103 protein-coding genes (1 of these 103 running past the window's edge) are annotated in these 115343 nt (G+C 49.8%); 74 read left to right on the forward strand and 29 right to left on the reverse strand.

Annotation, left to right across the window (positions count from 1 at the left end; all coding sequences use genetic code 11):
- Nucleotides 1-485 precede the first annotated feature (485 nt).
- Nucleotides 486-1634 (reverse strand): SGNH/GDSL hydrolase family protein, encoded by a 1149-nt coding sequence (locus NWAT_RS05095; protein ID WP_013220076.1) that lies wholly within the window; start codon nucleotides 1632-1634, stop codon nucleotides 486-488.
- Between the two features lie 254 nt (nucleotides 1635-1888).
- Between NWAT_RS05095 and NWAT_RS05100 the strand changes: the two genes are divergently transcribed.
- The gene (locus NWAT_RS05100; protein WP_013220077.1) at nucleotides 1889-3490 is read left to right on the forward strand and encodes a c-type cytochrome; all 1602 of its coding nucleotides are present in this window, start codon (nucleotides 1889-1891) and stop codon (nucleotides 3488-3490) included.
- A gap of 995 nt (nucleotides 3491-4485) precedes the next feature.
- Here NWAT_RS05100 and zwf read toward each other — a convergent pair.
- From zwf to NWAT_RS05135, 5 genes are all read right to left on the reverse strand, one after another.
- Nucleotides 4486-6009, reverse strand: a complete 1524-nt coding sequence (zwf, locus tag NWAT_RS05110; RefSeq protein WP_013220079.1) for a glucose-6-phosphate dehydrogenase — start codon at nucleotides 6007-6009, stop codon at nucleotides 4486-4488.
- Complete coding sequence (gene gndA / locus NWAT_RS05115; protein WP_013220080.1) at nucleotides 6010-7452, reverse strand: NADP-dependent phosphogluconate dehydrogenase; 1443 nt, start codon at nucleotides 7450-7452, stop codon at nucleotides 6010-6012.
- Nucleotides 7453-7728: 276 nt separating this feature from the next.
- Nucleotides 7729-8436: a helix-turn-helix transcriptional regulator gene (locus tag NWAT_RS05125; RefSeq protein WP_013220081.1), complete on the reverse strand. Its 708-nt coding sequence runs from the start codon at nucleotides 8434-8436 to the stop codon at nucleotides 7729-7731.
- Complete coding sequence (locus NWAT_RS05130; RefSeq protein ID WP_013220082.1) at nucleotides 8433-8876, reverse strand: DUF2231 domain-containing protein; 444 nt, start codon at nucleotides 8874-8876, stop codon at nucleotides 8433-8435. The genes NWAT_RS05125 and NWAT_RS05130 overlap by 4 nt, the downstream gene beginning before the upstream one ends.
- The gene (locus tag NWAT_RS05135; RefSeq protein WP_013220083.1) at nucleotides 8873-9232 is read right to left on the reverse strand and encodes a hypothetical protein; all 360 of its coding nucleotides are present in this window, start codon (nucleotides 9230-9232) and stop codon (nucleotides 8873-8875) included. The genes NWAT_RS05130 and NWAT_RS05135 overlap by 4 nt, the downstream gene beginning before the upstream one ends.
- Nucleotides 9233-9446: 214 nt before the next feature.
- Here NWAT_RS05135 and tal point away from each other — a divergent pair, with 214 nt between their 5' ends.
- The 8 genes from tal (at nucleotide 9447) to NWAT_RS05180 (ending at nucleotide 18184) form a co-directional block, all read left to right on the forward strand.
- A complete protein-coding gene (gene tal, locus NWAT_RS05140) occupies nucleotides 9447-10577 on the forward strand; it encodes a transaldolase (RefSeq protein ID WP_013220084.1) in 1131 nt (376 codons plus the stop codon).
- 71 nt (nucleotides 10578-10648) lie between these two features.
- Nucleotides 10649-11722, forward strand: a complete 1074-nt coding sequence (locus NWAT_RS05145) for a DUF6600 domain-containing protein (RefSeq protein WP_041350493.1) — start codon at nucleotides 10649-10651, stop codon at nucleotides 11720-11722.
- A 150-nt stretch (nucleotides 11723-11872) separates the two neighbouring features.
- Nucleotides 11873-12484, forward strand: a complete 612-nt coding sequence (locus NWAT_RS05150; protein WP_013220086.1) for a DedA family protein — start codon at nucleotides 11873-11875, stop codon at nucleotides 12482-12484.
- 3 nt (nucleotides 12485-12487) lie between these two features.
- Entirely contained in the window at nucleotides 12488-13630 is a 1143-nt protein-coding gene (locus NWAT_RS05155; protein WP_013220087.1) for an AI-2E family transporter, read from the forward strand.
- A 361-nt stretch (nucleotides 13631-13991) separates the two neighbouring features.
- Entirely contained in the window at nucleotides 13992-14573 is a 582-nt protein-coding gene (locus NWAT_RS05165; RefSeq protein WP_013220089.1) for a DUF1003 domain-containing protein, read from the forward strand.
- A 55-nt stretch (nucleotides 14574-14628) separates the two neighbouring features.
- The gene (locus NWAT_RS05170; protein WP_157679806.1) at nucleotides 14629-16536 is read left to right on the forward strand and encodes a potassium transporter Kup; all 1908 of its coding nucleotides are present in this window, start codon (nucleotides 14629-14631) and stop codon (nucleotides 16534-16536) included.
- 47 nt (nucleotides 16537-16583) lie between these two features.
- Nucleotides 16584-16928 (forward strand): AI-2E family transporter, encoded by a 345-nt coding sequence (locus NWAT_RS05175; protein ID WP_232420212.1) that lies wholly within the window; start codon nucleotides 16584-16586, stop codon nucleotides 16926-16928.
- Entirely contained in the window at nucleotides 16925-18184 is a 1260-nt protein-coding gene (locus tag NWAT_RS05180) for a Glu/Leu/Phe/Val family dehydrogenase (RefSeq protein ID WP_095522186.1), read from the forward strand. The genes NWAT_RS05175 and NWAT_RS05180 overlap by 4 nt, the downstream gene beginning before the upstream one ends.
- 35 nt (nucleotides 18185-18219) lie before the next feature.
- Here NWAT_RS05180 and NWAT_RS05185 read toward each other — a convergent pair whose 3' ends face one another.
- From NWAT_RS05185 to NWAT_RS05190, 3 genes are read right to left on the reverse strand one after another with little or no spacing between them, the layout of a single operon-like run.
- Nucleotides 18220-18540 (reverse strand): bile acid:sodium symporter family protein, encoded by a 321-nt coding sequence (locus NWAT_RS05185; RefSeq protein WP_041350495.1) that lies wholly within the window; start codon nucleotides 18538-18540, stop codon nucleotides 18220-18222.
- Nucleotides 18494-18706, reverse strand: a complete 213-nt coding sequence (locus NWAT_RS16620) for a hypothetical protein (protein WP_157679808.1) — start codon at nucleotides 18704-18706, stop codon at nucleotides 18494-18496. The genes NWAT_RS05185 and NWAT_RS16620 overlap by 47 nt, the downstream gene beginning before the upstream one ends.
- Nucleotides 18707-18740: 34 nt before the next feature.
- Entirely contained in the window at nucleotides 18741-20582 is a 1842-nt protein-coding gene (locus tag NWAT_RS05190; RefSeq protein WP_013220093.1) for a glycoside hydrolase family 15 protein, read from the reverse strand.
- Between the two features lie 294 nt (nucleotides 20583-20876).
- On the opposite strand from NWAT_RS05190, the gene NWAT_RS05195 reads away from it, so the two are divergent.
- From NWAT_RS05195 to NWAT_RS05210, 3 genes are all read left to right on the forward strand, one after another.
- Nucleotides 20877-21083, forward strand: a complete 207-nt coding sequence (locus NWAT_RS05195) for a hypothetical protein (protein ID WP_041350497.1) — start codon at nucleotides 20877-20879, stop codon at nucleotides 21081-21083.
- Between the two features lie 466 nt (nucleotides 21084-21549).
- Nucleotides 21550-21897, forward strand: coding sequence for a DUF4398 domain-containing protein (locus NWAT_RS05205; protein WP_232420213.1), 348 nt, complete (start codon nucleotides 21550-21552; stop codon nucleotides 21895-21897).
- Between the two features lie 52 nt (nucleotides 21898-21949).
- On the forward strand, nucleotides 21950-22783 hold the full coding sequence (locus tag NWAT_RS05210; RefSeq protein WP_232420214.1) for an OmpA family protein: 834 nt from the start codon (nucleotides 21950-21952) through the stop codon (nucleotides 22781-22783).
- A gap of 99 nt (nucleotides 22784-22882) precedes the next feature.
- Here the strand turns inward: NWAT_RS05210 and hflD are convergent, their stop codons facing one another.
- The 6 genes from hflD to NWAT_RS05240 all read right to left on the reverse strand — a co-directional run bounded on the left by hflD (nucleotide 22883) and on the right by NWAT_RS05240 (nucleotide 27387).
- Entirely contained in the window at nucleotides 22883-23524 is a 642-nt protein-coding gene (hflD, locus tag NWAT_RS05215) for a high frequency lysogenization protein HflD (protein ID WP_013220097.1), read from the reverse strand.
- Nucleotides 23521-24624, reverse strand: a complete 1104-nt coding sequence (gene mnmA, locus NWAT_RS05220) for a tRNA 2-thiouridine(34) synthase MnmA (protein ID WP_041350898.1) — start codon at nucleotides 24622-24624, stop codon at nucleotides 23521-23523. The genes hflD and mnmA overlap by 4 nt, the downstream gene beginning before the upstream one ends.
- Nucleotides 24625-25005: 381 nt before the next feature.
- Entirely contained in the window at nucleotides 25006-25821 is an 816-nt protein-coding gene (folE2, locus tag NWAT_RS05225; RefSeq protein WP_013220099.1) for a GTP cyclohydrolase FolE2, read from the reverse strand.
- Complete coding sequence (queD, locus tag NWAT_RS05230; protein ID WP_013220100.1) at nucleotides 25818-26207, reverse strand: 6-carboxytetrahydropterin synthase QueD; 390 nt, start codon at nucleotides 26205-26207, stop codon at nucleotides 25818-25820. The genes folE2 and queD overlap by 4 nt, the downstream gene beginning before the upstream one ends.
- A gap of 54 nt (nucleotides 26208-26261) precedes the next feature.
- A complete protein-coding gene (gene ispA / locus NWAT_RS05235; RefSeq protein ID WP_013220101.1) occupies nucleotides 26262-27152 on the reverse strand; it encodes a (2E,6E)-farnesyl diphosphate synthase in 891 nt (296 codons plus the stop codon).
- Nucleotide 27153: 1 nt separating this feature from the next.
- On the reverse strand, nucleotides 27154-27387 hold the full coding sequence (locus NWAT_RS05240; RefSeq protein ID WP_013220102.1) for an exodeoxyribonuclease VII small subunit: 234 nt from the start codon (nucleotides 27385-27387) through the stop codon (nucleotides 27154-27156).
- Between the two features lie 114 nt (nucleotides 27388-27501).
- Between NWAT_RS05240 and ribF the strand changes: the two genes are divergently transcribed.
- Nucleotides 27502-28434 (forward strand): bifunctional riboflavin kinase/FAD synthetase, encoded by a 933-nt coding sequence (gene ribF / locus NWAT_RS05245; protein ID WP_013220103.1) that lies wholly within the window; start codon nucleotides 27502-27504, stop codon nucleotides 28432-28434.
- A 234-nt stretch (nucleotides 28435-28668) separates the two neighbouring features.
- Complete coding sequence (locus NWAT_RS17285; RefSeq protein ID WP_013220104.1) at nucleotides 28669-31233, forward strand: DUF7948 domain-containing protein; 2565 nt, start codon at nucleotides 28669-28671, stop codon at nucleotides 31231-31233.
- A 6-nt stretch (nucleotides 31234-31239) separates the two neighbouring features.
- On the opposite strand, the gene NWAT_RS05255 is transcribed toward NWAT_RS17285, so the two are convergent.
- Nucleotides 31240-32196 carry a 2-hydroxyacid dehydrogenase gene (locus tag NWAT_RS05255; protein ID WP_013220105.1) on the reverse strand — a complete coding sequence of 319 codons (957 nt, stop codon included), beginning with the start codon at nucleotides 32194-32196 and terminating at the stop codon, nucleotides 31240-31242.
- A gap of 533 nt (nucleotides 32197-32729) precedes the next feature.
- Between NWAT_RS05255 and NWAT_RS05260 the strand changes: the two genes are divergently transcribed.
- The 9 genes from NWAT_RS05260 to rnhB all read left to right on the forward strand — a co-directional run bounded on the left by NWAT_RS05260 (nucleotide 32730) and on the right by rnhB (nucleotide 41354).
- Nucleotides 32730-33068 (forward strand): DUF1820 family protein, encoded by a 339-nt coding sequence (locus NWAT_RS05260; protein ID WP_013220106.1) that lies wholly within the window; start codon nucleotides 32730-32732, stop codon nucleotides 33066-33068.
- A gap of 324 nt (nucleotides 33069-33392) precedes the next feature.
- The gene (gene egtB / locus NWAT_RS05265; protein WP_013220107.1) at nucleotides 33393-34706 is read left to right on the forward strand and encodes an ergothioneine biosynthesis protein EgtB; all 1314 of its coding nucleotides are present in this window, start codon (nucleotides 33393-33395) and stop codon (nucleotides 34704-34706) included.
- Nucleotides 34703-35686 (forward strand): L-histidine N(alpha)-methyltransferase, encoded by a 984-nt coding sequence (egtD, locus tag NWAT_RS05270; RefSeq protein ID WP_013220108.1) that lies wholly within the window; start codon nucleotides 34703-34705, stop codon nucleotides 35684-35686. Before egtB ends, egtD begins: the two co-directional genes overlap by 4 nt.
- 187 nt (nucleotides 35687-35873) lie before the next feature.
- Nucleotides 35874-37127, forward strand: coding sequence for a serine hydroxymethyltransferase (glyA, locus tag NWAT_RS05275; protein ID WP_013220109.1), 1254 nt, complete (start codon nucleotides 35874-35876; stop codon nucleotides 37125-37127).
- A gap of 16 nt (nucleotides 37128-37143) precedes the next feature.
- A complete protein-coding gene (gene nrdR, locus NWAT_RS05280) occupies nucleotides 37144-37668 on the forward strand; it encodes a transcriptional regulator NrdR (protein WP_013220110.1) in 525 nt (174 codons plus the stop codon).
- Nucleotides 37669-37812: 144 nt separating this feature from the next.
- Nucleotides 37813-38928, forward strand: coding sequence for a bifunctional diaminohydroxyphosphoribosylaminopyrimidine deaminase/5-amino-6-(5-phosphoribosylamino)uracil reductase RibD (ribD, locus tag NWAT_RS05285; RefSeq protein ID WP_013220111.1), 1116 nt, complete (start codon nucleotides 37813-37815; stop codon nucleotides 38926-38928).
- A gap of 58 nt (nucleotides 38929-38986) precedes the next feature.
- Nucleotides 38987-39643, forward strand: a complete 657-nt coding sequence (locus tag NWAT_RS05290; RefSeq protein ID WP_013220112.1) for a riboflavin synthase — start codon at nucleotides 38987-38989, stop codon at nucleotides 39641-39643.
- Between the two features lie 6 nt (nucleotides 39644-39649).
- Nucleotides 39650-40756 (forward strand): bifunctional 3,4-dihydroxy-2-butanone-4-phosphate synthase/GTP cyclohydrolase II, encoded by a 1107-nt coding sequence (ribBA, locus tag NWAT_RS05295; RefSeq protein WP_013220113.1) that lies wholly within the window; start codon nucleotides 39650-39652, stop codon nucleotides 40754-40756.
- Entirely contained in the window at nucleotides 40746-41354 is a 609-nt protein-coding gene (rnhB, locus tag NWAT_RS05300; RefSeq protein WP_041350900.1) for a ribonuclease HII, read from the forward strand. Before ribBA ends, rnhB begins: the two co-directional genes overlap by 11 nt.
- Before the next feature lie 34 nt (nucleotides 41355-41388).
- On the opposite strand, the gene NWAT_RS05305 is transcribed toward rnhB, so the two are convergent.
- Both NWAT_RS05305 and NWAT_RS05310 read right to left on the reverse strand, forming a co-directional pair.
- Nucleotides 41389-43842, reverse strand: a complete 2454-nt coding sequence (locus tag NWAT_RS05305; protein WP_013220115.1) for an EAL domain-containing protein — start codon at nucleotides 43840-43842, stop codon at nucleotides 41389-41391.
- 92 nt (nucleotides 43843-43934) lie between these two features.
- On the reverse strand, nucleotides 43935-44495 hold the full coding sequence (locus NWAT_RS05310) for a Uma2 family endonuclease (protein ID WP_013220116.1): 561 nt from the start codon (nucleotides 44493-44495) through the stop codon (nucleotides 43935-43937).
- 309 nt (nucleotides 44496-44804) lie between these two features.
- Here NWAT_RS05310 and NWAT_RS05315 point away from each other — a divergent pair, with 309 nt between their 5' ends.
- Entirely contained in the window at nucleotides 44805-46433 is a 1629-nt protein-coding gene (locus NWAT_RS05315; protein WP_013220117.1) for a peptide chain release factor 3, read from the forward strand.
- Between the two features lie 29 nt (nucleotides 46434-46462).
- On the opposite strand, the gene NWAT_RS05320 is transcribed toward NWAT_RS05315, so the two are convergent.
- Nucleotides 46463-47008 (reverse strand): RNA pyrophosphohydrolase, encoded by a 546-nt coding sequence (locus NWAT_RS05320; protein WP_013220118.1) that lies wholly within the window; start codon nucleotides 47006-47008, stop codon nucleotides 46463-46465.
- Nucleotides 47009-47401: 393 nt separating this feature from the next.
- Here NWAT_RS05320 and NWAT_RS05325 point away from each other — a divergent pair, with 393 nt between their 5' ends.
- On the forward strand, nucleotides 47402-48130 hold the full coding sequence (locus NWAT_RS05325; protein ID WP_041350901.1) for a histidinol-phosphatase: 729 nt from the start codon (nucleotides 47402-47404) through the stop codon (nucleotides 48128-48130).
- Here NWAT_RS05325 and NWAT_RS05330 read toward each other — a convergent pair.
- The 3 genes from NWAT_RS05330 to NWAT_RS15600 all read right to left on the reverse strand — a co-directional run bounded on the left by NWAT_RS05330 (nucleotide 48070) and on the right by NWAT_RS15600 (nucleotide 49953).
- Nucleotides 48070-49086, reverse strand: a complete 1017-nt coding sequence (locus tag NWAT_RS05330) for an XrtA/PEP-CTERM system-associated ATPase (RefSeq protein WP_013220120.1) — start codon at nucleotides 49084-49086, stop codon at nucleotides 48070-48072. The genes NWAT_RS05325 and NWAT_RS05330 overlap by 61 nt on opposite strands.
- A gap of 340 nt (nucleotides 49087-49426) precedes the next feature.
- Nucleotides 49427-49753 carry a hypothetical protein gene (locus NWAT_RS05335; RefSeq protein ID WP_083781424.1) on the reverse strand — a complete coding sequence of 109 codons (327 nt, stop codon included), beginning with the start codon at nucleotides 49751-49753 and terminating at the stop codon, nucleotides 49427-49429.
- Nucleotides 49754-49758: 5 nt separating this feature from the next.
- Nucleotides 49759-49953, reverse strand: coding sequence for a hypothetical protein (locus tag NWAT_RS15600; RefSeq protein WP_157679810.1), 195 nt, complete (start codon nucleotides 49951-49953; stop codon nucleotides 49759-49761).
- A gap of 130 nt (nucleotides 49954-50083) precedes the next feature.
- Here NWAT_RS15600 and NWAT_RS05340 point away from each other — a divergent pair, with 130 nt between their 5' ends.
- The 5 genes from NWAT_RS05340 to gatB all read left to right on the forward strand — a co-directional run bounded on the left by NWAT_RS05340 (nucleotide 50084) and on the right by gatB (nucleotide 54232).
- The gene (locus NWAT_RS05340; protein ID WP_041350503.1) at nucleotides 50084-50446 is read left to right on the forward strand and encodes a hypothetical protein; all 363 of its coding nucleotides are present in this window, start codon (nucleotides 50084-50086) and stop codon (nucleotides 50444-50446) included.
- 9 nt (nucleotides 50447-50455) lie between these two features.
- Nucleotides 50456-50710, forward strand: a complete 255-nt coding sequence (locus NWAT_RS05345) for a hypothetical protein (protein ID WP_041350505.1) — start codon at nucleotides 50456-50458, stop codon at nucleotides 50708-50710.
- A gap of 1 nt (nucleotide 50711) precedes the next feature.
- Nucleotides 50712-50897: a hypothetical protein gene (locus tag NWAT_RS05350; protein ID WP_041350506.1), complete on the forward strand. Its 186-nt coding sequence runs from the start codon at nucleotides 50712-50714 to the stop codon at nucleotides 50895-50897.
- 486 nt (nucleotides 50898-51383) lie between these two features.
- Nucleotides 51384-52775 carry a UDP-glucose dehydrogenase family protein gene (locus NWAT_RS05355; RefSeq protein WP_013220121.1) on the forward strand — a complete coding sequence of 464 codons (1392 nt, stop codon included), beginning with the start codon at nucleotides 51384-51386 and terminating at the stop codon, nucleotides 52773-52775.
- 23 nt (nucleotides 52776-52798) lie between these two features.
- A complete protein-coding gene (gene gatB, locus NWAT_RS05360; RefSeq protein WP_013220122.1) occupies nucleotides 52799-54232 on the forward strand; it encodes an Asp-tRNA(Asn)/Glu-tRNA(Gln) amidotransferase subunit GatB in 1434 nt (477 codons plus the stop codon).
- A gap of 19 nt (nucleotides 54233-54251) precedes the next feature.
- Here gatB and argA read toward each other — a convergent pair whose 3' ends face one another.
- On the reverse strand, nucleotides 54252-55634 hold the full coding sequence (gene argA / locus NWAT_RS05365; RefSeq protein WP_013220123.1) for an amino-acid N-acetyltransferase: 1383 nt from the start codon (nucleotides 55632-55634) through the stop codon (nucleotides 54252-54254).
- Between the two features lie 63 nt (nucleotides 55635-55697).
- On the opposite strand from argA, the gene NWAT_RS16630 reads away from it, so the two are divergent.
- The gene (locus tag NWAT_RS16630) at nucleotides 55698-55850 is read left to right on the forward strand and encodes a hypothetical protein (protein WP_157679812.1); all 153 of its coding nucleotides are present in this window, start codon (nucleotides 55698-55700) and stop codon (nucleotides 55848-55850) included.
- A gap of 165 nt (nucleotides 55851-56015) precedes the next feature.
- Here NWAT_RS16630 and metH read toward each other — a convergent pair whose 3' ends face one another.
- Nucleotides 56016-59714, reverse strand: a complete 3699-nt coding sequence (metH, locus tag NWAT_RS05370; RefSeq protein WP_013220124.1) for a methionine synthase — start codon at nucleotides 59712-59714, stop codon at nucleotides 56016-56018.
- Nucleotides 59715-60005: 291 nt separating this feature from the next.
- Here metH and NWAT_RS05375 point away from each other — a divergent pair, with 291 nt between their 5' ends.
- The 13 genes from NWAT_RS05375 to NWAT_RS16955 all read left to right on the forward strand — a co-directional run bounded on the left by NWAT_RS05375 (nucleotide 60006) and on the right by NWAT_RS16955 (nucleotide 74564).
- Nucleotides 60006-61184: a hypothetical protein gene (locus tag NWAT_RS05375; protein ID WP_013220125.1), complete on the forward strand. Its 1179-nt coding sequence runs from the start codon at nucleotides 60006-60008 to the stop codon at nucleotides 61182-61184.
- Nucleotides 61181-62095, forward strand: coding sequence for a DUF6384 family protein (locus tag NWAT_RS05380; protein WP_013220126.1), 915 nt, complete (start codon nucleotides 61181-61183; stop codon nucleotides 62093-62095). The genes NWAT_RS05375 and NWAT_RS05380 overlap by 4 nt, the downstream gene beginning before the upstream one ends.
- Before the next feature lie 12 nt (nucleotides 62096-62107).
- Complete coding sequence (locus NWAT_RS05385) at nucleotides 62108-63565, forward strand: coiled-coil domain-containing protein (protein WP_013220127.1); 1458 nt, start codon at nucleotides 62108-62110, stop codon at nucleotides 63563-63565.
- Between the two features lie 3 nt (nucleotides 63566-63568).
- Nucleotides 63569-64990, forward strand: a complete 1422-nt coding sequence (locus NWAT_RS05390; protein WP_013220128.1) for a PhoH family protein — start codon at nucleotides 63569-63571, stop codon at nucleotides 64988-64990.
- A gap of 206 nt (nucleotides 64991-65196) precedes the next feature.
- Nucleotides 65197-65676 (forward strand): nucleoside deaminase, encoded by a 480-nt coding sequence (locus tag NWAT_RS05395; protein WP_013220129.1) that lies wholly within the window; start codon nucleotides 65197-65199, stop codon nucleotides 65674-65676.
- Nucleotides 65677-65995: 319 nt separating this feature from the next.
- Nucleotides 65996-66607: a guanylate kinase gene (gene gmk, locus NWAT_RS05400; protein ID WP_013220130.1), complete on the forward strand. Its 612-nt coding sequence runs from the start codon at nucleotides 65996-65998 to the stop codon at nucleotides 66605-66607.
- 120 nt (nucleotides 66608-66727) lie between these two features.
- Nucleotides 66728-66988, forward strand: a complete 261-nt coding sequence (gene rpoZ / locus NWAT_RS05405; RefSeq protein ID WP_013220131.1) for a DNA-directed RNA polymerase subunit omega — start codon at nucleotides 66728-66730, stop codon at nucleotides 66986-66988.
- Between the two features lie 65 nt (nucleotides 66989-67053).
- Nucleotides 67054-69183 (forward strand): RelA/SpoT family protein, encoded by a 2130-nt coding sequence (locus NWAT_RS05410; protein WP_013220132.1) that lies wholly within the window; start codon nucleotides 67054-67056, stop codon nucleotides 69181-69183.
- A 26-nt stretch (nucleotides 69184-69209) separates the two neighbouring features.
- On the forward strand, nucleotides 69210-69596 hold the full coding sequence (locus NWAT_RS05415; protein ID WP_013220133.1) for a Rid family detoxifying hydrolase: 387 nt from the start codon (nucleotides 69210-69212) through the stop codon (nucleotides 69594-69596).
- Complete coding sequence (recG, locus tag NWAT_RS05420; protein ID WP_013220134.1) at nucleotides 69571-71712, forward strand: ATP-dependent DNA helicase RecG; 2142 nt, start codon at nucleotides 69571-69573, stop codon at nucleotides 71710-71712. Before NWAT_RS05415 ends, recG begins: the two co-directional genes overlap by 26 nt.
- Before the next feature lie 37 nt (nucleotides 71713-71749).
- On the forward strand, nucleotides 71750-72607 hold the full coding sequence (ubiA, locus tag NWAT_RS05425; protein ID WP_013220135.1) for a 4-hydroxybenzoate octaprenyltransferase: 858 nt from the start codon (nucleotides 71750-71752) through the stop codon (nucleotides 72605-72607).
- A gap of 56 nt (nucleotides 72608-72663) precedes the next feature.
- The gene (locus NWAT_RS05430; RefSeq protein WP_013220136.1) at nucleotides 72664-73497 is read left to right on the forward strand and encodes a thermonuclease family protein; all 834 of its coding nucleotides are present in this window, start codon (nucleotides 72664-72666) and stop codon (nucleotides 73495-73497) included.
- Between the two features lie 884 nt (nucleotides 73498-74381).
- Nucleotides 74382-74564: a hypothetical protein gene (locus NWAT_RS16955; RefSeq protein WP_013220138.1), complete on the forward strand. Its 183-nt coding sequence runs from the start codon at nucleotides 74382-74384 to the stop codon at nucleotides 74562-74564.
- A 199-nt stretch (nucleotides 74565-74763) separates the two neighbouring features.
- Here NWAT_RS16955 and NWAT_RS05435 read toward each other — a convergent pair whose 3' ends face one another.
- The gene (locus NWAT_RS05435; protein WP_013220139.1) at nucleotides 74764-75444 is read right to left on the reverse strand and encodes an FKBP-type peptidyl-prolyl cis-trans isomerase; all 681 of its coding nucleotides are present in this window, start codon (nucleotides 75442-75444) and stop codon (nucleotides 74764-74766) included.
- A 125-nt stretch (nucleotides 75445-75569) separates the two neighbouring features.
- On the opposite strand from NWAT_RS05435, the gene NWAT_RS05440 reads away from it, so the two are divergent.
- The 30 genes from NWAT_RS05440 to NWAT_RS05590 all read left to right on the forward strand — a co-directional run bounded on the left by NWAT_RS05440 (nucleotide 75570) and on the right by NWAT_RS05590 (nucleotide 108189).
- The gene (locus tag NWAT_RS05440; RefSeq protein WP_013220140.1) at nucleotides 75570-75803 is read left to right on the forward strand and encodes a hypothetical protein; all 234 of its coding nucleotides are present in this window, start codon (nucleotides 75570-75572) and stop codon (nucleotides 75801-75803) included.
- Between the two features lie 331 nt (nucleotides 75804-76134).
- Nucleotides 76135-76869, forward strand: a complete 735-nt coding sequence (locus NWAT_RS05445) for a hypothetical protein (RefSeq protein WP_013220141.1) — start codon at nucleotides 76135-76137, stop codon at nucleotides 76867-76869.
- 230 nt (nucleotides 76870-77099) lie between these two features.
- Nucleotides 77100-77855 (forward strand): HEAT repeat domain-containing protein, encoded by a 756-nt coding sequence (locus NWAT_RS05450; RefSeq protein WP_232420215.1) that lies wholly within the window; start codon nucleotides 77100-77102, stop codon nucleotides 77853-77855.
- 21 nt (nucleotides 77856-77876) lie between these two features.
- Nucleotides 77877-78344 (forward strand): hypothetical protein, encoded by a 468-nt coding sequence (locus NWAT_RS05455; RefSeq protein ID WP_013220143.1) that lies wholly within the window; start codon nucleotides 77877-77879, stop codon nucleotides 78342-78344.
- A gap of 138 nt (nucleotides 78345-78482) precedes the next feature.
- Nucleotides 78483-79001, forward strand: coding sequence for a TlpA family protein disulfide reductase (locus NWAT_RS05460; protein WP_013220144.1), 519 nt, complete (start codon nucleotides 78483-78485; stop codon nucleotides 78999-79001).
- A gap of 126 nt (nucleotides 79002-79127) precedes the next feature.
- Nucleotides 79128-79382 carry a DUF4266 domain-containing protein gene (locus NWAT_RS05465; protein WP_013220145.1) on the forward strand — a complete coding sequence of 85 codons (255 nt, stop codon included), beginning with the start codon at nucleotides 79128-79130 and terminating at the stop codon, nucleotides 79380-79382.
- Nucleotides 79369-81918 (forward strand): DUF3570 domain-containing protein, encoded by a 2550-nt coding sequence (locus tag NWAT_RS05470; protein ID WP_013220146.1) that lies wholly within the window; start codon nucleotides 79369-79371, stop codon nucleotides 81916-81918. The genes NWAT_RS05465 and NWAT_RS05470 overlap by 14 nt, the downstream gene beginning before the upstream one ends.
- Before the next feature lie 66 nt (nucleotides 81919-81984).
- Nucleotides 81985-82953 carry an FAD:protein FMN transferase gene (locus NWAT_RS05475; protein ID WP_013220147.1) on the forward strand — a complete coding sequence of 323 codons (969 nt, stop codon included), beginning with the start codon at nucleotides 81985-81987 and terminating at the stop codon, nucleotides 82951-82953.
- 96 nt (nucleotides 82954-83049) lie between these two features.
- On the forward strand, nucleotides 83050-84603 hold the full coding sequence (locus NWAT_RS05480; protein ID WP_013220148.1) for a fused MFS/spermidine synthase: 1554 nt from the start codon (nucleotides 83050-83052) through the stop codon (nucleotides 84601-84603).
- A gap of 20 nt (nucleotides 84604-84623) precedes the next feature.
- On the forward strand, nucleotides 84624-85427 hold the full coding sequence (locus NWAT_RS05485; protein WP_013220149.1) for an ABC transporter permease: 804 nt from the start codon (nucleotides 84624-84626) through the stop codon (nucleotides 85425-85427).
- Nucleotides 85427-86677, forward strand: coding sequence for an ABC transporter ATP-binding protein (locus tag NWAT_RS05490; protein ID WP_013220150.1), 1251 nt, complete (start codon nucleotides 85427-85429; stop codon nucleotides 86675-86677). Before NWAT_RS05485 ends, NWAT_RS05490 begins: the two co-directional genes overlap by 1 nt.
- Nucleotides 86678-86680: 3 nt before the next feature.
- The gene (locus NWAT_RS05495; protein WP_013220151.1) at nucleotides 86681-87310 is read left to right on the forward strand and encodes a sulfotransferase family protein; all 630 of its coding nucleotides are present in this window, start codon (nucleotides 86681-86683) and stop codon (nucleotides 87308-87310) included.
- Between the two features lie 5 nt (nucleotides 87311-87315).
- Nucleotides 87316-87927, forward strand: coding sequence for a sulfotransferase family 2 domain-containing protein (locus NWAT_RS05500; protein ID WP_232420216.1), 612 nt, complete (start codon nucleotides 87316-87318; stop codon nucleotides 87925-87927).
- 2 nt (nucleotides 87928-87929) lie between these two features.
- A complete protein-coding gene (locus NWAT_RS05505; RefSeq protein WP_013220153.1) occupies nucleotides 87930-88637 on the forward strand; it encodes a sulfotransferase family 2 domain-containing protein in 708 nt (235 codons plus the stop codon).
- 2 nt (nucleotides 88638-88639) lie between these two features.
- Complete coding sequence (locus NWAT_RS15605; RefSeq protein WP_013220154.1) at nucleotides 88640-91756, forward strand: sulfotransferase; 3117 nt, start codon at nucleotides 88640-88642, stop codon at nucleotides 91754-91756.
- The gene (locus NWAT_RS05520; RefSeq protein ID WP_013220155.1) at nucleotides 91749-92576 is read left to right on the forward strand and encodes a glycosyltransferase family 2 protein; all 828 of its coding nucleotides are present in this window, start codon (nucleotides 91749-91751) and stop codon (nucleotides 92574-92576) included. Before NWAT_RS15605 ends, NWAT_RS05520 begins: the two co-directional genes overlap by 8 nt.
- Nucleotides 92577-92746: 170 nt before the next feature.
- Nucleotides 92747-93679: a GDP-L-fucose synthase family protein gene (locus NWAT_RS05525; RefSeq protein ID WP_013220156.1), complete on the forward strand. Its 933-nt coding sequence runs from the start codon at nucleotides 92747-92749 to the stop codon at nucleotides 93677-93679.
- Between the two features lie 9 nt (nucleotides 93680-93688).
- On the forward strand, nucleotides 93689-94429 hold the full coding sequence (locus NWAT_RS05530) for a glycosyltransferase family 2 protein (RefSeq protein WP_013220157.1): 741 nt from the start codon (nucleotides 93689-93691) through the stop codon (nucleotides 94427-94429).
- A gap of 171 nt (nucleotides 94430-94600) precedes the next feature.
- A complete protein-coding gene (locus NWAT_RS05535; RefSeq protein WP_013220158.1) occupies nucleotides 94601-95740 on the forward strand; it encodes a glycosyltransferase family 4 protein in 1140 nt (379 codons plus the stop codon).
- A gap of 755 nt (nucleotides 95741-96495) precedes the next feature.
- A complete protein-coding gene (locus NWAT_RS05540; RefSeq protein WP_013220159.1) occupies nucleotides 96496-97140 on the forward strand; it encodes a cytochrome c3 family protein in 645 nt (214 codons plus the stop codon).
- An 18-nt stretch (nucleotides 97141-97158) separates the two neighbouring features.
- Nucleotides 97159-100140, forward strand: a complete 2982-nt coding sequence (locus NWAT_RS05545) for a TAT-variant-translocated molybdopterin oxidoreductase (RefSeq protein WP_013220160.1) — start codon at nucleotides 97159-97161, stop codon at nucleotides 100138-100140.
- Between the two features lie 2 nt (nucleotides 100141-100142).
- Complete coding sequence (gene nrfD / locus NWAT_RS05550; RefSeq protein ID WP_013220161.1) at nucleotides 100143-101522, forward strand: NrfD/PsrC family molybdoenzyme membrane anchor subunit; 1380 nt, start codon at nucleotides 100143-100145, stop codon at nucleotides 101520-101522.
- Nucleotides 101519-102061: a DUF3341 domain-containing protein gene (locus NWAT_RS05555; protein ID WP_013220162.1), complete on the forward strand. Its 543-nt coding sequence runs from the start codon at nucleotides 101519-101521 to the stop codon at nucleotides 102059-102061. Before nrfD ends, NWAT_RS05555 begins: the two co-directional genes overlap by 4 nt.
- 193 nt (nucleotides 102062-102254) lie before the next feature.
- Entirely contained in the window at nucleotides 102255-102893 is a 639-nt protein-coding gene (locus tag NWAT_RS05560; RefSeq protein WP_041350516.1) for a c-type cytochrome, read from the forward strand.
- Complete coding sequence (locus NWAT_RS05565) at nucleotides 102874-104052, forward strand: hypothetical protein (protein ID WP_013220164.1); 1179 nt, start codon at nucleotides 102874-102876, stop codon at nucleotides 104050-104052. The genes NWAT_RS05560 and NWAT_RS05565 overlap by 20 nt, the downstream gene beginning before the upstream one ends.
- Nucleotides 104042-104476 (forward strand): hypothetical protein, encoded by a 435-nt coding sequence (locus NWAT_RS05570; RefSeq protein ID WP_013220165.1) that lies wholly within the window; start codon nucleotides 104042-104044, stop codon nucleotides 104474-104476. Before NWAT_RS05565 ends, NWAT_RS05570 begins: the two co-directional genes overlap by 11 nt.
- A gap of 27 nt (nucleotides 104477-104503) precedes the next feature.
- A complete protein-coding gene (coxB, locus tag NWAT_RS05575) occupies nucleotides 104504-105136 on the forward strand; it encodes a cytochrome c oxidase subunit II (protein ID WP_013220166.1) in 633 nt (210 codons plus the stop codon).
- A 72-nt stretch (nucleotides 105137-105208) separates the two neighbouring features.
- Nucleotides 105209-106816: a cytochrome c oxidase subunit I gene (gene ctaD / locus NWAT_RS05580; RefSeq protein WP_013220167.1), complete on the forward strand. Its 1608-nt coding sequence runs from the start codon at nucleotides 105209-105211 to the stop codon at nucleotides 106814-106816.
- Between the two features lie 39 nt (nucleotides 106817-106855).
- A complete protein-coding gene (locus NWAT_RS05585) occupies nucleotides 106856-107500 on the forward strand; it encodes a cytochrome c oxidase subunit 3 (RefSeq protein ID WP_013220168.1) in 645 nt (214 codons plus the stop codon).
- On the forward strand, nucleotides 107497-108189 hold the full coding sequence (locus NWAT_RS05590; RefSeq protein ID WP_013220169.1) for a c-type cytochrome: 693 nt from the start codon (nucleotides 107497-107499) through the stop codon (nucleotides 108187-108189). The genes NWAT_RS05585 and NWAT_RS05590 overlap by 4 nt, the downstream gene beginning before the upstream one ends.
- Nucleotides 108190-108551: 362 nt before the next feature.
- Here the strand turns inward: NWAT_RS05590 and NWAT_RS05595 are convergent, their stop codons facing one another.
- The 4 genes in view from NWAT_RS05595 to NWAT_RS05610 are tightly spaced (at most 17 nt apart) and all read right to left on the reverse strand, a layout consistent with a single transcriptional unit that may run on beyond the window.
- Nucleotides 108552-110141 carry a complex I subunit 4 family protein gene (locus NWAT_RS05595; RefSeq protein WP_013220170.1) on the reverse strand — a complete coding sequence of 530 codons (1590 nt, stop codon included), beginning with the start codon at nucleotides 110139-110141 and terminating at the stop codon, nucleotides 108552-108554.
- Nucleotides 110142-110158: 17 nt separating this feature from the next.
- Nucleotides 110159-111697, reverse strand: coding sequence for a complex I subunit 4 family protein (locus NWAT_RS05600; protein WP_013220171.1), 1539 nt, complete (start codon nucleotides 111695-111697; stop codon nucleotides 110159-110161).
- 14 nt (nucleotides 111698-111711) lie between these two features.
- Nucleotides 111712-113253: an NADH-quinone oxidoreductase subunit 5 family protein gene (locus tag NWAT_RS05605; protein WP_013220172.1), complete on the reverse strand. Its 1542-nt coding sequence runs from the start codon at nucleotides 113251-113253 to the stop codon at nucleotides 111712-111714.
- Nucleotides 113243-115343 carry the 3' portion of a DUF2309 domain-containing protein gene (locus tag NWAT_RS05610; RefSeq protein WP_013220173.1) on the reverse strand. It continues 1304 nt past the right edge of the window, so only the last 2101 of its 3405 coding nucleotides appear in the window; its start codon lies beyond the right edge, outside the window — the gene reads right to left on this strand; its stop codon occupies nucleotides 113243-113245. Before NWAT_RS05610 ends, NWAT_RS05605 begins: the two co-directional genes overlap by 11 nt.

Here is a 115343-nt window from a genome sequence, read left to right on the forward strand (position 1 = left end):
CGCACCGCCTGCATTTATCCGCCATATTGCCTTAAGGTGTTCTTGAGAGATAGCACCAGATTGTAATAAGCAATAGAACCGCTTTTCTCTACCCGTGAAAGAGTGTAACGTTTGGTAGAGGATAGGGCATGGAATATAATGCTATAATGATATTATGTTGACTTTTCATTTAGGATTTTCTTTTGAGTTTTAAAGAAATATCCGATTGAAAAATAAGAAACTTGCCCTCTATACTCATGGTTCCTAATCCAAAATTAGATCATAGATAAGCTGTAAAGTTCATAAATCTTCTAATCTTTAGCATTGAGTCATTAGGTTTATCATCATCGCCGTGGATTAATGGTAAGCGGCTTTTTGTAGGGTGTTGTCAGCCGCCGCCGTAACCGATGCCGTGTATCACCGGACTGGTAAAGCTGGCCCAAGCTACAGCAGCTGGGCCAGCTTGGCATTCCCGAAGGAAACTGCGATCAAATTTCGCCAAACGTTTAAAGCCTGGGTTTAAATCTGCCTAGTCTTATGAATCCTAATCCTACTAGACCGAACCCAAATAGTAATAAGGTAGTAGGTTCTGGGATATCAGTCTTTACCACGGCATCAGCGATCAGACTGTAGGTTCGCGCGGTCGGGTGGACCAGATCCCAAAAAATACGATCATTCGGATCGTCCCCAGGGGTACAGAAATTCCTCAATGTCGTCTGGTCGATACAGAATGCAAACCCGGGAGGAACCCCCAACGAGGTTAGTGCCCCTGCATCGGGAAAGCCTGTAGCGGCAGGATCCGCTATGGCCGCCGTCAGCAAATCGCTGAACATCGTGTGGATATCGAGCAGCGTGATCTCAATTCCAGGGATGGCAGACACGTCTGCGATCATCTTCTCCAGTCCAGTGTTAAAGAGATCCGTCCCCGCAGCCAGTTCGGCTGCTCGCCCCGATAGAATCCCAAATGGAGTACTCCCGAGATCGGGTAAGTTTAGAATAAGAAATTCTTCGGCGCCCATCGCCGCAAGATCTTCAATAGTCATACGGATATTGGTCACCGCGGATGCCGCCACGTCCGAGGAAGTCAAAGTATCACCAGCGGGGCTAAAAAACTTAGGAGCGAATATCAAGTCATTTGCCCCTGCCCAAATCGTATACCTTGCATCGCTTGGTGCCGTGCCACCACTCAGTAGATTAAAGAGTTCAACTTGGGAAAGCACGGCGCCCGACAGCGCTTCACCTTGTAGACCAGGAAATACAGGTGCGCCCGCAAGGCTGTCATTACTATTGCGGCTTGATAGTGTAGTACCCAGACTAGGGAAATCAAGCAGCCAAGGCCCCGTATAAGCCCCGCCTATGGCGAGGTTGTCGACTCCTCCGGCTAATGCACCGCTCGAATAGACATTGTTAGGTACCCCAAGAGCATAGTCCGCGGCAACTTGATCCACCCAATTAAGACCGTTTGAAAATTTTCCCGCTGCATAGGGGGGACTCGGCGGAAGCGCACCACTGCTCAAACTGAACATGTTTCCAGTATCAGACAGGCTATCACCAAAAACGATCATGTGAGTCGGCGAAGCAATAACCCTGCTTGGGTCAAGTAAGACGAGTAAAATAAGACAGATATGAAAAGTGGGAAGGGAGAAGTTTTTCATTGGGAATCAAATATCCTATAAATATAAATTTTGGCCGCTTCCAACATTCTAAATCGATAGATTGCAGCTATTGCGGAAACCGGCCTAATGTTGGTTTTTAGTTCTTCTTGAAAAATAAAATGGAAGAGCTACTTTTTATTTGTAGGGAGAAGAGATTTTACTTTAGGGAAGAGCGTTGTGAAAGGTGCTTAATCTTGTCAACAAAAGAAGTGTGCTAGCGCTGGAAATTCACCGCTGGCGAGGAGGTTACCTCTATGATGCGGCTAAAGCGGAATTGGTGTGTACTTTTACTGTTTTATTCAGCATCAGGTTATGCAGACGGATTTTCTAAGTTTCTTGTTGATCTTGATAATTTCTTCCTAGGCAGCAATCTTGTCCGGCATCAGCGTGAGTTTGAGCCTGGCCGTGACGATAGTAAAGTTCAACGGGGCCGGGATATCTGGCTTAACAACACTTATGGTGGAGAGAAGTTTTTCGATTTTCTAGCTCATAACCCTGATCCCAACAGGCGCTTGCAGATCGGCTTTGAGAATGTCATCAACACGCCCCGGGATCAGCGTTTTCAGACCTGGGGCACCATTAATGATCCTGACTGTAGGGCCAATCCCCAGGGAGGGCCGGATCTTTGCGCTGATTCCAACGCCAGCGGCGTTATTGGAATCCGCCAATTTCGTACCGCCGAGGGGCGGACAATCTTTGGCCTGTCCTGCGCCTCGTGCCACGCGGGTTTTAATCCACTCAACCCACCGGCAGATGTTAACGAACCGAACTGGGACAATATCCACACAACGATCGGCAACCAGCATTTGAAGGCTGGCAAATTCCTTGCCGCGAATCTTCCTGCCGGCGATCCACGGCGTTTTATGTTTGACGCATGGCCGGATGGCACGGTCGATACCACGGCCCTTTTTAGCGACCATATCATGAACCCAGGCACGATTACGCCGATTTGGGAGCTCCGGCATCGTCCCACTTTTGAGGTGGGGTCCGGTAAGCCTCAAATCCGGATGGGACAAGGGGGGGAAGACGATCTCGGTAGTCAAAGGGCGACATTGCGCGTCTACACAAATATTGGCGTCTGCTTTCTTGAATGCGTCGCGCCGCGCCTTGCAGAGGGCATGCCTATTGATCTTGAACAGTGCCGCCGCGACTGCGCCGATCTCCCCCCGGGGCAGGATCTCAATGACTTGAGGCGATTCCTGCGTTCAATCAAGGCGCCGAAGCTTCCATGGTCAATTCAAACGGCTACCTCTTCTGAACCCTTGCATAAAAAATATCTTTTTGCTTGGGGGCGAAAGGTCTTCAGAGAGAATTGCGCCTCCTGCCATACCCTTAGGGGTAAGGCTAGGCGTGTGCTCTCCAACGATGAGGTGAACCCGCTTGTCCAAGATCCAGCGAATGCCACCAACGCCTGTCGCGCCCTCACGACCCAATGGGAGGCAGACCATTTGTGGGCGACCTTTTCTTCCCAGGTCTACAAGGATCGGGCGGATGCTGGCTTAAAAGGGTATCGTACTATGCCGCTTGCGGGGATTTGGGCAACTGCGCCGTTTCTTCATAATCAATCCGTCGGTCCTTACGCTGATGCAAACGCCTCGCCCGAAGAACGCGCAGAGACCTATGAAGCTGCGATGCGTGAACTGCTTTCACCATTTCGCGTACCCAAGATCAATGTTTTGCCGGTAGCGGCTGGACCTTTCCCGGCTGGCACGCCATTAGCTTTTGTCTTTAGCCGCGATCCAGAGACCAATGCACTTCTCTGCGATGATATTGTTGAAAACCGAGGCCATTACTATGGCTCGGACCTTCCCGAGGAAGACAAAGAAGCCCTTATTGTTTGGCTCAAGCGACAATAAGCGCTTTGCTGTAATTAGGCCATCCCGAGAAAAATTTAAATGAAGAGTAACGGGATGGCCTTTCGGGTTCTACTCAATCGCTGTATTGAGATTTAATTATTTAGGAGCGCTTAAAAGTAGTACTTTGACTAAGGTGTCATGTGACAATTCTAAACAGTATTATTTTTTAAATATTTTCGGTAAAAAATAAACGGCACATCCTTGTGTCGCATGAATGAATTAAAATTGTTATCCATAACAAATTAAGGGAGAGGAGGGTCAATCAAAGAGTGAAGCTCTGCTATAGAGCCTCTAATTTAAATAGAGTGAGTGATAAGTTTCATTGCTTTGCGATCCTTCTTATAGGTAAGAGCTTTTTCACATGCATAGCGCTGATACATTCTTTCTGCCGTGTATCAAAAAATCCCACACAACCTTCACCCGTGACAAAATACCATCCCCGTTGTGCCGCGCAGCGAAAACGCATTTGCTTCCTCATGGCAACATGCCTCCTTTAGCGTCTTTCCCCCTATGGGCTTACCTAAAGTTAACCACGATCCATACCAGCTTAAATTTTATAGAAATAACAAAGGGTTGAGTAAAATCGGTCCTGGCAGGCAGCTTAAAATGCGGCATTTCGCGTAATTTAATAGGGCAAAAGTCTAAAAACTTATCGTTTCACCTTTTTCGAGGCAGCTCGGTATAAGTTAAATGCCGATGATATAAAGGTAGATTGGGATGGAAACGAAAGTAAGGAGGAAGTTTTTTGTCCTGATTAAGTGTCATCGATCAGGACAGAGAGTAATGAATGATCGCTCGTTTGTGGACGGATAAGACGCTAGCTAAGCGCTTATTTGTATATTTCTTTGAGCTTGGTAACAAATAAAACTCTGTGTAATAGCTGGTAAATATATACCTTATCCTCAATGCACTTTCTAATTAAGAAAAGATTGAGGTTTCTTTAATGCCTAATCTCTTGCTAATTGAAAAAGACGCTGATTCCATTGGGACTTAGGTTATCCTTTCCGTTCAGACAAGGTAGGAGCAAGCCAACTTCTGCCGCTATGGGCGATTAAAACCTCGGCGGCCTCCGGCCCCCAGGTGCCGGCATGGTAGTTGGGGAAGTCTATGGCGGGGTTAGTCTCCCAAACGTTGAGTATGGGCATCAGTAGGCGCCAGGCAGCCTCTACTTGATCCGCCCGGGTAAAGAGGGTGGCATCTCCTTGCATAATATCCCAAAGCAAGGTCTCGTAGGCGGTGGGCGAAGCGGTCTGGAAAGCGTCCTGGTAGCTAAAACGCATTTCCACCGGACGTAGGATTAGGTGCGGACCGGGCTGTTTAGCCATAAACCTGAGCACGATCCCTTCCTCGGGTTGCAGTCGAATGACCAATTGCGCCGGCTGGGCGTTAAGTCCAGCCGAGGCTGGAAAAGCCTGATGGGGTACTTCCTGAAAGCGAATGGAAATCTCTGAGGCGTCTACGGGCAAGCGCTTGCCCGTACGCAAATAAAAGGGCACCCCTTGCCAGCGCCAATTGTCTATGTGTAATTCCAAGGCGCAATAAGTTTCCGTATTGGAATCAGGGGCGACTTTGCCTTCTTCCCGGTAAGCAGGTACTTGCGTCCCATTTATCCAGCCTGCTCCATACTGGCCCCGGGCGGCATAGCGTCCGACTTGTTCCTCCTTTATGGGCCGTATGGCATGCATGAGATCCATCCGGCGGTCCCGTAAATCGTGAGTATTAAAGGCGACCGGAGGCTCCATGGCCACTAAACATAATAATTGCAGGAGGTGATTTTGAACCATGTCTCGCAGCGCCCCAGCTCGTTCGTAATAGCCAGCCCGGTGCTCCACACCCAAGGTTTCTGCCGCGGTAATGGCGATATGGTCAATATAACGGCGATTCCAGATAGGTTCGAAAATAGGGTTGGCAAAGCGCAGCGCAAGGATGTTCTGCACAGTTTCCTTGCCCAGAAAATGATCCATGCGATAAATTTGAGATTCCTCAAAGTGATGGTTCAAAGCTTGGTTAATGTCACAAAAGGATTCCAAGTCATGGCCCAGGGGTTTTTCCACGACAACTCTGGCGCGTTGCCGTTCCTTGGCGAGACCCGCCTCGCCCAGGCCATTAGCTAGATCAGCGAAGAGAAAAGGCGGCGTGGCCAGGTAAAACACCCGTTCAGCCTTTCCATGCCAGGTTTTATCCTGCTCTGCCAGCGCTTTCGCTAGTTGGGTATAAGTGCTCGGGTCCGCGATGTCAGCCTGGTGGTAGCGAAGCAATTGGGCAAAGGACTGCCAGGTCTTTTCATCAGGGATAGGCCGGCGGGAGTGCTGCTGGATGCCTTTTCGGTAGTGTTGGGCCAGAGCGTGCTGATCGTAATCTTGGCGGTCAATACCCATTAGTACCCACTGCTGGGGAAGAGCTTTATCCAGGTACAGGTTAAACAGGGCCGGGAGAATGAGGCGCCAGGAAAGATCGCCGCCGGCGCCGAAAAGGACAAAAACAGTAGGTAGTTTCTGGGAAGAGTGGGATTCCATCATTTAATGTTTGCTCCATTCCACATGAAAGCTGCCTTCCCGATCGGTACGTTGGAAGGTGTGGCCGCCAAAATAATCCCGCTGAGCCTGGAGCAAATTAGCGGGTAGCCAGGCACCACGGTAACTATCGTAGTAGCTAAGCGCGGTCATAAGTCCGGGGGCGGGGAGTCCCCAATAGCTTGCCGCGCAGACCACTTCCCGGAGATCCGCATGGTTGTCGGCGATGGCGGTGGCATACGCGGCATCAAGAAGGGGGTTGATGAGGCTGGGATCACGCTGGTAAACGGCGCGTAACTGTTCCAACAATTGGGAACGAATAATGCATCCTCCGCGCCAGATGCGCGTTACCGTTTCTAGGGAGAGATGATAATCATAATGCTGGTTTGCAACTCGCAACAGATGCATGCCCTGGGCATAGGTCAGTTCCATTGCCACCTGGAGGGCGTTACCCAGTTGAGTGAGGAAAGCTTCCCGGTGAACCGGCATCATCTCGCTGGGTCCGTTTAATAGTTGGCTGGCCTGCTGGCGTTGCGCCTTTATAGCGGAAAGTACTCGCTGGGTAACCGCAATATCAATCAGGGGCGTTGGTGTTTGGAGAGCGAAGCTTTCTTGGGAGGTCCATTGGCCGGTGCCTTTTTGGTGGGCGGTGTCGAGAATATTATCTAGTAGATAACCTTCCCCTAGAGGGTCCCGTTGCAGCAGAATATCGGCGGTAATTTCCAGGAGAAATCCTCCCATGGGACCCTGGGCCCAGCTTTCATAAATCGGGTGCATTTCCTCGTGGCTAAGGCCCACCCCTCGATATATCAGGTCGTAGCTTTCAGTGATGAGTTGCATCAGGCCATATTCGATGCCGTTGTGAACCATCTTCACGTAATGACCGGCCGAACCTCGTCCTAGCCAGCCCACGCAAGGCTCTTCTCCCACTTTAGCAGCGGCGGCTTCCAACATGGGACGCAGTCTTTCCCAGACGCTGGAGTCGCCTCCAGGCATCATGCTTGGGCCGTGGCGGGCACCGTCCTCGCCACCGGAGACTCCCATTCCTACAAAGTGGATATTTTGTTGTGCGAGGGTTTGAATACGGCGATCAGTATCCCGAAAGTGGGAATTCCCCCCATCAATTAGGATATCGCCCTGCTCTAGGCAGGGACCGAGATCCTGGATGACGCCGTCCACTGGATCGCCGGCGGGAACCAGCAGGAGGATAATCCGTGGTTGGCGGAGGCTGGCTATCAAGGACTGGATATCATTGCAGGCATCCACCAATGCGCCTTTCGGAAGCTGTTCTTGAGCCATCTGAGTTAGGCGGGTTCCTTTCTCGGGATTCCGATCATAGCCCACCACACTAAAGCCTTGTTCGGCAAAATTAAGCCCTAGATTGGCGCCCATCACCCCGAGACCAATGATTCCAATATCCGCAGATGCTGGTGATTGTGGGTGGGTCATCTTTTTCTCCTGTGTAGGCAGATATTTATTTAAAAATAAGGATCAGGGATAAGCGGGCCTTTCTCTCCGCAAACCTAAGCTGCTTATGGAGCGTCGGGTGCATCATTATATGAAGAAGCGTAGGACTGGTGGAAGCTAAAGTCAAAGCGCGCCTGCGCCTATCCGGTAAGCGGATAGAGGCGAAGCGGTAAAAAAAGAAGCCGATGCAGCGCAAGGGGTTATTGGAGGACATACATCTGGCAGGCTGATGCTGCCTTAGCATAGAACAAACCGAAATCAGTCACTATGAAACGCCGACTCCGTTTCAAGGCTGAAACGGTAATCTGGCGCTAGGGGCTGATCTGCAAGCACGCGAAAAGCACAGCGGCGATCGCCCTCCTGGAATTTGGCTTCCCGGCGGACGCGCACGCCAAGGAGCCGGCTTAAAGTAGCCAGGGTAACACTGCAAAGCTGGGGGCGCTGAAGGGCCAGGTTGAGATAGGGACAATTACGTTCCACCAGCAAGTAGCCCTTTTCATCTTGTTCTACATGGGTATAGGGGTCCTGCTCGAAATAAATTCCCGTTAAGGCTTTAATACGCTCTGACAGAGGCAAGCCACGCAGTTTTGTTTCCCACCGTGCTACCTGTTTATCCGTGAGCGCGGCAAGCAAGGTGCGCACGGCTTCCTCGCCAAAGTTGTCAGCCAGCGTATCCATAAATTCCAGGGACAAGGAATCGTAGAATTTCGGAAATAAGTGATCGCCGGCCGGAGTCAGTGCAAACACTGCGGCTGGCCGGCCCTGGCTAAGGGATTTAAGCCTTCCGACACGCTGGATCCAGCCTTCTTGTTGCAGCGTTGCTAGATGTTGACGAACCGCCTCCCGGGTTAGGTTCAGGCGATCCGCCAGTCCAGCCAGGGTGGTACTGCCTTGGGCTTTAAGATAACGCAGAATTTCACCCTGGGTTTCCGGTAGACTCTCCAAGAGGGTAGTAGTTGGACTCATACCGGATCGCGGTAGACGTTAACGCCGTGATAATACACCAGTCGTGCGCCCCGATGACCACCGATAACCAGCAGCACAAATCCAACCAAACTAAGGCCAGCAAGCCAGACAGGCATGGCTTCCGGAGGTACGCGCGTGCGTACTAGCAAATCCAGCAAGAAAACTCCCCAGGCCGTGCTCATGTAAAGCATGTGGCGTTGCACTGTCGGCAAGGCAGGATGGGTGCGGTCAAGTAGTAGGAAATCAACCCAGCCTGGCACCATGGCTACTAAGCCGGTAAGCGCGCCAGCGACCAGCGCCCAGTAGGCCACGATCCAGGCGCTTGGCTGACCGGTAATGAGAAAGACGCCGTCAGCCAGCAACGCGGTGGTCCAGGCTGCGATAGGGAAATGCACCAACATGGGATGCACGGGCGCTCCGCCCAGCCGTAAACCAGTCATACGCTAGGCGGTTGCTGTAATAGGGTCCACAGTAAGAGCAGAACACCCGTTACCGCGAGCAGAGCGTGGACTACGATCAACTGCCGGGGGTGGGGTTCCTGGCGCACCTGAAAGCTTAACAGGTAAAAGCCCCCTAGCGCCGCAACGATCAATAGCCCCAGTGCAACCTTGAGTATCCCCGGTGCTGTACCCAGAATCACCGCAGCTATCAGCAACACCAGACCAGAAGCGACCAGCACCCCATGTGCTGCCGCTAGCAGCCACGGAATTTCTTGTCCGCGGAAACTGCGGGTAGCCATCACCACGCCGCCCAGCGCTCCTGCCAGAAACAGACCTAATGCCCAGTAAAGTAACATATTTATCTCCTTCTCTCTTATTTATACAAGCAATCATTTGTTAAATATAGCAGGCGCTTGCCGGGAGTCAAGAGGCGCATAGAACATTTGTTTTAGCTATGGGGTAATGAAATTATTACACCGTTTTTAAATAAGAGTTTGTCTACACTATAATTATATAAAATTTTTGGAGGTTGAGAAATCTTCAAATCCCCAAGCCGACGAGGTAGCTTTTATGAACCAGACTGGAAATGAAAATAGCTTAGTCCTGTTGCGCGAGCTAGGTCAGTCAATTTGGCTCGATGGGATTGACCGCCAGCAACTTATGGGGGGTACTTTAGAACATTTGATTGAAGTGGACGGCCTTGCGGGCCTTAGTATTAACCCGGCTACTTTCGAGAAAGCGATTGCGCAAGATAGCTATTATCAAGCTGCTATAGACAAGGAAGCCGGGGCAGGCTCTTCGGCCCACGAAGTTTACGAGCGTCTGATAGTGGAGGACGCCCGTTTGGCTGCTGATCGTTTCCAACCGCTTTACCGTCAAACCGAGGGACGGGAGGGTTTGGTTAGCCTGGAAATTTCCCCTTTGCTGGCCCATGACACCGAGGCTACGGTGAAGGAGGCGAGCCGTTTGTGGCAAGCGGTTGAGCGGCCTAATGCCATGATCGCTGTCCCTGGCACCAAAGCTGGACTGCCCGCCATCGAGCAACTTATCAGCGAGGGCATCAACGTCAATGTCACCCTCCTGTTCTCCGTCGGCCGTTATCTGGAGATGGCTCATGCTTATAGAGCAGGCTTGGAAAAGCGTTTGGCAAGGGGGCAATCGATTAACCGGGTGGCTTCGGTCGCTAGTTTTTTCCTAGGCCGCATTGATCTTAAGGTGGATCAGCTTCTGGATGAAATTGCCAGGGAAAGTGATTCCCGTCGCGCCGACATAGCCCGCGGGCTGCGGGGTAAGGCAGCCCTGGCCAGCGCGGGATTTGCCTATGAGCGTTTTGAGGAATTTTATGGGCAGCCCCGCTGGGAACAGCTCGCTGAACGAGAAGGCCGGAAACAACGCTTGCTGTGGACTTCAACCTCTACTAAGGATCCCTTTTACAGCGATACTAAATACGTGGACTCCCTTATTGGGCTAGAAACGATCAATGCCATGCCCATGGCCACCCTGGAAGCTTACCGGGAACATGGACAGCCTGACATCCGGATATGGACGGCGGTTCACGAAGCCTCCAATATCATGCACCAGTTGGCAGAACTGAAAATTGACCTGCGGATTGTGGATGAGAACTTGGAGGAGGAGGGAATAGCTCAGTTCATTGAGCCTTATAACCAGTTGCTGGCAGCCTTGCAACAACGCTGGAATTAGCCCTCAAGAGTCCCTCTCGGCGCTAACGTATGAAAGTGCTTGCATTTTGGTCCATATTGAAGAGAAAAACTATGAAAGGGTATTGGCTAGCGATCGTCTTAGCATGCGCAACGGTGAGTGGGTGCGCAACGACCCCTGGAATCGATTTTTACGAAGGCAGCTCGGCTACGATAGATGAGCGTGTGTTTTATACCCGTCTCTCGCCCTACGGACACTGGATCGAGCACGTACAGTTTGGCTGGGTCTGGTATCCGTCTGGAGTTTCAGTAAACTGGCGGCCATACACGCAAGGGCAATGGCTAGAGAGCGATGAATTTGGCTGGATCTGGGTTGCTAGCAACGCTGAACCCTGGGGTTGGGCCACTTACCATTACGGACGCTGGTACGATGATCCGGCGTATGGCTGGCTATGGATTCCAGGAACTGAATGGGGGCCGGCATGGGTGGATTGGCGAATCAGCGGCGATTTTATCGGTTGGGCGCCGCTGGGTCCGAATGTCGAATTTGATATCTACGAGGGTTTAGGCCCAGCCAATTTCAACATTGGTTGGGCCGGCTGGGCGTTCGTTCCCAGACGTGAGTTTCTTTATGCGCGCATCAACGAGGTCATCGTGCCACGCTCGCGTAATGTCACGATCCTGAATGAAACCAAGGACGTTACCCGCTATACGGTGCAAGGAGACAGAATTGTAAATAATAGCATCAGTGTCGCTGCTATAGAAAAGGCCACTGGTAAAAAAATACAACGTTATCAAATAATTGAAGCTAGTAAACCCAACCATACGAAAGTAGGCGGGAATCAGATCGCTCTTTACCGGCCAAGGGTGAGCCGGGCGCCCGCGGGTTCAAGTCCGCCGAAATCTGCAATTGCCAAGCAGCGGAACGCAGCTCTAAAACAAGCCCCTCGCCACGGCAGTGGAGAAAAATCACCTGGTGCGAGGGCAGACCTCCAGCAACGGCAGGAGCAAGAGTTTCAAAAGATGGAGCAGCGTCATCGCGCCGAGCAAGATCAGATGAAAAAGCAGCGGAGTAACGCAAGCAAAAAAATGAATTTACAGCGACAGCAGGCCGAAGAGCGTCGGGCGCTGCAGCGGAGGCATGAGCAAGAGAGGCGTGTCTTCCAAGCCAGAGGTCATTTCAGATAGATGTGAAAAAACACAAAGGCGATCGCTTACATTCAACCCCTTGACCTCGATTTGAAGAGGGATTAAAACATGTTCCGCCGTCCTCGGGCGAGGCTAACGCATGAAAGCTAGATCCCCTTTAAGGTTTTTTCTCCTCGGGAGTAAACGCCAATGGAACATCTCCAATGGCTTATGCCCTATTTAGAGCACTATGGCTATGGGGCGCTTTTTATTGGTAATTTATTGGAAGGCATGCTTATTCCCATGCCAGGGCAGCTTCTGCTTATGGGTGCTAGTCTAATGGCCGCCCACGGCGATATGCAGATTTACCTGGTGCTGCTCGCGGCTTGGAGCGGTGCCATTATAGGTAACCTGCTAGGCTACGGATTAGGGTATTATGCGGGCCGGCAAGGGCTTCTTCGTTATGGGCAGCGCTTAAGCATAGTGAATCCAGCCCGCCTTTCCCGGATCGAATATTATTTTGATCATTACGGGAGTGGGCTGGTGGTCATCGCCCCGTTCTTTGAGGTGTTGCGGCAGCTTAATGGCTTTTTTGCCGGGACTATGAGAATGCCAATTTGGCACTTTATTCTTTGTATTACTCTAGGGACCGCGTTATGGGTGGGGCTATGGGGGGTTGGCGCCTACCTTCTAGGAGAGCACGTCCAGGAGGTATTTTCCTTTATCAAAAAAGCAGAACCCTATGTAGTTGCTGCAGGGGTATTTGTGCTGCTCGCGGCAACGTTGTATTTGCTGCGACGGCGCGGTGAATGCAGGGGATAGTGCTTGGCCGTTAATAAGCCCTTGGAATCGCTTCCCTGGTATCAGCGTCACCTCTGGCAAATCGTGCCGGTACGGGATGTGCTATGGATTTCCCTGGGGATATTCCTGTTATGGTTCGGCTATCAGCTGCGGGCTATTTTTATCCCCTTGCTCATAGCCTTTGCCTTTGCCTATTTATTTGATCCCCTCATTCGCTGGGGAGAACGGTATTGCAAAATGCCCAGGCCCGCGACCATCAGCTTGCTTCTTGCCCTGGTCATTATGAGTAGCGTGTCTCTAGTAGCATGGCTAGGGCCGGAGTTTCTCAAGCAGTTCGCGGAGTTGTTGCGCGGGCTTGTTGACTATCTTCAAACGCTTGCTATCGAATACGATATTCATCTTATAAAGTCTTTGCGGGCCAAGCTAGAAAATTGGGTTCAGCACCTGGAGGAAAATCCGGTGGGGTTTATCGTTGAAAATACTGAAACCTTGCTCATCGGCACAACCCAGGCTGTTACCGTAGTAAGTCACATTCTAGGCGCCGCCGCCTATGTGGGCACTATGATCCTATTAATTCCATTCTATTTTTTTATTATTGCCTGGCGTTTTGGCGCCATCATGGGCAAGCTAAAAGAGTTCATGCCTGCAAAAGAAAAAGACCGAATCCTTATTATTGCCAAGGAAATGGATGAAGCAGTAGCGGCTTTTTTTCGCGGGCGCTTGGTCATTGCTTTGGTGACTGCCGGATTGTTTTCTCTGGGCTGGTCGCCATTAATTGCGGATGTCCCCTACTGGTTGGTGCTGGGAGTCAGCGCCGGCATATTGAATTTTATTCCTTATTTGTCGACGCTGGCCTGGCTCGCGGCAATTTTCTCAAAAGGTTTAGCAATAGGCTTTAGCGGTGGTTTTGATCTGTGGCTAGTGATTATTTGGCCTAGCCTTGCCTATGGCATTGTCCAATTTCTTGATGGCTGGCTGCTTACGCCTTGGATCCAAGGACGCAGTCTCAATTTGGGCGCCATTACCGTTGTCGTTGTAGTGCTCATTGGCGGGACAGTTGGAGGACTCTATGGATTATTACTCTGTATTCCCATGGCCGCCTGTGCCAAGATTCTGTTTACCGAACTGATTTTGCCCCGTTTTTATCAATGGACGGAAAAACATTAGTTATTTTTATTGAAAGAGTAGGAGTTTCTCGGAGCTAGAAACCTTAACCAAGCGATTTATGGTGAGTTCTGGGATAAAAAACAGGGCGGATGTGGTTAATGAGCGAGGCTGCGATGGCGGCTGTGCCCGATTTGGGAAATATTTTTTAAAGTGTACCTCTTATCACCATAAGGGAGAAAATGGAGGTGAAACCACCTCCCTTACACCAGAATTATCGGATAGCGAAATCTTTGCCGTCTGAGAGCGTGTCTATCAGATTAAGTCTAGAGTTTTACATTGGCGCTAGTTTGTTCAAAAGACCGATCCTAATAAGCACTCATAATGCAGAACTACCGATAATTTTAAATCATGGGGGGCCTTCATGAATCACTACGTCGTTGAACTCGCGCAAACCTTGTTGAACACTGGCTTCGATCAGCTCTCCGAGCGCGAACAGCGGGTAATCCGCCGTATCGCCAAACGGGTCCATATCAGCCGCAACGTCAACCACGAGTTTGACACGCAGCTCACGCTCGGCCAGCGGTTGGCCGACCGGGTCGCCGCCTTCGGCGGCTCATGGACGTTTATTATTTTATTCACCCTGATTCTGGTGCTATGGGTGGTGTTGAACTCGGTTGTTCTGGCACGCGCTGGCGAGGCTTTCGACCCCTACCCCTATGTGTTCCTGAACCTGGTATTGTCGATGCTAGCGGCGATCCAAGCGCCGGTGATCATGATGTCGCAAAACCGCCAGGTAGTCAAAGACCGGCTCGACGCCGCCCACGATTTTGAGGTCAATCTGAAAGCGGAGTTGGAAATCATGCAATTGCACGAAAAATTGGATCAGATCCGCGACCAGCAGATCAAAGAGTTGCTAACCCTGCAGCAGGAGCACAGTCGACTGTTGGCGCTGCTATTGGAATGTTGCCCGCGGCCAGAAGCCACACCACCGCAAGGAGCATGAGGGCTGGATTTCCAGGACGGGGCCTGGGGGTGGGCTGCGATTTTATGGATATAAGATGATGGGCCAGGCTCTGAGAACGTCACCGTCCGCGACGGCAGACGCCGCGCTTGCGCTCGCTGCGCTTGGAGTGGTGTTCGGCGATATTGGCACCAGCCCGCTGTACGCGCTCCGCGCCTGTTTCCTTGGCACCCATCCGGTGGTGCCTACGGCGGCCAACGTGCTCGGCCTGCTGTCGTTGATCACGTGGGCGTTGATCGTCGTGGTCACCCTCAAGTACGTGACCTTTCTGCTACGCATCGACAACCATGGCGAGGGCGGCATTTTGGCGTTGCTGGCGCGGCTCAGACCTCGGCGTGAAACCCGCCATCCGCAACGCCGGTGGTTGGTGTTGCTCGGCATTGGCGGCGCGGCGCTGCTCTATGGCGACGGTGTGATCACCCCGGCGATTTCGGTGTTGAGCGCGGTCGAGGGTCTGACGCTGACGGCGCCGCTGCTGCGCCCAGCGGTGCTGCCAGTCACCGTGCTGATCCTGCTGGTGTTGTTTTTTGCCCAGGCGCGCGGCACGGCCCGCATCGCAGCGCTGTTCGGGCCGCTGATGCTAGTCTGGTTTCTGATCCTAGCAGCGCTCGGGGTGAGCGGTATCGCGCTGCGCCCCGAGGTGTTGGCGGCGCTGGCGCCGCACCACGCCATGCGTTTTCTGTTCGAGCAGGGCGGCTTCGGGCTGCTGGTGCTGGGAGCGGTGTTTCTTGCCGTCACCGGCGGCGAGGCATTGTACGCCGATATGGGCCAGTTCGGTCGCCGCCCGATCCGCTTGGCCTGGTTCGGCGTGGCGCTGCCAGCGCTGTTGCTGAATTACTTCGGCCAGGGGGCGCTGCTGCTGCAGGACCCGCGGACCACCGAGCCGTTCTTCCATCTGGCGCCTGGCTGGGCGCTGCCGCCGCTGGTGCTGCTCGCCACCGTCGCTACCGTGATCGCCTCGCAGGCGGTCATCACCGGCGCTTTTTCGCTCACCCGCCAGGCCATCCAACTCGGACTATGCCCGCGATTGCAGATCAGGCACACTTCGGCCGACGCCGCCGGCCAGATCTACTTACCGGCGGTGAACACGCTGTTGCTGATCGGCACGCTCGCGCTAGTGTTAGGATTCGGTTCCTCCGAGCGGTTGGCCGCCGCCTACGGTTTTGCGGTCTCGGGCACGATGCTGCTCACCACGCTGCTGATCTATGCCGTGGCGCGCCAGCAGACAGGCTGGAGTCGGTGGCGCGTCGGGCTGCTCGCCAGCGGGTTTTTACTCGTCGATCTGGCTTTCTTTCTCGCCAACGGGCCGAAGATTGCTGATGGCGGCTGGGTATCGGTGTTGATCGGCGGTAGCATTTTTATTCTGTTGACTACCTGGCATCGCGGCCGTGAATTGCTGGCGCAACGCCGCTGCGGCGCTGCACGCCGTAGCGGTGCCCGCCTGCTGCCGGCATGGCTGGCTGAACTGGGCGCCAGCCCCCCGCCGCGGGTTCACGGAACGGCAGTGTTTCTGACCACCCACCGCAACACGACGCCGCCGGTATTATTACATCACCTGCGTCACAATCAGGCGCTGCACCGGCAGGTGGTGCTGCTGACCGTACTGACCGACCATCGGCCGCGTGTGCCGCTCACCGAACGGTTCACCCTGGACAAGCTCGGCTTCGGCTTTTTTCGGCTCAGTGTCCATTACGGTTTCATGGAGTCCCCGAACGTGCCGGCGGCGCTGGCCGCCTGCGCGCCGCTCGGCGTCGTCGTCGACCCGGCCCGGACTACCTATTACGTCGGTCGCTGGACGGTGATCGCGATCGCCAATAGGACCGGTATGACCCTGTGGCGTGAACGCCTGTTCGCGTTTCTAAGCCGCAACGCGTTGCCGGCCACGGCGTTTTTCCGCCTACCGCCTGAGCAAGTGATGGAATTGGGGATGCCGGTCGAGATCTGAACCGCTACTTCATCCAACTGGTTGGTGCTGGGGTCAGTGCCGGCATATTGAATTTTATTCCTTATTTGTCGATGTTGGCCTGGCTTGCGGCGATTTTCTCAAAAGGCTTAGTAATAGATTTTAGCGGTGGTTTTGATCTAGGGCTGGTGGTCATCTGGCCTAGCCTCGTTTATGGCATCGTCCAATTTTTTGATGGCTGGCTGGTTACGCCTTGGATCCAGGGGCGCAGTCTCAATTTGGGCGCCATTACCGTTGTCATTATAGTACTCATTGGCGGGACAGTTGGAGGACTCTATGGATTATTACTCTGTATTCCCATGGCCGCCTGCGCTAAAATCCTGTTTACTGAACTGATCTTGCCTCGTTTCTATCAATGGACGGAAAAACATTGAAGCCAACAAAAGACTATAATCCCCGGTGGAGCGCGGACAGCTATCTCGCCCAAGCCCTGCGGCGGATTGGTGCTAGCGAGGCCATGAAGCATCTGCTCCAGGCATCCTACCGGGAAGTAAAATTTGAATTGCCTTTGGTGCGCAAAGATGGCTCGCTAGCCGTTTTTCACGGCTACCGGGTGCAACATAATCATAGCCGCGGACCCTTTAAGGGAGGTATTCGCTACCACCCTAGCGTCAATTGGGAGCACTCTCATGCTCTGGCTTCTGTCATGACCTGGAAAACGGCGCTCATGGATATCCCTTTCGGTGGCGCCAAGGGGGGGATTGATTGTGATCCCGCCATGCTCTCCTCCTCGGAGCTGGAAACCTTAACCAAGCGCTTTATAGCGAAATTAGGCCCGTTAGTGGGGCCGGATCAAGATATTCTGGCGCCCGATATGGGTACCAATGCTCAAACCATGGCTTGGCTGTACGATGCTTATTCCCAGGGACAGGGTGATGAGCCCGCGGTAGTGACTGGGAAGCCGGTGGGATTGGGGGGGTCCTATGGCCGGGCTGAAGCTACCGGCCGGGGGGTGGCGATGGTGGCCGCGTGGGCTGCTCAAGCGGAAAAACTTAACCTTACCGGCGCGACGGTGGCTATCCAAGGATTTGGCAATGTGGGCAGTTGCGCGGCCCGCTTCCTTGCGCAAAGAGGGGCCAAAGTGGTGGCTATCAGCGATGTGCGAGGGGGAGTCTATAGTGGTGATGGTTTTGATATCGAAACCATTATTCATTCCAAGGAAGCAGGGGGAAAATCTGCCTCGATTCTGGAGCTAGCTGGAAGAGGCGAAGCCATTAGCAATGAAGAACTGCTTACCCTGGGGGTTGATCTCCTGATACCGGCGGCGGTAGGGGGAGTATTGCATGAAAATAATGCGGACCAAGTAAAAGCCCGCCTGATTGTGGAAGGGGGTAACCTGCCCACGACCTGCGGGGCAGCCGAGATTTTACGGGATCGTGGCATCCCGGTGGTGCCGGATATTCTGGCCAATGCCGGTGGCGTTACTGTTTCCTATTTTGAATGGGCGCAAAACTTGCAACGCTATCGCTGGGAACGGGAAACAGTCCAGCAAAGATTGGAAAAGACTTTAAAAGAAGCGTGGGATAATGTACAAAAAAAGGCGGAAGAAGAGTCTCTTTCTTACCGGGAAGCGGCCTACACCATTGCCGTTGGACGGGTGAAACGCGCTATCGAGTTACGGGGATTTTGAGCAGCGCTGATTAAAACTAGTGTGGCAGGGGAAATTCAGTTTTCCTTTCGGGATAGTCCCCGATCCACACTACCCGCCACTAAGTGTTGCACCAAATTGTAGAGGATGATGGGCAGCATTACCCGGGGATGATCCGCCAGAGTCAGGGAGGCTAGCACCAGGCCCGTCCCGTTATTATTCATCCCCAAACCAAAGATTAGCGATATTTGCTGCGCCCTGTCGGTTTTCAATAGCTGGGCAAGTCCCCATCCCGAGGCGAAAGCGAGGCCGCACAGCCCCAACGTAATCGCCAGCATCACCGCAAGAAAATCAGGATCGGGATGAGCAATTGCCTGTGGTCTCGCCCAGGGAAACATCCCGTATCCATAGTCCCCAGTCTGGCCACCACGCCGCTACGGCATACGCGCCGAGCAACAGCCAGATAAACCGCCGGTGAATGAAGTGGGACAAAGTCGCAAGAAAGGACGGGCGTTTTTGTGTTTCGCTGTCGGTTGTCTCCTGTTCTGTTGGATTTGCCTTCATAGAAAACTCCCTAAAACAGTTTTAGGCTAAACGGCTAGCGATCCTTTTCCTCTTCTGCTCTCTGCGTCAGGGCTACCGCCGCGGCGATCAGGGAAAGATGAGTCAGGCCCTGGGGGAAATTGCCCAGCATCTCTTCTCTTTCGGTATCGTATTCTTCTGAATAGAGCCCAAGATCATTGCCGGTAGCTGCCGCCCGCTTAAACACCTCGCGCGCCTCTTCCAGGCGGCCTTGGTAGGCTAGGCACTCCGCCAGCCAAAAGGAGCAGGCCAGAAACACGCCTTCCTTGCCCTTTAAGCCATCATCGTGATTTTCTGCTCTATAGCGGCGCAGTAAACCTTCTTGTTCCAAATTCTTCCATACGGCATTCGTGGTCCTTATCATGCGCTTGTCCTGGTAATCCACAAACCCTACCATAGGCAACAGCAATAAACTTGCATCCATCTCAAAATGGTCAAAGGCTTGGATAAAAATACCCTGCCTGGAATCATAGCCTTTTTCTTCCACTGCCTGGCGGACCGCTTCCCGTTCCTGCTCCCACCATGCTAGCGGCGCGTGATTATCAAGGTCTGCAGCCAGTTTGATCCCGCGGTCCAAGGCTGCCCAGCACATGACCTTGGAGTGGACGAAATGGCGGGGTTCACCGCGCATTTCCCAAAGGCCCTGATCCGGCTTTCTCCAGTGTTCAGCAGCCGCATTCACAAGGCCCACCAGGAATTCCCAATAATCTTCATCTGGAGTTTGTCCTCGCTGGTGCCAGCGCCATGCTAGTTCTAATAATTCTCCATAAACATCCAGCTGGATTTGTGTTTCCGCCGCATTGCCTTGACGCACCGGCTTTGCCCCCCGATACCCCGGCAATTCTTGGATCTCAAATTCGTGCAGCCGCCGTTCTCCCCCCACGCCAAATAAAATCTGGACTTCGTCCGCACATCCGGCTGCGGTGCGCTCAAGAAAACGGCGAAAACCATCCGCTTCCTTGATATATCCCAGATCCGCCAAGGCTCTGACTGTAAAGGTAGAATCCCGGATCCAGGTAAAACGATAATCCCAGTTTCGCTCGCCGCCGGGTGCTTCGGGAAGGGAGGTTGTGGAGGCTGCCGCGATGGCCCCCGTGGGGGCATTGCACAAACCCTTGAGGACTATGGCCGAGCGGTGCGCTTGTTCGGCGTAAGGGCCGCTAAATTGGCCCTGGGAGGACCATGTTTGCCACCATTTGAAAGTCTCTTCTAGGCGCTGGTCCAGCGTTTCAATAGTAGGGATATCGACCCAGCCTTCATCGAGATTTTCCGGGCGCCGGTACAACAGGGAAAGACGTGCTCGTTGCCCCTCGTTAAGGTAGAAAGCGCCCTGAAGATTATGACGGTCCTTCATTTCCAGGGGAAAATCGCTGGAGATAAGCAACCCATCACTGCCTCCGATCACAATATAATAATCACCGGAGCGTTTATCTTGACGCCGCTGGATCCAGGGCTTGATAGCGCCGTAATCAAAGCGTGGCACGATTTCGACGCAGAATTTCACCTGCCCCTTTAGCCCTTCAAGCACTCTGAGTATCTGCCGGTGAGGATGCTGTTTCCCACCTTCTCGCAGCATAAAACAATCTAGGAGCTGGGCTTCCCCCTTGCTCGATCGAAAGGTAGTTTCCAGAATCAGCGTCTGGGGGAGATAACGGCGGGATACTTCATAGGGCTCCGGCGGAGCGATTTGACAGTACCCGCCTTGCTCCCATCCCAGAAGACGGCCAAAACAGCTACGGGAATCCACCCTTGGCATGCAGCACCAGTCGATAGAACCGGATTTCGAGATCAGGGCGGAGGAGTGACAATCGGAAATATAGCCATAATCGCTAATGGCAGGGTAAGCATTTCTATTCATGGTGGCTATGTTATTTCCTAGGCTGCCCCGTGGGGAAGAGACCATAGAGAGTATTTCATAGGCATACCCCAATGATAGAAAGAAAATAGCTAGTTGCTTCCGCTTATTAAAGCTAGCATTAAAAAATTCAATTTATTGTGTTATACGGTCAAAACTTTCTTTTTTGAAAATGGAGCAGAAAGAAACTCCTTATAGTCAATTTCTGAAATATGTTCAAGTTGGCTGGATTCCGCAGATCCTTATCGGGCAGGACATGATGAAGCATTTTTTGAGCCTGAAAAAAACCTGACATCTATGCAAAAAGCAGCGTACCACCCTGAACCTTTTATGGGCTTGAGCAGTTTTATCCGCTACAAGGCGGACACCTTCGGCATAGAAAAGCTCATGAGGGTTGACTTGAAACACACTAGCCAAGGCGGTAGCCGGATCATACTAAAAAAGCTAATGGTCACCAACATTGTTTCCTTTGCAAAGCGTGTGGCCAGCAGCACGCTGATTTAAACGCCTCTTGCAATATTTGGTTGAGAGGCGTCCTGGCAAGGCAAGCTCTTTGCCATGGCGGGGCGCTGCCATGAAGATCTTCAAGCAGGGGGCGTTGGTCCAGGCTTGAGAACCCTGGAGAGCCTGCAGGCTGTCTACTTTAGCTGATAGTTCATGACAAATGCCTCATTTACCGAATGCAGCTTGGTTTTTTTAACTTGTTGTATAGAGATCTTTTTTATGCTTATGCGTATTATACGTGGGGTAACTATGGCGGCGCTCATATGAGATTGAAGTATATTAATCAGCAAATATTTACTAGCAAAAGAGCAGGGGATATTTGCTTTTTATTGACTTGGAGGCTAGGCAGCATAAGCTATGCTTTAGTTGTGTTGCCCTATTTTCGGTAATAACTAGGTAAAGAAATGACTAAGGAGGAGTTATGCCCCCACTACAAACAAGCTTAATAAAGTTATTGGGGATCTCAATGATAGTAGCCGGCTTAGGGGTATTGGGCGGTTGCGCCAGTGTACCGCCACCCCGGGGGGAAATTGCGGAAGCCACATTTGCCGTGGGTGAGGCTCAAGAAGCAGAAGCTCCCCAATATGCGCCAGCAGAGCTACGCAGCGCCCGTAAAAAACTAAAAGCGGCTGAAAGCGCAATGGCTAATGAAAATTATGAGAAAGCACGCCACCTTGCTGAACAAGCCCTTGTCGATGCCCAGTTTGCGGAGGCTAAAGCCCGGGCAGAGATTCAGCGCCAGGGGGTAGAGGAATTGCGCAAGAGCATTGAAATTCTACGCCGCGAGTTAAATAAGCGTAGCGGCAGTTCTTGAATTAGTGGTATAGGGAGGTAAAAGAATGAGAGTCTCTTTTTTCAGGAATAGATTGAACAAGGGCATATTTGTGTTAGGTTTCTCCTTGGCTTTTTTGATTGCCGCATGCGCTCCGCCCATCAAGCCAGCAAAGCTGGAACGTGCTGAAGCCGATGTTGAGCAGGCGCAAGCCGATTCCAGAGTTACTCAATATGCTCCAGTCAGGCTAGATGAAGCCAAGGAAGCCTTACAGCGGGCTCAGGTCGCTTGGGAGGCAGATAAGAACGTCGAAGAAGTAGAACACCTTGCCTATTTGGCGCAGCAGCGTGCCGCCATTGCGGAAATGGCGGCGGCAGACAAAGCCGCTCAGGCTGAAATCAAGAATCTAGGTCAGGAGCGACAGCAAATGCTCATGGACATGCATGAGCTTGAAGCGAGACAGGCTAAAGAACAAGCTAAGATGGCAGAAGTTCGAGCGGACAAGCTTGAAAAAAGGCTTGCTGCGCTTAACGCTGAGAAAACTGAGCGCGGATATGTGCTTACCTTGGGGGATATTTTATTTGAAGTAGATAGTGCCGAACTAACTTCCGGCGGAATGCAAAATTTATTTCGCTTGGTTACTTTTTTGAAGGAATACCCTGATCGACAGGTGGTTATTGAAGGCCATACCGATAGTACCGGCTCGGGGGTTTATAATATGGAGCTTTCCCAGCGGCGTGCTGATGCAGTGTATGAATTTCTTGTGAATAATGGGATTTCACCAGCGCGTATTGCCGCCCATGGCTACGGCAAAGCTTACCCGGTGGCGCCTAATAACACGGCCGCAGGCCGTCAAAAGAATCGCCGGGTAGAAATTGTGATTCTTGACGCTGGGAAAAAGGCTAAAGAGTACCAGCGCCCCGGTTGAGGTATCGCTTACTCGCATTTGCGCATATCCCGCTCCTGGAAGGCAATCGCTTTCCAGGAGCTAGGGAGGAAGTTATCCAATAGGAGATCTGATGAGGTGCTATGCCGCACCTGCTCGAGGTATGCGTTTTAGGAGGGTGTGCGTTTCGTATAGCAGTTGGCGGCCCTGGAACAGTAAATGGAGGCGAGTCCCCCCCATCTGTCGCCAGAGTACCGCTGATCGAATAGCCGCCAGCAGCAGTGCGCGGATTCGCTCAATATTCTCCGGTTGTCGGAGATGGGTTTCTTCACCCCGAATTTGGATTCTTGGCGTCAAGGTGCTGATAGTGCTGACGTAGGTGTCGGCGAGGCGGGCGATAATGCTGGGATCTGCGGGAGAGAGTTCTTCCGTTTGCGGTTCGATGTGTTTAATCTGATCGGCGATCTGTGCCAATATTCTAGGGCGCTTTTTTAGCCGTTGCTCCAGATACATGATATTAGTAAGGTAGCGCAGCAATTCAGGGTCGGTACGGTAAGATTTTCTATTAAGTTGCTGACCCAAGACCTGCAGTCCAACACTGATTCCTTCAATATTGCCGTAGACATCTTCCGCGCTTTTTGGATTCATCTTAAAGACGCTAGCCAAGCTGGTGGCCACCGTATCGATGGGAGCATTGCCCTGGCGCGCGATTTGCTGAACTGAGTTTAGGGCTTGTATGATGCCGGCTAAAGCCAGCGTTCGATTATACCAAACGTTGCTCATGAGTGTATCCCCAGTACGTCCGTAGTAGTAATGGTGCCTCCACCAAGGCATTCATCGTTCTGATAGAAGACGATGGCTTGCCCTGGAGTAGCAGCATATTGTGGTACATCAAAAATGACCTTGATATAACCATTGGTTATTGCTGTAAGGGTGCAATGCTGATCGGCCTGGCGGTAGCGAATTTTAGCGGTACAGGAATAGGGTAAGGATGGGGGATAGCCGGCTACCCAATGCAACTGATTAGCCTCTAGTGCTAGGCTTCTCAGCCAAGGATGATCCCTGCCTTGGGCGACATAAAGGATGTTCTGTGGCAAATTTTTACCCACTACAAACCAGGGCGCACCGTTGCTATTTTTACGGCCGCCAATGCCTAGTCCTCGCCGTTGTCCTAAGGTGTAGTACATAAGCCCATCATGCTGACCGATCCTTTCTTTATTGGGAGTGCACATTTCGCCTGGCTGCGCGGGAAGGTAGCGACTGAGAAACTCCTTGAAACGGCGTTCTCCAATAAAACAGATTCCGGTACTATCTTTTTTGCTGTGGTTAGGAAGCCGGGCTTGTATAGCAATCCGGCGGACTTGTGGTTTTTCCAACTCTCCCAACGGAAACAGCGTATGAGAAAGTTGTTTTTGCCCCAAAGTATACAAGAAATAGCTTTGATCCTTATTTTTATCCCGTCCTTTAAGGAGGCGATAACGTCCTTCCTGTTGGTCAATACGAGCATAATGGCCCGTAGCGATAAGCGTATTGCCGAGCGCTAGCGCATGGTCAAGGAAGGTTTTGAATTTAATTTCCCGGTTACACAGGATATCCGGATTAGGAGTACGGCCCAGGCGGTATTCTTCCAGAAAGTAGCGGAATACGCGATCCCAGTATTCTATTGCGAAATTGGCTTCATGAAAGGAGATCCCCAGCAGGGAAGTTACCGCTTGGGCGTCTTTTTTATCTTGCGCAACAGTGCATTCGGATTCGTCGGCAAAATCTACCCAGTTTTTCATAAAAAGGCCACTTATAGGATAGCCCTGCTGCTGAAGCCGAAGGGCAGCCACTGAGGAGTCGACTCCTCCGGACAGCCCCACAACCACCTTGGGTTTATTCACCTGAGTGCGCGGGGAATAGCGGGAGATGGTGCGGCCTGCTCTCGCTTCTCTGTGTTCGTTTGTGCTATGCATTCACGCTTTGCTTTTGCCTTGATCTCTGTTTTCTCTGCCTACTATGGGAAGGGAGAGCGCTTATTAAAGCCTTTGTCAATATCCATTCCTCGACCCATTATATTAAATTCTTCTTCAAAGCAGAATCTTTCTTCTTTTGATTGGAGGATGAAAAGAGAAAGATATTGATTTTGGTGGGATAATAAAGAGGCCAGCAAGAAAATATGCTTCTTCCCGTTAGGAGGAGGGAGAGTTCTTGAGCAGACAGGAAGATAGAGGAGAGTGGCTTAGAGGCTAAAATGAAAAATTTTTCGCTCATGGCAAATTAAGCTAAGTACTAAGTTGCTTCTCCCGTTCAATCATTGCATAGGCAGAATGATTATGAATGGATTCAAAATTTTCCGACTCCACTCTATAGGCGGAAATACGATCATCTTGGTTAAGACGTGCAGCCACGTCACGCACCATATCTTCTACAAACTTTGGGTTATCGTAAGCACGCTCAGTCACATATTTCTCATCGGGCCGCTTGAGCAGGCCATAAATTTCGCAGGAAGCCTCCTCCTCTACCAAATCAATAATATCTTCAAGCCAAATAAAGCCTTCTATCCGCACAGCGACGGTTACATGGGAGCGTTGATTATGGGCGCCGTAGTCTGAGATTTGCTTGGAGCAGGGGCATAGACTAGTGACGGGAACCACGACTTTAACTGTTATTTGAGGCTTATCTTCCTTGATTTCACCGAGGAAGGTGACTTGATAGTCCATCAAGCTCTGTACCTTCGAAATAGGGGCCTGCTTAGTTACAAAGTAGGGAAACCCCATTTCAATGTGCCCCGACTCGGCTTGAAGGCGGTGGCTCATCTCCCGCAACATCTCCCTAAAGGAGCGCACGGTGATCTCGTGCTCATGCTGATTTAGGATTTCCACGAAGCGGGACATGTGTGTCCCTTTGAAATGGTGGGGTAAGTCCACATACATATTGAAACTCGCTACGGTATGTTGTTCCCCACCGCTGCGGTCGCTGACTCGCACAGGGTGGCGAATATCTTTAATTCCCACCTTGTTGATGGCAATCTGCCGTTTGTCGGTTTTTGCTTGTACGTCTTCGATAGGGTGGTCTACCGCTGGGACAATTGGATTCATGGTGATTGATCCTCTGTATAACGCACGCAGGCACGTTCAGTCTCCCACAAGGTAATAGCGCTTACCCATGCCCGTTCATTATTAAGCTGTTGGCTTAGGCCACGGTAAAAAAAAGCTGCTAAATTTTCAGCGGTGGGATTGATACGGTCAAAGGGGGAGATATCATTTAGGTAACGATGGTCAAGTTGAGCACATAGTTGGCGCGCACTCTTCTTGATGTCTTTAAAGTCCATGACCATACCTTGCTGATCCAATGCTTGGGCAGTGACTTCCACCTCTAGTTTCCAATTGTGTCCGTGCATACGGCGGCACTCCCCAGGATAATCGCGGAGAGTGTGGGCCGAGGAAAAATCGGTAAGGATTTTAAGGGTATATGTGATTGCCATCGTTAACTCTGGATATTGTACTAGGTCATCGTCATGCTGGCAAAGTAGAAGTGATTAATGACGGCGTTTGACGATAAAGTCTGCTAACCATTCCAAATGTTCCGTGGAGGCATCGATTGCCCGTAAGGCTTGGTGAGCATCCTCCAACAAGCTTTGGGCTCTAGCCTTGGCTTGGATTAAGCCGAGCAGCGAGGGATAGGTTGGTTTATCTTGGGCCTTGTCCGAACCTTGAGGCTTACCTAGGGTAGCGGTATCGCTCTCTACATCAAGCACATCGTCCTGGATTTGGAAGGCTAATCCAATACATTGAGCAAAATGGTCAAGTTTTTCTATTGTATCTTGCGTGATAGCTGGCTGACACCAAGCCCCCAATAGGACACTGGCGCGAATCAGCGCCCCGGTTTTTAGCCGGTGCATGGTTTCCATCTCGGAAAGTGTTAGCTGTATGCCTACCGAATCCAGATCAATGGCCTGGCCTCCCGCCATTCCGCGGGAACCCGCTGCTTCTGCCAATAATTTTAGCATATTGATTTGATTCTCGGCCGGAATAGTAGAGGCAGGTTCGGCCAGTATGCGGAAAGCCAATGCTTGGAGCGCATCCCCCGCCAGTAAAGCGGTAGTTTCGCCGAAAGCCTTGTGGCAAGTGGGTTGGCCGCGCCGTAAGTCGTCATTATCCATGCTGGGTAGATCGTCATGGACTAGGGAGTAGGCGTGAATGAGTTCTACCGCGCTTGCAGGAGCATCCAGCGCCGCTTCAGCAACTCCCACGGCCATCCCCGCACTATAGGTTAACAATGGTCGAAGCCGTTTGCCTCCTCCCAAGACCGCGTAACGCATTGCCTCGTGTAACCGTTTTGGTGGCTTGCTCGCCGGGGGGAGCGTTTTTTCCAACGCCTGCTCAACACGAGCCTGTAAGGCGTTGACCCAATCCTCGGTGGATGACATGCTATTCCTCGTTGGGAAAATCGTTTATTTGTTCTTTTTCCTGTTTCTGCTGCAAAATTTGCACTTTTTGTTCAGCATCATGCAGCGTTTCTTGGCAAAGCTGGGACAGTTTGACACCCCGTTCGTATAGACGCAGAGACTCTTCTAAACTTACTTCGCCCTGCTCCATACGTGAGACTAGGGTTTCTAGCTCGGCAAGGGCGGATTCGAAATCAAGTTTATTACGCTTCGGCATTACTTAAGAAAGGCTTGTGAGGAAAACCTGCTAACCTAACGTAGGCTGGTTCAGGGGTCAACTAAATGGTAACTCCTATTCTATCCTGCTTAGACCTAATTGCGGACAGAGGCTATGAGCAAGCTCATTAGAGGTTTATACAACTTGCAATCCTGCCAACAAAGCGGTGTTGCCACTATTGGTAACTTTGATGGGCTTCATTTGGGGCATCAGGCGGTACTGCGTCAATTGGCCGCCAAAGCCGCGGAACTTCAACAGCCATCGCTGCTTATTACTTTTGAACCGTCTCCTAGTGAATTTCTTGCCCCTGCAAAGGCGCCGGCAAGGTTGACTCAATTTCGGGAAAAGTTTGAAATCCTCCGTGCTCAACCAGTAGATTGGATGCTTTGTCTGCGCTTCAACTCGCTCCTTGCACGCATGGAAGCCACTGACTTTATCCGTATAGTGCTGGTAGAAAAATTAAACCTCCGTTATCTCGTTGCAGGGAAGGATTTTTGTTTCGGGCGGGATCGCCGCGGTAATTTGACGTTGTTGCAAAGGGCGGGCAAATATTATGGTTTTGAAGTCGCTCCCATGCCCGCTCTCTGCCTGGAGAAAGCACGGATCAGTAGTACGCGCGTCCGCCAAGCACTAGCCCAGGGCAATTTAAGCAGGGCGGAGCAACTCCTCGGACGGCCCTATCGTATGAGCGGGCGCGTCATTCAAGGTGACAAACGAGGCCGGACGCTGGGGTTCCCTACGGCGAATATTGCCTTACGGCGCCACCGGACACCGCTTACGGGTGTTTTTGCGGTGGAGGTTTATGGGCTAGACTATAAACCGTTGCCGGGAGTTGCTAATGTGGGTGTGCGGCCTACCATTGGTGGCCATCGTGCCCTCCTAGAAGTCCATCTGTTGGATTTTGAGAGGGATATTTATGGTTGTTACCTTCAGGTGGATTTCCTGCGCCAATTGCGCCCAGAAAAACGCTTTGAATCTCTCGCTGCCTTGGGCCAGCAAATTGAGAGAGATTGCAATAGGGCGCGAAAATTCTTTACCTCTCGCTAGAGTTCTTTAATTTTCTCATTGCTAAGAGCGGCGTTCTACCGGCGGTAGGCCATGGGCGGCGAGGGTGATGGTGATATCCGGCTGAGGGTTATGCACGCTAACTCGTGGCCAGCCCGAAGCACCCGTTGAAGCGCGAATTCTCCAGGCGGATGAGATTTTGTAAGAACAAAATTGAAATCATTCATAGCGAAATTCCAAATCTATTTTATATGACTTTGGGAAACGGATAAGTATATGGATGCTCAAGAAGAAGATTTCAGTTTATTTGAAATCGTCCTCTTAATGAAGGAAGCCTTAATTACGGCAGTGGTGATAGTCTGGCTCGGTAGCGCTACCGCTGCCCCCTTGGACGATTCGCCAGCCAGCGGTCTTGTTGATGAGCGGCCAGCAGAGAATATACCATCTGCCTTAACGCAAGCTAGCATCGCCAGCACCTACGGCCAAATGCCCCTGAGTTTTGAGCTTAACCAAGGGCAAACTGATTCCGCAGTTAAATTTTTTGCCCGGGGTGCTGGCTACCAGCTCTTTTTAACCGCTACCGAAGCGGTGCTGGCTTTGCAACAGCTTGCTGGAGAATCTGTGCATAAAAGTGTCAAAAACCCCAACAGTGTGTTCCTGCGTATGCAGCTCCTGGAAGCTAATGCCATGCCGCAGGTCTCTAGTTTGGAAATGTTGCCTGGTAAAGTCAACTATTTCCGGGGAAAAGATCAAACTCAATGGCGCACCGGTATCCCCACCTACGCCAAAGTGAAATATGAGTCAGTGTATCCAGGGATCGATCTGGTCTATTACGGCAATCCGCGGCAACTGGAATATGATTTTATTGTTGCTCCTGGCGCCGATCCCAAAACTATCCGGCTGGCTTTCCAGGGAGCCGACAAGCTGGAAGTCAATGCCCAGGGGGATTTGGTGATAGAGACGACAGGGGGTCCGGTACGGTTCAAAAAGCCGCTTATTTATCAAGCGATCGGCGGAAATCGTCAGAAAGTGGCCGGTCGCTATGTGCTTGGGGAAAGCCACCAGGTAAAGTTTGAGGTAGCAGCCTATGATACCGACAAGCCCCTGATTATCGACCCGGTGTTGAGCTATTCCACTTATTTGGGAGGTAAGGAATTGGTGGATATAGGCAGTAGTATCGCCGCGGATGCGGAAGGCCATGCCTATGTGACTGGCTGGACCAGCTCGGTAAGTTTTCCTGTTTTAAACGCTGCTCAGCCCCAACCTAGCCATGCTAATAACGGTTCTAGTGATGCCTTTATTGCCAAACTTAGCTCCGATAGTCATCTTGTTTATGTCACTTATCTTGGCGGCTGCTGTGATGAACGGGGCCGAGGCATCGCGGTGGATCTTGAGGGGAATGCTTATATCACGGGATGGACTTCTTCCTTTGATTTTCCCACTTTTAACCCCTTGCAGCCCAATTGTTTCCTTGATCAGCAGTTTGGCGCCTGCCTTGCAGCTTTTGTTACTAAATTAGGCGCCGACGGCGCCATGGTTTATTCGACTTTTCTTGGCGGCGATGGCAACGATGATGCTAGAGATATTGCCGTGGATACCAAGGGCCAGGCTTATATAACGGGAACGACTGCTTCGACTAATTTTCCTCTGGTCAACGGGTTGCAAACGGCTTTACGAAACTTTGATGTCTTCGTGACCAAGCTGAATGCGGAGGGATCGCGTATTTTGTACTCCACCTATCTGGGTGGTTCCGATATAGCAGGGTCATCTCGTGAACCGTTTTTTAGCTCTGAGGGGGTCGGGGGTATTGCTGTGGATGGCGAGGAGAATGCTTATGTAACCGGATGGACCAATGCCATCGACTTTCCCCTAATAAATGGTTTTCAGGGAACTACCGCCAGCTCTAGGGATGCCTTTATGGCTAAAATCGACACCACCGTTGCTGGTGCGGCATCCCTTGTGTATTCGACTTTGCTCGGTGGCGCTGCAGGTGCCGATTACGCAATTGGGATCGCCGTGGATGCGGTGGGCCAAGCGTATATTCTTGGACAAACCTTGGCCCATGATTTTCCTACCAAAAATGCCCTGCAGCCTGATTTCGCTGGCGGAGGCACGCTTCTTTTCCCTAATTTCCCTAGCGATGCCTTCGTAGCTAAGATCGATCCTTCCCGAGTAGGGGAGGACTCCCTTGTTTATGCCACTTATTTAGGGGGAAGCGAAAGCGAAGGTGTTTTCCCGAGTTTTAAGCTCGGTGACATTGCCGTGAACAGATGGGGCCAGGCTTATATAACTGGAAGCACCATGTCGCTTGACTTTCCCACCATTCATCCCTTGCAGGCCAGTTGCGCCTTGCGCTCCGATGGGTTTTGCCGGGATAGCTTTGTCTCGAAATTGAGCGCTGATGGCTCTGCTTTGCTGTTTTCTACTTATTGGGGCGGTAGTAGTGCCGATTTCGGTACTGGCATTGCTCTGAGCGGTGAGGGCGGGATCTATATCACTGGGGTTACCCGCTCCTCGGATTTTCCCATCCTTAATCCTTTGCAACCAGCCTTAGCGGGTTCAATGGATGTTTTTGTCACTAAAATCCTTGATACTCGGCTTCTCGATTGCCCTGCGGGGGTTTTTAGCCCTATTATTGGGAGCAATTTTTATGGGGCAATCTTTGCCGATGGCGGTAGTATACTGACTGGCAATCCTTTGACTCTGATCTTAAATAGCTTGAAGTCCGACACCACTTTTGGTCCTCTGACAGCAATATTAGGCGATTTATTTCCCTGTCCGTTAAGTGGCGTAAAGGTAGGGAGGAAAGTATCGAATAGGTTGTCAAAAGCCGAAAATTAACGCTTACTAGCTGACTAAATTACAGGGTTTGCCAGCGAGAAAACCGCGAATATTTTTGGCGACTTGGGTAAGGAGGTACTGGCGTGCCTCGCGGCTGTTCCAGGCTACGTGGGGGGTGAGAATCAAATTGGGAATATCTGGCGCTAATAAGGGATTGCCGTGCCGGGGAGGTTCTTGGCTCAATACATCTACTCCTGCACCCCCGAGCTGCCCCTTGCGCAGGGCATCGGCGAGCGCCTGCTCGTCTACGATCCCGCCACGGGCAGCGTTAATGAGCAGTGCATCGGAGCGCATTGAAGCCAATTCGTCCGGGCCGATTAAACCCGTTGTTTCCGGAGTTAGGGGGCAATGGAGACTAAGGATATCCACCAGGGGAAGCAGGTCTTTGAGGGGGATACGACCTGGCCTATTAGAGGTATTCGGTCGTTGTGCTATAAGTACAGTCATCCCAAATGCCTTAGCGATTTGGGCGACCGCCTGGCCTAGCTCACCATAACCTATAATCCCGAAGGTTTTTCCTACAAGTTCCCGGCACGGAAAGTCCGGTACCGTAAAATGAGGACTATGCTGCCAAGCACCTGTGGTTGCTGCGTGACTAGTGGCGGCGAGGCGCCGGGTAAGCGCTAAAATTAATGCGAAAACATGTTCCACTACAGAGGCAGTACAGTAGCCTCGGACATTGCAGACAGCAATTCCTAGGCGGCGGGCCGTCTCCAAGTCTACATTGTTGGTTCCCGTTGCAGCGATGCAAACCAATTGTAAATGAGGGGCTTGCTTTAAGATTGAACCAGTCAGGGCAATTTTGTTAGTAACAGCAATGGTAGCTTGCCGGATACGATCAATGATTTCGCTCGTAGTGGCACTGGTCCCATAGTATTTCCACTGCGGGATAATCGCTTCTAGGGGCGAAAAGTCAAGGTCGGCCGGGTGGAGCGTATCTTGATCAAGGAATACGCCTTGCATATACTTTTCGTATACCTCTATTTCAATAATGAAATTATCATTGTTATATCGACTTTCTTAGCTGAATATTGAAAAAATCGTACTTATTTGTCGAGCAATTATTTTCATGGTAATGGTGAGTATAGGTGATTAAGAGGGGGGCAGTTGGTAGGTGGAGTTGCGAAATCAGCCCCAAAATCATCTTCTGGATACCTTATCATAAATCTGCCGTGTATGTCCTCGACAACTAAAATAATAGCATTTGGTACTGTCAGTATTATAGATTTGTAACCATTGAAGGAATACACAGATATATTCCGATTCCCTCGCGTTCTCGCTAGGCTTGCTTGTTGCAGGCTGGTAGCATCGGTGTGTGGACGGTGCGAAAAAGCCTATCTTTTCAGAAATTATTCTGGGCATTTATGAGTGGTAACATCTGCGATATTTCGCAAATATGTTTGGTTTGTAGTAATGTCGCCAAAAAACGTAACGCGCAAAAACCTACGTGAGCGCAGATATTAAAATGCCATTTAAATTTGGGGATATTGCGATTAGTGGCTAAAAAAAGAGTTTATAAAATCAAATTTATTAGTCAAGGTAAGCTTTACGAGCTTTTTGCCCGAGAGGTGGGGCAAAGCACCATGTACGGTTTTGTTGAGCTTGGCGAAATCATCTTTGGCGAAAAATCGGCGGTGCTTGTTGATCCTTCCGAGGAGCAATTGAAAGCGGAGTTCGTTGGAGTAAAACGAACTTATATTCCTCTTCATACTATCTTGCGTATTGATGAAGTGGACAAAGAGGGAATCAATAAAATTACCGAAGCCACGAATGCCGATAGTAATGTAGCTTTCTTTCCTTCGTCTCTGCATACGCCAGGGAAAGATAAAAAATGATGAGTATTTAATCTCCAGACGTTGTTGCAGTTTTTTATAGTAGTGTAGTTCTATGCGGAGATCCTTGGAAGCTTTCTGGGTGGCTGCTATTTTTGCCAGTAAGTAGCCGAGTTTTTTTCAGACTTGATGACGCCGCCCCCCTTCATTTTCATTTTAATATTTGGTAGGTAGCGCGTAAGGACCCAGGCACTAGCCGGGCAGGTAAGTAGTAGATAGCGGCTAGCTTCCAATAGGGGTAAGGTGAGGCGGTTTTGCGGCTTGGGACACCATAGACTACACTCTCCTATTCATAAGTCAGTGGGATGATAGCCTGGGAGAAAAACGATGATACCGAGCCAGGATGCAGTGGAGCTAAAAGAAATAGTACCGGATACTAGAGAGGAAGGGTTTATTCTTATGGGGCGTTACCGCCAGGTACGCCAACTCAGTGAGACGTTATGCCAGCCTTTGGTGGACGAGGACTATGTAATTCAGACTATGCCGGATGTCAGTCCACCCAAATGGCATTTAGCCCATAGCAGTTGGTTTTTTGAAAACTTTATTTTGATCCCAAATCTCAAGGGTTATCAATTTTTCCATCCGGCCTATGGTTATTTATTCAACTCTTACTATGAGACCGTAGGTCAGTTTTGGCCTCGCCTGCAACGGGGGCTATTATCCCGTCCCACGGTAGCCGAGGTCTATGCCTATCGCCACCATGTGGACAAGAACATGGAGCGCCTGGCAGAGAATTTGGAAGCGGAAAAGTGGCCGGCCGTTGCTCCCTTAATAGAATTAGGCCTTAATCATGAGCAGCAGCACCAAGAACTGCTCTTGACTGATCTTAAACATATCTTTGCCACCAACCCTCTCCGTCCCGTCTACCAGGAGTTGGCTACCCCGCAACTCAAGGAAGCAGGGAAGAATAGCAGCCTCGAATGGTATGACTACAAGGGTGGACTGCATGCCTTGGGATATTCCGGGGAAGGTTTTGCCTACGACAATGAAAGTCCGAATCACCTTGTTTACTTGCGCGATTTTCGCCTAGCTTCGCGCCTCGTGACCAATGGGGAATACTTAGCCTTTATGGCGGCAGGAGGATATCGAGAACCCCGCTACTGGCTCTCTGAGGGTTGGTATACGGTGCGGCAAGAAGGCTGGCAAGCGCCATTGTATTGGGAGCAGCAGGATGAAAGTTGGTGGCACATGACTCTCCATGGGATGCAACCTATTCAGAAAGAGGTTCCTGTATGCCATCTGAGCTATTATGAAGCCGACGCCTATGCCCGCTGGGCAGGTTATCGATTACCTACGGAGGCTGAATGGGAAATTGGGGCGCGAGCACTGCCATGCCGGGGGAATTTTTTGGAGTCAGGGGTCTTACAGCCCTTACCCGCGCCTCCAGCAGATCATACCCCGGTTCAAATGTTTGGGGATGTTTGGGAGTGGACTGGGAGTCCCTATGCACCCTATCCTGGTTATCGGCCTACCGAGGGAGCTATTGGTGAATACAATGGAAAATTTATGTGCAATCAAATGGTTTTACGAGGTGGCTCCTGCATCAGCTCATCTGAGCATTTGCGCGCCTCCTATCGCAATTTTTTTCCTCCCCAAGCCCGCTGGCAATTTACGGGCCTTCGACTAGCGGATGATGTATGAATTCAGTCCTCTCTAGCCAGAAGCAGAAGCGGGGTGAACCTGCTTTCCATGATTATCGGCCGGCGCAAGCGCGGTTTCGGGAAGATGTTCTCTCTGGATTAGCTCAAAGCCAGCGCCGGATTCCCCCTAAGTATTTTTACGATGAAAAGGGCTCCCGCCTCTTTGATGCTATCTGCCGATTGCCCGAGTATTATCCTACCCGCACTGAAATCCGGTTACTTAAGCACTATGGGGCGGAAATGGCGGAATATGTAGGCGAGGGCAGCGTGCTGGTAGAGTTTGGCAGCGGGAGTAGTCTTAAGATCCGCGTCCTTCTCGATGCCTTGGAGCCAGCAGCCTATTTGCCCATTGATATTTCCCGTGAGCACCTTTTTCAGTCCGCTAAGCAGTTGGCCGGGGACTATCCCGGGGTGGCTATCCATGCTGTCTGCGCGGATTATAGCCAGCCCTTGGGTTTGCCCGGGGGGTTTGCTGAAAAGCCTAAAGCAGGATTTTTTCCAGGCTCAAGTATCGGCAACTTCGAGCCTGAAGAAGCCCGCCAATTTCTGACGCGGATAGCAGCCCTGCTAGGGCCGGGGAGTGGTTTGCTCATCGGTGTGGATTTAAAGAAAGAGGCCGCCCTACTCAATGCCGCCTATAATGATAACCAAGGTATTACGGCGGCTTTTAATTTAAACCTATTGCAGCGCATTAACCGGGAGCTGGAAGGAAATTTTGATCTAGCCGGCTTTGAGCATCACGCTCTTTATAATTCGACTAAGGGGCGGGTGGAAATGCACTTGGTTAGCCTTAAAGACCAAGCAGTAACGGTGAGTAATCAAACCTTCCAATTCCAGGCGGGAGAAACGCTCCATACGGAGAATTCCTATAAATACAATATTGAAGAATTTCAGCAATTGGCAAGTTCGGCAGGGTTCCAGTCACAGCGGGTTTGGACTGATCGGGAGAATTTGTTCAGTGTCCATTATCTGAGTCTTTAGGCTGGCTAACCTCCAGGACCCTTATAAAACGTTGCAATAGGAATTAGAACCGACGAAAAAAATGACCTTAATTTCATGCTCCCAGATCCCGCCGCGCTGTACTTGGTTCAAACGATTTGGTTTGTAGGTTTATGTATTATTGTATAATCAATGGTTTTATCTAAAAACTGCAGCACTAGGACAGTCCATGTATAGCAAAGAGATGCATATTGCCGGTTATGATGAGGAACTTGAGACCGCTCTTAGCAATGAAGCACGGCGGCAAGAGGAACATATCGAATTAATTGCTTCGGAGAATTATGTCAGTCCTCGGGTGTTAGAAGCTCAAGGGTCCGTGCTGACTAACAAGTATGCCGAAGGCTATCCTGGCAAGCGTTATTATGGGGGCTGCGAGTATGTGGATGTCGCGGAGCGGTTAGCTATCGAACGGGCTAAAATATTGTTCGAGGCTGATTATGCCAATGTCCAACCCCATTCCGGATCTCAGGCAAATGCCGCTGCCTGTCTGGCTTTGCTAGCGCCGGGTGATACCCTCATGGGATTGAGCCTTGCCCATGGCGGACATCTCACCCACGGCGCCAAGGTCAATTTCTCAGGCCAAATATTTAACGCGGTTCAGTTTGGGGTAAATGCAGATACGGGACTTATCGATTACGATGAGGTAGAGCAGCTAGCAAAGGCGCATCGTCCCAAGCTGATTATCGCCGGCTTTACCGCTTATTCCCGTATAGTTGACTGGCAGCGTTTCCGAGAAATTGCCGATGGAGTAGGCGCCTATTTGCTAGCGGATATCGCCCATTTGGCTGGAATGATCGCCGCGGGGATTTATCCTAACCCCGTGCAAATCGCCGATGTCACGACTAGCACGACTCATAAAACATTACGGGGTCCACGTTCAGGGCTGATTTTGGCTAAAGCCAACCCCGAAATTGAGAAAAAACTCAATTCCAAGGTCTTTCCGGGTATTCAAGGAGGGCCTTTAATGCATATTGTCGCGGCCAAGGCGGTGGCCTTTAAAGAAGCCATGGAACCGGCGTTTAAGGATTATCAACGGCAAGTGATTCGCAACGCCCAGGCGATGGCGGAGGCTATTCAGTCTCGGGGCTATAAAATTGTTTCCGGTGGAACTGATAGCCATTTGTTTTTAGTAGATCTCGTCGCCAAGGGATTGACCGGCAAGGCTGCGGATGCCGCGTTGGGCCGAGCAAATATCACCGTAAATAAAAACACGGTGCCTAACGATCCCCAATCTCCGTTTGTAACCAGCGGTATTCGCATTGGTAGCCCTGCCATGACCACGCGCGGTTTTAAGGAAGCGGAGATTCGCGAATTGGCGGGATGGGTTTGTGATGTGCTGGACGATATTGAAAATGAGACCATCATTGCGGACACCAAGGAGAAAGTATTGGCTCTCTGTGCCCGCTTCCCGGTTTATGGCTAGAGGCTAAAAAAGGCGGATGCATTGTCCATTCTGCGGGGCAGAAGACACCAAAGTCACCGACTCCCGTCTAGCAAATGAGGGGGAGGCTATCCGCCGCCGCCGGGCATGCCAAGGCTGTGGCGAGCGTTTTACCACTTATGAAGCTGCAGAACTGGTTTTGCCCCGATTAATCAAACGCAACGGTACGCGGGAACCCTTTCAGGAAGAAAAGCTTCGGGCCGGTATCCTGCGGGCGGTGGAAAAACGTCCCATCAGCACGGAGGCGGTGGAGACCGCCATTCGTCGGATTGTCCATCGCTTGCGGGCGAGCGGCGAGCGGGAATTCGACTCCCAAGTGCTTGGAGAGTGGGTCATGGATGAGTTGCGCCACCTGGATGAGGTGGCTTATGTCCGTTTTGCTTCCGTTTACCGCCGTTTTCAAGACGTTCAAGCCTTTCGGGAAGAAATTGAACGCTTAGAACAGGCGCTTTCGCTGGAAGAAAGAGCCGCCCAACTCTCTTTATTGCTTGATGGAGAATCTTTAACTAATAAATCGAACTGAACAAGGCTATTTTCTTCGTTCCTTTTAGGATTGTTTCTTGTCCTAAAAATATGGTGATAGCTTGATTTTTGCTGTAGCCGTCCGTCAGCAGAGGCATTGCTGGCACAATATCCTCGTTAAAAAGTTTGTTTTTGATGCGGGCAGGTGAACGATAGAGCGTACATGGTTCGGGCTCTGAAGCTAGCCCAGCGCGGTTTATTTACGACTGATCCTAATCCCCGGGTAGGCTGCGTCCTAGTGCGTGGCGGCGAAATAGTGGGGGAGGGCTGGCATCAACAGGCCGGCGACTCCCATGCGGAAATCAACGCCTTGCGCCAAGCAGGTATTCGAGCCCAAGGATCTACTTGTTATGTGACCTTAGAGCCTTGTTGCCACCGAGGACGAACCCCCCCCTGCACCGAAGCTTTAATTGAAGCAGGCGTGGCGAGAGTTGTTGCGGCAATGGGAGACCCTCATCCAAAAGTCGCCAGCCAAGGACTGGCGCAACTTAGAGAGGCTGGTCTTCAAGTGGAGCATGGATTATTGCAGGAAGAGGCCGAGGCCCTTAACGTGGGTTTTGTCCAACGCTTGGTTCAAGGTCGTCCCTGGGTACGTTGTAAGCTAGCTATGAGTTTGGATGGGGCGACGGCGCTAGCTTCTGGAGAGAGTCGTTGGATTACCGCTTCCCCTGCCCGTCGCGATGTGCAGCGGTGGCGGGCCCGCAGTTCCGCGATCTTAACGGGAATTGGTACTGTCTTGGAAGACGATCCCTCCCTTAATGTCCGCTATGAGGAGTTGGGAGATGAAGCGCCGCTGGGGTTTAATCGTCAGCCGTTGCGAGTTATTCTGGACCGTCAATTGGCTATTTCGGTGCAGGCTCGGTTGCTTTCGTTGCCAGGGCCGGTAATGATTGTGTGCGCTGATGCAGCCTCATCTAAAGCGGAATCCTTGCGTTGTAGGGGAGTGGAAGTGATCAGCCTTCCGGTAACTCCCCAGGGGTTGGATTTGATGGCCTTAATGGCGGCTCTGGCTGCACGGGAAATTAACGAGCTTCATGTGGAATGCGGTGCGCGACTGGCGGGCTCGCTGCTCCAGGCCGGTTTAATGGACGAGCTTGTACTGTACATTGCTCCCAAATTGATGGGAGAGGCCGCGTTGGGGTTATTGCAATTGCCTGGCATTCAAACCATGAAGGATTGCATTGAGGTAGATATTAAAGAAATGCGGGCGGTAGGCCGGGATTGGCGATTAGTGGCTAAGATAGTGCCATCTAGCAGGTAAATGCGCTCTAGGTTAAAAGTTTGGCATTGAAATTCACCAGAAGCAGGTTAAAGTCATCATGTTTACCGGGATTATTCGGGCGGTTGGGAGGGTGGTAGCGTTACAATTCATGGGGAGTATGGCTGTTCTGCGTATCAATGGCGGTAAGCTGGATTTTGCCCAGGTTAGTATTGGCGATAGTATTGCTGTTAACGGGGTTTGTTTGACGGTGACTCGCCAGGAGAACAATATTTTTGATGCTGATGTTTCCCAGGAAACTTTGTCCCGCACGGTACTCGGGAGGTTGCAGCCTGGAGATCGGGTCAACCTGGAGCCAGCCCTCACGCTCAAGGATGGCCTTGGCGGGCATTTAACCAGTGGCCATTGCGATGGCGTGGGAACGGTGGCTGAGCGCAAACCAGTAGCTGGGAGTGTCGGTTTTTCTATCCATGCGCCGGCGCATTTGCTTAAGTACATCGCCGAGAAAGGGTCCATTTGCGTCGATGGCGTGAGTTTGACTGTTAACGAGGTGAAGGGGAACCTCTTCAAAGTGAATATTATCCCCCATACCTTGGAGGCTACTACCTTAAGCGAATACCGCTCGGGACGGGAGGTGAATGTAGAAGTGGATCTTTTAGCCCGTTATTTAGAGCGCCTGTTACTCGGTGATTCGGCGGTGACAACTCCACCAAATCTTGGTGAATCTCTCCTCACCCGACCTAATGTTAGCAAATAATCCATCATGCCCTTGAGCAAGACGGAAGCGATCGTTCAGGACCTCCGTGAAGGAAAAATGGTTATTCTCATGGACGATGAGGACCGGGAGAATGAGGGAGACTTGATGATGGTAGCCTCCCAGGTGAAGGCGCCAGATATCAATTTTATGGCCCGCTATGGACGAGGCTTGATTTGTCTGACTTTAACTGAGGCACGCTGTCGCCAATTACGGCTGCCCTTAATGGTGTCAGATAGTAACGCTAAATATAGTACCAATTTTACGGTATCCATTGAGGCCGCAACGGGGGTGACTACTGGGATTTCCGCAGCGGATCGGGCCCGCACCGTGCAAGCGGCGGTTGCTCCAGAGGCGCACCCCGAGGATTTGGAGCAGCCGGGCCATATTTTCCCCCTCATGGCTCGACCAGGGGGAGTCCTTACCCGGGCAGGGCATACAGAGGCAGGCTGCGATTTGGCGCGGCTGGCTGGTTTTGAGCCGGCGGCAGTCATTGTGGAGATTCTCAATGAAGATGGGAGTATGGCCCGCCGCCCGGATCTGGAAGCTTTTGCCGAGCGCCATGGTTTGAAACTGGGTACCATCGCCGATCTGATTCGCTACCGCTTAAAACATGAACGCTCCGTCGCACGGGTAGCCGAGTGCGCTCTGCCCACGGAACAAGGGCTATTCCGCCTCCTAGCCTATCAGGATCTGGTGGACCAGCAACTCCATCTGGCCCTAGTCAAGGGCGAGCTTTGTCCTGAAGAGCCTGCTTTGGTGCGTGTTCACATGGCTGATACCCTTTGCGACATTCTCCAGGTGCGGCGCGGTGATTGTGGCTGGCCCTTGCATGATGCCATGACTCGCATCGCTAGGGCGGGCACCGGCGTGGTTGTGATTCTGCGCCGACCGGAATCTTCTAGTGAGCTGGTGCAACGAATTCGAGACTATGAACTGGAGGATAAAGGGGGACATTTGCCTCGACAAGAGCCTCCCAATGACTTACGGACTTATGGAGTTGGAGCCCAGATCTTGACCGATTTGGGCGTACAAAAAATGCGGGTGATGAGCGCTCCCCGGCGAATGCATGGACTGGCGGGTTTTGGCCTGGAAGTGGTGGATTATATTACTTGATGGCGAGGTATTGAATACATCGGTTCCGGGGCAAAAAATTGCTGGGGTGGATGAGGTAGGTCGTGGTCCCTTAGCTGGCCCAGTTATCGCCGGGGCGGTGATTCTTGACCCAGAACGTCCAATTAGTGGAGTGAAGGACTCCAAACAGTTGACGGCACCAGCGCGGGAGCGTTTGGCTGCGCTCATCCAGGTCCAAGCGATCGCTTGGGCCTTAGGCCGGGCTGAAGCTGTGGAGATTGATCAGCTTAATATCTTTCAGGCTAGCTTGTTGGCGATGGAGCGGGCTATCGCGGCACTTTCAGTGGTTCCCGACTTGGTTTTAGTAGATGGCAGGCATTGTCCCCTCACCGTGTGTCCTGTGCGCGCTATTGTCAAGGGGGACCAGCGGGTTATGGCTATCGGAGCTGCTTCCATTGTGGCCAAGGTAGCCCGGGATGCCGAAATGATCGCTTTTGAGGAAAGCTATCCAGGGTATGGTTTTGGAACCCATAAAGGCTATCCGACCCGGGCTCATCTGGCCGCTTTGAAAGCGCTGGGCCCCTGCTCTATTCATCGGCGTTCCTTTCGGCCGGTGAGACGTTTCTTGGAAGCGGAATAACGCTGTGGCCTACCAAAATCTTCTTAAGGCTCTTCTATCTCGTTACCTTTTGCAGGGATCCCATTTCTGTGAGAGGCTGGGGCGGGCTAATCCAATACCCTTGGGCATAATTGATACCCATTTCTTGCAGCTTCTTTAATACCTCTTCCTTTTCTACCCGTTCGGCTATCGTCTGCTTTTCCATAATATGCCCTATCTCATTAATTGAGCGAACTATAGTTAAATCGATCGGATCGTCTAGGATGTCTTTTACAAAAAGACCATCGATCTTCAAGAAATCCACTGGTAAATTTTTGAGATAAGCGAAGGAAGATAGGCCACTGCCAAAGTTATCCAATGAAAACTTGCAGCCATGAGCTTTTAACGCTTTGATAAAGCGAATGGCACAGGAGAGATTAGCAGTTGCTGCTGTTTCGGTGGTTTCAAAGCATATCTGGGCAGATGGTATGTGGGTTTTCTCAAGCTGCTCGATAATAAAGGTTAGAAAGGCTTTGTTTCTGAGTGAGTGCCCGGACAGATTAATGAAACAGGTGCGCAGGGGTTCAGGATTCTGGGCTAACCAGGTAAAGGTATTAGCGATCATCCAGCGGTCAATTTTAACTGCGAGATTATAACGTTCCGCTGTCGGTAAGAAGGCGCCAGGTAAAACTACTCCTCCCGCGCCATCCTCCAGCCGCAGAAATACCTCATAGCACTTCTCCTCTTTTTCGGTTGCAAGGGGTAGGATGGGTTGGAAATATACTTGGAAGTAATTTTCCTTAAGAGCACGGTGTATTCGGGTCATCCACTGTACTTCTCCCCGGTGAGAAGCTAATTCCTTATCCGTTTCGCGGTACACATGAATACAGTTACGACCCTTGTTTTTAGCTGCATAACAGGCGGTATCCGCAGCTTTTAGCACCGCCGCGATTCCCATGCTAGCCTTGGTGATGGGAACTAACCCAATGCTTACACCGATGCGGAAACTCTTGCCCTCCCAGGTAAATTGAAAGTCTTCGATAGCCTTGTGTATGGCGGTAGCTACCCGCTGGGCCTGTTGTAGAGAACAATGCTCCAGCAATACCCCAAACTCATCTCCACCTAGGCGAGCTAAGGTATCTCGTTTCCTGATTTGCCCCTCTAAGACCTCCGAGACTTGCCGCAGCAGTTCGTCTCCCGCTGTATGTCCGCAGGTATCATTGATGATCTTGAAGCGGTCGAGATCAAAGTAGCATAGAGCATACTCCGTTGATTCGGCTTTTAATGTCGCCAGCACCCGCTCCAAGCGATGTTCGAACTCCCACCGATTTATCAGGCCGGTTAAGGCATCATGAGTCGCTTGATGGGTTATCTGCTGTTCTCTGCGGCGTGTTTTAGTAATATCACTGAATACTAAAACCATACCTAGTATCTCTCCCTTGCGGCTGCTGATTGGAGCAGCCGAATCCTGAATAGCATATTCTTGACCGTTTCGGCTGATCACTATCTTATGAGTCGTTACTCGGGTGGTAGGGGTTTTCTCTAACTGCTGGGTAACAGGATCGGCAATGGGCTCGCGGGTCTGTTCGTCGATGATCTGAAACACAGTTGCTAGCGGTAAGCCTCTTGCTTCATTGTACGACCAGCCGGTTAGTTTTTCCGCGACTGGGTTTAAGTATTCGACGATACCTCCGGCGTCCGTTGTAATAACCCCGTCTCCGATAGAATGGAGGGTAGTTTGAAGACGTTCCTTTTCTGCGAACAAAGCCTGCTCGGCACGCTGGCGTCTGATAATATCTCTTTCTAGATTAGCATTGCTTTGGGCAAGTTCGGCGGTTCGCTTGAGCACCTTTTTTTCTAGCTGCTCGTTGAGTCTTTCCACCTTCTTTTTTTCCGTATCCAGGTGATCTACCAAACGGATGTTTTCAAATTGAAGGGTTAAGCTTTGTACGAGGCTCTTGTGCATCCGCACCGCGCTAAGAGAGATAAATCCTAGGAACATCAACTGGGCTCCGCCTACGGTAGCTTCTATGCCCCCGTGCGTCATCAGATACACGGCGCTGGGGATCATGGCAGGGAGCGAAAAGGCAAAGAAGGCCCCTTTGATGATAGAGAGGGCAGCTACTGAGCCTGCCGATAATCCACAGACCCAAAGGGTTGCAAATCCCGCATGAACAAAGGATTCATCGGGGACAAGGAAAATAATTGTCGAGCCCCAGGTTGCGCCGGAGATTCCCGTCCCTGCGATAAACCACATCAGCCATTTGCTCGCTTGCCTGTAGCGGTCTGGCGAGCGTGCATAGCGATGAGCCAAAATAACCCGAAGTATGGTGGTAAGCATGAAAAAGATGGCCCAACCGGCTAGGAGCTCCCGCGGCGCCGCAGCCCAGAATACTGCGATCAAGAGGGATGCTGCCGCTACGGTGGCGGCTAGACCAACGTGCAATTGGTCATAAAGCACTTCGACTTGCTTGGCTCGGAACTGGGCCGCTTCAGGATGTGGCCTGTCCCCGGCATGCTTCGGTATCATTGCGGATAAATATTTAGTACTGGAAGGGCGTGATCGGTGAAAGCACGTGGGGCGAGTGAGTGGCGGCAATTTTTTCCGCTAGTTATCGGTAATTAGCCAACCCCTTCATAAGCTATCGCTAAAGGCATCTTCAGATCCAGCAAGCGCAGCGCAGCGATTTCATCACCCTCATAGATATCGACTTCCCAAGCGCCGGCTCCTGCCTGCCGCCGGTAGACCTCAACCTGGAGCTTGTTTTGTGCTACCAGCACGTATTCTTTAAGGCTTTCTAAGTGCTGATAGGCTATCCGCTTCTCGCGCCGGTCAATATTTTCCGTGGCGGGCGACAACACTTCTACAATGAGGGAGGGCGCCTCGAGGAAAAGAGCCTTGTCGTCCCGCGGCTCGCAGGTAACAACGATATCTGGATAATAGAAAGATTCGGTTTTTGCCACCCGAACCTTCATGTCGGCCATAAAAGCCTGGCAGGGACTACCGCGGAGGTGGATGTGAAAAAGCGAGGCAATGTTAAGTGCAATAGTATTGTGGGCGCGGCTAGCGCCGACCATGGCAAACAGTTGGCCGGCGATATATTCATGACGCGCCTCGCTCGCCTGCTCACCACTGAGGTAATCTTGAACGCTGAGGGTGGATAGCAGGGCATGAGAGGCCATGAATAAAATTCCAAACTGTAAAAATAATTCTATTATAAAGAATTTTCCTTAACCAGGCGATATTTTGAGCATTTTCCGCTGGCCGAATAATCTTCTTCGCTCCCTAGAACGATTTTTCTTTAGGTTCTCGCACTGGTTTTCTTTCCTTAAATTCCTTGGCTGGGTCACCAGTGGTCAGAATTATTGTCTATCTGACCAAAATCAGAGAAAATGTACCTTATCCTTTTAACCCTTCGCAATTATGCTGAGTACCCCTTTAATAGAGGGTATCCGAACTCTATAACCGCGTACCTTAAAAATTTTTCAAGTATGTCGTCCACTGAATTTATCCGAGAAATAGAGAAAAGAAGGACTTTCGCCATCATTTCCCATCCGGATGCGGGAAAAACGACTCTCACGGAGAAATTACTGCTTTTTGGCGGGGCGATCCAGTTGGCAGGTACGGTAAAATCCCGTAAGGCGTCGCGCCATGCCACTTCGGACTGGATGGAATTGGAAAAGCAGCGGGGAATTTCGGTTACTTCTTCAGTGATGCAGTTCCCCTATAAAAATCGCATTATCAATCTGTTGGATACGCCTGGTCATGCCGATTTTTCCGAGGACACCTACCGGACCCTGACTGCCGTGGATTCGGCTTTGATGGTCATTGATAGCGCCAAGGGCGTTGAGGAGCGAACCATCAAATTGATGGAAGTTTGCCGTCTACGCAATACGCCCATCCTGACTTTTATCAATAAATTGGATCGAGAAGGTCAAGAACCCATCGAACTCCTAGATGAAATCGAACAGGTGCTACGGATTCGCTGTGCGCCCGTGACTTGGCCCATTGGGATGGGAAAACGTTTTAAAGGAATTTTTCATCTAAGCGATAACTGTATCCATTTATTCAGCCCTACCCATGGCGGTAAAATCAAAACTGGGGAACAGATTCAAGGAGTGGATAACCCGCGCCTACGTGAACTGCTGGGAAATCAGGTGGAAGAGCTGCAAGAAGAGATCGCTCTGGTGCAAGGTGCCAGTCATTCCTTTGATAAGGAAGCTTTTCTGGCCGGAGAGCAGACGCCCGTGTTTTTCGGATCGGCCATGAATAATTTTGGCGTGGAAGAGCTGCTGGATGCTTATGTGGAGTACGCGCCTTCCCCCCAGGCCCGTGAGACGGCGACTCGCAGGGTAGTCCCCAAGGAGCCAAAATTTAGCGGCTTTGTGTTTAAGATCCAGGCCAATATGGACCCCCAGCATCGGGATCGGATCGCCTTTTTGCGTGTATGTTCTGGCAGCTACCGGAAGGGGATGAAGTTGCGGCACGTCCGCCTGGGGCGAGAGGTGCAAATTGCCAATGTTCTCACCTTCATGGCTGGGGAACGGGAGCAAGCTGAAACTGCTTGGCCTGGTGATATTATTGGTTTCCATAATCATGGTACTATCCAAATTGGCGATACTTTCACCCAAGGTGAGGAGCTGCAATTTACTGGAATTCCCCATTTTGCGCCGGAACTTTTTCGCCGGGTCCGCCTTAAAGATCCCCTCCGTATGAAAGCCCTGCTTAAAGGATTGCAGCAGTTAAGTGAGGAAGGGGCCACCCAGCTCTTTCGTCCTTTGCTGGGTAACGACTTGATTCTGGGAGCGATAGGGGTACTCCAGTTCGATGTGGTCGCCCATCGCCTAAAGCATGAATATAGCGTGGATTGCGGTTATGAGAGCGTGCAGGTGGTCACCGCCCGTTGGGTGAGCTGCAACGACTCTCGGCGGCTGGAGGAATTTCGCACCAAAGCGGCCGCTCATTTAGCTTTGGATGGAGCGGGCAATCTTACTTATTTAGCGCCCACTCGGGTTAACCTGGATCTCACTACAGAACGTTGGCCTGAAGTGGCTTTCCATGCTATTAGAGAGCATGCTTTGGGAGTAGAAGACGGAAATCCATTAGCGGCGAACTTATAAGTATACACTTCTTGTGTTTAAAATCTCTTCTAAATACGGGATTTGGTTTTTTGACGACGGCGTTTCCGGTAGCTAGAACGGGCTGGCGGAAGTGATGGGTGATCTGGAAAGATCAGGGGCGCCAATTCATTCAAAGCTCGCTGATAGACTTTACGCTTGAAATAAACAATTTCACGTAGCGGATACCAATAGTTAACCCAGCACCAATAGTCAAATTCTGGTTTATCCGTCAGATTTAACTGAACGTCTTGTTCTTCTCCAATGAAGCGAAATAAATACCAGATTTGCTTTTGGCCAATACACAGGGGTTTATTACCGTAACGGACATAACGGTTGGGTAGGCGATACCGCAGCCAACTGCGGGTGCAGCCAATGATCTTGACATGCTCTGCGCCTAGCCCCACTTCTTCTTCTAATTCCCGGTAGGCAGCTTCTTCAGTAGTCTCGCTCTCTTTGACTCCTCCTTGAGGGAATTGCCATGCTTTTTCTCTTGCTCGCCGCGCCCATAATACCCTGTCATCCTGATTACAAAGGATAAGCCCTACGTTCGCTCTGAAGCCGTCTCGATCAATCACGGCCTGCTCACACTCTTAGTAGTCAATGAAATAATCCTATAAAGATACCCAAAATTAGCCCCTTAGCGCAAATTTGCAGGGACGCAAGTTCTCCTCATGTTTCCTAAAAGTAGGTGCAAAACGGTATAAGGGTGCCGGTTACGGAAGGGCCAGTTATGTTATTGCTTCCTAGTGCAATTCGCGCTATGGTTTTCTCGTTTGCGGAGTCTGAGGCTAGGCGGATGCTTCTTGACGCTGCTGAGCTTTGGGGAGCCTGCCAGATCCGAGGGAAAAATGCTTGCTTCAACAGCGTTGGGTTATTTTAAAGGGGGAGTTTAGCAAAAACCAAGCCGTTTTCTTGGACGGTGCCGGTAGAATTTCAATATCAGGTTAGATACCGAGAGATAAATAATGATGGGGCTGGCTATCTTTGATTTGGACAATACCCTGTTAGGGGGGGATTCTGATTATTTATGGGGGCAATTCCTGGTGGAACAGGGAATCGTAAATAGTGATGACTATCAGCAAACTAATCAGGCTTTTTATCGGCAATACCAGGATGGGACGTTAAATATCTATGAATTCCTAGCATTCCAGCTAGCACCACTTAGACAGTATTCCCCCCAGCAATTGGATCTCTGGCGTTCGCAATACCTGGAAGAAAAAATCCGTCCTATTATTTTATCTCAGGCTCAGGAACTGCTTGCTTTGCATCGATCCCAAGGTCATACACTACTAATTATTACGGCGACCAACCGCTTTATTACCGGTCCTATCGCTAAAATGCTTGGAGTTAATGACCTGATTGCTACCGAACCCGAAATGCGAGATGGTTGCTATACAGGGCAAGTAAAGGGCATTCCTTCTTATGGGGAAGGTAAAGTGACGCGCTTAAAAACGTGGCTCAAAGAACGGGCATTAACGCTAAAGACAAGTTGGTTTTATAGTGATTCCCATAATGATATACCGCTTCTGGAGCAGGTAACTTATCCAGTTGCCGTAGATCCTGATAACCTGTTGAATACCTATGCCGACACCAAAGGCTGGGCTATTATTAGCCTGCGGAAAAAGCAGGCTGACATTTACTCTTTGCTGCCTGTGGAGATTCGGCGTAGTTTCAAAGAAGGAGGTGGATCGGGTTGATCCTCACCGGCGAATCTATCTATTATTTTCTTTAATGCAGCTACGGTTTCTTCTAGCTGAATAAGGCGATTCTCCATATTAGGGCTGCCTTTCTCTACTGGAATTTTTGTTTCTCCCTGTATTTCAGTTTTCCCCCCAGCGTGGCTGCTTTCCTCGGCTATCTCATTGGCAACCGTATTGACCGCCTGCTCGTCAATAGTATGGCTTTCTTCTACGTAAGAGTACAATAATAAGCGATCGCAGAGGGAATTAATTCGGCGGGGCAGCCCCCCGGTGTGCTCATGGATCGCGTTATAAGCTTCGCCAGCAATCGTGGGATCAGCTTTCCATCCGACCAGCTTGAGGCGATGCTCAATGTATCCCTGGGTTTCATCCCTGTCTAGGGTATTGAGATGATAAGCTGCAATAATTCGCTGCCGTAGTTGCTCCATATTTTCTAAAGCCAAGGTTCGCCGAAATTCTTCTTGCCCCAGAAGAAAACATTGCAGCAATGCCCTCTCTCCCACTTGAAAATTGGAGAGCATGCGTAGTTCTTCAATAGATTCAGGAGGCAAATTCTGGGCTTCATCTACTAGCAATAGAACTTGCTTTCCCTCTTGGGCCCGTTCTAGCAGAAAGCATTCGATGGTCTTCAATAAGGCTGCTTTAGTGACGCCTTCATGGGGAAGGCCATAGGAAGCGGCGACAATACGGAGCGTATCATTGGCTTCTAGCTGGGTGGTAACTACCTGGGCCGCCACGGTGTTATTATCCGTAAGCTCGGAGACCAAGGTCCGCGCCAACATTGTTTTACCTGTACCGATAGGGCCTGTGATGACGATAAAGCCCTCCCCTTGCATAAGGCCATAGCGCAAATAAGACAGGGCCCGCTTGTGAATCGTGCTGCCATAAAAAAAACGAGGATCGGAGCTAAGTTGGAAGGGCTTTCCTGTTAGGGCATAAAATTTTTGATACATTACAGTATGTTTCAGCTGGTTTTCTTAATGAATGAGTCAATCTTTTTTAGTACATAATGCTCTTAAATGATAGAGCGGTAGGTTACTCTGCCAGGGGACTGGGCAATAGCTTTTTGGTTCATAAGTCATTCAATGGCGGTCCGCTGCAGTTTTGGAATATCTTACTTATTTTTTATAATTCCAGCTTGATAGCCTATTAGGATTTTGTGAACGAATCATCCTTCAATACTAGCAAATAGATCGCTTCGCCTAAAGACTAAACTGATAGAGTTCAATTAAATTAATTTATTGTTTTATATCGGCCAACTCCCTTACTAGCTTAAATAACTCAAGCCGCAGCCTACAAAAGAAGCTGCCAAGGGCTGTAAGTGATTGAACGAGGGTCGCTATTCAGCGAGGATTTTCCTAGGGCGTATCGACAAAGCCAGATAATGGCTGGCGGCAAAATAGACGCACCCAGGAAAGCAATTACCCGTTTATCGTATCTGCTTGCAATGGCATGGTACTGCTTGAGTTTTATAAAGAAGTTTTCAATCAAGCCGCAGTCTTTATAGAGAGTTTTATCATGGGCGGGTTGTTGTTCTTCTCTGTTGGATAGGGGTGGAATGAGAGCTGTTTTTTCGGCAGCCGCTAGAGGAAAAAGAATGTGTTCATCAGCATCCATCATATTCTTTAATCTGCAAGCACAGTATTCACAGCAAGTGCAGGTAATAAAATATCCGAACTATCAAGGTCACAGGCTTGTCCAGGCGTCAGGTGAAAGCCGGTTAGATTGCCCAATGCATTCTGTTCTTTTATCTTTCCCTTTGCTCCAGGGGTATGCTGATAATCAATCATGGCGTATTGATTATCAGCAGCTTCTGCCAAGATATTCAAAAATCCTTTGTTTAGTACGGTACAAAGCGCGGATATAGTTAACACTTTCAGTGAGTTATACAGTAAGAGAGCGATAAGGTTATGATGAACGGTTTACCGCCAAGTAAAGGTTCATCTCCTCATGATGGCTGCTCACTTACTGAAGCTTGAACGTAAGCGTTGTCTGCCCTGTCATCAAGCCCGTATTGACTGTTTAGCCCAATTGATAGTGGCGATGGTTCAAGTACGGGTGGTGAATTTAACCCAACTGGTGTTGGGTTTGGATGCGGTAGTGCAGCGGGAATGGGTTTATCAGCGGGTGAAGCGTTTTTTTCGTCACCATGTTTTTGAAACTGAGCTGGTGGCGGTGCTGGTGAGGAGTTGGCTAGATGTGGGCGAGCGGTGGGTGCTGTGCCTGGATCGGACCCTCTGGCAGTTGGGAGGCAGGCTGATTAACGTACTGGTCCTCTCGGTAGCCTATGAGGGGGGGTATCTGTGCTGCTGATGTGGACCGGTGCTGGGGAGAAGAGGTAACGCCTCCACCGAGGAGCGTATCGCCCTGCTAGAGCGGTTTCTACGCCGCTTTCCGCCGGAGCGCATTGAGTGTCTGGCGGCCGAGCGGGAGTTCCGTGGTCATCGGTGGTTAGCCTATCTCATCCAACGCGGGATTTGGTTTCGCTTGCGCCTTCCAAATAATACCCAGACCCCTAACTGCCCTTGTAACGCCCATCTACCGCTCACCCGGCTTTTTGCCCGTGCAGAGCGGTGAGGTGATGGTGCTCAATTGGCCACGGCGCCTATGGGGGCATACTTTGTACCTTGTCGGTACGCGCGCACCCCGTGGGGAACAGGTCATCGTCATCACGGCCCACGCCCCGGAACAGGCGCTCGAAGACTACCGGCAACGGTGGCAAACAGAGTGCCTGTTTGCGGTAATGAAGCGCCGGGGGTTTTAACCTCGAAGACACCACATCACCGATCCAGAGCGGGTCGCTCGCTTGAGCGCCGCGCTTGGAGTGTGATCCGGTTGGGGTTGGATACGCTGCGCCGAGCTTTGCCCAATGGCGCCTCACAAACACGGCAGATATGACTTTGGGTTGACCTCCTTTTTGATAAAAAGATCGCTATAACAAAAAATTAGAGAAAGTCTTTGTTTTTGTACCGTACTAAGAATCCTTTGTTAAACACCACCTTTAGATCATTTTCGATGACAACGGTGAAGCTTGTTCCAGGGATCAAAACATTCCAGCAGATCACGCTACCGAATACCTGCGTGATGCCGGTAAATAACAGCTTCCACAAACAAACAATTGTTTTAAAATTGGACTAAAGTAGAATGTGCTTGGAACTATGAGAGACATTCTGTGCTTGAAACTTTAATTTTGAACTTGTTTAAAATAATACCTTATTTTGTTATAGGTTTTTGATAAATAGGACATTAAATGAAAGTCACCGTATTTGGTTCGGGCTACGTGGGCCTTGTGACAGGCACTTGTCTGGCAGAAGTCGGCAATGAAGTACTCTGCATTGATACTAATGAGCAGAAAATTGCGATGCTTAAGCAAGGGGAAGTGCCTATCCACGAGCCTGGATTAGATGTTTTGGTACAGAAGAATATAGCAGGCAAGCGGCTCGGTTTTAGCACTGATGTTGCTCAGGGGATCGCCCACGGGCTCTTCCAGTTTATCGCAGTAGGTACACCTCCTGATGAGGACGGTTCCGCAGATCTCCAATATGTATTGGCAGTGGCGCGTAGTATTGGCAAAAATATGAAGGATTATCGTATTGTAGTCAATAAATCCACCGTGCCCGTGGGAACGGCTGATAAAGTTAGGGATACCATTCACGAAACCCTGGGAGAACGAGGTATCAAGCTTGAATTCGACGTGGTCTCTAATCCCGAGTTTCTCAAGGAAGGGGCGGCTATTGACGACTTTATGAAGCCTGATCGGATCATTGTCGGTGCTGATAACCCTCGCACTATTGAGTTATTGAGGATACTATACGCGCCTTTCAATCGAAGTCATGATCGCCTAGTGGCGATGGATATTCGTTCTGCAGAGCTGACCAAGTATGCAGCTAATGCTATGTTGGCTACCAAAATTAGTTTCATGAATGAAATGGCCAATCTGGCTGAAAAGCTTGGAGCTGATATTGAGCAAGTTCGCCTGGGTATAGGCGCTGATCCGCGAATTGGCTACCATTTTATCTATCCAGGTTGTGGCTACGGTGGTTCCTGTTTTCCTAAGGATGTTAAGGCCCTAGAGCGAATTGCCTGGGAAGTGGACTATAGTGCTGACTTACTTAAGGCGGTAGAAAGGGTCAACAATCAGCAAAAGCAAACCCTTTTTAATAAAATTCAAAGCCATTTTAAGGACCAGATGGCGGGACGGACTATTGCACTTTGGGGCTTAGCCTTCAAACCTAATACCGACGATATGCGCGAAGCGCCCAGCCGTACCCTCATGGAAGCACTCTGGAAAACCGGAGTTCGAGTTCGGGCCTATGATCCAATCGCTAGCAAGGAAGCGCAGCGCATTTATGGCAGCCGGGAGGATTTGACTTTATGCGAGACTCCAGAAGTAGCTTTGGAAGGCGCTGATGCGCTTGCGGTAGCCACGGAATGGAATATATTTCGGAGTTTGGACTTTGAGAGGGTTAGAACTACCCTCAAAGCACCCGTCGTATTCGATGGCCGTAATCTGTACGATCCGGGCCTCATGGCGAGCCAGGGTATTGTTTATTATTCAATCGGTCGGCCAACAGTGGCAGTTAGATCCCCCGCTGATCTGTCGGCGGATCACGCCCGTTTACCTGATATCTCTAGTCTATAATCTCATATTAATTGGGGCTACACATGCAATGGGAACCAGTTATTGGGTTAGAAATCCATGCCCAGCTCGCAACGAAATCTAAGATTTTCTCGGGTGCGGCCACTGCCTATGGTGCTTCCCCCAACACTCAGGCTTGTGCCGTTGATTTGGGTTTGCCTGGAGTACTACCGGTACTCAATCAGGCAGTTGTCTGTATGGCGGTTAAGTTTGGGTTAGCTATTGAGGCTAAAATAACCAAACACTCAGTTTTTGCTCGTAAAAATTATTTTTATCCGGATTTACCTAAAGGCTATCAGATCAGCCAGTACGAACTTCCTATCGTGGCCGATGGTCATGTGATCATTGAATTGGAAGATGGTACCGAGAAGCGTATCGAGATCATTCGCGCCCACTTGGAAGAAGATGCGGGAAAATCTTTACATGAAGATTTCCATGGGATGACTGGTATTGACCTGAACCGGGCTGGTACTCCCTTGCTAGAAATCGTTTCTAGCCCGGATTTACGTTCGACCAAGGAAGCGGTCATTTATATGAAAAAGATCCACACGCTGGTACGTTATCTTGGAATTTGCGATGGTAATATGCAGGAAGGGTCTTTTCGTTGTGATGCGAATGTTTCCATTCGCCCCCAAGGGCAGGAGACTTTGGGTACTCGTACGGAGCTTAAAAACATTAATTCCTTCCGCTTTGTGGAACGGGCCCTCCAATATGAGATCGAGCGTCAGGCCGAGGTTCTGGAGTCGGGAGACAAGGTGATTCAGGAAACCCGTCTCTTCGATCCGGCAAAAAATGAAACTCGTCCCATGCGCACCAAAGAGGAAGCTACTGACTATCGCTATTTTCCCGATCCAGATCTGTTGCCGTTAGTGCTAGAGGATAGCTTTATCGAAGAGGTTCGGGAAACTTTACCCGAACTTCCTGATGCTAAACGGAAGCGGTTCATGGTGGAGTATGCCCTCTCCGCCTATGATGCCAGCGTACTGACGGCGAGTCGGGAACTGGCTGATTACTACGAAGCGGTGGTCAAAACCGCTAATGGAGAAGGAAAGCTGAGTGCCAACTGGGTGATGGGGGATCTAGCGGGTGCCCTCAACAAGGAAGGAAAAAGTATTGAGGACAGTCCAGTTTCTCCAGAGCAACTCGGCCAATTGATCAAGCGCATTACCGATAAAACTATCTCTGGCAAGATTGCCAAGACCGTATTTGAAACCATGTATGCTCAGGGAGGTAAAGTCGATGAGATTATCGCACACCAAGGCTTAAAGCAGGTAACAGATACGGCTAGCATTGAAAAACTCATTGATGAGGTATTGGCGGCTAATCCTCAACAGGTAATGCAGTACCAAGCGGGTAAAGATAAACTTTTTGGTTTCTTTGTCGGTCAAGTGATGAAAGTTTCCAAGGGTAAGGCTAACCCCCAGCAGCTTAATGAGCTATTGAAGAAAAAGCTGGGCTAGCAGCGCAGGCGCGAAAAGGTTACAGGCATTTTATAAAAACTTTACTATTGCGCTGGTAATTGTAGAGCACCCGCTTATTTTCTGGTAAAGCGGCTAGATCGGCAGGTGCGAATCCCCGTTCCTGAAACCAATGGGCAGTTTGAGTGGTCAGGACGCAAAGGCGGTTAAGGCCCCTCTGCTTAGCCCCCTTTTCTATACTAGCTAGAAGGGCTGAGGCTCGCCCGGACTGGCGGTAATCGGGGTGGATCACTAGGCAAGCGAGTTCGCCTATGTTTTCCTCTGGAAAGGGGTAGAATGCGGCACAGCCAATAATGGTTCCATCTCGCTCCATGACCGTAAAGTGGTGGATTTCTATTTCTAATCGCTCCCGTGACCGTCGCACCAAGAAGCCCTTTTCTTCTAGGGGGGCAATGAGCTCCAGAATGCCGCCCACATCGCCAATTTCCGCCTGCCGAGTGTCTTCGAAAGCCATGGCCGTGACCAGTGTACCTATACCATCCCGGCTAAATAGTTCCATTAATAGGGCTCCATCCAAATGCTGATCAAGAATATGGACTCGAGGGACTCTGGCGCGGCAAGCATGAATCGCGCTTTGAAGGTGATCTGCAAGCTCGGGAGGTAATCCGGGGGTTGATTCTAGTAACTGTTCCGCTTCGCTGGTAGTTAGCTCCTGGGGCAGGGGAAAAGGGGCCGTGGTGGGCAAACCGCCAGTGCCGATAAAGATTAATTTATCTGCTCCCAAGGCGATGGCAGAGGCGGTGGCTACATCTTCTGCGCTAAGATTAAAGACCTCACCGGTAGGAGAGTAACCTAATGGAGAAAGGAGGACGATGGCGTTGTTACTAAGGCGTTGCCGTACCGCTTCGATATCGACCTTACGCACTTCTCCCGTGTGACAGTAGTCTACTCCTTCCCTGACTCCTAGAGGGCGGGCAGTAATGAAGTTACCGGAAGCAACCCGGACTCGGGCTCCTGCCATGGGGGAGTTGGGTAGGCCCATGGATAGTAAGGCTTCGATTTCGAGCCGTACCGCACCGACGGCCTCTTTAACGCAAGGCAAGGCGGCATTGTCCGTTACCCGTAGACCCCTAACATAACGTAGCTTCAATCCCCGTTGGGCAAGAGCGGCTTCAATTTGGGGGCGGGCGCCATGGACTAAGACCAGTCGGATACCGAGGCTACCTAGCAGGGCAATATCATGGATAAGATGAGGAAAGCCAGGCTTCTGTATCGCTTCTCCCGTAAAGGCAATAGTAAATGTGCGGCTCCGGTGGGCATGAATATAAGGGGCAGCGTTCCTAAACCAATGGATTTCGTGCAAAGGGCGATCCGTACTCAAGATGGTTTTGCCTCTATCAACTGAAATAAAAAGTGAGTTGGTTCTCGCTTCAGCGATCAGCATATTCTATGCCGGCTTACTTGAGAAAGAGACATTGAGTAGTTTCGAGCAGGTGCTCGTCCACCGGTGTTGACAGCGCCGCCACTTGATCAGCCAACCGTCGGCGGCGATTGCGTAGGCGTCGATCAGCGGCCTGATGATCTGGGTGTTGATCTGATCACCGATGTTGCTCTTGCCCTTGAACTTTGCCATATCGGTGAAGCTAGCCCCCGGGGATGACTACCGACGGGGCGAAGTCGTCCGCGTCGGTGTATTTGCCGGTTGGGAAGCGTCCATGCCTCCGCGTAGTTCATCGTAGGAGGCCCAAAGAGAGGAATAGAGTTCGGGTTTTTTTGATAGCCACGGTTGATGTCAGTTATTCGCGCGGTGAGCGCGCGCTATTTGTTAAATTTCATACCCCAAAATGGATCTCAGCCAGCGCTCCACCTGCTCCACGCTGATTTCCTTGCGGCGGGCATAGTCCTTCACCTGATCCTTTTGAATTTTGCCGGTACCAAAATAACGGGATTCCGGGTGGGGAAAATACCAGCCGGAAACCGCGGCGGTGGGAACCATGGCATAGCTTTCGGTCAGGATGATGCCGGCATTTTTATCGGGTTCTATGAGCTGCCACAGGGTGGCTTTTTCCGTATGATCGGGGCACGCTGGATAACCCGGCGCGGGCCGGACTCCCCGATAATTTTCGCTAATCAACTCCTCATTGGTAAGGGCCTCATCCGGGGCATAGCGCCAGAACTCCTTGCGGACCCGCTCGTGCATGCGCTCGGCGAAGGCTTCGGCCAGACGATCAGCAATGGCTTTGAGTAAGATGCTATTGTAATCGTCATGGTGTTGGGCAAAGGCTGCCAGGTGCTCATCAATGCCTAGGCCAGCGGTAACCGCGAAAGCGCCAATATAATCGGCCACCCCCGTTTCTTTGGGAGCCACGTAATCCGCCAGGCAATAGTTGGGCTGACCGCTACGGCGCACCATTTGCTGGCGAATATGGTGCAAGGTCGTGAGGACTTCCTGGCGGCTTTCATCGGTGTACAATTCGATATCATCTTCATTGACCGTATTAGCGGGAAAAAAGCCGATAACCGCCCGCGCCTCCAGCCATTTTTCTTCCAACACCTGCTTGAGCAGTGCCTGGGCGTCCTTAAGTAGCTTGCGCGCCTCCTCGCCCACCACTTCATCTTGCAAAATTTTGGGATATTTACCCGCCAACTCCCAGGCATGGAAAAAAGGCGTCCAGTCAATGCGGGCGCTCAACTCTTCCAGGGGATAATCCGCAAAGGATTTGAGGCCCAGGAAAGTGGGCCGTGGAGGCACATAAGCCGTCCAGTCGGTTTTAAGCTTATTGGCCCGGGCTTGGGGCAGGGGCGTATGGCTTCTTTCCGTTTGCTGTTCCGCCCGTCGCCGCCGCATTTGGCCATATTCCTCCGTGATCTCGGCGGCATATTCTGCTTTAAGGCTAGGATTAAGCAGGCGCTGGGCCACGCCCACCACCCGGGAGGCGTCCGGGACATAGACCACCGGTTGGCTATATTGGGGTTCAATTCTGACCGCCGTGTGCATTTTAGAGGTGGTAGCTCCTCCAATCAGCAACGGCAAATCAAAATTCTGCCGCTCCATTTCCTTGGCTACATGGACCATTTCATCCAGGGAAGGAGTGATCAACCCGGACAGGCCCACAAAGTCACAGGACTCTTCCTTGGCCGTTTGCAGAATCTTTTCCGCGGGTACCATGACCCCCAGGTCAATGACTTCGAAACTGTTACATTGTAATACCACGGCGACAATGTTTTTACCGATATCGTGGACATCCCCCTTGACCGTGGCCAGCACTACCTTGCCGTGGCTCTTATAGGACTCTTTTTCCTTTTCCATAAAGGGCAATAGGTAGGCGACGGCTTTTTTCATGACTCGGGCTGACTTCACCACTTGGGGTAAAAACATCTTGCCCGAGCCGAACAAGTCTCCCACCACGTTCATACCGTCCATGAGAGGGCCTTCAATCACATCCAGGGGCCGCTTGGCGGCTAAGCGGGCCTCTTCGGTATCGGCTTCCACAAAGTCAGTGATTCCCTTGACTAGGGCATGGGCGAGGCGTTCGTTGACGGGCAACTCCCGCCAGGCAAGATCCTCCTTGCGCTCGGCCGCCTCTCCGCCCGCGCCCCGGTATTTTTCGGCGATCTCCAGCAGTCTTTCTGTGGCCTCGGGATGGCGGTTGAGAATGACATCTTCTACCCGTTCCCGCAGATCTGGGTCGATTTCATCATAAACCGCCAATTGCCCAGCATTGACTATGCCCATATCCATGCCCGCCTGAATGGCATGGTAGAGAAACACGGCATGAATGGCTTCCCGCACCTTTTCATTGCCCCGGAAGGAGAAGGAGACATTGGACACGCCGCCGGAAACCAGGGCCGGGGGCAAGGTCCGTTTGATTTCCCGGGTCGCCTCGATGTAGGTCACCCCATAGTTATTATGTTCCTCAATGCCCGTGGCCACGGCAAAGATATTGGGATCAAAAATGATATCTTCCGCCGGGAAACCTATTTTTTCGGTCAGCAGCTGATAGGCCCGGGCGCAAATCCCAACCTTGCGCTCGGTGGTTTCTGCCTGTCCTTGCTCATCAAAAGCCATGATGACTGCTGCCGCGCCATAACGGCGGACTTGTTTGGCCTGCTGAAGGAAAGGTTCCTCCCCTTCCTTCAGGGAAATGGAATTGACGATTCCTTTCCCTTGAATACATTTGAGTCCGGCTTCGATGACCTCCCATTTGGAAGAATCGATCATCACCGGAACCCGGGAAATATCTGGTTCAGCCGCGATCAAATTCAGGAAACGGACCATGGCTTTTTGGGAATCCAGCAAACCCTCGTCCATATTGATATCAATAATCTGGGCGCCGTTTTCTACTTGTTGCCGCGCCACCTCCAGGGCGGTGTCATAATCTTCTTCCTTAATGAGGCGGCGGAACTTGGCCGAGCCGGTGATGTTGGTGCGTTCCCCCACATTGACAAAAAGGGAGTCGCTCTCAATATTGCTTGGCTCAAGGCCCGAAAGCCGGCAGGCTACCGGCCGCTGGGGAATTTTTCTCGGAGGATATTTTTCCACTGCTTCCCGGATGGCGCGAATATGCTCGGGGGTGGTACCGCAGCAGCCGCCGACGATATTTAAAAAGCCCGCTTGCGCCCACTCGCCGATTTCCTGGGCCATCTCCTCCGGGGTTTCATCGTAGCCGCCGAATTCATTGGGCAGTCCGGCATTGGGATGAGCCGCTACATGGGTATCCGCCAGGGTGGCCAACTCTTCCACATACTGCCGCAGTTGCTTGGGACCCAACGCGCAATTCAGACCAAAAGCCAGGGGTTCCGCGTGGCGCAGGGAATTCCAGAAAGCCTCGGTAGTCTGGCCCGACAAGGTCCGGCCGGAGGCATCGGTAATGGTGCCCGAAATCATGACTGGGAAGCGGCTCTGATGGTCCTCAAAATACTTTTCAATGGCGTAAACGGCGGCCTTGGCATTGAGGGTATCGAAAATCGTTTCCACCAGCAGGATATCCGCGCCCCCTTGGATGAGCCCCTGGATTGATTCGGTATAGGCGGCTACCAGTTCATCAAAAGACGTATTGCGAAATCCAGGATCATTGACATCGGGAGAAATGGAAGCGGTGCGGTTAGTGGGGCCTAAGACACCGGCGACGAAACGGGGGCGATCCGGGTTCTTCGCCGTCATCTCATCGGCCATTTCCCGGGCCAATTGTGCCGCTGTCTGGTTAATTTCCACCGCCAACTCTTCCATCCGATAATCCGCCATGGCGATCCGGGTGGCATTGAAGGTATTGGTCTCAATAATATCCGCACCCGCCTCCAAGTAATGACCATGGATTTCCCGGAGAATTTGTGGCTGAGTTAGGGCTAGCAGATCGTTATTTCCCTTGAGATCGCAAGGCCAGTCGGCAAAACGATCTCCGCGGAATTCTGCTTCGGTCAGGCCGTAGCTCTGAATCATGGTGCCAAGCGCCCCATCTAGTATTAGAATGCGTTTAGCCAGTTGTTCCTTAAGCGGGGTAATACGTGGAGATGTTACAGACATAATGATGTTGAGAACCTGTTCCGGAATTCAAAAAAAATAACGAAAGCCCCGTTCCTGATGAACTAAATTAACAATTGTTAAATTGCAACCTGCCTATGTTATCGGCTTGTTTCTATTGAGGATATCGGGTTCTTGCCAAAACACTGGCGAAGTAGCCATGGGCGCTATGTCCTCCGTTGACGGCATGCCTGTATGCACCCATCCTGGGGCTATATGCGCCAAGCAGACTCATTATAACAGACGTGTTCCTTCCCCACATTCATTAAAAAGCTTGCCGCGCCAGGAGAATTTATGAATACCATTGCCACGCCTATGCAGTATCTGGATAAAGCCATGAATCAGCTGCACGACCTCGGGTTATTATCTGCAGGCGAGCGCCAGGAGGCACCTATTATCGCCTTGCTCAACCAGATCTCCGACCTTGACCAGGCGCGGGTTACCGCTATCGCGCGCACGCTAAACCAGGCTTCCCTTTTTAATGAGGTTGTACGTGAGCAGGTACAAGCCATGGAAATCGGCGCGCGCTACGAGGAGATCACCCATGCTTTTAATAGCATCCGCGACGATGCTAAATCCATGGTTGAGCAAATCGAGGATGGGAAGATCGATACCTTCGAGCGCTTGGGCAATATCTGGATGAAAATTAGCCGCGGGGACATCGCCACTCGTTTTGATAAAATCAAGGAGACCTATCTTGAGGTGACCGCCGCCACCTATGATCAGATTCAGCGGGAACAAAAGATCTTACAAGCCTATCAGGATTTCCGGGGAGCCCTTAAGCAGTCTGAGGTGCTGGCGTTTGAGGTGCTGAAGGCGGCCGAGGGTAAGCTCGATGCCGCCAAGGCCGGTGTCAAAGCGGCAATGAAGATGATCGAGACCTATCAGGGAGATGAAGCGGCCGAACGGGCCAAATTGGAGCTAGCCCGGGATGAGGAAGTACGCCTGTTGCAAAATGAGGAAAAACGTTATCAAATTGCCAAGGATCTGTCGGATAATTTAACCATTAGCTATAACACTTCCGAGGTGGTGATGGCGCGCCTGATACAGACTACCAATGCCAAGGAGCGGATCTATGCCCAGGCGGTGAGCTTCTTCAGCACCAATGAGGTTGTGCTGACTGCACTGACCGCCTCTTTCACCGGCATGTTTGGCCTGCATGAGAGTACTCGAACCGTGGAGGCCATGAAGGAGGGGGTGAGCCAATCCCTTGAGGTGCTTGCCGATATCGGCGGCAAGGTTCAGGAGGCGGCGGTGAAGGCTGGCTACGGACCCACGGTGCGTGCGGATGCGGTCAAAAAACTGGTCGACTCGGTGGTCAACTGGCAGAACCGCTCCCACGAGATCATCGAGGAAATGCGCCAACAGAGCACTGCCAACGCGAGCGAAATTCGTAATGCGGTGGAAGAGGGCAAGCGCAAACTTGCCCGTCTGGCGGAAGCTGGCAAGAGTGCGACGGCTGTCGCGCAATGAACACGGAAGCAGCGACCTCCGCGACGCCCAGCAGGCAGCCCCTGGATGAGGTTATGCTGGCTATGGACGTGGTGGATACTCTGCGTCGGCGCGAGCGTTTGGTAAAGCGCGAGATCGAAGTGGAGGGTCGGGAACAGGATCTTAAGGAGCATCTGCGCAAAATTTACCAGGCCCAGGGCATTGAGGTCCCGGATCGGATTCTGGCAGAGGGGGTGGCTGCGCTTAGGGAGGATCGCTTCGTTTATAAGCCGCCGGCGGAAAGCTTCCATGTCAAGCTGGCGCGCCTCTACGTTAGCCGCAATCGCTGGGGCAAGTGGCTGCTGGGGGGGATAGGCGTTCTGATGATCGCCTGGACCATCAATTACTTCGCCTTTGTTGCTCCGGCTAAAGCTCTGCCAGGAGAAATTGCCGCAGCCCATGCAAAAGCAGCCGAGATCGCCAGCTCCGATCGTGCCCGGGAGCGTGCGGAGCAACTGCTGCATGCCGGGCAAACCGCGCTGCACAATGAGAATAAGGATGCCGCCCGGCAGGTGCTGCGGTCGCTGGAGGACTTGCGCACCCGTTTGGAGCAGGAGTATACGTTGCGTATCGTCAACCGGCCAAGGGAGCAGAGCGGCGTTTGGCGCGTGCCGGATATCAATACCCGCGCCCGCAATTACTACCTCATTGTCGAGGCCATCGATCCCAGCGGTAAGGTGCTCACAGTCCCCATCACCAATGAGGAAACTGGCAAGACCGAGCGCGTTACCCAGTGGGGCTTACGCGTGGACGAAGCGACTTTCCAGCGGGTTGCCCGCGACAAGCAAGACAACGGCATCATCGAGGAGAACCGTGTTGGCTACAAGAAGCGCGGCCACCTGCTACCGACTTATGAGATGCGCACCACGGGTGGCGCTATTACCGAGTGGTAGAAAGAAACAGGCATGATTTCTGGGCGACAGGCACTAGCCTTTATTGACAATACCCTTAATGAAGAACGGGCTAAAATAAACAAGGCTGGGCAGAGCATCGAAATGCTTAACGCCACGCAGGTAGAATACCAGCGGGAGGACGCCAAGGACTACCGTGAACTGGCAAAGATACGAATAGATCTGCTAGCTGGCGGACAGTTGGTGGAGCACCTTAAGCGGACGGAACAGCATGTTCTGGCCCTGCTGAAAAACCGGGAGGCCGCAGCACGGGAACTCAATGAACGCATCCAGGCTGCCGAAGGCGCGCGCGTGACCCTGGAAGCAAAACGCGCGGTCCAAGCCGATGAGGTGGACCAAGCTGTGGAGGCTGTGGACCAAGCCGAGGGGGACACCCAGAGGCGCCTAGACGCTGATCCAGACTACCAAGTCCAAAGGGAACGAACGCGAGAGGCGGCGCGCACTGCTAAACATGCCGATGAAAAGGCCACGCAAAGTGAGCAGGAAAGGATGCTGAAGAGTGAATCCTACCGTCATGATGCCCTGTTCATGTATCTATGGAAGCGCCAATACGGGCTGCCGGAATATAGCGCTAACGCCCTCATCCGCCAGCTTGACGGCAAGGTTGCGCGGCTGATCGGTTTTGCTGACGCTAGGGCCAACTATGAACGGCTAAACGAAATTCCGGTGCGGTTGCGGGAACATGCCGAAAGGCTCAAAGCAGTAGCGGAAGAGGCGTTTCAAGCACTTAAAATACTCGACACCAAGGCACAGAAGGCGGACGGTATTCCGGCGTTGGAACAAGCCTTAGCCCAGCAACAAAGTAAGCTTGATCACATTGATGCGCGTCTTGAGATTGGGCGGATAGAGTATCAGGAGCTGCTGGCGCGGAAGACAGCCTTCGCTACGGGTAACGATGAACACACGCGCAAGGCGGTAGCTTACCTTGCCGCGGAGTTTCAGCGGGACGATCTCACGGAACTGCGCCGTGAAGCTTTGGCAACCCCTTTTCCGGAGGATGATCTTATCGTCAACCGCCTGCTCCAGCGCGACAATGAGCGCTGCCAGCTGGAATCATCCCTCCAGGGTCTCAAGGAGACGCTGGAGCAGTACCGCAAACGTCTGGCGGAGCTTGAGTCGGTACAGGCCGAGTTCAAGCGCCACCGCTATGACCGTGCGGGCTCGTCTTTCCGTGACGGCGCCCTTGTTACCCTGATGCTTGGCAACTTTCTCAATGGCATGCTCGATCGACGGGCATTGTGGAAGTTGTTCCAGGAGCAGCAACGTTACCGGCCCGAACACAGCAACCCGACTTTCGGCTCGGGTGGCTTCGGCCACGGCAGCGTATGGGGTAGCAGTATCAGGGATGATCTGGGGGGCAGCTTTAGTAGCCGTGGAGGCGGAGGATTTCGCACCGGTGGTGGCTTTGGTGGTCGCGGCGGCGGAGGCTTCCGTACCGGCGGAGGATTTTAAAGGGTGAGCCAAACGTCTTCTGCTGATAAACGCCTTTTTGTCCTCGACACCAATGTGCTCATGCACGATCCCGCGGCTATTTTTCGTTTCCAGGAACATGATATTTATCTGCCCATGATTGTGCTAGAGGAATTGGATTCGGCCAAGAAGGGACTCTCGGAAGTCGCCCGCAATGTACGCCAGGCAACCCGTTTTTTAGATGATTTGCTGGAGCAAATCGAATCCCCCGAGGAAATTAATCAGGGCCTCCCGCTGCCGGCTACCCTCCACTCCGGAAATGGGAGAACAGCAGAGATCAGTGGGCGCCTTTTTTTCCAGACCCACGCATTGAATGTCGACCTGCCGGAAGCCATGCCGGGCCAGAAGCCCGATAATAGCATTCTCGGCACTGCTATGGCTCTGCAGGAGGTGCACCCGGACCATACGGTCACCTTGGTCTCCAAGGATATTAATCTCCGTATTAAAGCCACTGTGTTGGGTATCCACGCCGAGGATTATTATAACGATAAAGTTCTGGACGATGTGGATCTGCTCTATACTGGCAGTTTTGAGCTTCCCCACGATTTCTGGGGAACCCACGGGAAGGCCATGGATTCCTGGAACGAACGGGGGCGTACTTTTTACCGAATTAAAGGCCCCCTGGTGGCGGAGTGGTATCCCAATCAGTGTCTTTATCCAGGAGAGGAGCACGGTTTCGAAGCCCTGGTACGCAGCCGGGAAAGCGATACCGCCGTTATTGAGCTGGCCCAGGATTATCGTTCTTCCCGCCATACGGTCTGGGGTATTTCCGCCCGGAACCGGGAGCAGAATTTCGCCCTTAATCTGCTTCTTGATCCAGAAATAGATTTTGTAACCCTCCTGGGAATGGCTGGGACTGGTAAGACTTTACTTACCCTGGCCGCCGGGCTTGCCCAAACCCTGGAAACCAAGCATTATCGGGAGATTATCATGACCCGGGTGACGGTTCCTCTTGGTGAGGACATTGGTTTTTTACCTGGCACGGAAGAAGAAAAAATGACCCCCTGGATGGGGGCGCTCATGGATAACCTGGAAGTGCTAGCCAAACCGGATATGGGTGGGGAATGGGCCCGGGCCGCTACCAATGATTTGCTGCAAAATCGGATCAAGATCCGTTCTCTCAATTTTATGCGCGGGCGCACTTTTCTCAACAAATTTATTATTCTCGATGAGGCGCAAAATCTCACTTCCAAGCAAATGAAAACTTTGATCACCCGTGCCGGGCCTGGCACTAAAATTGTTTGCCTGGGTAACATCGCTCAGATCGATACGCCTTACCTAACGGAAACTACTTCCGGTTTGACCTATGTGGTCGATTACTTTAAAAACTGGGAGTACAGCGGTCATATTACTCTGCTGCGGGGGGAGCGCTCCCGCCTCGCTGATTTTGCCTCCAGTGTGCTGTAGCGAGAATTTACAAGGGCGCCTTAAGGCAAACTCGTCACCAGCCAGTGTATCCTTTCGAATTCCCGTAGTAATCAGACAATATAATATCTTCCCGCCTTAGCATTAAAGTCATTAGATTGCTGGAACGGATGTTGTTGCTTGATATAGAGCTAATGGTAGGATCACTCATCGTAGTTGAGGAAACCAGAATCAGAATTCGACAATAGATGATTAAAGATTCAGATATGCAGTACCTGCGACGCTGTGTAGAACTCGCAGCTAAGGCACTGGAATCGGGTGATGAGCCGTTCGGCTCTGTACTTGTTGCGGCGGACGGGAAGGTGCTTTTTGAGGACCGCAACCGGGTAGCCTCGGGCGATCGGACCCGTCATCCAGAGTTTGAAATTGCACGGTGGGCTGCGGCGAATATGTCCCCGGAGGCCAGAGTAGCAGCAACCGTCTACACCTCCGGCGAGCATTGTCCAATGTGTGCCGCAGCCCATGGCTGGGTCGGGCTCGGGCGTATCGTGTATGTAAGTTCCTCCGAGCAATTGGCAACATGGCTCACTGATCTCGGTGTTCCAGCACCTCCTGTGCGAACTCTGCCAATCCGCGAGGTTGTTCCCGGTGTAGCGGTAGAGGGTCCAGCTCCAAGCCTTGTCGAGCAGGTGCATGAGCTGCATCGTCGTTTCTATAACTCGTCATAATGGGTGCCATCATTTAGCATTGAAAAACTTGAGTGCTTGTAGATGGGATTTTAAGCAGTAGCCTGCAAGTGGCTTACACCCATTCCGGGCCTATCGACCCTCCACGGATCGTGCAACGAGGGAACCGGTTTGAAGGTTGCTATGTTCTCCGTGAAGATGATGGATGGAGAATTCCGTGGCTTTCCGTTAAAGTAAGTGTGTTTGAGGTATAGAGAGGGCTTAGCGTTCACCTCAAATGCTCCGGGTTGGCCAGTTTGGCTGCTGAGTAGTTTTATGGATACCTTCTTTGCGTTTAAGGTTTTTCTAAAAATAACGAATTATGTCTGGCAGCCTATTTATCGTTGCAGCTCCCTCCGGCGCTGGGAAAACCAGCTTGGTCAAGGCGCTGGCAGCCTCGATAGCCGATATTCGCCTTTCCATTTCTCATACAACCCGTCCTCCGCGGCCAGGAGAACGAGATGGAATGGATTATCACTTTGTTACCGAAGCCATCTTTGAAACCATGCAGCGGGGAGGTGGTTTCTTAGAGCATGCCCAAGTGTTTGGACATCGCTACGGTACAGCCAAAAAAAGCGTGCTTCCGCTTTTGGCGCAAGGCTTGGATGTCATTCTCGAGATTGATTGGCAGGGAAGACGCCAGGTGCAAGCGCAATTTCCTCACTGTGTGAGCATCTTTATTTTGCCCCCTTCCCGGGAGACCCTAGAGCACAGGCTGCGCCTCCGGGGACAAGATACGGAAGCCGTGGTTGCCCGCCGGATGGGGGACGCGTGTGCCGAGATTTCTCACTATAATGAGTTTGATTACCTGGTGGTCAATGATAACTTTGAGGTAGCATGTGCGGATTTGATGACTATTGTTCAAAGTCGGCGTTTGCTGCGTTTACGGCAAGAGAAAAAGTTAAAATCCCTATTAGGCGAGCTATTAGGGTGAAAATTTTCTTTGGGAAAAAAGTGCCTGTTTGGGAGATCTTTAAGCATTATAATAAGCATGGGAGCAAAATGCCTTTTGCTTAGTCTTATAGTTTAGAGCAACAGAGGAGAACGGCCAACCATGGCGCGACTAACGGTTGAAGATTGCGTTGATAATATTAATAATCGCTTTTTATTAGTTTTGGCAGCAGCTAAGCGGGCGCGGCAACTAGCCATGGGAGCCACGCCCACAGTGCCTTGGGATAATGATAAGCCTACAGTGGTCGCCTTGCGCGAAATTGCGGAAGGCCATATTGATGTAGGCGTTATGGATACGGCCAGCGCCCGGGAACATGCTGAAGAGTCGCACGTAAGCGAAGAAGAAGTGCGGGAGGAATCCTGAGTACTCCAACCCAAATTTTTGCTGATTCACCTCTTAAGGAGCCGCAGCTCTCCAAGAGCAGTGTTTTGCCAGCGCCTGGGAGTATCGATAGTCTTTGCACGAGTGTAGCGGACTATCTTGATTCGGGCTTGCAAAGTGAAATTCGGCGCGCCTATGATTTCGCCGCTGCCGCTCATGGAGAGCAGAAACGCCGCTCTGGCGAACCTTATATTACCCATCCCCTGGCAGTGGCGGGAATTATGGCGGAAATGCACATGGATCATCAGTGTGTCATGGCCGCCCTGCTGCATGATGTTTTAGAGGATACGGGCGCTACGAAGGCTGACCTGGCCCAATATTTTAGTGAGGAGGTTGCTGAGCTAGTGGATGGGGTCAGCAAGCTTGCCCAGATTAATGCTGCCTCCCGCGAGCATGCGCAAGCGGAGAATTTACGCAAGATGCTATTGGCTATGACTCGGGACATCCGGGTCATTCTGCTGAAATTGGCCGACCGCCTCCATAATATGCGCACATTGGGTTATGTAGCGCGGGAAAAGCAACGCCGTATTGCCCGCGAAACCTTGGAAATCTATGCGCCTATTGCCAATCGCTTGGGAATGGACGGCATTCGCCGGGAGCTGCAAGATTTAGGCTTTCAAATGCTCTATCCGCTCCGTTATCGGGTTTTGGATGCGGCGGTCAGGCGGGCCCGGGGGAACCGCAAGGAAATCGTAAAGACTATTCAGGCTACGACTGCCCAAAGGCTAGCTCAAGAAGGGCCGGCAGGGCTGGTCGAAGGGCGAGAGAAAAGCCTTTATAGCCTCTATGTTAAGATGCGAGATAAACGCCATTCTCTTGCCGAAATAATGGATATTTATGCCCTTCGTATTACCGTGGACTCGGCGGATACGTGTTACCGTGCATTGGGAGTTATTCATAATCTTTACAAACCTGTTCCTGGTAAATTCAAGGATTATATAGCTATCCCCAAGGCCAATGGCTATCAGTCCTTGCATACTGTTTTGTTTGGCCCCCATGGCGTGCCGATTGAAGCCCAGATCCGGACACATGATATGGACCGGGTGGCGGAGGCAGGGATTGCTGCCCATTGGTTATATAAATCTGGTGGTGAACGGGCTCAACATCGGGCGCGGGTATGGCTTAAAGGTTTGCTGGAAATGCAGCAAAATGCGGGAGATTCCCTGGAATTTCTCGAGAATGTTAAAGTCGATCTATTCCCCGATGAAGTCTACGTGTTTACTCCCCGCGGTAAGATTATGATTCTGGTCCGGGGCGCCACAGCAGTAGATTTTGCCTATGCGGTACACACGGATGTGGGTAATCGTTGCATTGCTGCTAAGATTGACCGACGGCTTGTGCCTTTATCCACTCCCCTTGAGAACGGGCAAAATATAGAAATTATCACCGCTCCCACAGCTCGGCCTAGCCCCTATTGGCTTAACTTTGTGGTGACTGGTAAAGCACGGGCCAGTATTCGGGGTTATCTTAAAAATTTAAAACGGGAGGAGTCGATCGAGCTAGGCTTACGCTTGCTGAATAGGCAGCTTTTGAGCTATTCCCTGACGTTGGATGATATCTTCCCGGATCGCCTGCAGTTTCTCCTTAAGGAATTCGGACTAGAAAATCTCGATCAGCTCCTGGAGGCCGTTGGGCTTGGCAACCGCCCCGCCTTGCTCGTTGCCCGGCGTTTGGTATCGGATCGGGAAGCAAAAGAAGAAGAAAAAAAACTGGAGGCTGGTGATTCCGCTCGGCAGCCCTTAAGAATTAAGGGAACCGAAGGAATGGTACTCACTTTTGCTAAATGTTGCCGTCCCATTCCAGGTGATCCTATTCGCGGTTTCGTCACTGCGGGGCGGGGGATCGTGATTCATACGGAGCGGTGTAAAAATCTGGCTGAATTCAGAGGCCGGCCTGAATGCTGGACCGAAGTGGAATGGGCCGAGGAGGTACAGGCCGAGTTTCCGGTGGAAATCCGGGTGGATGTAGAAAACCGCCGTGGTGTGCTTGCCACCGTGGCCGCCACCATCTCTGATACCAACACCAATATTGATAATGTCAGCCTCGATGATCAGGAGGGTACTATCTGTAGCATTCTGTTTACCCTGGAAGTCCGGAGCCGTTACCAGCTAGCGCATATTATGCGGCGGCTCCGGACTCTCGATATGGTGCTGCGTATCGTTCGTGGCAAGCATTGAATGATGATCCCTTGAAGGAGTCCCCCATGTCCCGCAACGTGATCGAGACGGCTCATGCCCCCCGTGCTATTGGCACTTATTCTCAGGCGGTGAAGGTAGGTAAGGTTGTGTATCTTTCCGGCCAAATACCCCTGGTACCTAAGACGATGGAGTTGGTGGAAGGAAGCATGGAAGCCCAAATCCAGCAAGTTTTTGAGAATCTTAAAGCAGTCGTTGAAGCTGCGGGGGGTGATCTAGCCCAGATAGCAAAGTTAAATATTTACCTCACCGATTTAGCCCACTTTCCTCTCGTGAATACTACTATGGAAGGCTACTTCCAGCCTCCTTATCCTGCCCGTGCGGTTATCGGGGTGGCTGCTCTCCCCAAGGGTGCCGCGGTGGAAATGGATGCCATTGTCCACCTTGACGAGTGAAAAATCCAACTCTATTGAGAGTCGGGGTAGCCGCCACAGCCCCCTAACTTTAGCTACTCCAGTCACCACGCTCAAGGGCGTGGGCCCTAGTCTAGCTAATCGGCTAGCTAGGCTAGGGCTTTGTAAAGTCCAGGATTTGCTCTTCCATCTCCCTCAGCGTTACCAGGATCGCACCCGGGTAGCCCCCATTAGCCTCTTACAAAAAGGCAGGGAGGCATTGATCGAGGGAGAAATTCAGTTGTGTGAACTTCGCCCAGGGCGTCGCCAGTCCTTGCTCTGTTCTTTAAGCGATAGAACGGGAAAGATCTTTCTGCGTTTTTTTCATTTCTCGGCCTGGCAGCAAAACTTATTGACTCCGGGAGCGCGGGTACGCTGCTTCGGTGAACCGCGGCAGGGCGCTGCGGGCCTAGAAATGGTCCATCCTGACTATCACCGTCTCTCGGAGGATAGGCCAGCGGTCACTGAGGCTTATCTGACCCCTGTCTACCCTGTTACGGAAGGGTTGCGCCAATCCAGTTTGAGGGATCTTATTCAAGGGGTGCTTAAAGATCTGGGCGAAGAGGGAATCATTGATCATGTCCCGTCAGGGTTTCTAGCAGGGATTGGTTTGCCCACTTTAAGCGAGGCGCTTATGTATCTTCATCAGCCGCCGCCTGATGCTCCCTTGGACTTGCTTGCCGAGGGGAAACATCCCGTGCAGCAGCGGCTAGCTTTTGAAGAATTGCTGGCGCACCATTTAAGTCTACGGCAATTACGTTTACGAACCTCCTGTCTCCAGGCGCCACTTCTCTCCAGCGAAGGGCGGTTGCAACAACGCTTTTTGGCTACGCTTCCTTTTCCGTTGACGGCAGCCCAAAGCCAAGTCGCCCAAGAAATCTTGGCGGATATGGCCCAGGAATCGCCCATGCAGCGCCTACTTCAGGGGGATGTGGGTTCCGGTAAAACGGTAGTCGCTGCCCTGGCCATTTTGCAGGCGGTTGAGGCCGGATACCAAGCGGTGCTGATGGCTCCTACTGAGTTACTGGCGGAGCAGCATCTGCGCGTCTTGCAAGACTGGTTTTGCCCTTCTGACATTAAGGTGGAATGGCTGGCTGCGAAAAGAACTGCAAAAGCGCGGCGGGAAAGTTTGGAGCGGCTCGAAGGTGGAGAAACAGCCGTTGCGGTGGGTACCCATGCGCTGTTTCAGGAGGGGGTCAATTTTCATAATCTAGGTTTAGTGGTAGTGGATGAGCAACACCGCTTTGGCGTTGAGCAGCGTTTGGCGCTGCGGGAGAAGGGTCGCTATGGCAATAGCTGCCCCCATCAATTGATTATGACTGCCACGCCTATCCCCCGTACCTTGGCCATGACGGCCTATGCCGATCTGGACACGTCGGTGATTGACCAATTACCCCCCGGACGTATTCCTGTTGCTACTGCGGTAGCCTCGGACCGTCGCCGCGACGAGGTAGTGGCCAGAGTGCGCTGGGCCTGCAGAGCGGGCAGACAGGCCTATTGGGTTTGTACCCTGATTGAAGAATCCGATAGCTTACAGGCGCAGGCCGCGGAGGAATCAGCGGCGGAGCTTGCTGAGGCACTGCCTGAGTTACGCATCGGGCTTATTCATGGCCGGATGAAGACGCAGGAGAAAGAGCGCACCATGGCCGCCTTTAAATCAGGCATTCTTCATCTTTTGGTGGCCACTACGGTGATTGAGGTGGGGGTGGATGTTCCGAACGCCAGTTTGATGATCATCGAAAATGCCGAGCGCCTGGGGCTTTCTCAACTGCATCAGTTGCGGGGGCGGGTTGGCCGCGGTGCGGCGGATAGCTATTGTGTACTGTTGTATCATGGACCGTTATCCGAGCTGAGCCGGGCACGGCTAGCTTGTTTGCGGGCGACTAACGATGGCTTTGAGATCGCACGCCGCGATCTTGAGCTTCGCGGTCCTGGCGAGGTACTAGGAACCCGCCAAACGGGTTTGCCCCAATATCGGGTGGCTAATCTTATGCGGGACCAGGAGTTATTGGTAAGCGTAGGACAGGTAGCAGACCGATTTCAGCAGCGCTATCCTGCGCAAGTCGCTTCTTTAATTAGTCGCTGGCTCGGGGAAGAAAACCGGTATGGGGAAGTGTAGAAATCCTTAATTTTATTATGTTCTCTTATTTTCTATTATGAAACAACGTCTTGTAATATATGCTCAATTAATGCGGTTGGATCGTCCCGTGGGTATTTTTTTATTGTTATGGCCCACCTTGTGGGCTTTGTGGATTGCCAGCGCGGGCCAACCCGATCCCAAAGTGTTGCTGGTATTTGTGGCCGGCGTAGCGCTTATGCGTTCTGCAGGATGCGTTATCAATGATTTTGCCGATCGCGCTTTCGATCCCCATGTAAAGCGCACGATTAACCGTCCTTTGGCTACGGGTAAGGTGCGTCCCCAAGAGGCTTTGCTTCTATTCGCGGGACTATGCCTCGTAGCCTTTGGACTAGTTCTGCTGCTTAATCCGCTGACGATAGGACTCTCTTTTGCTGGCGCTTTACTGGCTGCGACCTATCCTTTCATGAAGCGTTACACCCATTGGCCCCAGGCTTACCTAGGGGCTGCTTTTGGTTGGGCGGTGCCCATGGCTTTTGCAGCTCAAACGGGAGCGGTGCCCCTTGTGGCGTGGCTGCTCTTTATGGCCACAGTATTGTGGGCGACAGTATATGACACTTTCTATGGCATGGTGGATCGAGAAGATGATCTACTCATTGGTGTTAAATCCACCGCTATCCTGTTTGGGGAGGATGATTGGCTGATGACTACTCTCCTGCAAGGGGCGTTGCTGTTGCTCCTATTCTGGATAGGATATCGGGAAGAATTAGGGTTTTATTATTATTTTGGCTTAGTAATTGCCGCAGGGTTGGCGGGTTATCAGCAGTATTTGCTTCGGAGTCGGGAACCAGCCCAATATTTCCGGGCATTTCTTAATAATAATGTTTTTGGAGCCGTTATATTCGGAGGAATCGTGCTTCATTATCTGACCGCGTAAGCTAGCGCATAACTCCTTTCTGCATAGGAAAAAACATCAATATTCCGGCTAGGTTGATGACTGCCGGTAAAATTCTATTGCTGGGAGTACTCGCTTCATTGGTGTTTGTCTCCTCAGAGGCGGCGGTATTTCGCTGGATAGACTCGACAGGCCGCACCCACTACAGTGATCGTCCCCAGCCGGGTGCTCAAGAGTTAAAACTTAATAAGCTTGCGGCACCCTTTTACTATGTTCAGCGGGTATATGATGGCGATACCCTCCTGCTCAAGGGGGATATCCGGGTTCGGTTATTAGGGATCGATACGCCGGAGGTTGAGGGCCGTTACCGGGCGGAGCAAGTAGGGGGCGGCTCGGCCCGGGATTGGTTGCGGCAACGTATTGAAGGGCAGAAGGTACGGCTTGAATTTGATCAAGAGCGACATGATCATTATCAACGCTTGCTAGCCCATGTCTTTACCGTAGAGGGGAAACACCTTAACCTTCTCTTGGTGGAGGAAGGCTTGGCCGTGGTCAGTATTTTTCCTCCCAATCTCAAGTATGGCACTCAACTGGCGCAGGCGCAGGAGCGCGCCGAAGCAGCCCGGCGGGGGCTTTGGAATATGCCAGACTATGCCCCCCGGCCGATTTTAGCGATTCCCCAGGAGGGATATCAACGAGGTTGGCGACGTTATCAAGGAACTCCAGTAGCGATCCGCTCGAGCCGCAAGTATGTCCGCTTGGTTTTTAGTAAGCAGGTAGAGGTGCGCATTCCCCAAGCGCAATTAAATCTTTTCGGAAAGCTTGAGCGCTATCTGGAAAAACAACTGGAAGTTCGGGGATGGGTCTCCCGCCGTAAAGAAAATTATTCGATCCTGGTGCGTCATCCCAGCGGACTCAAGCTACTTTTTTAAATTCCTCGGCCCAGAAGCGCTTGCAGAGAGATGCCATGACTACTGTTGATGCCTAAGAGAATTTTTCTCGCCTGGAGCAGGCTGGGGGTTATGATGGTTAAGACGGGGAGGAGGGCGAGTGCCAATAAATAGGCAGTTTGATGCGCTTCAAATCTTTAAATAAACCAGCCAGCCATAACGGCTGGTTTAGGATAGTAGGCTCGGAAAGTTATCTACGTGCTTAATCTGTTCTGTTACGAGCCCTCAGCCTCAGACCCAGAGCCCTAATCATTAGATAGATCGGCGATGGTTCCGATACAGTGGCCGCGATGACGAAATTGGTGTAGCTGATATCGCGCAGCGTACCGATCTCCAACGGGCTAATGGTACGAACGCCTAGACCATCGATACTTGCAGATTCCATTTACCGTACCATGCTGATTTTTACTTTCAAAATCAGGATTCAGGATATTGTTAAATTTATTAACTTATTTTTATATAGATAAGGCTTAAATATAAGCTTCAGGCTGACGATCATCATACTGAACAGGAGAGTATTCTTTTCGAAGAGTTGAGTTCGGCTTTGATAACGTTAAGCGTTTTTAGGCCGTGAAACGCATGGATGCATTTGTTGCTCAATATCAAAATTAAATCAATTTATAGACTGTTCGCCATATATCTGTTTAGAAGCATTTAACTTATACCGAACTGCCTCAAGAAAGGTAAAACGATAAGTTTTTAGACTTTTGCCCTATTAAATTACGCGAAATGCCGCATTTTAAGCTGCCTGCCAGGACCGATTTTACTCAACCCTTTGTTATTTCTATAAAATTTAAGCTGGTATGGATCGTGGTTAACTTTATGTAAGCCCATAGGGGGAAAGACGCTAAAGGAGGCATGTTGCCATGAGGAAGCAAATGCGTTTTCGCTGCGCGGCACAACGGGGATGGTATTTTGTCACGGGTGAAGGTTGTGTGGGATTTTTTGATACACGGCAGAAAGAATGTATCAGCGCTATGCATGTAAAAAAGCTCTTACCTAATAAGAAGGGTCGCAAAGCAATGAAACTTATCACTCACGCTATTTAAATTAGAGGCTCTATAGCAGAGCTTGACTCTTTGATTGACCCTCCTCTCCCTTAATTTGTTATGGATAACAATTTTAATTCATTTATGCGGCACAAGGATGTGCCGTTTATTTTTTACCGACAGCATGCAATGAAAAGTTCTAAAACCAAGGGATTGAAGAGAGGCCGGGGCAAGAAATGCCCGCGACCTTGTAGTAGTATTATTTAATTTCCAGTAACTCAATATCAAAAATAAGCGTTTCGTTGGGACCAATAAGACGGCCAGCACCCCGCTCACCATAAGCGAGGTCAGAGGGGATGAAGACCTTCCATTTAGAACCCACGGGCATTAACTGCAGCGCTTGCTGCCAACCTTTAATAACGCCATTAACCTTAAAGGTAACCGGTTCCCCCCGTTCGTAGGAACTGTCGAACACCGTGCCATCCACCAGGGTGCCCCGGTAGTTAACTACGACGGTATCTTCAGCAGCGGGTTTTTTACCTTCGCCTTGTTCAATAATGCGATATTGCAACCCATTGGGAAGTTCGACCACTCCTTCCTTTTCTTTGTTGGTTTTTAAGAAATCTTTTCCCGTTGCTTTATTTTTTTCTCCACTTTCGGTTCTCTTTTGCTGCGCTTGTTGTTGTACGGCGTTCATTGCCGCCTTGGCTTGCTCCGGGGAAAGTCGCGAGGGAGTTTGTTGCAATGCATCTTCAAGGGCAAGCATAAATGCTTGCTTATCCAATTCGATTCCTTGTTGCTGCATATTTTGACCGAATTGATACCCGATCAGATAACTTAATTTTTTGGCATCTGTTTCGAGTTCCTCTGCGATGGCCGCGTTTCCGAGGAGGGCTAGTAGGGTAAAGCTAGCAATTAAAAACGTCGCTCCCTTAGGCATATGTATTCCTTAAATTTAATAGAGATTAGTAAGACGGCCCGATAAACATATTTAAAGAGCCAGGATAGCTTCGCCTTCAGGCGAAAAAACCGTCATGATCACATAAGGCTAAATTATAGTTCAAGATGGTGCCGTTACTATCGCATGTAATAATTTTTGATGATGCTTCCTTTCCATCCCAACGGCGGAGCGGTGGCTACGATTCGTACTTTTACTATTTAGGCTTCATTCTGGAGCCGCTGCGTGGCGCTCCCATTATTGCTGGAGAAGAGGTAGTGAGTGCAATTTTCATTTTTGTAAATAAAATATATAAAAATCAAATCCTTATTTATAAAAATACGGCAGATGCCGTATTTTAGGACAATAATTATGGCATTTACCATAATTATTATGATCTCCCGTGAATTATTTTTATAAGTAATTGTGTTTGCAATAAAACTTTTTATGGAATGGTTCTTGCCTTGATACCTCTTGCGCATGTTCTTTTTAAAGATAGTTGATAGCGCTTAATCGGCACCGCCCCCGATTAAGCGCTATTTAAGTTTTATTTTCCATTATTCCTCTCTATTCAGGAAAGATAAAATTAATCTATCATCATTCCAATGAACTAAGAGATGCCTATATGCGTCTAATTTTATTGAAAAAATAGATATTATTCACGGCACCAAAGGTGACATGAGGAGATTATTTGTGTCCAAAAAAATAACGCTTTTTTCCCTACTGTTGGCTTTATGGGGCGCGAGCTCCCTTGTGCTAGCCCATACCATTATTACAGATCAAGCGACCGAAGGAACCGGCCTGTATACGGGCTTTGATATCACCCATGGTTGTGGGTTTGAGGATAAACCTTCTCTTCCAGTCATTGCCCAGTCGGTGGCTTTTCCTACTGGACCTAATTCAGCTGTCACCCGTATGGATACCGGGGAAGCTATCAGCTTAGGAGATGTGCTCATTGGCGGCATGCATGCAAGCGGCTTAATTAACCCGGCGATCATTCAAAACCGCGATGTTTTTAATGCGACCGAAGAGTTGAGGGATGAAACGGGTGTGGTGAGAGGCGTTCATTATACCGATGGCGAGCTGCAGGTCGATCTAGATGGCGTACTGCCTTTCCGTGTCTCAGGAGTTACTTTTGTGGAGGAGTCCTGCGTTACCAAGGTGAGAGCGCGGGTTGCGATAGCCAACTGGTGCCATCACCGGGAAGGCGCACGCCGAGTGGATGTCTGGATAGCGCGGCTGACTCCAGTATTTAATGACGAGCGGGTAGTTTCTATCGATTTTTGGCCCACGCTAACCATCAACCGGGATTTAACGACTAATCCTCTTCCGGAAAATTGCGGCGAGGGTTATGAGGTAGCCGTGGAACCTTCGGATGAAGACATCGATCAATATTTGCCAATGCCAGGCTTTATTCCTGGCATCTAGCCGAGGCGAGGAAACGGCTTGTGATAAAATGAAAATTACTCACGGGGCGCTTGAACAGCGCCCCGTGAGTAATTTCTGATAAGCTTATTGGGCAATGTGGGAACATCATGAGGGTTGCAGTGATTTTTCGTGCATTTCTTCTTTTAGCAATGCTCCTTTCAAGCCATGCATGGGCTTATGGGGAAGAGTCTTTTGCTGGTTCTGATCGCGAAAGAATTGAGAGGGCTCCCATGAATCATGGCGTTCTCCATCTGGAAGTAAAGGAAGCACCCTTGGCGCAAATTTTTAAGATCATTGAAGATCAAGCTGGCGTTCAACTCCATATTCCTTCTCTCTCCCAGAGAAGGGTAACAGCTACTTGCGAGGGCACCGCCCTGGAAGTATTAAAATGCATCCTGGGCAAGGAAGTGAATCTTGTTTATCGGTACGAAGATAAGCCTTCTGCCAATGATTCAAAGCCTTTGCTTAGGGAAGTATGGGTGCTCAATTCGACCCCAAGCGAACCGCACCCATTGAATCGTAACCCTGATCAAGCTGTTTGCGAAGCCATGGAACATTTTCCGGATGGGCAACAGCTTCCATTGGAAGAGGAACAAAAAGCGTTTTTCCATTTGGAGCCAGAGGAGATGGAAAAACTCGTGCTTCTTTCCCGGTCCCCTGATCCAAAGCGGCGAAAAGAAGCCGTGTCCCGCCTTGCCTTGGTAGCAGAAGACGAGGATGATGGTGGTGTCAGAAGCGTTTTAACGGAGGCCTTGCAAGACCCGAGTCCAGGTGTTAGGGCACAGGCCATTTTTGGACTGACCCGGCGGGATGATGCAGAGAGGGACTCGGTGCTACGGGGAGCTTTGCATGACAGCGAGGTGGGGGTGCGGCTGATGGCGGTTAGTAACGCTGGAGAAAACAGGGCTATACTTGAGATGGCGCTTCATGATGAGGACAGAGTCGTGCGCGATTTGGCTCGCATGAAGCTTGGGAAAATAGAGTAGTACGAGGAGAGGAAGGATTTTATGAAAATTACAGCTTTAAGAAATAAATGGATTGTAATGCTGATGATCGCTGGGTTGGGACTCAGTGTTAAGGCGGTAGCCCATGATCAGATCGGTACCTTGGGTGTTGAAGGTAATGCCACCGATTATTACTTGGTTACCTGTTCTAGCGATGCGGGTGGGGTCACCGATTATCTTGAGGTTCAAATATATGATGCCACTGTGGAGCAGGGTGGTGGTAAGATGAGTGCGGTAATACTAAGAGAACCAGTTGCCAGCACGGCCTCCGATCCCTATAGGGCGGATGAGTTTCAAAACCACGATAAAAATCCTGGTCCCCCGGCTTTTGTTGGCGGAGGCGACGGGGTTTATAAGGTTATGGTACATAAACTCAAAGATGGTCCCAAAAATTATCTCCTGTCGTATCATTGCAAAAGCAGCGTTGGTCTCCATACAGGCACCTCCATTCTTATTTTACAAGATCAGTAACCGCACCTGTTTTAACTTTTCGATAGCCTCCCAAAAAGCCGCTAACCCAGGATTTCTTCTGAGGAAGAAATCCTGGGGAGGCGCATGGGCATTTAGTTTTGGCAGGATAACACCCGCTTATTTAAAGTACGCCAGGCCATGAATAAACCTAGATTAGTGTTTTTTTACTTGCTATTAGTCGCTATTTCCGCCGTCCCAACGGCTATGGCTGCCGAGATTAGCCAACAGGCGCCTGATTGCGTGTTGAAGCCTTTTGAGAAAGCAGGGGAAGTGACTCTCCCGCAATGGCAGGGAAAAGTGGTTTATGTGGATTTCTGGGCTTCTTGGTGCCCGCCTTGCCTTAAATCGTTTCCTTTTTTAAATGATCTACATCAGCGTTTTAGTGATCAAGGGCTGCATATTGTGGGCATTAATGTGGATGAGAAATTAAGTGACGCTCAAGACTTTTTAGCGAGAGTGCCGGCCCGTTTTGAGATTGTGGTTGATCCCGATCAGCAATGCGCTCGGTCATTTGATATTCAAGCCATGCCTTCTTCTTTTTTGATTGACCGAAAGGGCGTGATTCGTCATATCCACTTAGGATTTCGCTCGGGGGATACGCAAGAGCTAGAGGCATGGACGCAAAAACTTTTACAAGAAGATACGGCTAATCCTTAGTTTTATACGTTGTTAACGGTTTAAGTTTCTCCTTCCTTTTTTTAGCACTATTGTTGCTTAATCAACGCGCTTGGTGAAGCGCTATAACTCGTTTCGCGCGTGTTAGATATAAGGAGGAATAGAGATATGATAAAAAATCGCCAGACTTTAATAAGAAGACGAATAAGAACGATAAACACTTTGTTGTTGCTATTTTTTGTGCTCATAAACCTACCAGGTTGCGCACCGGTAGCACCATGGGAACGGGGTAACCTGGCTAAACCCCAGATGGTGCCTGACCCCTATCCCATGCAGAGTAGTTTGCGTTCCCATAGTTACCGGGGCCGGGAGGCAGCTATCGGCGGCGCTTCCGCGGAAGGAGGAGGGTGTGGCTGTTATTAAGCCAAAGCCTAGCGTATCTTCTCCCAAGTGTCGGGCCAGCTCTTCATTAGTGGCATTAACTTCTGCCGCGCTGGCCCTGCCCGGCTTGATGCCCTTACCGTCCCAGGCCGCCTTCGAGGGGGGAGAATTCGATTTCCAGTATGGCCGTTATCAAGAAGGTGGCGGTACGAAGAGTCAATTCCGGGATAAGGATAATGACATTCAGGTGGATAGTCTGCAGGCTTCTGGAGAAATCGACCTCTCTGATCGTTTGACCTTCCGCGCTAATTTTATTCAGGACACTTGGGTGGGGGCGACCCCCATTACTACGGCTCCAGCGGCAGTTACCAAATTTAATCCCAATGCCGAAACCGGGGCCTCGGCTTTTACTGATCTCAAAGGAGGTATTGTTGATTATGACACCCGTACCGGGGAAGGACAGGCAACTATTCCGAATACCTTTGACACGGTAACCACCAATGAAACGGTACATGTCATGGCTGAAGCCTCGCCGGAAACCCGCAAGCAGGGAGATTTCCGGATGGGTTATGAGTGGGATGAAGCGGCGCTGAACGTGGGGGGCGGAATTTCCCTGGAGGATGACTATGATTCTCGCTATTTTAGTCTAGGAGGTCGCTGGGATTTTAATCAGAAACTCACCACCTTGGCAGGAGGCGTGAGCTATACGGATAGTACTATTGATGTTCGCCGTTTCCGCTTTAGGGCGACTTCGGTTCCGGTTGACGCAAAAGGTGGAATAAATCCAGATTTTCCCGATTGGTCGGTACGGGTCCATGATGGGCGAACGGATATTGGAGCGAGCCTGAGCCTGACTCAAGTGCTGGATAAAAACTCGACCTTCCGAGCCAGTTTTGGTTACAACCACAATTCAGGTTTTCTCTCCAACCCGTATAAGGAAGTCACTTTTCTAACCCCCCTGGATATCCCAGGGAAAGCATGGCTATTTACCCGTTACGATAAACGGCCTGAAGAGCGGAATCAGTTCACCTGGAGCGCGGGCTATACCCGTTATCTTGCGGGGCTAGATGCTGGTTTGCATTTCAATTACAGTTTTTTTCATGATGACTGGGGGATCAACGCCCATACCTTTGACGCTTCCTGGGGGCAGCCTGTGGGAGGAGGGTGGATCATTACCCCTCGGGTCAGATATTACAGTCAAAGTGCCGCGGACTTCTATAGTCCTTTCTTTATTGCCAGCCAGGAGCCCCTTTCATTAGCGGAAATTTTACCTAATCAAAGCCAATTGCCTACCCCGGAGCATTTTTCCAGTGATCATCGGTTATCTGCTTTTGGGGCTCTGAGCGGTGGGGTGACAGTGAGCAAGCAGTTTGCCAAAGGGGTCACCTTGGAGGCAGGATTTGAATACTATACCCACGCTAGTTCTCTGAAGCTGGGAGGGGGAGGCGTGGGTGATTTTGCCGATTTCAATTATTTTCTGGCTAACGCGCTGCTGAAAGTGGATTTATCCGCTCTCACTTATTCTGGAGGAGGGCATGATCATGCCAAGGGACATGAGGGGCACAGTGATTTTGCCCCTGCCGGGGTGATGTTTAGCCATATGCTGGGGACAGCCGGCGAATTTATGGTGGGATACCGTTATCAGTATAGCCGCCAGGGCGGCGATATGCTCCACGGTACCCAGACTGTTGATGACCTTACCATTGTCAATAATGCCTGCCGTAACAGACCCTGCCAGCTAAACTCGGCGGACATGCATATGCATATGCATATGCTTCATCTCATGTATGCGCCTACCGATTGGCTGAATCTAATGCTAATGCCCATGTTTATGGATATGAATATGGATTTACGGAAGCTTGAAGGGGCACCACCCATTGATCCCGAGGCCGTGGGCGGACACTTCCATGCGGCGGATAGCGGAGGGCACGAGACCGGTGGCGTGGGTGATACCCAGTTATTTGCGCTGGTTAAATTATTTGCGTCGCCCCAACACCATCTCCATCTGGGATTGGGCATCAGCGCGCCGACGGGGGATGTGGGTATTAAGGTTGAAGGTCAAGAAATTAACGAGAGCAGCCCGGATTTTGGCAAGCCTTTATTCATTCACTATGGCATGCAGTTGGGTAGCGGTACCTGGGATTTATTGCCTAATTTAACTTATACGGGTTCGATGGATCGCTGGTCTTGGGGCGGCCAACTGAGTGGTACCGTTCGCCTGGAAAGCGAAAACTCTTCCGGTTTTGCCTTTGGTGATATTTTTCAGGCTACCGCTTGGGGAGGGTATAGCCTGTTCAAATGGCTGTCTGCCTCGGTCCGGGGCATTTATACTACTCAGGGAGCTATTAGGAACCAATTCAACGGGCCAGACCCCCAGTCGGCGCCGGTGGATTTTCCAGAGAACTATGGCGGGCGTTTCTGGGATGTGGGTTTTGGCCTCAATGCTTCTACCTTAGGAGGCGGTTTGAAAGGCAATCGGCTAAGTATCGAGTGGGTGCAGCCGGTCAGGAACGATGTCAATGGCTTCCAATTGGAGCGGAAAGGGTCGCTTTTTATCACTTGGGGCCTAGGATTTTAATCGAGCATAGGGTATTTCTCTAGCTAGGGCTTGGGTTTTACCGCGAGGGATAAGCGAGGGAATAGCATGAAGCTTTACCAGGAAGCTTTCAAGGCAATGGGTACGCCCTGCGAAATTCAGCTCTATGCCAAAACTAAGGTCCAAGCTCAACGGGCCGCGAAACTTATCATCGCCGATGTGCGTCGGCTGGAAGACCGCTATTCCCGCTACCGTACCGACAGTTTTCTCTCCGAAATCAATCGGGTGGCAATGGTAGGTGGGCGTATCTCGGTGGACAAGGAAACGGAAGGGCTGCTCAATTATGCAGCCACTTGCTATAGGCAAAGTAAAGGGTTATTTGATATTACTTCCGGTATTTTGCGGCGCGCTTGGAATTTTAAATCAGGTGTGTTGCCGAGTAAGGTGCAAGTACAGAAATTGCTTGACAAAATTGGTTGGGAAAAATTGCGCTGGGTACCGCCGGTACTAGAATTTTCCATCGCTGGAATGGAAATTGATTTTGGAGGTGTTGTCAAGGAATATGCCGCTGACCGGGCGGCTTCCCTGAGTTTACAGGCAGGCGTTCGGCGAGGGCTAGTAAACTTAGGTGGTGATATCAAAGTGATTGGTCCCCGTCCAGGCGGTGAGCCTTGGCGGATTGGTATCCGTCATCCTGGCCATAAAGAAGCGGCGATGGGAATGCTGCTGCTAAATGAGGGCGCGATTGCTAGTAGTGGTGACTATGAGCGCTGCATTGTATTAGATGGCGTTCGTTATGGCCATGTTCTTAATCCTAGAACCGGTTGGCCGGTGCGGCACTTGGCATCGGTGACTGTGATCAGTGATTTATGCGTGGTAGCGGGAAGCGCTTCTACTATTGCCATGCTAAAAGAAGCTAATGGTCCAGCTTGGTTGCAGCATTTGGGATTACCTCATTTCTGGGTGGATATGGAGGGTGAAACTGGTGGTTCCCTAGAGAAGGGTTTCATTGAGGCTACTGCCATGGTTCAAAACAGCGAGCGCCAGGCGGCAATCACGGTACTCAATGAGCATTAATAAAGGCGTCACGCTTTTTGTTTGGTTTTTCATGAAAACTGAATGCTGCGGCTTATTTCCACTTAAATCCATTTTGTGGTTAAGGGTAAAGACAATATGAATAACCTCTCCCTAAATTTCCCGGGGCGAGCGGGGCTCTACATTACCGTATTTTTGACTGGCGCCGCGGTCATGATCATAGAGCTTTTGGGAACGCGCATGATTGCCCCTTTTTATGGGGCGAGTCTTTACGTCTGGTCATCCCTGATCTCGGTCACCATGATAGCCTTGTCTTTGGGTTACTTTATTGGCGGTCGTTGGGCTGATCGGGCCAAACGGACCGGCCTATCGTTGATTATTGCACTCGCAGCCTTACTTACTCTTCTTATTCCCTGGTTAACCCGCCCAGTGCTGTTGGCAACCGATCCGTTGGGCTTGCGGACAGGGGCTTTGGTGAGTGCGCTGGCGCTTTTTTCGCCAAGCTTGACCTTTTTGGGAATGGTGGGGCCTTTCGCCATTAGGTTATCGACCGTCAATCTGGCGGGGGTTGGCGCCAGTGCCGGTTCAATTTATGGAGCAAGCACTCTCGGTAGTGTCGTGGGAACATTATTTCTAGGATTTTATTTATTTCCTGTTATGGGTTCCCGTGAGATTTTTATCGCACTTGGTCTCGCTTTATTCCTGCTGAGCGTGGTTGTGGCCTTTTATGAAAGAAAACGCTTGAAGCTTGCTTCAACCTTACTCCCCGTTGCCTTCTTGGCATCGATAGGAATTGGGTTATTGCCCCAAATTGCGGGTGCTGGCCACGCAGGTTCTAGTAAGGAATCTTTTCAAATACAATTCGAGCGCGAAAGCTTATATGGTTGGGTGCGGGTCATTGATCAACCGGCGCAGGATCTCCGCTTGCTTACCGCTGATGCTTCCACCATTGGAGCGGCTAGTATCAGCCATGGTCAAAACCGTCTTGCCTATCAGCATATCGTGCCGCTCATTCCAGCTTTAGCTCCTCCCATGAAGCGCGCTTTGCTCATTGGTCAGGGCGCCGGTCATATGGCTATGGCTTTGGAAGATCGTTATGGGATTGTCACCGATACACTGGAAATAGATCCAGCCGTTGCAGAAGCGGCAACCCATTATTTTGACTTTAGTCCCACGGGTCAAGTCATCGTTGGAGATGCTCGTTATGAAATTCGGCGTTTAAAAGGCCCTTATGATTTAATTATCCATGATTGTTTTACCGGGGGTGTGGAGCCCGTCCATTTATTAACTATTGAGACTTTGACGCAGCTACGCTCCTTGCTTTCCGAGCAAGGTGTACTCGCCCTTAATTTTGTAGCTTTCTCCGAGAATGGGAAGAATATTGCATTGGCTTCCGTTGCTAAAACTTTGTCGCGTGCTTTTCCTCATCAAATGGTTTTTGTTTCCGAGCCCGGAAAGGATTTTAATGATTTTATTTTTCTTGCCGCTAATCGCCCTATTGACCTGGATGCCAAGATGCTAACGTTTGCGCAAGCTTCTTGGTTAAGGCAGCGCCTTATGACAGTGGATAAAACCCAAGGAATCCTGCTAACGGATGATTTTAATCCACTTGAGTATTTGCAGGCCCGTAAAGCGAAACACTACAGAAATATTTTAGTCAATTGGTTAGGCACGGATCTTTTAGTGCGGTGAAGTCATCGCCTGGATTCTCTATGTCTCCCATCGCGGCAGTTAAGGAATTCATCAAAGACCGTGAATTGATTGCCCAGCTTATTTGGAGCGAAGTGGTGGGACGTTACCGGGGTTCCTTTGCGGGTTTTTTGTGGTCTTTTCTTAATCCTTTATTCTCCCTAGCGATGTACACTTTTGTGTTTGGGGTGGTTTTTAAGGCGCGTTGGGGGTTGTCGGCAGAAAATACTTTTGATTTTTCCATGGTGTTATTTACGGGTTTAATTGTTCATGGGTTAGTGTCCGAAACTATTAACCGAGCACCCTATTTAATTCTTAGTAATCCCAGTTATGTTAAACAAGTCGTATTTCCCCTTGAGGTATTGCCGGTTGTCGCTTTGGGTTCGGGTTTATTTCATACTGTGATTAGTTTTTTATTGTTAATCGTTATTTGGAGTATCGCCCATGGGAGCATAGCATTAGCCGTTGCTTTTATTCCCTTGCTAATACTGCCCTTAAGTCTAATTACTGTCGGCGTGAGCTGGTTTATTGCAGCGGCTACTGTCTATTTTCGGGATTTGGGTCAACTGGTGACCTTTATCAGCAGTGGCCTGCTTTTTTTCTCGCCAATTTTTTACCCTGTAAGCTCGGTTCCAGAGTCCTTTCAAATCTTCTTAGAACTTAACCCGCTTACTTATATCATTGAGCAGGTGCGTGCCACGCTTATTAGTGGACAACTTCCGGAATTAAAGGGTTACTTACTCTATTTTCTGGTTTCTATCATCGTTGCCTGGACGGGTTATGCCTGGTTTCAGAAAACACGTGCCGGTTTCGCCGATGTAATATAATGTTAACTTCCATGGGAGAAACCGATCCAGAAATTTTGATTGATGTGGATAATGTCAGCAAATGCTATCATTTATACCAACGCCCTCAGGATCGACTGTGGCAATCTTTTTTTCGAGGGCGTAAAAAATTTCACCGTGAATTTTGGGCATTGCTCAATATCTCCTTACAGGTCCGTCGGCATGAAGCTGTAGCTATTATCGGACGTAATGGCGCAGGAAAAAGCACCTTGCTGCAACTTATTGCCGGTACTTTAGCGCCTACCTCGGGAAAGATTGCTATTCAAGGTAGAGTTGCAGCCTTGCTTCAACTAGGAAGCGGTTTTAACCCTGAATTCACGGGGCGGGAAAATGTATTTCTAAATGGCGCTATCCTTGGGTTTAGTCGCGCTGACATTGGCCGCCGCTTTGAAGAAATAATAGCCTTTGCGGAGATCGGTAATTTTATTGACCAACCGGTTAAAACCTATTCTTCCGGGATGATCATGCGGCTTGCCTTTGCTGTTTCTACTTGTCTTGAACCGGAAGTGTTGATTATCGACGAGGCTTTAGCAGTAGGGGATGCAGCTTTCCAATTTAAATGCAGGGATCGGCTTCAGGATTTGATTACTCAAGGGACCACACTATTATTGGTCTCCCATGATATGAGCGCTGTTAAATCGTTTTGTAATCGCGCCATCTATCTTGAAGATGGCCGGAAAAAGGCGGAGGGCGAGCCGGAAAATATCTCCGAGTATTACTTTATGGATGTGCGCGCCAGGCAGATGAGTCGCATATCACAACAAATCAAAGACAAAGGTGCCACTGTTTGTAAGAAATCTTATGGTTATGGTACCAGTGAAGGAGAAATAGAATCCGCTGTTTTTATAACAACAAAAAAAAGTGCTGCCCTTTTTAATTATGGCGATATTATCGAATTGGAAGTTATCTGCCGGTTTGCATCTCACATTGAATGTCCATGCCTCTCGGTAGTACTCCAGGCGACCAATCTGGTGGGTATAGGCGGTCGCTGGTTTCGTATTAATTCATCTTTTTCAGAATCTGAGGCGGTTGCTGTTGCTTTAAAAATAAAGTTTCCCGCGAAATTTAATGATGGTAAATATTTTATTACCCTAAGACTGGAAGATCGTAAAGATCAGAAACAATATTTTATTTTACATAAAATTCCAGGCGCATTAACGTTTGATATCTTGCCGCGGACTAATAACGATTTATTAGGGTTTTATGATATAAAGCTTACCTGTGAGCAGTAAGCAATGATTATTTCTCATAAATATCAATTTATTTTTATCAAGAACGGAAAGACAGCAGGAACGAGTATTGAAGTATTCCTTTCCAGATTTTGCGCTTCTTTTGATATCGTGACTCCCATCTATCCCGCGGTAAAATCTCATTATCCTCGTAATTACGAGGGTTTTTATAACCGCATGACGAGCGCGGAGATTCGAGAAAAAATAGGAGAAAAAACATGGAAAAATTATTTTAAATTTTGTGTAGAGCGTAATCCCTGGGATAAAGCTATCTCCTATTATTATATGGCTAAATGTAGATCTGGTGGGAATCTCTCTCTTGACGAATTCCTCGCCGGCTGTGAATTTCCCATCAATTTCCCACGCTATACGGAACCAGGAGATAGCTCAAAAATTATTGTAGATAAAATTATTGATTTTAATAACCTAATGGAAGATTTGGGAGAAGTTTTCAGAAAGTTAGGGTTACCTTTTGATGGCTCGCTTGGAGTTTATGCCAAATCAGAATATCGGACTGATCGACGACCCTATCAAGAGGTTTTGACAGTTTCCCAGGCACAGAAAATTCAAGATATCTTTGCAGTAGAGATTGATCTGCATGGCTATCATTTTCAGAAAGTAAAGTTAAGTGCATGATAGGGATGCGTCACCAATTCATTTTTGTGCATATTCCAAAAACTGCTGGCAATGCCATGCAAAATGCTCTAAGTAGCTATTCGGAAGATACTATCGTTGCTAGCGGCAATAAGGATGGTGTTCATAGATTTGGGCTATATAGTCTCTACGGCACGACTAAGCACTCGACTTTGACTGATTATTTTTTTGCGCTAGGCGCAGAAGCGTTTTGGTCAAAACGAAAATTTACTTGTATCCGTAATCCCTGGGATCGTGCTATCTCTTTTTATTTTTCACCTCATCATAAAAACTATTCCTGGAATAGAGATAAATTTATTCGCATGTTGGATAAGATTCATCCAATGACCACTTTTTTGCGCCTGCCTGATCATGTGGCGAATACAGAACCTGATCAAAATGTTGATCTTATTATCCGTTATGAAGATTTACACAAGGGCTTTTCTAAACTATGCGATATCCTGGGAATTTCAAGGAGAAGTCTTCTTGTTCTCAATAAAGGGAATCGGAAATCTTATTTTGAATATTACGATTCCGAACTTATCCAAATAGTAGCGGAGCGTTTTCGGGAAGATATTGAAGTTTTTGGTTATGAATTCGATTCCTCTAAACGTTATTAAGAATGAAGATCGTGATCGTGCATATTCCTAAAGCAGCGGGTACTTCACTCAAGGAAGCTATTTCCGCTAAAGTAGGTATTGATAATATTTATTTTGATTATAACCGCCCTCTCGCCAAGGGTGATTTATCGAGGAATCTTGGCTGTTTGGCCTCGAGCATTGCTGCTAAGCCAAGGAGAGAATCAATTATTTTCGGCCATTTTCTAGTGGGAAAATATGCCAGATTTAATGGTTATTATTTTAGGCGGCGTAAAAAAATATTTTACGTAATTTTTCTTCGAGAACCTTTACAAAGAGCAATATCGCATTTTTTTTTCTGGAAAAGAACGAAGGTTCAAGGACATCATGTTTGGGAGCGTTTTACTCAGGAAAATTGGAGCTTAGAGAGGTTTTTGCTATCTAAGGAACATACTAATTTCCAGGCTAAATTTCTTTGGCGATTCCCCTTGAAGCAATTTGACTTTGTTGGCTTAACTGAATATTTCCAGGATAGCGTAGAAATGCTGGGACGTGTTTCTCCGCTGCTACGTGGCTTACCAATAAAAATAAAAAACAGCAATCCAAAAAATTCTATGGGCGTGAATTATAGTATTGATTCCTGTCTGGCAGCTGAATTTATGCGCCGCAATGAATTGGATTATAATTTATATAATCAAGGAGTTAAACGATTTCTTATACAAAAATCCAAGCTTCTGAAAGCAAAGGAATGACTATGGCGGATAGCTCATCGGTCGTATTTTTGCTAGGAGTTCCCCGTTCAGGTACAACTTTGCTTTCTTGGCTGCTTAATCAGCATCGGAGTATTTACTGCCCGCCGGAGCCCTGGCTGCTGTTGGGTCTAGAGTCGCTTGGACAGGTTCCTACCGATCACGCTGCCGATCCACCTCTTTTGTCGAGCGCGATTACTGAGTTTTTAGGAGTTAGACGATTGCAGAGACTTAAGCGGGCGGCTTTATCTATTTATCAATACGCCTTGGAGGAGGCGGGAAAATTCATTTTTATTGATAAAACGCCACGTAACTATCATGCCCTTGATTTTGTGCAAGCGTTTCTGCCAGAAGGAAAAATTATTTTTCTTGTACGTAATCCTCTTGACGTGGCAGCTTCTTTTAAAACTTCTTGGTCAGTGGATCTTCCAAAAATTATCGCTAACCAGGAAGACACGCCTTTTCTGTTTGATTATATTCTAGGCTTTAATCGACTATTGGCCTTCGAGGAAAATTATTCCGTGCTTAGAGTCTGTTATGAGGACTTGGTTGCTGCTCCTGAGAAACAAATGGTGCGTATCTTTAAATATCTAGGGCTTCCGTTGCAAGCAATTAATAAAGATTTGGATATTCAGGAAACAACCTATGCTAGGAGTTCTCTCGGCGATAAGAAAATTCTTTCGACATCTTCTATTCATAGGCAATCTATTGGTGCTTATAAGCGTGTTTTCAAAAAAGGAGACATTCAAATTCTTTTGAATTCCCTGGGAGAGAAATCCTTTTCTAAATTGGGTTATGGCAAACAGTATGAGGATGCCTGTGCGGAATTCGAGATAACCCCTTGTAATAAAATGTCTCCACAGTTATTAAAAATAACGGAAGGATACGCGCAACAACGCCAAAGGCGTTGTTATGATCTTCAGTCACGAGGTATTTTTGAACAGAAAATAGAATATTTAAGCCAGCAAATTGCACGCTTGAAGCAACAGAACGAAATTGTCCAGAATCGCAATAAGGATATTAGTAATGAATTAAAATTGGCCCAGGCACAAAATAGCTTTCTTAACAAGCAGTTAGATCTATCTCAAATAGAAAAGGAGGAATTCAAGAAGCAATTTTATTCGTTGCAAAATATGGGTTTGAAAGCGCGTTTACGAGGGGATCTTGGGTATCTTAAAAAACGTTTAAAACAGAAAATCAAAGATGGCCTTTGGCGGGCAGTACAAGGACCGCCTGCACCTCCCTTGCCAAGGATAACGATAGTTACGCCGGTACTTAATGGCGCGCAATTTATTGAGGCAACATTGCGTTCAGTGCTGATACAGGCATATCCCGCACTGGAATTTATCATCGTTGATGGTGGTTCGACCGATGATACCTTATCTATCATAGATAAGATCCAGAATGATCCTGATTTTAAAGATAAAATCAGTTGTGTCATATCGGAGCCTGATCGTGGCATGTATGATGCCATCGCTAAGGGTTTCTCGCGGGCAACGGGTGAGATACTGGCTTACCTGAATGCCGATGATTTACTTGAAGGCGGGGCTTTAGATGCGGTTGGTGATTATTTTTCCCATCATCCAAGGGTAGCTGTGATTTACCATGAGGACACTGTTTTGGTGAACGGGTGGAAATACCCCAATATCCGGCAGCCAAGGGGGATAAATACGGTTGATCTGCTTAATAAGCATATCCTGTTTCAGGACGGTGTTTTTTTTAGGCGTGAAGCTTATCAAGCCATCGGTGGTTTACGGCGCGATTTAAAATTAGCGGGAGATTATGATCTTTGGTTGCGTTTATCGGCTCGGTTTAAATTTATCCGCAGGGCGGGACATGTTAGCTGTTTCCGTATTCGTCAAGGACAGTTCAGTGAAAATATGGAGGCTTATAATGAAGAAATGGATCGCGCCCGCCATGATTTTTTATCCCAAGCTTCCCGTTTGCAGGCACTTCGCTGGCAGTTTCAGAAAAAATATACGTTCTTCAGTGACTTGATAAGAAAAATTTCGAAGTCTACCCATCTGTTTTTTCCCCTCGATTTTAGTAATTTACCGCCACCACCTATTACCCTAGATGGGACGGAGTATGGCCAGGCTTTAAGCCCTATTGATGGTAGGCCGGCGGAGCAGTTCTTATTTAGTACGCCGGATACCCGCTTTGGTGACAAGGGCATTAATTACATCTACCTGGATACTCGGCATTCTATTGCGGTTACTCATCCGCCTATCCAGCCTGCTGAACTTGATAGACTATACCAGCGCCATTATTCCGCGCCGCTCTCATCGATTAATAGCCCAGAGGGTCCTTCACCCTATCGTCAATTCAGTGGCAAACGCCGCTGGGAGAAATTGCTTCTGAGGCTACCCGTGGAGCGGTGGCTGTCGTTTTTCTCTTCCAATGATCTCTGGTTAGACAATACCTTGAATGAGTTGAGTAATACGCTTCAATCTTCACAAATTAATATTCACAGTCCACTTCGAGTGCTTGATGCTGGTTGTTTTGAAGGCCATTTACTCGATGGTATTGCTGCCGCCCGGAAATCCTGGCGAGGTTATGGTTTGGAGCCTAATCCCCAAGCGGTGGAAATTGCTCGTAGTAAGGGTCATTGCGTCTGGCAAGGAGGTGCTGAAGATGCTGCCGAGATTATTCCAGCCCCCTATCAGTTCGATGTCATTTTTATGGGGCAAAGTATTGAGCATGTAGACAATCCGGTGCGAGTCCTGCGCCGTCTTCGCCTGTTGCTTGCCCCTGGTGGTGTTTTGGTTGTGAGCACACCTAATCTGGATTCCCGGCAAATCAACTGGTTTGGTCCAACTTGGGCTCATTGGCATGCGCCTTATCATCGCTATATTTTTTCACGAAAAGGGTTATTGGCGCTGGCTAGACAAACAGGCTTACATCCTGTTTGTTTTAAAACCTTCTCCCATTGTTACTGGACCGCCATGTCATTAATGCAGAATTTTATAGGGCTTGGCGGTAGCGTACCCCATACAATTGATTTTGACTTTCCCCTGCGTGCATGGGCGCAAAGGATTAATTTTTGGCAGCAGCTTTTTTGGAATCGTATAGGCAAAGGGGATTATTGCTTCTTCGTGATGAGGGATAAGGAAAGTGGCTAATCTAAAGCTTCCAACGATCAGTATTGTGACGCCATCTTTCAATCAGGGAGAGTACGTGGAGTGGACGGTGCAATCAGTGCTTGGGCAACGTTATCCGAACTTGGAGTATATTTTCATGGATGGTGGCTCTACTGATCAGACGCTAGATCGTATTGCTCCCTATCGTAATCGTTTTTTTCATTTTGAGTCAGGGCCTGATGGAGGGCAGAGTGCGGCTATTGCTAAGGGGTTTAGCATGGCCACTGGCGAGATTATGGCCTATTTAAATAGTGACGATGTGCTGCTGCCCGGTACGCTTAACTTTGTGGTCGATTATTTCCATCGTCACCCTGAAGTCGACTTTATTTATGGTCACCGTTGTATTGTCAATGAAATAAATCAAGTCATAGGACATTGGATTTTACCTCGGCATAGCAGTTTTTTGATGCGGCGTTGGGACCTTATCCCGCAAGAATCTTGCTTTTGGCGTCGCCGCCTATTTAAGCAAAAAGGGAATATTGATGCCAGTTTCCAATTTGCCATGGATTATGATTTGTTCGTCCGCTATATGAGTGCTGGTAATTTTAAACGGGTGAACCGGTTTCTTGCCGCCTTTCGAGTGCATAAAGACGCTAAAACCACGACTCAGCTGACGACCACCGGTTGGGCAGAAATAGAGCGTGTGCAGCGGTGTAATCAAATGCAGTTTCCACCCTTGTTAGGTAAGCTTTTTCCTCTTTGGGTACAATTGCGTTCCCTCCTGTTTGTTCGAAGAAGAGAATCTTTCCCGGGGCTTCCTCCAGGATTGAATTTTAACTTAAACACCCTATGGGGGGATTAACCAGGCTTTGAGGTAAATCTCTCAGTAAAAAACTTGAACCTATTTTTAAAAATTCATAATATTCTTATGGCTGGATACCTGTTAAGTGAAGTTAGGGGTATCTTTCTGATTTGAAAAGTTTTTTCTATCGTAAGCCGGCCGGCAGTTCTAACTTTTGCGTAAATTGATTGATGGATAAGTCCAAAAAAATATATGTTGCTGGGCATCGAGGCATGGTGGGGTCTGCTATTGTTAGAAACCTTGAAGAGAGAGGATATAGTAATATCATCACACGTACCCGCCAAGCACTTGATTTGCTTGATCAAAAGAAGGTATTTGCTTTTCTTGAGCAGACGCGACCTGATTACCTATTTATTGCCGCAGCAAAAGTGGGCGGAATTTATGCCAATAATATTTACCGGGCCCAATTTATTTATGAAAATCTTGTTATCCAATCTAATCTTATCCATGGGGCCTATTTGGCTGGCGTTAAACGTCTGTGCTTTCTAGGATCAAGCTGTATTTACCCAAAAAAATGTCCTCAACCCATCCGCGAGGACTATCTCTTGACGGGATCGCTAGAATCTACCAATGAACCTTATGCTATTGCCAAGATTGCGGGCGTTAAAATGTGTGAGAGTTATAATCGACAGTATGGAACCGGGTATATTTCAGTGATGCCCACCAATTTGTATGGTCCCCATGATAACTACGATCTTAATAACAGCCATGTATTACCCGCCCTGATTCGCAAAGCCCACGAGGCGAACTTAAGAGGCGATAAAAAATGGGTTGTATGGGGAACGGGCACGCCAAGGCGGGAATTTCTGTATGTAGATGATATGGCGAATGCCTGTGTTCTTTTAATGGAAAAGGACATTCCTGGCGGTTTATTTAATGTGGGTACAGGTGTTGATGTGACGATTAAGGCATTGGCGGAGATAATCATGGAAGTGGTGGAGTTTCAGGGAACTATTGTGTTTGATTCCTCTAAACCCGATGGTACTCCACGCAAATTATTGGATATCAGCCGAATACAGGCATTGGGTTGGCATCCACAGGTAGACTTGCGCGAGGGAATAAACAAAGCTTACCAGGATTTTTTAAACCGTGTTGCCGCCTAAATAGTTACGGTGAAGCCGTTAATTACGGTGGTTGTGCCTTCCTATAACCAAGGCTGCTATCTCGAGCAAGCATTGGTTTCTGTGTTTAGCCAGCAGCTGCCCGTCGAAGTATTTGTAATGGATGGTGGCTCAAAGGACCAATCACTTGCGATAATTAACGAATGGGAGCATCGTTTATCTGGTTGGCGAAGCCATCCTGATCAAGGACAAGCTGCTGCTATCAATGAGGGAATCGGGTGGGGAGAGGCGCCTTTTGTGTGCTGGTTAAATAGCGACGATTGGCTGCTGCCGACAGGATTCACCTGTTTATACCAAGCCTTGCGGCAATCTTTAGAAGCGCCTGCAGCTTATGGGCGCTCATGGAATTTTATTGAAAAAACCGGGACTCAACGGGCTGTTTGGGTGGAACCTTTTAACGAACGCCGTTTGGCATTACGTTGTATTATTTCGCAACCTGCAACATTAATTAGGCGTTCTGCCTGGGAAGCCGTGGGAGGCGTGAATGAGAATCTTCACATGGCCATGGACTATGATTTGTGGTGGCGTTTATTTAAAAGATTCGGCCGGTTACATTTTGTAGACGAATTCGTTGCGGTGAATCGTGATCATGTGGCTACCAAAACAAAAAACCAACGCCGTTTACACTACTGGGAAGCTATCGAGATAGTCCGTCAACATTATGGACGCGTCCCTTTGAAATGGTGGCTCGCCCAGCCCTATGCGGTCTGGTTTAAAGCGTTACGCAGATAGTCTTAAGCGAGCTTAAAGATTTCGTTCCTATGACACCTTGCTTCAGTGGCGAATGGCTTTTTCATATTAAGCCTATCTAGCTTTATCCCCTTACTAAGTGCTTTTTGAAAAACATGCTACCGAGACCGGCTTGCAGGTATTTTTTATAAAGCGCATTTTAAGCGAGCTTATATGCGGGTTTTACATTTTTATAGAACTTATTTCCCCGATACGATGGGGGGGGTTGAACAAGTAATTTATCAAATTGCTCGCGGTACTTCTGCTTATGGCGTTAAAACAGAGATTCTCACTCTAAGCAAAACCAAATCTGAGGAAAATTTATTTATTGATAATCATCTTGTTCATCGAGCACGGCTTGATTTTCAAATCGCATCAACGGGTTTTTCGTTATCGGCCCTACTGCGGTTTATTCAATTAGCCAAGCAGGTAGATTTGATCCATTATCATTTTCCGTGGCCATTTATGGATATGGTGCATTTTACTTCGTTGGTCAAAAAACCATCGGTAGTAACTTATCATTCCGATATTATCCGGCAGAAATTTCTCCTCAATTTTTACCGGCCACTCATGCACTGTTTTTTGAGCCATGTTGATCGCATTGTAGCGACATCTCCTAATTATTTCGCCACTAGCCAGATACTAGATCAATACCGAGCTAAAACCGAGGTGATTCCCATTGGCTTGGATAAAGCTTCCTATCCTAAAATAAGACCGGAATTACGACAGTATTGGGGAACGCGGGTAGGCCATCGCTTTTTCCTGTTTGTTGGCATGATTCGCTATTATAAAGGTTTACATATTCTTCTGGACGCGGTTGAAGGCACTGAGTTTCCTGTGGTTATTTTGGGCTCTGGGCCTGTTGAAAAAGAACTGAGAAGGCATGCACAAAGTTTAGATTTAAAAAACATTCATTTTTTGGGAGCTTTATCCGATGAGGATAAAGTAGCGCTGATTGACTTGAGCCTGGCCATTGTGTTTCCTTCTCATCTTCGCTCTGAGGCTTTCGGTATTTCTCTGCTGGAAGGCGCTATGTTTGGGAAACCGATGGTGTCCAGTGAAATCGGCACGGGCACCAGTTATGTCAATATCCATAATGAGACGGGCCTGGTTGTCCCCCCCAGCAATCCTGGCGCGTTTAGAGAAGCTATGACTTTTCTTTGGGATCATCCTGAAGCTGCGGCAAAAATGGGTAAAAATGCCGAGGCCCGCTATTGGCAGCAGTTTACTTCGGCGCATATGGCCATAAGGTATGTAAATCTCTATCAGCGCTTGCTTGAAAAATCCGCGGATAGTTTTAAGGTACCTCAATAAGGTCCGAAGAAAAAAAAGAAGTGTTCGGGTATCTCCCGCTTATTTTCAAAAAATGGAGACTAATTCAAGTAGTAATTTGCGGTTCTATTATGCAGCGAGTAAATCTATTTGCTGCCCTTATGATGGTTTACTGGCGCTTGCTTTATCCTTGTGGATCGTGGGTGGTTATTAAGTTCCCTAGATATTGGAACAAAGGGCTGGTATCCTGCAAATCTGCTTTTTCTCCCTAAAAAAATAGTTTAGCGTACTCTGCCGCCTGGGTTGCTCTTGGAGCGCTTCCTGTTCCCTGGCTTCACACCGTTCTTCATTCCTAAATATCCCCTATTTTTTTGCGCCTATTCATCGCGAATTCTATTCCTGGGCCGCTTTCCCGCTAATTATATTTACTATCCGAAGCTGCCTATTAACTAATAACTATACAAACTGTGTTTTCTGGTCTATAGCTTATAAATATTGAAATTTATTATGAGCTTAATGAAGAATGATAAATAATGAGATTGGGAGATTAGGAGAATTTATTGAATAAATTCAAAATGATTATATGATGATAGATAGTCCTAGGTATAGGCTAGGTCCCACTAGTAACCATGCAAAGTGAGAGAAGGTTGCTAGAAAATAGGCTGAGACTAATGGGCAATATAAAGCCAATCCAGTAATAAAAAAACCGTGCTTTACTCCGGCGGCAGAGGCGTTTATGCGTCGTGGATTTGGATAAGGACTGAAGTTAGGAGTGGATTTATAAGTTGGATTTTGCTATGGCCCAAATTTTCACCTCTCGTTTCGTTCTGCTTCTTAAACTCGCTATTTTGGGTATTGTTCTGTTTATTTTAAGCGCGGCAGTGCTTTGGCGTATCGCCACTAGCCCTTTGGCTGCCGTGGGCGCAGCCATCGAGCAGCCCGTGCCATTTAGCCATAAACATCATGTGAGCGATGATGGCATTGATTGTCGTTATTGTCATACCGCCGTGGAAAAATCTTCTTTTGCGGGAATCCCTTCAACAGAAATCTGCATGACTTGCCATTCGCAACTCTTTACCGATGCGGAGGTCTTGGCTCCAGTGAGGGCCAGTTTTCGGAAAAAAGAACCCTTGCGCTGGAAGCGCATTAATGATTTGCCTGATTTTGTGTATTTTAACCACAGTATTCATATTCATAAGGGGATTGGCTGCGTTTCCTGTCATGGACCGGTGGATGAAATGCCACTCACCTGGCGGGCGAAGCCTTTAACTATGCAGTGGTGCTTAGATTGCCATCGGGCGCCGGAACGTTTTGTACGGCCCCGCGCCCATGTTTTTGACATGGATTGGCAGCCGAAGGAGGACCAATTAGCATTGGGGAAGCGATTAGTAGAAAAGTACAACATTCAGAGTAAGACTGACTGTTCAACTTGTCACCGCTGAGCAAAGGGGGAAGCATCAATGGCGGGATCAAGTGTAAAACCTTTGGATTTAGCGCCCATTCGGGCCCGCCTTGCCGAGACGGAAGGACGCAGTTTCTGGAAAAGCCTGGAAGAGCTGGCGGGCAGTGAAGAATTCGAACGTTTTTTATACCAGGAATTTCCCTTTTTTCGCGAGCTGAGTCAGGCTTCACTCAGCCGGCGGGACTTTCTGCGGCTGATGGGGGCTTCTTTGGCCCTAGCCGGGCTAAGCGCATGCAGCGTTCCCCCACCGGAGGAAATTCTTCCTTATGTACGAACGCCGGAAGGTTTAGTGCCGGGCCAGTCGCTATTTTTCGCCACGGCGATGCCTCTGGATGGCTTTGCCACGGGGGTGTTGGTGGAAAGCCGGATGGGTCGTCCCACCAAAGTGGAAGGCAATCCCCAGCATCCTGCCAGTTTAGGAGGGATAGATATTTTTGCCCAAGCTTCGGTGCTGCAATTATGGGATCCCGACCGGGCTCAGGTGATAAATTATCAAGGGGAGATTAGCACTTGGCAGGCTTTTGTGGCCGCCATGGGCGATAAGATGAGCACTTTTGAGGGCAAACAAGGCAAGGGGCTCTATATATTAACTCCAACCGTAAGCTCGCCGACGTTGATTTCCCAATTACAGACATTAGGCAAACAGTTTCCCCATGCCCATTGGCATCAATATCAGCCGATTAACCAGGATAATAGCTATGAGGGGACCCGTTTGGCGTTTGGCGAGCCCCTTGAGACCCGCTATCACCTGGAGCGGGCTGAGGTAGTTTTGTCTCTTGATGGAGACTTCCTCGGCTTTTTGCCAGGACATTTACGCCATGCCCGCGAATTTGCGAAAAAGCGGCGGGTAGATTCGACACAAAGCACTATGAACCGCTTGTATGTGGCTGAGAGTTCACCAACCATAACGGGGGCGATGGCGGATCATAGGATCTCCCTGCCTGCTAGCCAAATAGAAGCGTTGGCCTTGCAGGTGGCCCGCGCGCTAGGCATTGAGGTACCCGTTATAGCAGGAATATCTCCCGCGCTGTCCGAACGATGGGTGAGGGCCGTGGCGGAGGATTTACGCCAACGCCGGGGAACTTCCCTGGTGATCGCGGGAGAAAAGCAGCCTCCCTTTGTCCATGGACTGGCCCATGCCATGAATCAGGTTCTGGGCAATGAGGGAACGACGCTTACTTATACTACGCCGATAGCCTTCAATCCCCGGAATCAAAATGAATCTCTGCGCCATTTGGTGGCGCAGATGGAGGCAGGCGAGGTGGATACGCTCATTATGCTAGGAGGCAATCCCGCCTATAGCGCGCCGGCTGATCTGGCCTTTTCCAAGCGGCTCGCCAAGGTGAAGTTATCAGTTTATCTCGGGTTATACGAAGATGAAACCGCCGCCCACAGCCACTGGCATATTCCCGAGGCTCATTACTTGGAGAGGTGGGGGGATGCCCGCGCCTACGAAGGTACGGTGAGTCTATTGCAGCCTTTAATTGCGCCTCTTTATCAAGGCAAATCAGCCCAGGAGTTGTTGGCGGTGCTGCTTGGCCAAACCGATCAAAGCGATTATGACCTGGTGCGTGGGTATTGGCGACAACAGTGGCCCAAATCGGAGTTCGAAAACACCTGGAACAAGGCATTGCAGGCAGGTTTTATCGAAGGAACGGCACTAACGTCGAAAGCGGTAAAATTACGCGGTGATCTAGTTGCCCATTTATCAAAGACACAGTCTAAGGCCCAAGCAACGTCAGGTATGGAAATTATTTTCATGCCTGATCCAACGGTTTGGGATGGACAGTTTACCAACAATGGTTGGTTGCAGGAGCTGCCGAAGCCCATCACCAAGCTTACTTGGGACAACGCCGCCTTGATTAGCCCCCGGACGGCCGAAAAGTTGGAACTTGCCAATGAAGAAGTCGTAGTGCTTCGCTACCAGGGGCGGCAAGTGCAAGCCCCTATCTGGATTGTACCGGGACATTCGGATGAGGCGATCACGGTGACTTTAGGTTATGGCCGCGATAAAACCGGACAGGTGGGAACGGGAACGGGGTTTAATGCCTATGCGCTGCGCTCTTCCAAGACGCCTTGGTTTGGGCGGGGGCTAGAACTTGTCAAGACTGGCAAGCGTCATCCCTTGGCCACCACCCAGCACCATCATCGCCTGGAGGGGCGGGATATTGTTCGAACGGCGACTCTCTCCGAGTTTCAAGAAAATCCCCATTTCGCTCAGCAAGAATCGCCCTCTGAAAGCCTTTATCCTCAATTTGATTATCCAGGCTATGCCTGGGGCATGACGATTAATCAAAGCGCGTGTATCGGCTGTAGCGCCTGTGTCGTGGCCTGCCAAGCAGAAAATAATATCCCTGTGGTGGGCAAGGAGCAGGTCAGCCTAGGACGAGAGATGCACTGGTTGCGCATTGATCGCTACTACAGCGGAGGCTTGGATGATCCACGGACTTATTTTCAGCCAGTACCCTGCATGCATTGTGAAAAGGCGCCCTGCGAGCTGGTCTGTCCCACGGCGGCAACGGTGCATGACTCCGAAGGGCTCAACCTTCAGGTATACAATCGCTGTATTGGCACCCGTTTTTGCTCTAATAATTGCCCTTATAAGGTCAGGCGGTTTAATTTTCTAGAGTATGCTAAAGACATGCCGGCTTTAGTAGCCCAAAAAAATCCTGAAGTCACGGTGCGGATGCGGGGGGTGATGGAAAAATGCAGCTATTGCATACAGCGGATTAGTAACGCCAAAATTCAGGCTGAGATAGAAGATCGCCGTATTCGAGATGGCGAAGTATTAACCGCCTGCCAGGCAGCATGCCCTACCGAGGCCATCGTCTTTGGCGATTTAAACGACCCGAAAAGCCGCGTTGGCCAAGTGAAGGCCTCGCCGCTTAATTATGCGCTCTTGGGTGAGCTCAATACGCACCCGCGAACTACCTATCTCGCCAAATTGACCAATCCGAACCCTAAGCTCAAGGAAGAATAGCAATGTCATCTAGACACCCTACTCATATAGGCACGCGGGGGGGCGATGCCTCGGTTTTTGAAAAAAAGCCTCCTCCGGGTGCCGCTGTGGCGGCTAAGGTCAGCGGCCTGGTATTGGCTCCTCAGCGGCGTGGGTGGTGGCTTGGCGCTTTTGGACTTTCCGCGCTGCTGTCGTTGTTGTTTTTCGCCGCTATTGGCTACCTTTTGATGACGGGCGTTGGCATTTGGGGAATCAATATTCCCGTGGCCTGGGGCTTTGCCATTACCAATTATGTATGGTGGATAGGAATTGGCATGGCTGGAACCTTTATTTCCGCTGCTTTGTTGCTAACGCGCCAAAAGTGGCGGGCTTCGATTAATCGTTCCGCGGAGACAATGACCGTTTTTGCGGTCTCTATTTCTGGTTTATTTCCCATCCTCCACTTGGGGCGACCATGGTTTTTTTATTGGTTGGCGCCTTATCCCGATATTATGAACGTATGGCCCCAATGGCGCAGCGCTTTGGTGTGGGATTTTTTTGCCATCTTGGCTTATCTGATTGTATCGCTGCTGTTTTGGTACATGGGGATGCTCCCCGATTTTGCCGTGATCCGTGATCGGGCGCGCAAGCGGTCCCAGCAAATATTTTATGGCCTCTTGGCCTTGGGTTGGCGTGGTGAAGTGAGGCATTGGCAGCGTTTTGAAATGGCCTCCCGCCTATTAGCAGGCATGGCCGTTCCGCTGGTTTTTTCCGTTCACAGCATGGTGGGGCAGGATTTTGCGGAAGGCATTGTCCCTGGTTGGCATTCCACCATTTTTCCTCCTTTCTTTGTTGCCGGCGCCTTGTTTTCGGGGTTTGCCATGGTGCTGATACTGGTTATTCCGCTGCGATCCGTTTTTGGCCTGCATGCGTTTATCACTTCTCGGCACCTAAATAATATGGCCAAATTATTACTGGCTACCAGCCTTATTGTTACCTATAGTTACATTATGGAAGTGTTTATGGCCTGGTATAGCGCTGATCCTTATGAGATTGCCATAACCCAGAACCGAATGAGTGGAGCCTATGCTCCCGTTTATTGGGCAACAATATTTTGTAATGTTCTGGTGCCTCAGGTTCTTTGGTTCAAGCGAATTCGTCTTAATCCTATGGCCTTATTCGTGGTTGGGATTGTAGTCGTTATAGGTATGTGGTTAGAGCGCCTCATGCTAATTGTGACCAGTTTGTATCGTGATTTCCTGCCCTCCGCCTGGGGGATGTTTTATCCCACTTTATGGGATTGGATCTTTCTTTTCGGCCCGATAGGATTCTTTGCCATGCTTTTTCTGTTATTTATTCGTTTTGCGCCGGTTGCTTCCATGTTCGAAATCCGCAAGCTCAGCGCCGAAGACAAAGAATCATGAATAAAACAGCAATTACACATTACGGCCTTATGGCCGAATTCGAGACGGCGGAATTGCTGCTGAAGGCGGTAAGAGAAAGTCGGCTAAATGGCTACCAGGCGATTGAGGCTTATACGCCTTTTCCGGTCGAGGGGCTAGATGAAGCCCTGGGACTTCGTCGCGATCTATTGCCCTTTTTTGCCTTGGTGGGCGGTTGCCTAGGGGCTATTAGTATTTACTTCGTGGAGTATTATTCCGCCACTATCAACTATCCTATTAATAGCGGCGGCCGCCCTTATCATAGCTGGCTCGCTTTTATCCCCCCCGCGGTGGAAATGGCTATTCTGGGGGCTGCCTTGGCGGTGGTATTTGGCATGTTGATATTAAATGGACTGCCTAAATTACATCACCCGCTTTTTGATGTATCCCAGTTTGAGATGGCGGAGCGGGATCGCTTTTTTTTGTGTCTTGGCGCCCATGATCCGCTATTCGATGAGGTCCGGGCGAGGCGTTTTCTTGAGAGTTTAGAACCGCTAAGCCTACATGAGGTTAAGGGATAATATAAACGGCTTTTTGAAAGTTATTAAAATAAGGGTTTTGGGTTAAAAGATCGTGTGGAATGCTTGGTAAGTTGAGCAGGGTAGGGGTTCATGATTAAAGCATTGCAAAGCGCGTCTCCATACCGGTTCCGGTGTAGAAAAGGGCGCTTTTGGAGCGGCTTTTAAGGAGGGCTGCGAAAAGGTGGTATATTAAATGTGCTTGAAAAGAGGCCGCTTGGTGGTTTTGGTGGTAGTTGCCGGAGTTATTGCTTTTTCGCCTGGCTGTGAAAATGTGATGCAAAATATGTACGATCAGCCAAAATACAAGCCACTTTCAAAAAGCGATTTCTTTTCAGACGGCCAATCCGCCAGGTCCTTGGTGCCTGAGACCGTGATATTTTCTTCAGGGAGTTTTGCAGGCTCGTCTAGCGGGCGGGAAGGAAAAGCGGCGTTCTATTTACCAAAAGGAAAAATTCCTAGTGGTGAAATCCCTCTTCCCATCACTGTTAAGCTTCTAAAACGAGGACAGGAGCGTTTCAATATTTATTGTGCTCCTTGCCATGGTCAGGCAGGCCATGGAGATGGGATGATCGTCCGCCGTGGATTCCCCTCTCCCCCTTCTTATCATTCCGCCCGCCTGAGGGATGCTCCGGATGCTCACTTCTATAATGTGATGACTCAAGGGTTTGGCCGGATGTTCTCCTATGCCGCACGGGTTGAACCTCAGGATCGCTGGGCTATCGTTGCCTATATTCGAGCTTTGCAATTAAGCCAGAATGCAACGCTAAAAGATATTCCAGAAGAAACTATCCAGCGTCAATTGGAAAAGAAAAATGATAACCAAAAGGGATGAGACCACCTTATCATTAATGTCCCGAGTACAAAAATTTTCTCTGTTTGTTGGGCTAATAGGACTAGTGCTTTCCGTGGTTGGAGCCTATTTTCAGTATCAGCAATTCCTGATTTCTTATTTGTTCTCTTATATTTTCTGGATCAGTATCTCCGTGGGCGGCTTGGCACTTCTTATGATTCATTATTTAACTGGTGGAACGTGGGGATTACTTATCCGCCGTCCCCTGGAGGCGGCGACTTGGGCGCTACCGCTTATGGCGGTGCTTTTTATTCCTTTGGCTGTGGGGCTGTCTGAAATTTATGTTTGGGCACGGCCCGGCGAAATAGCCAGTAATCCTTTGTTGCAGAAAAAAAGCTGGTATTTGAATGCCAGCTTTTTTCTTATTAGGGCTATTATCTATTTTGCTATTTGGCTGGGTATTGCTTACTGGCTGAAAAAATGTTCTAAAGAACAAGGCAAGCATCCAGAAGGAAAAACGGTGCTACGCCTCCAGCGATTGAGTGGGGGTGGTTTGATTTTATATGCTTTGAGTGTAACTTTTGCCGCTATCGATTGGGTGATGTCTTTGGTTCCGGAATGGACTTCAACCATATTCGGATTTATTTTTGGAACTAGCCAGATGCTGGCTGCTATGACCTTTGCAGTGATTATTGCCGGCTATCTTTCCAGTATCGAGTCGTTATCAAAATTTTTTTCGTCTGCTCGTTTCCATGATTTTGGTAATATTTTACTGATGTTTGTCCTGCTATGGGCCTATCTGTTTTATATGGAATATTTGATTATCTGGTCTGGAAATTTACCCCGTGAAATTTCCTGGTATGTCCCCCGCGTGGAAAGCAGTTGGCGTGGGGTGAGCATATTTCTCGCTGTGTTTTACTTCATTGTTCCCTTTGTGGCGCTGTTGTTTCGGTCTTTCAAAAGAGCGAGGAGGACGTTGGTGGGGATTGCCGTGATTATTCTGCTCTCCAGTTTAGTGAACGCTTTCTGGCTCGTTGTGCCCTCCCTGCGGGTTGAAGGCTTCCAAATTTATTGGACGGATCTAGTGGTTCCCATTGGAATGGGTGGTTTTTGGCTAGCCGTCGTACTTTGGCGGCTGCAAAATGCCTATTCTATACTCGCCCCAATGCCTGTAGAGGAAGCAATGGAGCATGGCGGATAACTTATCAAGCCAGGGACGCTACCGGCATGAGACCACGGATGTGCAGGACTATACTATTGTCTGGATAGGGGTTGTTCTCCTTTTGGTCATTGTCTTGGGCGGAACCTTCGTATTTGCCTTGATGGAGCTATATGAGAATAAGCAACAAGAGATGGGGACAGGAGGTCCCCTAAAAAAAGATCTCATAGTGGAGAGAATTCCTCCAGCGCCTTATCTAGAGGCGAGTTCTGGTGCAGGGTGGACTGAATTACGGAAAAAGAATGAGGATTTATTACATAGTTATGGTTGGGTGAATAAAAAAAAAGGCTCCTTTCATATTCCTATTGAATATGCTATGGAATTGTTAGCGAAAAGGCACTCACAGGATGAGCAAGGCAAGGACTATAAGAAAAAGGATGCGGCGCCCCATACTTTTGCGAATTAATCCCCTATAAATTTGGAGATTGTAGTGATGGAAAGGTTTGGCACATTTTTGGGAGAAGCCTCTAGCCTGTCGCGCCATTTCGATACCCTCTTTCTAGCGTTATTTATACTGTGCAGTCTCGTTACTATCATTATTACTTTTTTGATTGTTTTTTTTGCAATCAAGTACCGACGTGGTGCTAGCACAAGCCGGTTTATAATACGTAAATCTACCGCTATCGAGTTTGCCTGGACTATCATCCCGTTTGGGCTGTTTTTAGCTATTTTTGTATGGGCTGCCTATTTTTACACGGAACTTTTAGTTCCGCCAGATGATGCTACGGTGGATCTCGATATCGCCATTGTGGGCAAGCAATGGATGTGGAAGCTTCAGCATCCTAATGGGAAAAGGGAAATCAACAAATTGCATGTGCCATTAGGGAAAAATGTGCGGTTAACGATGATTTCCCAGGACGTTATTCATAGCTTTTTTATTCCGGCATTTCGTATTAAGCATGATGTATTGCCGGGACGTTACATCACAATTTGGTTTCGCCCTATCAAGCTTGGCAAATATCATCTTTTCTGCGCTGAATATTGCGGGACTGATCATTCTCGTATGGTCGGCCAGGTGATCGTCATGGAACCCTCGGCTTATGCACAATGGTTACAACAGAAATAGTGGTTATAAAAAACAAAGCAGAGAAATTACGGGAAAAGTTTCCTAACTATATTTTTCTAAAGAGATATCCTCATGAGCGCTAATGCGGCCGCGGAATATACAAGCTATCTTGATGAGGGGGAAACCCTAAAATCTTGGTTAACGACACTAGATCATAAACGTATAGCAGTGCTTTACCTCGTTTCCATTACGCTGTTCTTCTTTATTGGTGGAATAGCAGCTGCCGTGATACGCTTAGAACTGGTGACCGCCGGGGGAGATTTTGTTACCGCTGAAACCTATAACAAATCTTTTTCTCTCCATGGCATTGTCATGGTTTGGTTTTTTCTGATTCCTTCCATTCCAGCAGTGCTGGGGAATTTCCTTATTCCGCTGATGATTGGCGCCCGGGATCTCGCTTTTCCCCGTCTGAACTTGGCGAGTTGGTATTTATATACGTTAGGGGGAATATTCACCATCGGCATGGTGATTGCCGGTGGCGTGGATACCGGCTGGACCTTTTACACGCCCTTTAGCACCATGTTTTCCAATACGTATGTAATCGCAGCAGTGCTAGGCGTGTTTATTGTGGGTTTTTCGAGTATTTTTACTGGCATAAATTTTATTGTAACCATTCATAAAATGCGGGCGCCAGGGCTGACGTGGTTTCGTTTACCGATGTTTGTGTGGGCCAATTATGCCACCAGCGTTATTATGGTGCTAGCAACCCCTGTGCTGGCCATGACCTTGACCTTGGTGGCGGTGGAGCGCATATTTCAGATAGGTATTTTTGACCCCGCGTTGGGGGGAGATCCTCTATTATTTCAGCATCTGTTCTGGTTTTATTCTCATCCTGCCGTCTATATTATGGTTTTGCCCGCCATGGGGGTAGCAAGCGAGCTTATTGCTTGTTTCTCTAGAAGCCCAGTTTTTGGCTATCGTTTTATGGCTTATTCTGTTATGGCTATTGCAATCCTTGGGTTTTTAGTTTGGGGGCATCATATGTTTGTGAGCGGAGAGTCCGTTTACGCGGGCATGATGTTCTCCCTATTTAGTTTTATGGTGGCCATCCCCTCGGCTATTAAAGTTTTTAATTGGACCGCTACTCTGTATAAAGGGTCTATCTCTTTTGAGGCCCCTATGCTTTACGCGCTGGGATTCGTATTCCTGTTTATGATAGGCGGTTTGACTGGAATCATCGTGGCGGCTTTAGCCCTGGATGTTCACTTGACGGATACTTATTTTGTGATTGCCCATTTTCACTATATTATGGTAGGCGGATCGGTGATGGCGTATTTGGGAGGCATTCATTTCTGGTGGCCTAAAATGACCGGGAGAATGTATCCTGAAATGTGGGGCAGGATTGCGGCGGTGTTGATTTTCGTAGGCTTTAATGTGACATTTTTTCCGCAGTTTTTACTGGGCTATCTGGGCATGCCGAGGCGTTATCATGAATATCCGGAGGAATTGGAAGTGCTTAATGTGATTTCTTCCGGCGGAGCGTTGATTCTGGCGCTGGGTTACCTTCTGCCGCTCCTGTATTTATTGTGGTCGTTGCGCTATGGGCGTATCGCTGGTAGTAATCCATGGGAAGCAAAAGGGTTGGAGTGGCAGACCTCCTCGCCTCCTGCTAAATATAATTTTAGGGAGACCCCGATTGTAACGGAGGAAGCCTACGCTTATTCGCCGTATAAAGTTTAATAAAGGGTGAAGACCTTGTTCTCTTAGATTAAAACCAAAATGAGAAATGAGCACGCTATTGTAGCAGAGCAATTTGACGATCCAGTGCAAGAATACCAGGCGGCTACCCTCGGCATGTGGGTATTTCTTGGCACTGAAATTCTATTTTTCGGCGTTTTGTTCGCTGGCTATGCGGTAAGCCGGTTCAATTACCCTGAAGCGTTTGCTGAAGCAAGCAGGCATACGGATGTCGTGTTTGGCACTATCAGCACTGGCGTATTGTTAACGAGTGGTTTGAGTATGGCGCTTGCGGTTCGCGGCGCTAAGCTGGGAAGAGATAAGGCTATCCTAGGTTTTCTTATTTTGACCATACTGCTCGCAATAACGTTTCTTTTCATTGAAGGGACGGAGTATTACCATGCCTATAAAGAACAGCTTATCCCTGCCTTTAATTTTACCTATGAAAGTCCTCATGAAAAACCGGTTGAGCTGTTCTTTTTTCTTTATTTTTTGATGACGGGAATGCACGCTGTGCATGTCACGATTGGCATTCTTATAATGATCGCTATTGCTATAATGGCGGGGCGTGGGCGATTTTCCAGTTATTATTACACACCCGTTGAGCTCACGGGATTATATTGGGCCTTTGTGGATATCGTCTGGGTTTTTATTTATCCACTTTTTTATTTGGTGTCACGCGCGTGAAAGGGCAAGATATCGCCCCGTGGAAAACTCAGCTGTGGGTCTGGGCGACTTTAATTATTTTGCTCCTAGGAACCTTTGGCAGCGCTTATATCCCTTTAGGTCCCTTTAATCTTGTAGTCAATATACTCATTGCTATCGGCCAAATGCTATTGGTGCTAACCTTTTTCATGCACCTGAGATACCGGGGGCCTTTGGTAAGAATTTTTGCGGCAGCGGGCTTTTTCTGGCTTCTTTTTCTTTTCGGATTTACCCTGAGCGATTATCTTACCCGTCCGGAGCCTGTTTCCGCCGATAAGCTTGCTTATGTTTATCCTGGCGTTAGTGCTAAGGAGCAGTCGGCCCATCCCCCGCCATCATCACAAAAGAGGGTAGAATTTTCTCCACAAGCGGCCCAGTTAAAACCTCAGTCATCAAGGGAAGTAAATCTAAAGAGAGGTAAGGCGGTCTACCAAGAAACTTGTTCTGCCTGTCACGGGACAGGTGCTTTAGGCGCTCCCAAAATGGGAGAGAAAGCTGCTTGGAGCAAGCGCGCTACGCAGGGGCTGGAAACCTTAGTGTCTCATGCCATGAATGGCTATAAGGCGATGCCTCCTAAAGGAGGAAATCAGAAGCTAAGTGTTAACGAGATACGGAATGGAATTGTTTATATGCTAACTCAGTCTAAGGTTGTGTTAGGGCAGAAGAAATAAAAATTCATAAAAAATAGTGATGCAGTACTTTTTTAGATGGACTTCGTGATTAAACCAGGAAATTTCTGGGAAGGGGTTGGTTTAATACCAAGTTAGGGCAGAGAATGTTAAATAAACACCGGCTACACTTACTCATAACTTCTGCAACGGGAGAGCCGCGGGCAAGTTTAACTTGTTTATTTCCTTCGGGATATGGATGGAAAAACATTTCGTAAATATAAGCTCGTATGGTAGTCAGGGTTAGCATAGATGAGAGAGTGATGGAGTTGGTAAGAGACACTGTAGATTCCGCCGAAAATTTTACCCCCCACTTCAAAAACTGAAGCAGGGGTAAAGAGTTCTAAAGCAAACAAGAAAGGCTTCTAATAAGAATAATGATTAGGGTTTGAGGTCCTATCGTAATGGTTTTTTTGAGCTAAAATTTTCTCGGCGGTGTTATTGTTCTCCGCAACCGGGGAAGTTTCTACACGTGCTACCCAACCTTGTAAGGTTTTATCCGTTGTGTTTAGCACTTGCTGCGGAAATAGGCCAAGAAGTAATGCTAACGAAACCATGGTGCCGGCTATCCAATATTCCCGTGAACGTAAATCTACGGCCTCTTTTACCGTAGCGTGGGTAACAGGACCCAAGAAAGCCTTCTGATAAAAAACCAGATAGTAAGCAGCGCTTAGAATGATACCTAGTAGCACGGCTAGTCCCATTCCTATATGGGCTTTGAATGCGCCAATTACGATTAGGTGTTCAGCGGCAAAACCATTGGTACCGGGCACACCAATACTTGCCAGGCCAAGGATAAAAAATAATGATGCTAAAATAGGCATGGGGCGTGCCGCGCCACCTAACGCGGTTAATTCAGTTGAGCCTAGCCTATACTGAAGAAATCCTGCTATGAGAAAAATACCGCTGGCTACGATACCAAAATTGAAAAGCTGAAACACAGCTCCTTGGATGCCTTGGATATTGAAAGTGGCCGCGCCGATTAATACGAAGCCTGCATGACTGATACTAGAATAAGCAAGCATACGGCGTAGATTGGTTTGTTTTAGGGCGATCAATGCCCCATAGATGGCCCCGATTGCGCCTAACAGCATCATCAGAACAAAATACTGGCTTGCGGCCTGGGGGGCCAGGGGTATGGCAAAGCGGATAATGCCAAATAAGCCTAGCTTTAGGCCTACGATGATGGCGGTGATACTCGCCGGGCCTTCCATCGCCATGGTCGGCAACCAGACATGGAAGGGGAACAACGGAGCCTTGATGGCAAAGCCGAAAAATAGTAATAAAAAAACTATTGCTTGAGTCGCTAGGGGAATAGGGGTTTGCAGCAGCTCCATATAGTTGAAGGAAAGCCCCGCTGGTGCGGCTATTCCTGTTTCATTGGCGTGATTCAATCCTAGCAGGACAAACCCAAAGAGCAAGAGAACTCCGCCGGTCAGCATGAACAGCACGTATTTGAGCGCGGCATAGCGGCGATGGACACCGATTCCCCAGAGGCTGATAAGAAAAAATAAGGGAGGTAGCGTGAGTTCCCAAAATAAAAAAAATAAGGCCAGGTCCAGCGTGCAATAGACACCGATAGTAATGCCTTCCAGGAATAGCAGTAGGGCAAAATATAAGCTGGAGAGTGTTTTTATACTACGTCTAGAGGCTAATATTACTGCTACCGTGATTAGGGCAGTTAGGGGCACGAAGAGTACTGATAGCCCATCGACGCCTAGCAGATAATCAATATTCAGGGTCGGTATCCAGCTATGCTGCTCTACAAACTGCATGCCATCTTGATTAGGATCGAATAACCCTAGCAGGATAAGGGATAGCAGCAGCTCGGCAACCGCTACCCCTAGCGCCACAGATAGAATCCGGTGTTTATTGCGGATGCGGAGCAGGCTAATGCCTGCCACCACGGGAAGAAAGATCAAAAGACTGAGAAGGGGGAAAGGGGATGTTTCCACGGTATATAATCCTACGGTTAATTCATGACGAGGGCGGTTTCAAAGCGCTGTGATAGCGCGGTCAGAGAACCATCGACCAATTCAAGCCAGGGTCCTATATAAAAGCCAATACCCGCCAAAACACTACAGACGGTAGCGGCTAATAGAACTTCAGGCACATCCAGTTTGATTTTCTTGGGCTGAAGTGATCTTTCCCGGCGCTGAGCCAGGAAGGCCCGTTGGAAAGCCCATAGAAGGAAGGCGGCAGCCGCCACAGTGCCTGAAGCTAGGGCGACGGCAATGCTCCAATGATAAGTGGCTATCGCCCCTTCCAGTATGAGATGGGCCGCATCAAAACCAGGGGTGCCGGGCATGGCCATGGTGCTAAGAGCCGCGATCAAGAAGGTAAAACCCAGCAAGGGGGTAGCATCGAACAAACCGCCTAAGCGGGGTAGCAGGGTGGTACGGGTGCTGCGGTAAAATATCCCCATCACGAATAGTAGTCCACTGGCAGCGACGCCAAAATTAATCGTCAGCAAGAGGCTTCCCTCCAGGCCCACTCTATTAAGGCAGAAAACGCCAATGATGAGCAAACCCGTATGGCTTACCACGGCAAAGGCCAGCAGGCGGCGCAGATTAACTTGCAGCAGGGCCATCACCGCGCCATAGAAAGTGCCAATGATGGCGAGTGTGACGATAAAACTTTTCCACTCTTCCACAGCATCGGGCATCAGGGGCAAGATAAAACGCAGTAAGGCATAGAGACCCACTTTAAGTCCGACCAGGAAAACGCCTAGAGTTGCCACCGGACCGTGCTGCGCAACGATGGGTATCCAGGCATGAAAGGGGAATAACCCTAGGCGGGGAGCAATACCAAATAAAAATAACACGAAGATAGGCGCTTGTGCCTGTGGGCTAAGTGGCGAAGCCAATAGATCCGTGAGAGCAAAGGACCAGCTTCCCGCTGCCTCGGCGTGGTACCAACCAAGGAGCAGGATGGCAATTAACAGCAGCCCGATTCCTCCCCCCATGTCCTGGAGATAACGGGAAAGCGCCCAATTTTTTTCTGGGCCTTGGGTAGTTCCCCAGCGATGTAAAATGATCCCCGCTGGGATCAATTCTAGCGCCAGAAGCAGCCAAAATCCTAACAGGTCGATGCTCATGAATAATCCCATCAACACTGCCTGAAAGGCAAAGATACTGGCCACATAAAAGCCTATGGGCCGTTCATCAACAATCTCCGTGGAGACGGTTTTACAGTAAAGGATAAGCAGCAGAGTCAGTAGGGCGGTGAGGGCAACAAATAAGATACTGATACCGTCCACGCCCAGATGATAGGACAAAAAGGGCAGCAGCGAAGCTCGTTCAACGAATTGAAGGTTAGCAGTACCAGTTTCGAAATGAGTCAGCAAGTAGATTGCCAGACCCAGTTCTAAGGTGGCTGCAATAATACCTAATAGGACGGTTGAATTAGATTTAACGATCCAGGCGACAGTCATGGCCAGGAGCGGCAGCACGATCATGGTGCTCAGAAGGGGGAAGCCTGCTTGCGCGGACCAGCTTATTTCGGCAATCATTTTAAATCCTCTATTTATAATGCTGCGAGTAGTGCCGCGATGACTAAAGCGACCAAAAATCGTGGCTCGCTTAGCAGTGCTTCAAACCGGTTGAGGGTGCTACCTAGCCGGTGGCGGCCTACACGTACGATATCTTCGCCAATCCCGCGCAGAATCAAGCGGTCTTCAAACCAGTAAAAAAGATCGGCCAGCGCGTAAATAAGCCGTCCTCCTAAGCCACTGACTTGAATGACTTCCGGATCGGCTTGGTACTCTTTTCGCGCGGCCGATTCCATAGGCGCCGAGGATGCTTTGGGTATAGGCAGGCCCGCTGCCGAATCGATAACCTGGTTATCGAAATAATGGAGATCGCTGCCTAGCCGCTGGATGGGTTTAACGACGATCCAGTCGCCCAAATTTTCTAACCAGAGGCGTTGCAATGAAGCCAGATAAAGCCAGCGTTGTCTAGCGATAAATTGGGGTACAGAGTGCGGCCGCATTCCCTGGGATTGTTGCATCACCGAAGGGACGGTAAGGAACTGATAACCTCGGAACACGGCGTGGGCGCATAAATGCCATAGGGCCAGATCCCAGAAACCTAGGCCCGCCTCGAAAAACATGAGACCTACCTGGGCCATGGTAGAGAAAATCAGGGCGCTTTTAGCGTCCGTCTGGGTAAGCCCGCAGAAGAATGCGTAAATTGCGGTCAATAGCCCCACAAACGCCATTAATCCCATAGCGAGCGGGGCGTGTTCAAATACCGGCTCCAGCCTCAAGACCAGATAAACGCCTGCATGAACCATGACCGCCCCATAAAAAATGGCGCTGGAAGGCGTGGGCCCTACTATCGCCCGCGCCAGCCATGGCGCCAGGGGTACCTGGGCGGATTTGGCGATGGCGGCCAAGAGGAAACAAGCAGCCAGTATCCGGGCTTCCCAGCGGGGCAGCTCGATAACTTGGCTGGCGATGTCGTTCCATTCGATGCTGCCTATCCAGAAAAAGGCAAAGAAGATACCTATCACGAAAGCAATATCACCAATACGGGTAGTGATAAAAGCGCGAGTCGCGTTATTGACCGGCACAGGTTGGTGATAATTGTAGGCAATAAGCAGATAGGAAGTAACGCCTGCCAGTTCCCAGCCCGCGAAGGCAAGCGCGCTGCTGCCGGCCATTACCAGCAGTAGCATGGCGCCAATAAACAGGGAAAGCACCAGGAAAAAGCGATGATAGCCTATTTCCCGGTGCAGGTAATTGATGGAAAAGCGTACCACCATCACCGAAAAAATGATGGTGGTTGCGCCCATGGCAAGGCTGATGTCATCGAAAATAAAGCTAATATTAATACGGTAGCTCCCGCTTTCAAACCAGGTTCCCAGGACAACGTATTCAGGAAGAGTCCCTAGGAGTTTTATGGCAATGGCTATTAGCACCGCTGCCAAGGAGATAAAGGCTGCATACAGGGTGATACGGGCGGTAAGTTGTTCGCTGGCCTCTCCGTTAATGCGTCCCGAGAGAATCCCAATACCGATAAAAAAAGCGGCTAGAAAAGGAGGAAGAATAATAAGTTCAGACAGCATGGTGGACCTCCATTGTTTGTTTAGGCTCAATTAGGGCTGGGGGACGTAACTCAGAATGGCCGTCATACCAGTCCATGGAGCGTTCCACCACGGGTAGAGGTTCTAGTTTCCGGTAGCTCTTCCAGGGAATGAAGCCCCCTTGTTTTGGATCAAAAATTGAAATTTTACCGGTTTTGGGATGGATGGAGCTTAGCAGCAGCCAGCCACCATCAACGAACTTGCGCAAGGACGGCAGCGCCCAGCTGCCCTCTCCAGGTTCGCGGGAAGAGGGTTCGTTCATATAAATGGCGGTGAGGGTTTCAGGGGTTGCTTCCACGACGGCAAGGAGGCGCATGGGTTCGTGAATATTGTGCTGGACGTCAACCATTTGAGAGTAGGCCCAGGTACGCAAATCACCGTCAGTGCCCTGCATGACCCCAAAGAGGCCAACCACATTATGGGCCACCTTGGAGCCACTGCCAAACCCTTCATTGTTAACAGCGGAGAAGTAATAATCGAAGGTGATGCCCACGCCTATGGGGGTGGGATTTCGGAGAAGGAACTCAAGCGATTTTGCCTCCTTGTCCACGGTTGAGTCATTAGAAAGAACATAAACGCGGCGATCTAAAAAGAGGCCACGGGTGACGGAGCGACGTCCAATAACAGCCGCAGTTGAGGCTGCATGGCCCAGTTCTTGCCGGGGCTGGCTAAAGTCGTAGCCACGTTCGCGAACGTGGCTTAATGCCTCCTGTAAGCTCGGTTTTTTTGGTGCCGAAGCCATGCGCCGGCAACGTTCATGAGCAGATAACATTAAGGCTTGCTCTATATCAGCCTTTAGCTTTTCGTAATTGGGCTTTAAGGTTGGTGGCAGGTGATCCAGATCGAACCAGAATACTTCATCGGTGCAGGTGTCATGTTCGGCGCCGATGAACCAGGTGTCGTCTGGAATCCGTATCCCCCGTTCGGCCAATTGCGCCCGTATTTCTGGGCGGTTAACGATAGTCGCGAAGAGACGAGCGTTGGGTCCGCCACGGCGTCCATTGCAGGCGCCGCACCCATAAGCGTAATAGTGGGGATTGTTCTGCTGAATGGAACCATGCCCAATTAATACCACTAAGGGTGCAAAGCCGCTGGTTAAACCGATTGCCCGCATGAGGGCTTCCAACCGGTTAGCTTGTTCAGTATTGGTGAAACCCAAGCGCGGATTGTCGGGAGTTGGCGTGGTGTCATCATCCGGCGTGCTGAATGCTAATTGGGTAGGGACCGGGGGAACCAAGGCGGCGTTGATTTTTTTGCTTAAAGCCGCTTGTTGGAAGGGGAAAAAAACCTTGCCTGCTAGAGCAGCCAGCACGCCAGGGGAAAGAGCGTCAATGAGTAGTTTTGAACTCAGCAGATTGCGGCGGCTTTCCACAAAAAACACACGTTTCAAAAAATTCTTGATGCCATAGGCGTACTTATGGATTTGGTACCGCTTTTCGGCACCTGGGCGGGGTTCTTCATGAACCTCGTTAAGAGGTTTTACAAAGACGGGACAATGGGGAAAGGTGCTGGTTGCATCTAGCTCTTGCCAGTATTGGGGGACGCCAAAAAAGCCGGGTGATCCCAAGGTTTCAATGTTGGGGTTAGTCTCCTCTAAATGGCGGCGAATGCCTTCCTCGCGGTCATCAAAGCAAAATATGGCCTGGGCTTCCGGGCGAGTATCCCGCTGGAGCCAGCGCGCACGCCCATGGTTTTGCACTAGAGCATTAAAGAGATCTTCTCGGTAGCGGTATTCATAAGCGCAGAGCCAGATATACCCCCGTTCAGAATCGGTCAGTTCATCCAGGATGGCGAGTAGCTGTTCGGCATCGCTGCGGGAAAGTTTGCTCGCCTCGCTTCCTGGTAGACCCAGATACTGGGCCAAGAGAAATAGACGCCAGACGTGAGAATGGACCGTTTGGCGTTCCCCTCTTTCCGACGATGGATTGTGTTTCCAGTTCTGAATCATATTAGCTACCATGTGCCAATTGTCGCGGTACTTCGGGGTAGTCCGAGGCAACATGACCAACTCTTGCACCCTAACAGCCAAATACTCCGGTAGTTTGTTTGAAAATAGCGTATACCGCCCCAAG

The sequence above is a fragment of the Nitrosococcus watsonii C-113 genome (genome assembly GCF_000143085.1).
Taxonomy (GTDB): domain Bacteria; phylum Pseudomonadota; class Gammaproteobacteria; order Nitrosococcales; family Nitrosococcaceae; genus Nitrosococcus; species Nitrosococcus watsonii.

Coding starts and splice junctions, on each gene's coding strand:
- NWAT_RS05095 (WP_013220076.1), bottom strand. CDS start 1,634: ATGAAAAACTTCTCCCTTCCCACTTTTCATATCTGTCTTATTTTACTC.
- NWAT_RS05100 (WP_013220077.1), top strand. CDS start 1,889: ATGATGCGGCTAAAGCGGAATTGGTGTGTACTTTTACTGTTTTATTCA.
- zwf (WP_013220079.1), bottom strand. CDS start 6,009: ATGATGGAATCCCACTCTTCCCAGAAACTACCTACTGTTTTTGTCCTT.
- gndA (WP_013220080.1), bottom strand. CDS start 7,452: ATGACCCACCCACAATCACCAGCATCTGCGGATATTGGAATCATTGGT.
- NWAT_RS05125 (WP_013220081.1), bottom strand. CDS start 8,436: ATGAGTCCAACTACTACCCTCTTGGAGAGTCTACCGGAAACCCAGGGT.
- NWAT_RS05130 (WP_013220082.1), bottom strand. CDS start 8,876: ATGACTGGTTTACGGCTGGGCGGAGCGCCCGTGCATCCCATGTTGGTG.
- NWAT_RS05135 (WP_013220083.1), bottom strand. CDS start 9,232: ATGTTACTTTACTGGGCATTAGGTCTGTTTCTGGCAGGAGCGCTGGGC.
- tal (WP_013220084.1), top strand. CDS start 9,447: ATGAACCAGACTGGAAATGAAAATAGCTTAGTCCTGTTGCGCGAGCTA.
- NWAT_RS05145 (WP_041350493.1), top strand. CDS start 10,649: ATGAAAGGGTATTGGCTAGCGATCGTCTTAGCATGCGCAACGGTGAGT.
- NWAT_RS05150 (WP_013220086.1), top strand. CDS start 11,873: ATGGAACATCTCCAATGGCTTATGCCCTATTTAGAGCACTATGGCTAT.
- NWAT_RS05165 (WP_013220089.1), top strand. CDS start 13,992: ATGAATCACTACGTCGTTGAACTCGCGCAAACCTTGTTGAACACTGGC.
- NWAT_RS05170 (WP_157679806.1), top strand. CDS start 14,629: ATGATGGGCCAGGCTCTGAGAACGTCACCGTCCGCGACGGCAGACGCC.
- NWAT_RS05185 (WP_041350495.1), bottom strand. CDS start 18,540: ATGTTTCCCTGGGCGAGACCACAGGCAATTGCTCATCCCGATCCTGAT.
- NWAT_RS16620 (WP_157679808.1), bottom strand. CDS start 18,706: ATGAAGGCAAATCCAACAGAACAGGAGACAACCGACAGCGAAACACAA.
- NWAT_RS05190 (WP_013220093.1), bottom strand. CDS start 20,582: ATGAATAGAAATGCTTACCCTGCCATTAGCGATTATGGCTATATTTCC.
- NWAT_RS05195 (WP_041350497.1), top strand. CDS start 20,877: ATGCAAAAAGCAGCGTACCACCCTGAACCTTTTATGGGCTTGAGCAGT.
- NWAT_RS05205 (WP_232420213.1), top strand. CDS start 21,550: ATGATAGTAGCCGGCTTAGGGGTATTGGGCGGTTGCGCCAGTGTACCG.
- hflD (WP_013220097.1), bottom strand. CDS start 23,524: ATGAGCAACGTTTGGTATAATCGAACGCTGGCTTTAGCCGGCATCATA.
- folE2 (WP_013220099.1), bottom strand. CDS start 25,821: ATGAATCCAATTGTCCCAGCGGTAGACCACCCTATCGAAGACGTACAA.
- queD (WP_013220100.1), bottom strand. CDS start 26,207: ATGGCAATCACATATACCCTTAAAATCCTTACCGATTTTTCCTCGGCC.
- ispA (WP_013220101.1), bottom strand. CDS start 27,152: ATGTCATCCACCGAGGATTGGGTCAACGCCTTACAGGCTCGTGTTGAG.
- NWAT_RS05240 (WP_013220102.1), bottom strand. CDS start 27,387: ATGCCGAAGCGTAATAAACTTGATTTCGAATCCGCCCTTGCCGAGCTA.
- ribF (WP_013220103.1), top strand. CDS start 27,502: ATGAGCAAGCTCATTAGAGGTTTATACAACTTGCAATCCTGCCAACAA.
- NWAT_RS17285 (WP_013220104.1), top strand. CDS start 28,669: ATGGATGCTCAAGAAGAAGATTTCAGTTTATTTGAAATCGTCCTCTTA.
- NWAT_RS05255 (WP_013220105.1), bottom strand. CDS start 32,196: ATGCAAGGCGTATTCCTTGATCAAGATACGCTCCACCCGGCCGACCTT.
- egtB (WP_013220107.1), top strand. CDS start 33,393: ATGATACCGAGCCAGGATGCAGTGGAGCTAAAAGAAATAGTACCGGAT.
- egtD (WP_013220108.1), top strand. CDS start 34,703: ATGAATTCAGTCCTCTCTAGCCAGAAGCAGAAGCGGGGTGAACCTGCT.
- glyA (WP_013220109.1), top strand. CDS start 35,874: ATGTATAGCAAAGAGATGCATATTGCCGGTTATGATGAGGAACTTGAG.
- nrdR (WP_013220110.1), top strand. CDS start 37,144: ATGCATTGTCCATTCTGCGGGGCAGAAGACACCAAAGTCACCGACTCC.
- NWAT_RS05290 (WP_013220112.1), top strand. CDS start 38,987: ATGTTTACCGGGATTATTCGGGCGGTTGGGAGGGTGGTAGCGTTACAA.
- ribBA (WP_013220113.1), top strand. CDS start 39,650: ATGCCCTTGAGCAAGACGGAAGCGATCGTTCAGGACCTCCGTGAAGGA.
- NWAT_RS05305 (WP_013220115.1), bottom strand. CDS start 43,842: ATGATACCGAAGCATGCCGGGGACAGGCCACATCCTGAAGCGGCCCAG.
- NWAT_RS05310 (WP_013220116.1), bottom strand. CDS start 44,495: ATGGCCTCTCATGCCCTGCTATCCACCCTCAGCGTTCAAGATTACCTC.
- NWAT_RS05315 (WP_013220117.1), top strand. CDS start 44,805: ATGTCGTCCACTGAATTTATCCGAGAAATAGAGAAAAGAAGGACTTTC.
- NWAT_RS05325 (WP_041350901.1), top strand. CDS start 47,402: ATGGGGCTGGCTATCTTTGATTTGGACAATACCCTGTTAGGGGGGGAT.
- NWAT_RS05330 (WP_013220120.1), bottom strand. CDS start 49,086: ATGTATCAAAAATTTTATGCCCTAACAGGAAAGCCCTTCCAACTTAGC.
- NWAT_RS05335 (WP_083781424.1), bottom strand. CDS start 49,753: ATGATGGATGCTGATGAACACATTCTTTTTCCTCTAGCGGCTGCCGAA.
- NWAT_RS05340 (WP_041350503.1), top strand. CDS start 50,084: ATGATGGCTGCTCACTTACTGAAGCTTGAACGTAAGCGTTGTCTGCCC.
- NWAT_RS05355 (WP_013220121.1), top strand. CDS start 51,384: ATGAAAGTCACCGTATTTGGTTCGGGCTACGTGGGCCTTGTGACAGGC.
- gatB (WP_013220122.1), top strand. CDS start 52,799: ATGCAATGGGAACCAGTTATTGGGTTAGAAATCCATGCCCAGCTCGCA.
- argA (WP_013220123.1), bottom strand. CDS start 55,634: ATGCTGATCGCTGAAGCGAGAACCAACTCACTTTTTATTTCAGTTGAT.
- metH (WP_013220124.1), bottom strand. CDS start 59,714: ATGTCTGTAACATCTCCACGTATTACCCCGCTTAAGGAACAACTGGCT.
- NWAT_RS05375 (WP_013220125.1), top strand. CDS start 60,006: ATGAATACCATTGCCACGCCTATGCAGTATCTGGATAAAGCCATGAAT.
- NWAT_RS05380 (WP_013220126.1), top strand. CDS start 61,181: ATGAACACGGAAGCAGCGACCTCCGCGACGCCCAGCAGGCAGCCCCTG.
- NWAT_RS05385 (WP_013220127.1), top strand. CDS start 62,108: ATGATTTCTGGGCGACAGGCACTAGCCTTTATTGACAATACCCTTAAT.
- NWAT_RS05395 (WP_013220129.1), top strand. CDS start 65,197: ATGATTAAAGATTCAGATATGCAGTACCTGCGACGCTGTGTAGAACTC.
- gmk (WP_013220130.1), top strand. CDS start 65,996: ATGTCTGGCAGCCTATTTATCGTTGCAGCTCCCTCCGGCGCTGGGAAA.
- rpoZ (WP_013220131.1), top strand. CDS start 66,728: ATGGCGCGACTAACGGTTGAAGATTGCGTTGATAATATTAATAATCGC.
- NWAT_RS05415 (WP_013220133.1), top strand. CDS start 69,210: ATGTCCCGCAACGTGATCGAGACGGCTCATGCCCCCCGTGCTATTGGC.
- recG (WP_013220134.1), top strand. CDS start 69,571: ATGCCATTGTCCACCTTGACGAGTGAAAAATCCAACTCTATTGAGAGT.
- ubiA (WP_013220135.1), top strand. CDS start 71,750: ATGAAACAACGTCTTGTAATATATGCTCAATTAATGCGGTTGGATCGT.
- NWAT_RS05430 (WP_013220136.1), top strand. CDS start 72,664: ATGACTGCCGGTAAAATTCTATTGCTGGGAGTACTCGCTTCATTGGTG.
- NWAT_RS16955 (WP_013220138.1), top strand. CDS start 74,382: ATGAGGAAGCAAATGCGTTTTCGCTGCGCGGCACAACGGGGATGGTAT.
- NWAT_RS05435 (WP_013220139.1), bottom strand. CDS start 75,444: ATGCCTAAGGGAGCGACGTTTTTAATTGCTAGCTTTACCCTACTAGCC.
- NWAT_RS05440 (WP_013220140.1), top strand. CDS start 75,570: ATGGTGCCGTTACTATCGCATGTAATAATTTTTGATGATGCTTCCTTT.
- NWAT_RS05450 (WP_232420215.1), top strand. CDS start 77,100: ATGAATCATGGCGTTCTCCATCTGGAAGTAAAGGAAGCACCCTTGGCG.
- NWAT_RS05455 (WP_013220143.1), top strand. CDS start 77,877: ATGAAAATTACAGCTTTAAGAAATAAATGGATTGTAATGCTGATGATC.
- NWAT_RS05460 (WP_013220144.1), top strand. CDS start 78,483: ATGAATAAACCTAGATTAGTGTTTTTTTACTTGCTATTAGTCGCTATT.
- NWAT_RS05465 (WP_013220145.1), top strand. CDS start 79,128: ATGATAAAAAATCGCCAGACTTTAATAAGAAGACGAATAAGAACGATA.
- NWAT_RS05475 (WP_013220147.1), top strand. CDS start 81,985: ATGAAGCTTTACCAGGAAGCTTTCAAGGCAATGGGTACGCCCTGCGAA.
- NWAT_RS05480 (WP_013220148.1), top strand. CDS start 83,050: ATGAATAACCTCTCCCTAAATTTCCCGGGGCGAGCGGGGCTCTACATT.
- NWAT_RS05485 (WP_013220149.1), top strand. CDS start 84,624: ATGTCTCCCATCGCGGCAGTTAAGGAATTCATCAAAGACCGTGAATTG.
- NWAT_RS05490 (WP_013220150.1), top strand. CDS start 85,427: ATGTTAACTTCCATGGGAGAAACCGATCCAGAAATTTTGATTGATGTG.
- NWAT_RS05495 (WP_013220151.1), top strand. CDS start 86,681: ATGATTATTTCTCATAAATATCAATTTATTTTTATCAAGAACGGAAAG.
- NWAT_RS05500 (WP_232420216.1), top strand. CDS start 87,316: ATGCGTCACCAATTCATTTTTGTGCATATTCCAAAAACTGCTGGCAAT.
- NWAT_RS05505 (WP_013220153.1), top strand. CDS start 87,930: ATGAAGATCGTGATCGTGCATATTCCTAAAGCAGCGGGTACTTCACTC.
- NWAT_RS15605 (WP_013220154.1), top strand. CDS start 88,640: ATGGCGGATAGCTCATCGGTCGTATTTTTGCTAGGAGTTCCCCGTTCA.
- NWAT_RS05525 (WP_013220156.1), top strand. CDS start 92,747: ATGGATAAGTCCAAAAAAATATATGTTGCTGGGCATCGAGGCATGGTG.
- NWAT_RS05535 (WP_013220158.1), top strand. CDS start 94,601: ATGCGGGTTTTACATTTTTATAGAACTTATTTCCCCGATACGATGGGG.
- NWAT_RS05540 (WP_013220159.1), top strand. CDS start 96,496: ATGGCCCAAATTTTCACCTCTCGTTTCGTTCTGCTTCTTAAACTCGCT.
- NWAT_RS05545 (WP_013220160.1), top strand. CDS start 97,159: ATGGCGGGATCAAGTGTAAAACCTTTGGATTTAGCGCCCATTCGGGCC.
- nrfD (WP_013220161.1), top strand. CDS start 100,143: ATGTCATCTAGACACCCTACTCATATAGGCACGCGGGGGGGCGATGCC.
- NWAT_RS05555 (WP_013220162.1), top strand. CDS start 101,519: ATGAATAAAACAGCAATTACACATTACGGCCTTATGGCCGAATTCGAG.
- NWAT_RS05560 (WP_041350516.1), top strand. CDS start 102,255: ATGTGCTTGAAAAGAGGCCGCTTGGTGGTTTTGGTGGTAGTTGCCGGA.
- NWAT_RS05565 (WP_013220164.1), top strand. CDS start 102,874: ATGATAACCAAAAGGGATGAGACCACCTTATCATTAATGTCCCGAGTA.
- NWAT_RS05570 (WP_013220165.1), top strand. CDS start 104,042: ATGGCGGATAACTTATCAAGCCAGGGACGCTACCGGCATGAGACCACG.
- coxB (WP_013220166.1), top strand. CDS start 104,504: ATGGAAAGGTTTGGCACATTTTTGGGAGAAGCCTCTAGCCTGTCGCGC.
- ctaD (WP_013220167.1), top strand. CDS start 105,209: ATGAGCGCTAATGCGGCCGCGGAATATACAAGCTATCTTGATGAGGGG.
- NWAT_RS05585 (WP_013220168.1), top strand. CDS start 106,856: ATGAGAAATGAGCACGCTATTGTAGCAGAGCAATTTGACGATCCAGTG.
- NWAT_RS05600 (WP_013220171.1), bottom strand. CDS start 111,697: ATGATTGCCGAAATAAGCTGGTCCGCGCAAGCAGGCTTCCCCCTTCTG.
- NWAT_RS05605 (WP_013220172.1), bottom strand. CDS start 113,253: ATGCTGTCTGAACTTATTATTCTTCCTCCTTTTCTAGCCGCTTTTTTT.